Here is a 109,767-nt window from a genome sequence, read left to right as displayed (position 1 = left end):
GCGAAACGGGCGAAAGGTTGCTTTTTTCAACCACAGCCTGAAAGCCTGCCAGACGATCAGTGCAAAGGTTCTCCGGGCGCCAAATGGTCGCCGCAGCAAGGACCACAGGATCACCCGGTTGGTCAGGGGCTGCCGCGGTCCGGTCAGCGTCGCGATCAGCCCACCACCAGCGCGGCCATAGTCGATCCAGACGCCGACCCGATCCGGGCGATAGTCAAAGCGGAACGTATAACTGCCTTCGATCTTCTGAAACGGTGAGACATGCATCAGCTTGTCTGCCACCACCCTGTCAGTCGGTTCGATGGCCGAGAAATCAGGTTTGTGACACAGGTAGCTATGACGGGTACCATAAGTATTGGTGACTTCGGCGACCACGGCATAAAGATGGTCACTGTCGTCAAAACAGAACCAAAAACTGACGGGATTGAAGACGTGCCCAAAAACGCGGGGTTGGGTCAGCAACTCGAAGCGCGCCGGTTGTTGTACCGACATCTCATCAAAACGCGCACGCAGCCAAAGCGCGCCTTCGCCCCGACCTGGCTCTCCTCCATGATCTCTGGTGCGCCAGTTCGTGAGGTTCGCGCGATCAACCGAAAACAGCAAGGGCGTGTTCTGTGCTGCTTCGGGATCCAGCACAATGTAGTCGACCGAGTAACGAAACGCGTTTTCGATCGCGCCCTTGCGCCCGTGGTAGGTGTGGCCCGCGATATGGTCTATTTCCTGCGTCATCCGTTGCTTTCCGGCCTTCTCGTAAACACCTTTAACTGCACTGAATTTCTTCAGATGCCGATTACCTTGATACGGAAATTTGCACAAATTGGATCATAATGTCCCTATAAATTGATCCGGCTTGGGTAACGCGCCGTATTGAGGTTATGTTTACCGAGATCGATACCGTGACCTTGGACGAACCTGCGGCTCAACCGGCCGCCCTTCAGCCTCGGCGCGAAAAGAAACGCATCAAGGGTGGACGGGTGAACGGAACCAACGGCAGGCGCGAGACGAGAACCGAATGGGTGGATCACGTCAGGCGCATCCGCGACGAGCAGGATCAGGCGGCATTTGCCGAGCTGTTCCAGCATTTCGCGCCGCGCATCAAGGCGTTCCTGATGAAGTCAGGGTCAGACGCCGCGATGGCGGAAGAGTGCGCCCAAGAGGTGATGGCGACCTTATGGCGCAAGTCCCATCTGTTCGACCCGACGCGGGCAACGGTGGCCACCTGGGTGTTCACCATCGCTCGGAACAAGCGCATTGACGTTCTGCGCAAGCAACGCCGCCCCGAACCCGAAGATCTGTGGTGGGGTCCCGAGGCCGAGCCTGAGCAGGACGATGTCATCGCGCTGCAACAGGAAACCGCGCAGCTGCGCACCGCTTTGACGGCGCTGCCGGACGCGCAGAGAGAACTGATCGAAAAGGCGTATTTCGGTGATCTGAGCCATCGGGAAATCGCGTCACAGACCGGCTTGCCGCTGGGAACGATCAAATCACGAATTAGGCTGGCGCTGGACCGCTTGCGCCATGCGATGAACTGAGATGGGTAACATGAGTAAGTCGATCAAACATCACCTGACAGATGACCTGTTGATGGCATATGCCGCAGGAAGTCTGCCCGAAGCCTTCGACCTGATGGTCGCGACGCATCTGTCTCTGTGCGACCATTGCCGTGCGCGGGCCGGGAGTTACGACGCCGTAGGTGGGCATGTTCTGGAGGAACAGACAGAATCAATCGCCATGAGTGATACATCTCTGGCCGCGACAATGGCATTAATCGCCAAAGGCGCACCAGCGGCAAAACCTGTGCGTCCGAATTGCCCAGTGTTGCCGGCGCCCTTGCAGGACTATGTCGGCGGGACTGTCTCTGATATCCGCTGGAGACCCGTCGGCATGGGCGTAAAGCAAGCCATCCTGCCGACGACAAAGGATGCGACGGCCCGCTTGCTGCTCATTCCAGCCGGTGCTGCCGTTCCTGATCACGGGCATCATGGAATGGAACTGACGATGGTGCTTCAGGGCGCTTTCTCAGACGAAGTGGATCACTTCGCCCGTGGCGACGTCGAGATCGCAGACGAGGATTTGGAACACACACCTTTGGCGGACATTTCGGAAGATTGCATTTGTCTGGCGGTTACGGATGCACCGTTGAAGTTCAACAAGCTGATGCCGCGCCTGTTCCAGCCCTTTCTGCGCATCTGAATTTGCCTGCGATCCCCGCGCAAGGCGTGTTTTGAAAGGAATGATCATGTTCGGAAGACTTCTTGTATCCGCCCTTCTCGTTGCAGTCGCGCCCGTCGTCTCGGCCCAAATGTCGGCCGAGGTTCAGTTTCAGCCCGGCAATTATGGAACCATGGTCAGTGGGACCATCTCAGGAGATGAGTACTTCGACTATACGCTTGGCGCCAAAACCGGGCAGGAGATGTTTGCCGATCTTCAGGTCAGCGATACCAATGGTAACGGCGTGATCTATTTCAACATCCTGCCGCCAGGCAGCGACGGTGTCGCGATCTATAACGGATCGATCGACGGCAACACCGCCCGGATCAATCTGCCCGAAGATGGAGACTATACGATCCGCGTCTATCTGATGGGCAATGACAGGGACACCGGTAAAACCGTAGGGTACAATCTGGACCTGTCCATCCAATAGATTTCAACCTTCGTGTCTCGCAAGGGGCACAACGTCAGTTTCGGCCTTCGTCTCGATTTCTTCAAAATCGAAATTGTCCAGACGCTGCGCACGGCGGCCTGCCTTTTCGGCGCTGATCTTGATCTCTGAGATATCCTTGGCCGCCTGCCCGAAATGACGATCCAGGTTCGAGACGCGATCACCCAGGCGGTCCACATCCTTATGCAGCAGCCCCAACTCTTTGCGTATTGCACCGGCCTGTTCGCGCATACGCGCATCTTTCAGGATCGCCCGCATGGTATTCAGCGTGGCCATGCACGTGGTCGGGGACACGATCCAGACCCGCGCGGCGAACCCCTCGCGCACAACGTCGGGAAGACGGGCGTGCAGCTCGGCATAAATCGCTTCGGACGGCACGAACATCAAAGCACCGTCCGCGGTTTCCCCATCCAGGATGTACTTCTCGGAAATCGCATTGATATGCACTTTCACCGCTGCGCCGAATGCCCGCAGGCATCTATCGACATCCACCTTCGTCTGCGCAGCGGCCAGCGCCTCGAAATCCTCCAAAGGGAATTTTGCGTCGATCACGATCGGTCCCGGCGGGTTCGGCAGGTGAATCAGGCAATCCGCCCGCCTGCCGTTCGACAATGTGGCTTGCAGCGAATAACTGTCAGCGGGCAGCGCCTTGGACACGATATCGTTCAGCTGGATTTCCCCGAACATCCCGCGCCTCTGTTTGTTCGACAGGATATCCTGCAAAGACAGCACATCGCCCGACAGTTTGGTTATATTGTCCTGCGCCTTGTCGATGGCGGCCAGACGTTCCTGCAATTGGGTCAGCGAGGTCGCCGTCTGTTTCGACGAGCCATGCAACGTCTCTTTCATCCGTTCCTGCATCTCGGCCAGCGCACGCGCCGATTTCATCGCATTATCCGCCAGCCGGTCATTCATCTGCTGCTGGACCGAAGCCAAACGCGCCTCGACCGTCTGAATCACCTGCATCTGCGCGTTGGCCTGAGTGTCCGAGACATGCTGAAGGCCGCCGCGCAACTGTTCCTGTCCCTGGCCCAGTTGCTGGACGTGCTGACCCAGATGCGCCATCTGCCGCGCCAGAGGTTCCGCCATCCGGGCCGAGCGGTTGGCCGCCCGCAACGACAGGAACAGCAGCAGCAGAATCAATGCCACCACGCCACCCACGGTCAGTAACACGGGATCATTCAACGCCATCTCAGTGCCTGCAATTTGGATCATGGGATTCAACTTGTTCTCGTTTTGTTTCCATCTTGTTAAGCCATGTTTGAAACCAGATCAACTGCGTCCAAACAGGCGTTCGATATCGCTGAGTTTAAGTTCCACATATGTTGGTCGCCCATGGTTGCACTGGCCGGAATGCGGCGTCGCCTCCATCTCGCGCAGCAGGGCATTCATTTCTTCGGCGCGCATCCGACGACCGGATCGGATCGACCCATGGCAGGCCACACGGCTTAGGATCGCCTCGATCCTTGACTGCACCATCTGACTTTCACCCTGATCCGCGAGTTCATCCAGGATATCGAGGATCATCGCCCGCGCATCGACTTCGCCCAGAATGGCAGGGGTTTCGCGTACGGCAATGGCGCTTCCACCGAAGGGTTCGATGGTTAAGCCAAAGCGCGTCAAATCATCTGCGACGGCCATCAGGCGGGCGCAATCCCCTTCGGACAATTCCACGATTTCCGGAATCAGCAGGGCCTGCGCCGCGACGCCATTCTCGGCCATCTGCGTTTTCAGCTTTTCATAAACCAGCCGTTCATGTGCAGCATGTTGATCTACGATCACCAGGCCATCGGCGGTCTGAGCAATGATGTAATTCTCATGCACCTGTCCGCGGGCTGCACCAAGCGGCAGATCCTTCGCCTGAGGCTGCTCCTGAATCTCGGCGACCTGTGCAATCGGAGTCGGCTCGACAATGCTGCCACTGTAGTCGTTGGCCAGTTCGGCAAATCCCGGAGCCTGCGGACGAAACGCCGCCGTGCGCGCGGCAGGCGACGGGCGATCCATCTGATAAACCCGCGCAGGTGCCGGCTGTGCCGGTTCCGGCCGCATTGCGCCCAGCGTCGCATTTGCGACGGTCGAGGATGCCCTGTGCCCGGCTTCCGCCAAAGCATGGCGCAGGCTGGAAACGATCAGTCCCCGCGCAATACCGGGATCTCGGAACCGGACCTCGGATTTGGCAGGGTGGACGTTCACGTCAACCAGCGTGGGGTCGCAGTCGATGAACAAAGCCGCAGCCGGGTGGCGGTCGCGGCTCAGGAAATCGAAATAAGCCGCCCGCAGCGCGCCGGTCAGCATCTTGTCGCGCACGGGGCGTCCGTTGACGAAAAGGTACTGTGCCACGGCAGCGCCCCGCGAATAGGTCGGCAGGGCGGCGTAGCCGTAAAGACGGATGCCTTCACGTGTGGCATCAATCTGCAAGGAGTTTTCTGCAAATTCGCGCCCGATCACGCGGGCCAGTCGGGCGTGGAGCGCATCAAACAGGTCTCCGTTCTCGCGATCCGCGCGAAAAGTCACGCGACCCTCTCCGCCACCGGACACATCTCGCAAGGTAAATGTCACGGAAGGTTCGGCCATGGCCAGCCGTTTCACTATGTCGGTGATTGCCTGCCCCTCGGCCCGGTCGGTGCGCATGAATTTCAGGCGGGCCGGTGTGGCGTAGAACAGATCGCGCAGTTCGACCACAGTCCCCGTGCGCAGTGCGGCGGGTTTGACCGCATCCATTTTGCCACCCGCGACGTGCACCTGCGCCGCATCCGCGCCGGGAACGCGGCTGGTTATGGTCAGACGCCCGACGGCCCCCAAGGACGGCAGAGCCTCGCCCCGAAAGCCGAAAGTGTGGATGTTCAGCAGGTCCGACCCGTCAGTCTTTGACGTGGCATGGCGGGACAAGGCCAGCGGAAGATCTTCCGCCGAGATACCGCACCCATCATCCGTGACACGGATCAGGGTCTTGCCACCATCGGCAACATCGATGGCAATCCGGGTGGCCCTTGCATCGATTGCGTTCTCGACCAGTTCCTTGACCGCCGAGGCCGGTCGTTCCACCACCTCACCAGCCGCGATGCGGTTGATTGCGGCATCATCGAGCTGCTTAATCACGGGGCGTTTTTCGCCGATATTGGGGTTTGCCTGGGCCATACCCCTAGACCTAGCATAATCGCGCACGATTCTGCCACCGGTTTGAACAGTACGTTTTGAAGGGAGGGGGCGTCCGGGTGTCCGCGAACGAGTCCTCATTCCGGATCACCCGGACGTGCCAAGTGAGTGGTGTGTTTCAGCTAATTAATGGGGCAGGATGTATCATGCACGTGTTGGAAAATCTGCTTAAGATTCTCCCGCTCAGTTTCTGGGCAGAGTTTGGCCGATGACGTATGGGCAAGTGTGGCGGGAAAATGCCCGATCAGACAGACATGTGAGCGCCGATCCGAGCCCGGCAGGGGCCGAACATCGCTGCCACAGCGAGAATCAGGCCTGACATCGTGGCGATCATACCCGACGCGCTGACGGCATCCGCACCACCCAGCCACAGCGGGCCATAGCCTGCAAGTACATAGCCCGACACCGCCGCGGCAATGGCGAACACAACGCTCCAGGCAATCTGCGCTTCCAGCCGGTTGGTCAACATCCGTGCCGCAGCGGGCGGGCAGATGAACATGGCGATCACGATGATCGAGCCCACCGCGTCAAAAGCCGCCACCGCCGCAATTGCCGCGGTGATGACCAGTGCCATGCCCAAAACGCCGGTGCGAATGCCAATGGTCCGAGCAAAGCCTTCATCGAAGGTAGAGATCTTCAGCGGCCGCCAGAAAAGCCATGTGAACAAAGATACACCGACCAGTGTCAGCGCAATGCGGGGTAATTCCGGGGGCAACCCGGACAGCGCCTCTTTGTCCAGCAAGGACGACCATCCGGTGGCGTCCAGCCAGATCAGGCTTTCGAGATTGCCGTAAAGCGCATGTTCCACATCCAGATGCACCGTCGACGTATCCGTCTGCTCAAGCAACAGGACGCCCGCGGCGAACATGGTGGTAAAGACCACGCCCATGGCGGCCCCGGGTTCGATCTGACCCAATCGGCGAATGGCTTCGATCAGCACCACGGCCACAACGGCAGCGCCTGCCGCGCCCAGCATCATCGGCCAGGTCGATATCATCCCTGTGATCAGAAACGCCACAACAATTCCCGGCAGCACCACATGGCTGATCGCGTCTCCGATCAATGCCTGTTTGCGCAACACCAGAAAATTGCCAGGTAATGCGCAGGCAATGGCCGCGAATGTACCAATCAACAACGGCGTCAGAGACAGGGGGACGAATTCTTCACCACTCATACCGGCACCCCCATTGGCCCGCCGATGCGGCGGTCTATCTCGGCGATCTGATCGCGGGTCAGGACGGTTTCAATGTCCCGTAACCCATCATAAAGCGCGGCTGCCGCCTCATGTGCCTGATCTGCGCGCACGATTTCCCAGCGCTTTTCGTCCCGCAACGCCTTGGCCGCGCGGGCTTTGCCGATGTCGGTCGCAACGCCGTCCGCGCGCACCAGCCCAGCGCGGCGCAACAAGCGCAGGGTCAGGGGCTCGTAAATCTTTTGCCCTTGCGCCAAGGCCAAAAGACCCTGACGAATATGCACCCGACGCTGGAAGCGCAGATGGCGTAACACCGCAGCCAAAACGCCACGTATCGGTGCAAAAAACAAAGACACGACAAAGAAGGCAAAGCTGACCAGAACGATGATCGGCCCTGTCGGCAGGTTTGGCGCCGAGGCCGAAATGGCCGCGCCAATGTAACCGGCCAGCCCGCCAGCAACTCCGGCAAGAAGAACAACATGGTCCGAGCGTTCGGACCAGAACCGCGCGGTCACAGCGGGAATGATCAGCAAAGCCACGATCAAAATCAGACCCACGATTTTAAGGCCAACCACTGTAACAGCCATGACCAAACCCATCATGGCCAGATCAATTCTGTGCACCGGCAACCCGCGGGCCGCAGCAAACTCGGGATCGAAGGCGACAAGAATCATTGGGCGACGAATGATCATGACCATCAGCAGCGTCGCCGCCCCCCCGATTGCAATGATCATTGCATCAGCCCAGAGCATCCCGGCAGTGGACCCTAGCAGGAAGCCTTCCAATCCGGCCTGACGGCCTACGCCCATCGTCTGTATGACAGTCAGCAACACGATGCCAAAGCCGAAGAAAACCGACAGGACCGCTCCGATGGCGGCGTCCTCGGCCAAACGCGTGTGACGCGTCAGCCAGTTCATGCAGAGAAGGCCGATCCAGGCCGAGATGGCCGATCCTGTCAACAGGCCCAGCAGGTTGCGCCCGTCCCCTCCCAGCGCGACCAACACCATGAAAGCCAGACAGACGCCTGGCAGGGTCGCGTGGCTGATTGCATCACTGACCAAAGCGCGCTTGCGCAAGAACAGAAACGTCCCCGTCACACCAGCTGAAACACCCAGCAAGGTTGCACCGATGGCAACCAGCGTGGCGTTGTAACCAAGTTGAAGAGTCAGAGCATCCCAAAGCATGCGTTACCCCAGCGCGCGCGATATCTGATCGATCTGCGCGGTTGCCAGTCGACCGCCATATGCTGATTGCAATGTTTCCGCCGTGAAGGACTCGGCCACCGGTCCCTCGGCCACCTTACGTGTATTGATCAGGAAGACGTGGTCGAAATAGTCGGTCACGGTCGCCAGGTCGTGATGCACCACGACAACCGTCTTGCCCGACTCTTTCAGGGATTTCAGCACCGAGATAATAGCTTTCTCGGTAGCCGCATCCACGCCTGCGAAAGGTTCGTCCAGAAGGTACAGATCAGCGCCCTGTGCCAGCGCACGCGCCAGAAACACGCGTTGTTGCTGCCCGCCGGACAACTGCCCGATCTGGCGATCCGCGAAATCCCGCATTCCAACACGGTGCAAACAATCCATCGCGCACGCCTTGTGGCGGGCACGCACACGGCCCAGCAAGCCAAGTTCGCGCGACAGGCCCATCAGAACCACGTCGATGACGCGCGTTGGAAAATCCCAATCCACGCTGGCGCGCTGAGGTACATAGGCAATGCGTGCGCGCTGCGTGTCCAATGGCTGGCCAAACACGGTCACCTGACCTGACAGGGGGGAAACGATGCCAAGCGCCGCCTTGAGCAATGTGGACTTCCCGGCTCCGTTCGGTCCGATGATCGCGGTCATCGCCCCGGGCCGTACGGTCATGTCGACTGAAAACACCGCAGGTTTCTGCCCGTACGAGACCGTCAGGCCGCGCAGGGCAAGGGGGCTGTCGACCAACCCGTTGTCGTCAACGGTCATACCTTCGTCGCTAATCAGATCCAGCATCGATCAAAACCCCGCCGACAGTTTTCCGTCCATTCCACGATCCGGCACATCACCACCCAAAGCACTGGCAATGACCGTAATGTTGTGATCCAGCATTCCAACATAAGTGCCTTCATAGGTTCCTTCTTCACCCATGGCGTCCGAGAACAGTTCGCCCCCCACGTGCACCTCATGTCCCTTGGCAGCCGCGCCCTCGATCAGCGCGCGGATTGAACGATCCGAGACCGAGCTTTCGACGAAAACAGCCGTGATCTTCCGGTCAACCAGCAGATCGACCAGTTCACCAATCCGGTTCAGGCCAGCCTCGGACTGGGTTGAGATGCCCTGAATTCCCAGAACCTCGAACCCGAAGCTTTCACCGAAATACCCAAAGGCATCATGGGCGGTGACAAGAACCTTGTTGTTGTCCGGAACAGACGCCAGAGCTTTGTCCGCATAGGCTGTCAGACGATCGATATCTGCCAGGTGTGCCTGCGCGTTCGCCGCAAAAACCTCGGCCGCTTCAGGACGTACCTCGGTGAGGGCTGCTTGCACTTCAAGCACTACGTCCCGCCACAACTCGGGCGTCATCCAAACATGCGGATCATATTTGTCCGCATAATCGTCATGCGCGCGCAGCTTCGACTTATCGATTCCTTCGGCAACTGCAACCACGGTTCGCTTGCGATCAAGGTCATGGAAGAAATCTTCCATCTGTGCTTCGAGGTACAGGCCATGCCACAGGATCAGATCCGCACGCGTCATCGCCACGATATCGCTGCGGGTCTGGCGATAGGCATGCGGGTCGACGCCGGGACCCATCAATCCCCTGACGTCAACCTGATCACCGCCGACCTGACGTGCCGCGTCGGCAATCATGCCCGTCGTGGCCACCACCTTGAGGGGTGCATCGGCCCAGGCTGTGACTGGCAGGGATACGGCCAGCGCCAATACTGCAAGAAAATTCCGGCGAATCATCTTCGACCTCAGCTTTTGCTTCCTGTTGAACTGAATATGAGAACCATTCGCAAGTAAGTCAACGCTAATGCGAATTATTCGCAAGAAAGTCATTGTTTTTGTCCATTTGGTCAAAATTTTTCCAATCATTGCCCGTCTACATCTTCCATTCCCTGGTCTCCCGTGCGATTTTGTCGCAAACCTCCCAAAGGACGTGACAATGGATACGCAGAGCTCAGAAAGCCCCGTGCGCACCGCGCATCTGCCGCAAGTGACCGAATCCCGGAACCCTGGCATGGATCTGGATCTGGACTGGGTGCGCGCCGTTCAGGCCAATACCTCGGCTATCGAGCGCCGCGCCGCGACCCTGCCGGGCCGCCGGTCGGTCAAAAAGGAATATCAGGTAGCCTGGCTGCTGAAGGCGATCACGATGATCGACCTGACCACCTTGTCAGGCGATGATACCGTGGGTCGCGTGCGCCGCCTGTGTGCCAAGGCACGGCAACCTGTTGCCCCTTCAGTGCTGCAAGCGCTGGATATGCCACCGATCACCACCGGGGCGGTCTGTGTCTATCACGACATGATCGAACCCGCCGTGGATGCCCTGGCAGGCACCGGAATTCCTGTCGCAGCCGTTTCGACCGGCTTTCCGGCGGGCCTGTCCCCCTTCCACCTGCGCGTGGCCGAGATTGAAGAGAGCGTGAAAGCCGGGGCCGAGGAAATCGATATCGTGATCTCGCGTCGGCATGTGCTGTCGGGCGACTGGCAGGCGTTGTACGATGAGATGAAGGCCTTCCGTGTGGCCTGCGGTAATGCGCATGTCAAAGCCATCCTCGCCACCGGCGAACTGGGCAGCCTGCGTAATGTCGCGCGCGCCTCGCTGGTCTGCATGATGGCGGGGGCGGATTTCATCAAGACTTCGACCGGCAAGGAAAGCGTCAACGCCACCCTGCCGGTGTCGCTGGTGATGATCCGGGCGATCCGTGACTATTACGACCGCACCGGCTATCGCGTGGGCTACAAGCCTGCGGGCGGGATTTCCAAGGCCAAGGACGCGCTGGTCTACCTGTCGCTGATCAAGGACGAGCTTGGCGACCGCTGGCTGCAACCCGACCTGTTCCGCTTTGGCGCCTCGTCGCTGTTGGGCGATATCGAGCGGCAGTTGGAACACTATGTGACAGGCGCTTACTCCGCCGGTTACCGTCACTCCATGGGGTGAGGCGCGCCCGGAACTCGTTCCGGTGGAACGATTTCAGCGCTGAACGGGCGAAGCCCCGGAAAAGGACAAGAACTATGACAGTCAAAGAGATTTTCGAAACCATGGAATACGGACCCGCCCCCGAAAGCGCTGCCGAGGCGTTGGCCTGGCTGGTCGATCAGGGCGACAAGTTTGGACACTATATCGATGGTACCTTCACCAAACCCGGCAAGGGGTTCGAAAGCCGCAACCCGGCGACCGGAGAGGTTCTGGCCAAGCTGACGCAAGCGAAACAGGCAGACGTGGACGCTGCCGTGACCGCCGCGCGCAAAGCGCAACCCAAGTGGGAAAAACTGGGTGGCGCGGGCCGTGCGCGATACCTCTACGCCATCGCGCGCCTGTTGCAGAAGCATTCGCGCCTGTTTGCCGTGCTGGAAAGCCTCGACAACGGCAAGCCGATCCGTGAATCGCGTGACATCGACATCCCTCTGGCGCAGCGGCATTTCTATTTTCATGCGGGCATGGCCCAGCTGATGGAAAGCGAGCTGCCCGACGCTGAGGCACTGGGTGTGTGCGGCCAGATCATCCCGTGGAACTTTCCATTGCTGATGCTGGCGTGGAAGATCGCGCCTGCACTGGCGATGGGCAATACGGTTGTTCTGAAACCTGCGGAATACACTTCGCTGACCGCGCTGCTGTTTGCCGATATCTGCCAGCAGGCCGGTCTGCCCAAGGGCGTGGTCAACATCGTGACAGGCGACGGCGCAGTGGGCGAGATGATCGTGAACGCGGACGTGGACAAGATCGCCTTTACCGGTTCGACCGAAGTGGGCCGCCGCATCCGCGAGGCCACCGCCGGTTCCGGCAAGTCCCTGACGCTCGAGCTGGGCGGCAAGTCGCCCTATATCGTCTTTGACGACGCCGATATTGATTCAGCCATCGAAGGTCTGGTCGATGCGATCTGGTTCAATCAGGGTCAGGTCTGCTGTGCGGGCTCGCGCCTGCTGGTGCAGGAAGGCATCGCCGACCGTTTCCATGACAAGCTGCGTGCCCGGATGGACAAGCTGCGTGTCGGCAATCCTCTGGACAAATGCATCGACGTGGGCGCCGTGGTCGACCCGGTTCAGTTGCAGACCATCAAAGGCATGGTCGAAAGCAACACTGCTGGTCACGTTCACCAGACCGCGTGTGATTTACCTGCGAACGGGTGTTACTATCCGCCGACTTTGATCTCGGGCCTGGAGACCTCGGACCCTCTGATGCAGGAGGAGATCTTTGGCCCGGTTCTGGTCTCTTCCACCTTCCGCACCCCAGAAGAGGCAGTCGAACTGGCCAACAACACCCGTTACGGGCTGGCCGCGACGGTCTGGACCGAGAACGTGAACCTTGCGCTGGACATCGCTCCCAAGCTGGTCGCGGGCGTGGTTTGGGTAAACGCCACCAACCTGTTCGACGCAGCCGCCGGGTTTGGCGGTGTACGCGAAAGCGGCTTTGGTCGAGAAGGAGGCTGGGAAGGACTGGCCGCGTACACCAAGCCCAAAGGCAAGGCAAAACCGCTGGCGAAGGTCGAAGCAGTCACCGGCGAAGGTGCGCCGGTAGATCCGATCGACCGCACGGCCAAGATGTATGTCGGAGGCAAGCAGGCGCGGCCTGACAGCGGCTATTCGAAGCCGGTCTGGGGTAAGGCGGGGCTGCTGGGCCACGTGGGCCTTGCCAACCGAAAGGACGTCCGAAACGCGGTAGAGGCCGCGGCGGGGGCCAAGGCCTGGTCCAAGACCACCGGCCATCTTCGGGCGCAGATCCTGTACTATATCGGCGAGAACCTCTCGGCCCGCGCGGATGAATTCGTCGGGCGCATCGACGCGATGACCGGCCGCAAGGACGGCGCGAAAGAGGTCGACGCCGCGATCCAGCGCCTGTTCATCGCCGCCGCCTGGGCCGACAAGTATGACGGTCAGGTGCATGGCGTTCCGATCCGGGGCGTGGCGATTGCGATGAAGGCACCTGTGGGCGTGATCGGTGCGCTCTGTGCGGACGAGGCGCCGCTGCTGGGTCTGGTCTCGGCCATGGCGCCTGCGATTGCGATGGGCAACCGGACAGTTCTGGTGACGTCCGAGCCATACCCTCTGGCCGCGACGGACTTCTACCAGATCCTCGAGACCTCTGACGTGCCTGCGGGTGTGGTCAACATCCTGACCGGCAGCCATGCAGAGCTGGCGAAACCGCTGGCCTCGCACCTGAATGTGGATGCGGTCTGGTCGTTCTCGTCCACCGACCTGTCGAAGGAGATCGAGGTCGTCTCTGCCGGGAACCTGAAACGGACATGGGTCAATAACGCGACGGCATTTGATTGGGCCATGGACCATTCCCGCCGCTTCCTTCAGGCTTCGACCGAAGTGAAGAACATCTGGGTGCCCTACGGCGAGTAGGGCTCCCTGCCTAGGGAGGCCTATATGGATTTTTCAGGAAAAACCGTCATCGTCATCGGCGGAACCAGCGGTATCAACCGCGGCATTGCCGAGGCTTTCGCGGCCGCAGGTGCCAAACTGGCCGTTGCCAGCCGGTCGCAGGAAAAGGTCGATGACACCGTTGCCGCGCTGAAAGCCGCTGGTGCACAGGATGCGATCGGGGCGGCGTTCGATGTGCGTGACCCTGATGCGGTGGCGGCGGGTCTCAAGCAGTTCCACGACGCATTTGGTGATTTCGATGTGCTGATCTCGGGTGCGGCGGGCAATTTTCCGGCATTGGCTGCTGAAATGTCAGTCAACGCGTTCAAGACAGTGATCGATATCGACCTGATGGGCACGATCCACGTCATGAAGGGGGCATATCCATACCTTAAGCGCCCGGGTGCAAGCATCATCAACATCTCGGCCCCGCAATCCTATCTACCCTATGAGGGTCAGGCACATGTCTGCGCCGCCAAGGCAGGTGTCGACCAGATTACACGCACACTCTCGATGGAATGGGGTGTGGAGGGCATTCGCGTGAACTCGGTCGTGCCGGGCTTCATCGAAGGCACGGAAGGCGCCAAGCGCCTTGCCCCGACTCCCGATGCTGGTGAGGCCTTGCGCCGCGACGTGCCGCTGGGCCGTTGGGGCCAGCCGCAGGACGTGGCCAACGCTTGCCTGTTCCTCAGCTCGGAAATGGCGAGTTACATCAGTGGTACGGTTCTGGCTGTTGACGGGGCGCTGTATCAGCGTGGCTCAGGCAAGTTTGGCCAGATGATGGGGCAGATGCTGCGGAGCATGAAAAAGGGGTAAGCCGCAGCTTACCCCCACAGGTTCAGTTCGTTGTTTCCATGCCAACCGGCTTGCCAACGACAACAAAGTGCAAACCATCCGGGTCGAGCAGTTCGGCGGCGACCCGGTTTACATCTTCCAGTGTCACCGCGTTCACCTTGTCATTCCGGGTGGCGATATAGTCGATCGGCAGACCTTCCATCTGCATCCCAACCATGATCCCGGCAATCTGTCCGTTGCCGTCAAACCGCAGCGGATAGGCGCCGGTCAGATAGGTCTTGGCGTCATCAAGTTCCTCTTGCGTCACACCCTCAGTGGCCGCGCGCGCCCATTCATCGCGAATTACGTCGATGGCTTCGGCGATACGGTCATTGGCAGAGGACACGGATCCAAGGTAGACCGAGGCCAGATCCTTGGGCACCAGATAAGTCCCGACCCCATAGGTAAGGCCGCGCTTTTCGCGCACCTCCTGCATCAGTCGGCTTTCAAACCCGCCACCGCCAAGAATGTGGTTCAGAACGAAGGCTGCAAAGAAATCCGGATCGTCCCGATCAATCCCTGCTTGACCAAACAAGGCCACGGACTGAGGCGTGTCGAATTCGACAACACTGACGCCGCCGGAAATGTTGACATCAGCCTTGCCGGGGATGGGCTTTCCGGTGTCCGACAAGTCGCCGAGCAGGGTATCAAGCAGGATACCCAGTTCCTCTGCCGTGATATCGCCGACGGCCGCCACGTACAGGCGATCCTTGGCAAAGACTCCTTCATAAGCCGCGACCACGTCGTCACGCGTCAGGGCCGAGACGCTTTCAATGGTGCCTTTACCTTCGGATCCGTAGGGGTGATCTCCATAGGCCATCTGCGCAAAATTGCGCCCCGCGATTTCGTTCGGGTCAGTCTGGTCCGAGCGCAGGCCCGACAAAATCTGTGCGCGCACCCGGTCAACCGCATCCTTATCAAAACGCGGCTCGTGGATCGTTGTGCGCAGCAAATCAACCACTTCATCCCGGTTTTCGGACAGAAAACGCGCGGAAATCGAAACTGAATCGTCGCCGGCATTGTATCGGAATGAGGCGGCCAGAGCCTCCAGCTCACGGGCATAGGTCCGCGCATCCATGTCGCTCGCACCTTCTTCGATCAGCCCGCTCATAAGGTAGACCGCGCCGCGTTTGTCAGGGTCATCCAACGATGTGCCACCACGGAATCGCAGTTCCAGCGCGGCAAATGGGATGGAATGATCCTCGACCAGCCAGGCTTTGATGCCACCAGGCGAGGTCACTTCTTCTATCTCGATCTCGGCCAAAGCCGGCAGGGCGACCAGACAGGCAATCAGCGTTGCAATAAACCGTTTCATTGCGTCACCTCGTCATCGCGCATCAGCCAGCCGGTGACCGACGCCTCGGGTTGCAGAACTTCGCGGGCTGCGGCGATGATCTCATCCCCGGTCACGGCCTGAAGGATCTCGGGCCAGGCCTGCACATCTTCGACCGTCAGACCGCTGGTCAGGGCCCGGCCATAGCGGTTGCCGATGCCGTCCACATTGTCGCGCGCATAGGTCTGGGCCGCGCGCAACTGCATCTTGATGCGGCCAAGATCGTCTTCGTTCACACCTTCGGCAATGAAATCAGCCACGGCCTGATCCATTTCGTCTTCGGCTTCTTGCAGGGATACACCTTCGGCCGGAACGACAATAAGATCAAATGTCGTGTCATCCAGCGAAACACCACGATAGAACGCCCCGGCATAAACGACCTTCTGCTGATCAAACTGCAACTTTTCGTTCAGATAAGAGGTGGTGCTTCCACCCAGCAATTCGGCCAGCAAGAACAGAGCCGCTGCTTTTTCCTGTTCGCCCGGATCGCGTTCCGGTGCCAGATAGCTGCGCTGAACGTAAGGCTGGGCCACGCGCGGGTCCTTGAAGGTCAGACGGCGCTCGGCCGTTTGCGGCGGTTCCTGTGACCGCACCCGCTCGGGCAGGTCCGGGTTGGCGGGAATCACACCGTAGTACTGATCGGCAAGCGCGCGGACTTCGTCGGGATCTACATCGCCCGTGACCACCAGAATGGCGTTATTGGGTGCATAATGGGTCTGGTAGAACGATAGCGCGTCCTCCATGTCCAGATCCTCCATCTCGTGCATCCAGCCGATGATCGGCACGCCGTAGCGGTGGTTAAGATACTGAGCCGCACTCATCTGCTCGCCGAACAGGGCGCGCGGATTGTTTTCGGTGCGCTGGTTGCGTTCCTCAAGAATTACGTCCCGTTCGGTCAGAATATCCTCTTCATTCAGCCGAAGGTTTCGCATCCGATCGGATTCCATCCGCATCATCAGCTCAAGCCTGTCGGCAGCGACACGCTGAAAATATGCGGTGTAGTCATACGAGGTAAAGGCGTTGTCGTTGCCGCCATTGGCCGCCACGGTGGCCGAAAACTCACCCGGGGCCAGCGTGTCGGTGCCTTTGAACAGAAGGTGTTCCAGAAAATGCGCCACACCTGACGATCCGATCGGCTCATCTGCGGATCCGGCACGGTACCAGACCATGTGTTGTACGACTGGTGCGCGGCGGTCTTCGACCACAACGACATCCATTCCGTTGTCCAATGTGAATGTGGTGACCGCTTCTTTCCCGTCCTCGGCAAAAACCGGGGTGGCAGCGATCAGGGCAGCCGACAAGGCCAGGGCCCGAACCATAGGGCATCCTCCGTTTCGTTTCTGGTATTCAAACTACGGTGACGCGGCCCGGGTTCAAGCCCGATGACGGAAAGTTAAGAATTATTCACCCGGCGGCGAAGATGGGGTTTCGATCCCGGCCCGACGGGCAGCTTCTGTTTCCGCGAACGGATCGATCGATTGTTTTTCGTAAACCTGACTATAGCGGTCGACCGGGAACAGGCGCAGACCGGTCCAGCGCCCCCGGCGTTTGCGGAACGCGGCGTCATCAGCCTCGACCACCTGCCGCGCATCGGGGGAAACACCATAGCGGCTGGACGCCGTGACAAGCGCTGCATCCGAGGATGGCACAGCCGTATTCGGGTTTAGTGCAGCGGCATTGCCGCCCAGTGCAGCCACAGCATCGGCATTGGGGTTCGGATCAGTCAGGTTTGCGCCACCCGGAGTAGGCGCAGGCAAGAAGGCATAATCCTGAGGCTGAGTCAGTGGTTTTACAGGCAACACAGAAAACTCATCCGGACCCGGACCCGGAGGCGCCAGATCCCGAAGACCAGGATTCGAACACGCCGCAACCGCAGCAGCAACAGTCAAAACAAATAGGGCGCGCGGCATCCGCATTGGTGTCTCCAGCCTGTTTCAGGGGCTTTTATCGCATATCATTCCGCGCGTCACGAGGCCTTTTTGCCGTCAAACAGCACCAGCCCGATGGCACCCGCAAATATGAACACATCTGCTAGGTTGAACACAAACGGGTTGTTGATGCCGCAACAAGACATGTTCAGGAAATCCAGTACATATCCGTAAAGGACCCGGTCCACCACATTCGCAAGCGCACCGCCGACCAACAAACCACCACAAAACAGCATCAGTCTTGAGGGGGCTGCACGGCTGAGCCAGACAAGCACGCCAACACAGATCGCCACGGAAACTCCGATCAGAATCCAGCGCGCGGCCTCCGAGTTCCCTTGGAACAGGCCGAAATTGATGCCCCGGTTCTCGCCGTATTTGAACACCAGCAGCGGTGGCAAAACATCAATACCACCGGGCTGTTCGGCCACGCGCATGGCATGAACGACCAGGTATTTGCTGATCTGGTCGATCGCAAAGGCGGCCAGGGCCGCCCAGAGAAGCAGGCGTGACCGCATCAGTGACGGAAATGGCGCATGCCGGTAAAGACCATGGCAAGGCCGGCCTCATCCGCGGCGGCGATGACTTCATCGTCACGCATGGACCCACCGGGCTGGATCACACAGGTTGCGCCTGCCTCGGCCGCTTCCATCAGGCCGTCAGGGAAGGGAAAAAATGCGTCCGACGCAACGGCCGAGCCGATGGTCAGCGGTTGGGCCAAGCCCAGCACGTCGGCCATACGTTCGGCTTTCTTGGCGGCGATCAGGGCCGAGTCCACACGGCTCATCTGGCCCGCGCCGACGCCCACGGTGGCGCCGTCTTTGACATAGACGATAGCGTTGGACTTGACGTGTTTTGCCACTTTCCAGGCAAACAAAAGGTCACGCATCTGTTCGTCGGTCGGGGCCTTCTTGGTCACAACTTTCAGATCATCCATGCCGACAAAGCCGTTGTCCTTGTCCTGCACCAGCAACCCACCGGCCACTTGACGCACGGTTTTCCCACCGGCGGTCACATCCGGCAGAGCTTCGGTCGTCAAGAGGCGCAGGTTTTTCTTGGCGGCAAAGATGGCCTTGGCCTCATCCGATGCGCCCGGAGCGATCACGACCTCGGTGAAAATCCCGGTGATCTCCTGCGCGGTCTCGGCGTCCAACGGTTGATTCAACGCCACGATCCCGCCGAAGGCAGAGGTGCGATCGCAGTCGAAGGCGGCCTTGTAGGCCTCAAGCAGGGTTGCACCCTTGGCCACGCCACTTGGGTTGGCGTGCTTGATGATGGCGCAGGCGGCACCCTGCTCGGGGTCAAACTCGGCAACCAGTTCAAAGGCCGCGTCGGTGTCGTTGATATTGTTGTAGCTGAGTTCCTTGCCCTGATGCTGAACAGCGGTGGCCACACCGGGCCGATTGGTGCCGTCGGTGTAGAACGCGGCTTGCTGATGGCTGTTCTCGCCATAGCGCAAGGTCTGTTTCAATTCACCGGCAAACGCGCGACGCTTGGGGGCCTCAAGCTCCAGCGCGTCGGCCAGCCAGTTGGACACTGCGGTGTCATAGGCGGCGGTTCGGGAATAGGCCTTCTGCGCCAGCTTGCGGCGGAATTTCGGACATGTCGCGCCGTCGTGCTGATCCATATCGTCCAGCAGTTTGTCGTAATCCTCAACGTCCACGACCACGTTCACAAACGCATGGTTCTTGGCCGCTGCGCGAATCATCGCCGGGCCACCGATGTCGATATTCTCGACGCACTCATCGTAACCTGCGCCTTTGGCCACAGTTGCTTCAAACGGATAAAGGTTCACAACCAACAGATCGATTGCACCGATGCCGTGTTCGTTCATGGCTGCAACATGGGTGTCATTGTCACGCAGGGCCAGCAGTCCGCCATGCACCATCGGGTGCAGGGTCTTGACCCGACCATCCATCATCTCGGGGAAGCCAGTGATCTCGCTGACATCCTTCACCGCGAGCCCTGCATCACGCAGCGCCTTGGCCGTGCCACCGGTCGACAGCAGCTCGACCCCGCGCTCGGCCAGCGCCTTGCCCAGCTCGATCAGCCCGGTTTTGTCGGATACGGAAAGCAACGCGCGGCGCACGGGGTGAAGATCGTTCATGGGTCCAAAGGTCCTTTTGGCGTCAGTCGAATTCTGGCTCGTCCCGGTGCGTATCGCGCACGGCATAGGCTGTGTCCTGTGCCTTGCTCAGAGTCCACCGGATGCGCGTCGCATACTCCATTGCGCGGCCAGATAGAACGATCTGTTTTGTCGCGCGTGGCTTTAAACGCCCTTTTTCAAGATAAACGCTTGGCTCTACGGACAATTTTCCAACGCCATCATGGCGGAAAACCCAGATCTCACCGCTTTTGAGCGCCATCGACACCGCCGCCCCGCCCAAATCCAGCGCCGCATCAACATCAGGATGCAGATGAAACCGGATGTCGTAACCGATGCCATTGAGGCCCGAAGCATCCATCGCCTTGTCAAACTGTCGCTTCGCCTTGTCGGTCGCGGTCAGCAGAATATCCTCAACGGTCAGTTCCCGACCGTCAAATCGCAATTCGAATGTGCGCGCGTGGGTCAGGCCAAACACCTTGGCATATCCATCATGCCCGGCCATAAAGCGGATGCCCTCGAACGCGTCCTCGAAATCAACGGGCACCTCCTGTGGCGCGTCGACCAGCGCCTGAGCTTCACGCCCCGGCACCGGGTTGGCCAGCCGGGCGCTTGAGAACCCATCCAGGCAAAGCGTCGAATGCGACGGCGTCGCCCGTCCGGCGCGGCGCCATTCCAACCCGAAACTGGCCCCCGACCCGCAGTTCACGATCAACGGACGCCGCCCCGAGGTCAGCTCAAACGCCAATGTAGAAGCATGCGCATTGTAGGAGGCCGCCCCCGACGGCGGCACGCTGGCATCCACGATCACCGTGGTGCGTGCGGCTGCCAGCCGGGCATAGCCCATCGGCAACGCAGTGGCTGCCTTGTGTTTGACGCCGCTTTGCGCAAGCGCCTGTTCCAGACGCCCCTCGACACCGCGCCCGCCACCATGGAACCGCGCCAACGCCCCATCCGCATGGCGCAGGCTGCGCAGGGTCGGCGCGATTCGTTTGATCGCATTGGCCTGAGCGGCAGGCGTCCCGCGCCCAAGATCGTTCAGCGCCGCCGAAGTCCAGCTGAGCAATGTGAAGACCTCGAGCAGTTCTTCCGGATTGCGTGTTGGAATGCCGCCCTGCGCGTCGACCTGACGGTCACATTCTCCGGCCAGGGCGCGCAGGGCCGGGTCGGCCATGTGCTCCAGCCCCTCCAACGCCAGCCCGGCCTGTACCAGTCCAGCCAGCGCCTCAAACCGAGGCAGACCCGGGGTCGCGGCCTGCCACCGTTTGGACAGAAACCATGTCTGTTGGGCCAGCGAGCGGAAAAACAGCTTGCTTTGCCTTTCATCCGCCCCTCGCAGCAGAAAAATCGCCTGGTTGATCCAGCGCGTGACCCGTCGTCCGGTCAGATCAGGCACCCAGCCAGGGCCTTGCCCGCGCCCATGCGCCTCGATCCATCCCCAGACCCAACGCTGCGCCTTTTCCCGCGCACGCATGTCTCCGACCGCAGCCAGATCATCCAGCCAGGCAAAACCATGACGTTCTTCGTCAAAGCCGGCGCTGGGGGTGGTGACGTCCCAAAGCCCGGTATCTTCGGCCTCGACCAGATACCCGGCGAACAACAGGTTTCCGGCAACCAGTTGCCGCCCACGTGCAAACGAACCCACCGAGCGCGGATCCGGTTGTGCAACAAACCCTGTGACCGCCTTCTGCCGCTGGCTCAGGCGCGCATAGAAGCGGTTCTGAAACCGCATCCACCGGCTGGTCATGGTGTCCGATTTCGACATGACGCGTGTTACTCTGCCCCTTACGCTCTGCTGGCGCTTGAGACCCAACGATAGACCGCGCTGATCGTCAAGTCATCGAAAAGCGTGCGCTCAGGCGGATTTGGTCAGGCACGCGATATAGAACCCATCCATACCGCCCCGGTCCAGCCAATAATCGGGGCGCAATCGCAAGCCGCCTTCTTCAGTGAGCCAATCTGTTTCAACACCGGGTACGTTCAGCGCGTCGCGATCCGCGCTCATGTCAGGATACATGTCCAACGCCTCTTCCACCTGAACTTCACCTTCATCCGGCAGCAGGGAGCAGGTGCAATAGACCAGACGCCCACCGGGTTTCAGCAAACTCCACGCCTGGGCCAACATGCGCGACTGGAGCTCGATCAGACCGCCGAAGTCCGAACCGTCCTTGGCAAACGGCAAGTCAGGATGCCTGCGGATCGTACCTGTGGCCGAGCACGGCGCGTCCAGCAAGATCGCGTCGTACTGGCCCTCGTGTTCCAGCGCATCGCCAACAACGACCTTCGCCTTCAGGCCGGTCCTTGCAAGGTTTTCCCGCACCCGTTCCATCCGCGAGTCCGACAAATCCAGTGCCGTGACATCAGCCCATGCGGCCGCAAGTTGCATCGTTTTCCCACCTGGGGCCGCGCAGAGATCCAGCACTTTTTCGCCCGCCTTCGGGTCCAGAATGCGAACCGGCAAAGCCGCAGCGGCGTCCTGCACCCACCAGTCACCTGCTTCGTACCCCGGCAGGGTCGAGACCTGACCCGCGTCGTGTATACGCAGCGACCCGGTCGGAAGGATCTCGCCTGAAGGGCCTTCCGCCCCTGGTTTCAAGGTAAGGTCCAGTGGTGCGCCCGCGAAATGAGCCTGCTCCATTCCGGTAACAGCATCCGTGCCCCACGCTGCGATCAGAGGCTCACGCAACCAATCCGGCAAACGCGGAACGCGCATCTTTGGCCACGCCTCGGGGCCTTCTGCCGCAACCTTGCGCAGAACGGCATTCACCAACCCCTTGAGGCGACTATGCTTGCGCGAACGGCTGACGATCTCGACCATGGAATTGACAACGCCATGCGCGGCTTCGCCATTGCAAAGCTCGACCGCCCCCAGTCTCAGTGCGTTGTGGACCGTCAGGGCAGGCGTGCGGTTCAGGTGATTGTCCAACAGGCGGTCGGCACGTTCCAGCCCACGCAGCGTTTCCAAAGCCAGGCGCTGAGCGCGCGCGCGGTCCTCGGGTTCCAACCGATCCACTGCGCCCGCCGCCAGACACTCGGCCAGCAGGCGACCTTCGCCCAGAACCTGATCCAGAAGATAGATTGCGCTGCGCCGTGCTGCTGTTGCGCTGTTAAACATGGTACCGCCTTCATGTGACCTGCGCCCGCATTGCCAATGGCGGACGCGGGCGTATATCAAGGCTGTGCACGGAAAGGAACCCGATGTCATGAGTGACGACCGCAAAGACTTGCCCCCCGCCGCCCAGCGCGCCCTGGCCGAAGCGGAAGAACGCCGCCGCAAAGCCACAGCCCAAGCCCAGGAATTGCCGAAAGAGCTGGGTGGTCGAGACGGACCGGACCCGGCCCGTTACGGTGATTGGGAAAAGAAGGGCATCGCCATCGACTTCTGAACGGTCAACCACGCAGCGCCTTCAGGAAATCTTCGATCAGGGCACGTTGTTTCTTGGACTTCGCCCGGCCTTCAGGCCACGTCAGCCAGTACCCGTCTTTGGTGTGCAATTCGGGTAGATCCAGTCGGCGCAGCCGTCCCTCCTGCAGATCGGCAGAGGCTAACGGAACCGATCCCAGAACCACTCCCATGCCGCGCCGCGCTGCCGAAATCGCATGTTCCATCGAATCGAAGCTGATTTTTGAAGGCGGCAGGTCCTGCTGGCCGTTCTTCTGGCTCCACTCTCTCCAACCGGGGCGTTCTCCGCGCAGATCAATCAGTGGGGCGCCCCAGTCAACTCCCGGTGCCGCAAGGGGAGCAAGGACCTCATGCGCGATCAAGGCTGAATCGCGCCCGGCCCACAAGCCCCGACCATATCGGATTTGCAGCCAGGTTCGTTCTTCGTCCAAAGACGACCGGCGTGCGACCGAGTCGGTCATTACCCGAACCTTGGGCTGCACCTCCTGAAACTTGGTCAGCGCCGGAAGAACCAATGCGTGGATGCTCGACGACAACCCGGCCACGCGCAGCTCGCGCGGGGATTTGCCAAACAGGTCCTCGGTATTGCGCTCCAGCGCACGAAGGCTGTCCTGCACCAAGGGCAGATAGCTTTCACCTTCGACCGTCAGTGACACGCCCCGCGCCTCGCGCACAAACAAGGATCGGCCCAGCCAGGCTTCCAGATTACCGATCCGCTGGCTGACAGCGGCCTGCGTCAGCCCGAATTCCTTGGCCGCTGCCGAGAACCCACCAAGACGCCCGGCGGCCTCGAACACGCGCAACCAGTCCAGTGGCGGTAGTCCGATCTTTTTCTTAGCCATTAGATTTTCCAAGCCTCAGCCGAAATAAGGATTAATTGTCGTAATGCCACGAACGGCGTATCTGCTCAACCAAAGTTCGCGCCGAACAGGAGGCCCCAATGCTGCGCACCGCCACTCATGACACCTCGGTCGTCACCGTCGTGTTCGACACAGGAACGCAAGCCCGCTTTCACGCCATCTGGTTGCGCGACAACGCGCTGGATCCAGAAACCCGCGCCCCGGGCAACGGCCAGCGACTGATCACCGTCGGCGATATCCCTGCTGACATCTCGGTCAGTTCCGCCGAAGTTGTCGCGGGCGACCTTCAGGTCACGTTCCAGCCCGAGGACAAAACCGTTACCTTCCCGGCCGAATGGCTGGCAGAACACAACTATGATTGCGAACGTGATGATACGCTGGGCCGCACTGGCCCCGGCATCATCACCTGGGAAGGCGGGATCGCCGCCCCCTCTGGCGATTGGAACGAGGTTCATGCCCGCCCTGCGGCCAAACGCAACTGGCTGGCGTCTGTGGCGAGTTATGGCTTTGCCAAGCTGACGGGCGGGCCAACCGAACCAGAGTCGCTTCTAAAAGTGGCCGACCTGTTCGGCTACGTCCGCGAAACCAACTATGGCCCTTATTTCGAGGTTCGGACGGAAGTGAACCCGACCAACCTCGCCTATACCGGGCTTGGCTTGCAGGCCCACACCGACAACCCCTATCGCGACCCTGTACCGACGCTGCAAATCCTTTACTGTCTGGAAAACAGCGCCGAAGGAGGCGACTCGATCGTTGTCGACGGCTTCCGCGCTGCCGAAAACCTGCGTGCGCAGAACCCCGAGGGCTTTGCCCTGCTGGCAGGCTACCCCGCCCGCTTCGAATACAAGGGATCAGAAGGTGTCTGCCTGCGATCTCGCCGTCCGATGATCGAATTGTCGCCGGATGGAGAACTGGTCGGCATCCGGTTCAACAACCGCTCATCCGCGCCCTTCGTGGACGTCCCGTTCGACAGGATGGAGGTCTATTACGCCGCTTATCGTCAACTGGGCGAGATCATCGACGATCCGGCCATGGGCGTGTCGTTCAAACTGGAGCCGGGCGAAAGCTTCATCGTCGACAACACCCGTGTTCTGCACGCACGACTGGGCTATTCCGGTGCAGGTTCGCGTTGGTTGCAAGGGTGCTATGCCGACAAGGACGGGTTGCTGTCGACTTTGGCGGCGATGGAGATGACGCAGCCGGAGGCAGCGGAATGAAACCCGATTTCTCGACCCTGAGCCGAAACAATATCGTCGCCTTCATCGGGGATATTTTCCACCGCCGCGGCGGTGAGGAATATCTTGGTGAACCCGTCACCATGGCCCAGCACATGCTGCAAGGCGCCACCATCGCCGAACAGAACGGTCAGCCTGAGGAAATCATCGTCGGCGCTCTGTTGCATGATATCGGCCATTTCACATCCGAGTTCGGGACCTACCACCCCGATGATACCGAAGACCGCCACCATGAGGATGCAGGTGCGGAAGTTCTGGAACAGTTCTTCCCCTCGGTCATCACCGATTGCTGTCGATATCACGTGGCCGCGAAACGGTATCTCTGCGCCACCAAGCCCGAATATTTCAACCGCCTCTCCGCCGCCTCGGTCCATACCTTGGAGCTGCAAGGCGGCCCGATGAGCGCTGAGGAAGTCGCCGCGTTCGAATCCAATCCAAACCTGAAAGAGATCGTTCAGGTCCGGTATCTGGATGAGGCCGGCAAACGCGCGGATATGGAGACACCGGACTTCGCCCATTTCGCACCGATGGTTCAGCGCATGGTCGACAGGCATCTGGGTGCATCATGACTGCACCCGAGTACATCTTCGAGGCCAGTTCGAAACCCTCGCTGCCGTGGCACGAGGTTCCCCTGATCCGTGCGACGGACACATCGGTCAAGGGTTACGGCTGTTTGGTCGACGACCCCGAAACCTTTGAAATCGAGATCGTACGCTGGCCGCAGCAGGGCTGGCGACCGGTTGACGAAGGCACCGGTGACGAAGGCGGCTGGGTTGAAGGCACGTTCAAATGCGACTGGCAAGGTGACGTGCTTTACGGTGAGAACGAGGCGGTCAAAGGCCATTACGTGCTAGGTTGGTCAGCCGACCCCCAGCAGGCGCAAATCGACCGGCAAACGGCCCCGCGGGATCAGGTGTTGTTGTGGCATATGAACTACCACCCTGACGGGGGGCAGATGTTCTGGCCGCTCGACAACAAACCCTTCATCATCCCAGCTGCCCTGCCTGGCGACAACCTGACGCCCGAAAAAGTGGTGGCGTTCTGGTGTGATGGCTCGCGTGGCCTCTATATTCATCCCGGCATCTGGCATGAGGGGATTTTCCCGGTTGAAGACAACCAGCGGTTTCTCGACCGTCAGGGCGCAGTTCACGCGCGTGTCAGCGCCGATATCGGGCAGGAGTTCGGCGTCTACCTCGCCTGCCCCCTGCGCGCCGACAAGATCCGCGATCTTTGACCAAGCGCACCGCCTTAGGGTAACGCATTTCAAGTTCCCACGATCTTTGCCGCAAACCTCTGCGTCACTTTGTACGTGCGCAAGAGAGACTCAGATGGGATCGAACCGGCGAAAACCGGCGAAATTCACCGTGAGAGCGGTTCCGCCGTGCGTGGTTTCACTCAGGATCAACCCCCGCCGGTTGCCATGGATGTCATTGCCTGCAATGGCAGGCTGCGACATGATGTCGATTATAATGCCGATTTTAGAATTAGGGCGCGCGACGTGGCGGCATAATCCGACCCCGTAACATCAAGACAGTTTGCACGAGATGAGCAGAAGCGCACTGTTAAGAGGTCCGCAAACTGTCCAAATGGGCTCGTTTTGCCGCCATCACTTCTTCATCGGTCATGGGTGAGCGGTTCAACTCCAGAAAGTACTCTGCGACTCCAACCGGCTGAACATTCAGATTACTGACAGGCGTCAGATCATCAGACCTTACGTTCAGCATCGATAGCGCCTTTGCCACAGGAAATAATCGATCGTTGAGCTCCGAAACGTTTAAGGACAGGACGTCAGCCCTCGAAGACACGGCGTTTTTGACGCGGCTTACAACACCTTCAAGGTCTGTACCCTGCTGCAAAAGATCAGCATACTCCGAAAGGTCCTCTCGGATTCTGTTCGAGCGGATGTTTTGCCAATAAACGCTTCTGATCCAGTCAGCGCGGTTTCTCGTCGTGAACAAGAATGTGGTACGAGTATTGCCATTCGCGAACCTGTCAATTTCGTCTAGCACAGCATCAGCCAAAACGTGCGTCTGCGAATATGACCACACGTTGTTTCGCCCCGGTATCAGGCCGGCAAACTCCTCGCTGCTGACAAGAAGAGGCGTGTCTGTTTGACCTTCGAAAGGAGCAAGAGCTTGACGAAATCTTTTGCGGAATCTCGCAAGGACCCTGTCTTCTTGCAAAATGGAATAGCGCCGGGCGGCAAACCCCGCTTCTTTCAGGTCACGGGGGACAAGAAAGTTCACTCGGCTCTTAAGCCGGGAACGGTTCCTGAACAACATAGTTTGCAGGGTTCTGGTTCCTGTTTTGTGAAACCCTTGATGTATGACAACCTTCAAGCCGCAACCCTAATTTCTTTGTTCATGGGAGGTCCCGTTTCGCTACTATTGCTTTTTCATTATGCCCGAGAATGTTTTTAGGTACTGCTGGCAATGTCACTGATACGGTCCTGTCCCAAGACTTTCCTGCATGCAATCACTTTCGCGGCCCGCGTCATCCGCTGCTCATGAGTCTTTAACCGACTGGCGGCAGCCATTTGAATTGCAGCATTCTTTGTTGTTGCGACTGCGTACAATTGAACTTAGCGCCTAAAGCCCCAATACATCGACCATGTCATATTGGCCGGGTGCCTTGCCCTGTCCCCACAGGGCCGCTTTCAGCGCGCCGCGGGCAAAGATAGCGCGGTCGGTGGCCAGATGGCGCAGAACGATGCGTTCACCGGGGGCGGCGAACAGGACGTCATGTTCACCAACGATGTCGCCGCCGCGAACGGCGTGAAAGCCGATGTCGCCACGTTTGCGAGCGCCAGTAATGCCGTCGCGACCCCGGTCGGACACCTCCGACAGTTTGACGCCGCGTCCCTCGGCGGCGGCTTCGCCCAGCATCAGCGCTGTGCCGGAGGGGGCATCAACCTTGTGGTGGTGATGGCCCTCGATGATCTCGATATCGAAATCCTCATCCAGCGCGGCGGCAACCTTTTTTGTCAGTTGCACCAGCAGGTTGACGCCAAGGCTCATGTTCCCTGCCTGTATGATCACGGCGTGGCGCGAGGCAGGTTCCAGCGCCGCGATCTGTTTGTCGGTCATGCCGGTTGTGCCGATTACATGCACACAGCGCGCCTGCGCGGCCAAAGCGGCAAAGTCCAGCGTCGCCTCGGGTGCGGTGAAATCGATCACCGCCTGTGCCTGCGCGAAGGCTTCCAGCGGGTCATCGGTAACTTTGACGCCCAGCGCCTGGCCACCCATGGCTTCGCCCACATCCTGACCGACCCAGTCATGCCCTTTGCGCTCGATCACGCCGACCAGACGCGCCTGATCACTGTCGGTTACGGTGTTGATCAGCATCTGCCCCATACGGCCCGAAGCCCCTGTGATGACGATCCCCGGAATATGGGTCATGGCGGTATTCCCTTGCTGCAAACTGCTCAAAGCCTCCTACCCCGTTCGCGCCCGCTTGGCAAAGCCCCGGTTTGCGCTTAGATCGGGGTTTATGGCAAAGAACAAATTCCATGATGGCCCCGGCCCGTCCCAACGACAGCTGCGTGTCGGCGAACTGATCCGCCGCACCCTGTCCGAAGTTCTGGCGCGCGGAGATGTCCACGACACCGAACTGAACCGCATGTCGATCACCGTAGGCGAGGTGCGCACCTCGCCCGATCTGAAGATCGCCACCGCCTATGTGCTGCCATTGGGCGGCAAGGGGCAGGAGGATGTGATCGAACTGCTCGCCCGCAACAAAAGTGAACTTCGGCGCATGGTTGGCAAGAAGGTCGGCCTGAAATTCTCGCCCGATCTGCGGTTCCGGCTTGATGACACGTTCGACCGTCTGGACGACACCCGCCGCATGTTCGAACAGGACGCGGTGCGCCGCGATCTGGACGAGTGATCCGGGTACTTGTCACATTGGGCGCGGTTGTCTGGGCCGTGCAAGCCTCTGCGGTTACTTGCGAAAAGCTGACCCATGATGACAAACGCTATACCGTCTGCGAAGTCGACGCGGAAACCGAAGACCTGCGCCTGTTTCTCAACGATGAGAATGGGGATCTTCTGGGGCATTTCTCGTCGGTGAACGAGGCGCTGGCCCCCGGTGGTGAGCGTCTGGCCTTTGCCATGAACGCGGGCATGTATCACGATGACCGGTCGCCCGTCGGCCATTATGTCGAGAACGGCAAAGAGGTCATGCGGGTGATCTCCAACCCCGGCCCCGGCAATTTTGGCTTGCTGCCCAACGGCGTTTTCTGCATCCGCGAGGGCCGTGCTGATGTGTACGAGACGCTGGATTTCCTCGATCATGCCCCCGACTGCCGGTACGCCAGCCAATCCGGCCCGATGCTGGTGATCAATGGCGAGTTGCATCCCCGGTTCCTGCCCGATTCGACCTCGCTCTATGTGCGCAACGGAGTGGGCACCAGCGCCGATGGCACCCGTGTGGTGTTTGCGATTTCCGAAGATTACGTCACGTTCCACGAATTCGGCCGTCTGTTCCGGGACGTGCTGGAAACTCCGAATGCGCTGTTCTTCGATGGCAATATCTCTCGCATGTATGACCGCGCGAACAATCGGTCCGATGTCGGGTTTTCGCTGGGGCCTATCGTGGGTGTGGTCGAAGACGCACCTTGAAATTGACAGGGCGATGGCGATCCGCTAGGTCGCGCGCCTCAGCAAGATTGAAGGTGCTAAATGGGACGCAAACGCAAGGGTCGGGACATTTCCGGCTGGCTGGTGGTGGACAAGCCCGCGGGTATGACTTCGACCGCCGTGGTCAACAAAGTGCGCTGGGCCATGGACGCCAAGAAGGCAGGCCATGCGGGTACACTGGACCCCGAGGCCACCGGCGTTCTGGCCGTGGCCCTGGGTGAGGCGACCAAGACCGTTCCCTACATCACTGATGCTTTGAAGGCTTACACCTTCACTGTCCGTCTGGGTCAGGCCACCAACACTGACGATGCCGAGGGCGAAGTGATTGCCGAAAGCGATGCCCGCCCGTCAGATGAAGACATCAAGCAGGCGTTGACCCCGTTTCTGGGCGACATCATGCAGGTCCCGCCCAAGTTTTCCGCCGTGAAAATCGACGGCCAGCGCGCCTATAAACTGGCCCGAGATGGCGAAGATGTGGAACTGACCGCCCGGCCCCTTTGGGTCGAGGAACTGATCCTTGTCGATCGCCCCGACGCAGATCACGTGGTGCTGGAGATGACCTGCGGCAAGGGCGGTTATGTCCGCTCGATCGCCCGCGATCTGGGTGAAGCCCTGGGATGTCATGGCCACGTCCGGGAACTTCGCCGGATCTGGTCCGGACCGTTCGAGGCCGAAGACGGGCTGAGCATCGAACAGATCGACGAGATGGCAAAGACCACCGCGCTGGACGAATATCTGCACCCGTTGGAAACCGGTCTGTCGGACCTGCCCGAGCTCAAATGCACCCCCGAAGGCGCGACCCGTCTACGCAATGGTAACCCGGGCATGGTGTTGGCCTCAGATGTTGAATACGGAGACGAGGCATGGGCCTCACTGGATGGCAAGGCCGTTGCCGTAGGGGTTTATAAATCAGGCGAATTGCATCCCAGCCGGGTGTTCGCCGCCTGAACCACGTGTTAGGCGAAAGGCATGATCACCCGAACGCACACCAAGGGCGATGCGCCCTCGACCGCCATCTATTCCGACTGCGAGAAATACCGCTATAGCCTGACGCGTGTTTGGGACCCGGCAGGGCGCAAGGCGCTGTTTGTCATGTTGAACCCGTCTACCGCGACCGAAGTGCAGAACGATCCGACAGTGGAACGCTGCGAACGCCGTGCCCGAGCGCTGGGGTTTGGCGCGTTTCAGGTAACCAACATCTTTGCCTGGCGCGACACCGATCCGCGCAAGATGCGCGCTGCTGCCGATCCGGTAGGCCCGGAAAATGACGCCGCCATTCTGGAAGGTGTTCGGTGGGCCGATCAGGTCATCGCTGCCTGGGGCACCCATGGTGCGCATCTGAACCGGGGCCCGGCGGTGGAGACCCTGCTGCGCCGGACCAGCCAGCCGCTGTTCCATCTGGGTTTGACCAAAGGCGGCCACCCCAAGCACCCGCTCTATATCGCCTACAGCCAACAGCCAGAGCAATGGCAATAAAATATTAACCATTTCAATAACTTGACTTTGATCCGAGTGCCGATTGCATGGGATGTTCACCCTCGGAGCATTCTGCGATCGGAGGGGTGTCATGTTTCTGGCCGGATTGATCGGACTCGCCGCCATCGGCGGTGCTGCATACGCGATGAGCGACATGCTGATCGAAGATGAGGACGTATCAGAGGACGACCCCAATGATGACACAGAAACTGAACCCGATACCGGAGAGTTTCTTGAGATTGGCGAAAACGTCGAAGACCCGGTGAATCCCGATATCGAAATCCCGTCCACTGGCACCGTAGTCTCTGAATTCGAAGGAGACCTCGTAATTGCCGGCAGCGATGGCCCGGACCAGATCATCGGACAGGACGGTGTCGATCAGGTCAACGGGTTTGGCGGCGATGACACCATCGACGGCGGCAAGGGCGACGACGTTCTGCACGGGGGCGACGGTACGGATACGATTTCGGGCGGTCAGGGTGATGATGTTCTGCACGGAGAGGTTGATGACGACTTTCTGTTCGGCAATCAGGGGGACGACGCCCTGTTCGGCCATTTCGGGGACGACACTCTGGATGGCGGCGAAGGCGAAGACGAACTTTATGGCGGTCAGGGCGACGATACTCTGACAGGCGGGGCAGATGACGACGCATTGCAGGGCGGGTTCGGAGACGATGCCCTGAACGGTGGCGCAGGTGAGGATACGATCTTTGGGGGCGACGGCGACGACTTTGTCCTCGGTATCGAAGACGGCGCGGCCGAAAAGGATTTCCTGAATGGCGGCGCTGGTGACGATACCATTGTGGCAGGCGGCGGGGATGTGGTGACCGGTGGGCAGGGCGCCGATGACATCGTGCTGAGCCCGGGTGACGAAGACGTGACCGTCATGGGCTTCCAACCCGGTGAGGACAAGCTGCTCGTAACCTGGGAGGATGAGGCCGACCCGGAGATTGAGGTGGAACCTGACGCTGAAAACGCCAATCTGACCCGAGTGATGATCAACGGTCAGGAAGTGGCGCAGGTATACGGGGCCGAAGGTATGACGGTGGCCGACATTCAATTGATCACCGAAGCGCAACTGGCCCAGTACGGACAGATGGTCTGAGCCCGCAGTTTCCCTTTGCCATTTGGTGAAAATGCGCCTATACGCGCCCATCCGCATCGGAATCGGTGCGGTTTTCTCCATGGGCCTGTGCTGGACGACATCCCGGCCTGCGCCATCAACTCTAACCTTTCAAAGGAGACCCCGATGTCGATTACTGCTGAAGAAAAAGCACGCGTCATGAAAGAATTCGCAACCAAGGACGGCGACACCGGCTCGCCTGAAGTCCAGGTTGCCATCCTGACCTCGCGCATCACCACCCTGACCGAGCACTTCAAGACCCACAAAAAAGACAACCACGGTCGTCGCGGTCTGCTGAAGATGGTTGCCCAGCGCCGTAAGCTGCTGGATTACCTGAAAGGCAAGGAAGAAGCGCGTTACCAGGATCTGATCAAAAAGCTGGGCATCCGCCGCTAAGCTTTTTCAGAAGACTTTAAACCGGGTTTTCCGGTTCGACGCCCGCCACCCGGCGGGCGTTTTCTGTTGGATCCGCCGAAAGCGACACATCCCCCTTAACTTACCAGAGCAGTTGGACATTCCCCGACGGTCAGAGAATGTCTGTTGCGACACCGGGCCTTACGCCTTTCGCGTGTTTTCCCAACGTGTGGCATAGTCACTTTGCGACACATTTGCACTCGTCTTGGTGTCAGCAACAGGTTTTCGAACCACAAAATCCAAAAGAACAGGCAATCCCGGACCAAAGGTTCCCAGCGGGCGCGGACGTTTCTTTGTCTTGTTGGGATCCGTCATTTTCACCACATCACGCGCGGCGTATGGCCTTAACGGCTGCCACACGCATTTCAGAGCCTCATAGTTCATGGCGTTTACCCAAAAGCCGTACACTATCTCTGGGCAAATCTGATAGAAGCCGTGATTGATCCAATTGTTCGATGGCGAGTGTGCGATAAACACCCCCCCGGGCTTCAGCATCTTATCAATGTTCCGGTAGGCGGTCGGCAAGTCGAACACGTGCTCGCAGGTTCCACCGTCATAGATAACGTCAAACCGACCAACCAGATTTTCAGGCAAATCCCCCGCGAGATCCTGAACGATGCTCGCCCCTTCGAAACCCGAGAAATCCAGAGAGTCCACTTCCGAAAACCCAAGTTTACGAAAGAAGGTTTCCGAGTACCCATCATCCGGGTTGCAAAGGTCAGCTTCGCTCACTCCGGGCAGGTACTTCTGCAAGGTTTCCCGAAACAATGCGGCGGATGACGACCGACGCGCACCTATCCAGTCCTGCCGCCCAAGCATCAGGAAGCTTCCTGACAGGTCGTTGAATTTGACATCTTCGATCAGGCGCGCGGCCAGGACATCAACAATTGACACTTATTCCTCCGGAGGGTGGTCGAAAGCAGTTTTCTTCGCGTGAACGTCCTATTCTGAGAATTCAATGTCAACGCAATAGCAGCGCCCGATAACACTCGACAAAACGGGCAAGTTCCCTGTTCAGTGCATAGTTGGACGTTTCCCCCCTTCAGCAATATCCTGAAGCCCGGGATTTCGGCATCTGGCACCAAACGCATACCCCGCCCAACGCAGTTTTTGTTGATACTGGTGCGCGCATGAACTCAGTCAAAACATCATCTAAGTCATTATGCCTTGTGCAGTTCCACAAAACCGAAGACGCCCACCAATCGGTGGGCGTTTCATTCTTGGAAATGTGTACGGCTCTACATTTTCGCTTTTTCTGATTTCAGCGCCAGCCACAAACAGTAGCACATTGTTAAAACCACCAGCGTAAAGGGGATGCCGGTTGAGACCGCTGCGCCTTGCAGCGCTGAAAGACCACCCCCCAACAGCAATGCGATGGCGACCAGACCTTCCAATGTGCACCAGAACACGCGCTGAACCACGGGCGCGTCCATCTTGCCGCCAGCTGTGATCGTGTCGATCACCAACGACCCTGAATCGGATGAGGTGACAAAGAATATTACGATCAGGACAAGGGCAATCGGGGCAACGATGCCGTAAAGCGGCAGTTCTTTCAGGAAACCGAACAACGCACCTTCTGGGGCGTAGCTGTCAATCACTGTCGCGCGAACACCTTCCGCTCCGCCCGCGTTCAACATGTCGATGGCGGCGCCGCCGAAGGTTGACATCCACAGGGCACAGACGGCTGTCGGCGCCAGCAACGCGCAGATTATGAACTCGCGAACAGTACGACCCTTCGAGATCCGGGCAATGAACATGCCCACAAAGGGTGACCATGCGATCCACCATGCCCAGTAGAAGGTCGTCCAACCATGGAAATAGCTGGTGTCTTCTCGTCCGAACGGGTTCGACAAGGCAGGTAAGTGCAGCACGTAGTCGGTCATCACGTTGAAATATCGTGCGATGGCCGTGCCAATGCCAGTTACGGCGATTACGAAGAGGAATAGTCCGACGGCCATGACCATATTGATCTCACTCAGCCGTTTGACGCCCGCATCCATGCCCAGCAGAACCGAGCCCAGCGCAATCAACGTGATCCCGATGATCAGCAAGACAACGACAGTGGGGCTGGGTTCGATGCCGAAGACCTCGTAAAGACCAGCGGCAACTTGCTGAGCACCCAGACCAAGTGATGTGGTCAACCCGAACAACGTGGCAAAGACCGCCAACGTATCGATGATGTGGCCCCACCACCCCCAGACCCGTTCGCCAAGGATCGGATAGAAGGCCGAGCGCAAGGTCAGCGGCAAGTTCAGGTTGTAACTGAAGATCGCCAGGCTCAGGCCGACCGCGGCGTAAACCGCCCAGCCTTCCAGACCCCAATGATGAATGGTTCCGACGACACCGGCATATTCATTTCCCGGCACCGCGATATCAATGCCCAGCGGGCTTGCGTTCCCGTCTTCGGCAAAATTGTAATAGACCGGCTCCATCACGCCAAAGAACAGCAGACCGATACCTATTCCAGCAGCGAACATCATCGCGATCCATCCCGCATAGGAATAATCAGGCTTGGCGTCTTTGCCACCGATCCGCACGCTACCGACGGGCAGGATGATGAGAACAAGACAAAACAGGGTGATTGCATCAACCGAAAGGACCAGAAACCAATCAAACGTGCTGGTCAGCCAGGGTCGGAGCCAGCCGAAGAACGACGCCGAGGCCTCTTGGTTGGCCAATGCGATCAGGACGAACGCAAAGATCATGATACTTGAGATCAGAAAGACCGGGTTGTGAATGTCCAAGCCAAACGGTCGGACGTTATCCTGCCCCAGTTCATATTCCGTTTCGAAGTCGTAAATCCGGGGATCCGGATCCAGCATCTTTTTTGTTTGTGCCATTCGATTGCCCTTCTGTTCGCTAGCTGCAAACGCCAAGGTTTTCGGTCGGCGGACGGGTATGGGATTATTAACCCCCTTGGCGCGTTTCCGTCATTTCGTCCGCGGGCTTGTGGTAAAAGCTTATACTGCCTTCATATTTTTACAAAATGCATTCGATTTTACCGATGTTAGCGATGTAATCGACCCACAGATCTCTGGGTCGTCGCCTGTGAAGAAACACATTGCATCGCCGCTCACAGCTTTTGCTCGCGATCTGAAAACTGAACACTTAGAGAGAGCCGTTGTCTGTCTCAGCGTGATTCGGCCATCCCATCCAGTTCCTCTTTCCTTTCAACGCATTCTCATGTATGCGCGCGGCATCTGAGACGTTGTGCCCTGACCCCGGCACTCGAATGGAAGATAAATTGGGGTCGGCGGCAATGGGGCCGCCATGCAAACGGGAGACCCGCAGGGGCGGGAGTGCTCCCTTCTAGGATACGCATATGTTTGATGTAACGAAGAAATCAATGCAGTGGGGCGAGGAAACGCTCACACTGGAAACCGGCAAAGTTGCCCGTCAGGCGGACGGCAGCGTGATTGCCACGCTGGGCGAAACCAGCGTCATGGCAAACGTGACCTTTGCACGGCAACAAAAGCCCGGTCAGGACTTTTTCCCCCTGACCGTGCACTACCAAGAGAAATACTATGCCGCCGGTAAAGTACCGGGTGGCTTCTTCAAGCGCGAGGCGCGCCCGACCGAGAAAGAGACGCTGACTGCGCGTTTGATCGACCGTCCGATCCGCCCGCTGTTCGTTGACGGCTTCAAAAACGAAGTTCTGGTGATGTGCACCGTGCTGAGCCACGATCTGGTCAACGATCCCGACATCGTCGCGATGATCGCCGCTTCGGCTGCTCTGACCATCTCCGGCGCGCCGTTCATGGGCCCGATCGCCGGTGCCCGTGTTGGTTTCGAAGACGGTGAATACGTTCTGAACCCGACCGTCGATGACATGCAGGACCTGCGCCTGAACCCTGAACAGCGTCTGGATCTGGTAGTTGCCGGGACCAAAGACGCCGTAATGATGGTGGAATCGGAAGCGTACGAGCTCTCTGAGGCGGAAATGCTGGGCGCGGTGAACTTTGCGCATGAACAGATTCAGCCGGTGATCGACCTGATCATCAGCCTCGCCGAAGAAGCCGCGAAAGAGCCGTTCGATTTCCAGGCACCGGATTACTCGGAGCTGTATGCTGCCGTTAAGGCCGCCGGTGAAGAACAGATGCGCGCCGCCTTCGCGATCACCGACAAGCAGGAGCGCACCGCTGCTGTTGCCGCTGCCCGTGAAGCGATCAAGGAAGCGCTGACCGAGGAACAGCTGGAAGACGGCAACCTCGGTTCCGCGATGAAAAAGCTCGAAGCAGGTATTCTGCGCGGCGACGTCGTCAAAGGCGGCAAGCGGATCGATGGTCGCTCGACCACCGATATCCGCTCGATCGTTGCAGAAACCTCGATGCTGCCGCGTACGCACGGTTCCGCGCTGTTCACCCGTGGTGAAACACAGGCGCTGGCCGTGACCACGCTGGGCACCGGCGACGACGAACAGTTCATCGACGCGCTGCATGGCAACTTCAAATCGAACTTCCTGCTGCACTACAACTTCCCTCCGTATTCGGTTGGTGAAGTTGGCCGCGTGGGTGGCCCGGGCCGTCGTGAGATTGGCCACGGTAAGTTGGCATGGCGCGCCCTGCAGGCGGTTCTGCCTGCGGCGACCGATTTCCCCTACACGATCCGCATCGTGTCAGAAATCACAGAATCCAACGGCTCCAGCTCGATGGCGTCTGTCTGCGGCGGTTCGCTGTCGATGATGGATGCGGGTGTTCCGCTGAAAGCGCCGGTTGCCGGTGTGGCCATGGGTCTGATCCTGGAAGATGACGGCGACTATGCCATCCTGTCCGACATTCTGGGTGACGAAGACCACTTGGGCGACATGGACTTCAAGGTTGCCGGTACCGAAAACGGCATCACCTCGCTGCAGATGGACATCAAGGTTGCGGGCATCACGCCCGAAATCATGGAGAAAGCCCTGGCGCAGGCCAAGGACGGCCGGTTGCACATCCTGGGCGAGATGGGCAAAGCCCTGTCCGAGACCAACGATTTCTCGGTCCACGCCCCGCGCATCGAGACCATGAACATTCCGACCGACAAGATCCGTGAAGTGATCGGTTCCGGTGGCAAGGTCATCCGTGAGATCGTTGAGGTTTCGGGAGCCAAGGTGGACATCAACGACGATGGCGTCATCAAGATCGCCTCGCCGGATGGTGAATCGATCCAGAAGGCCTATGACATGATCTATTCGATCGTGGCAGAACCTGAAGAAGGTCAGATCTACACTGGTAAAGTTGTAAAAATCGTCGATTTCGGGGCCTTCGTGAACTTCTTCGGTAAGCGCGACGGTCTGGTCCACGTGTCGCAGATCGAAAACCGCCGTCTGAACCATCCGTCGGATGTTCTGAAAGAAGGTCAGGAAGTGAAGGTCAAGCTTCTGGGTTTTGACGATCGCGGCAAGGTTCGCCTGTCGATGAAAGTGGTCGATCAGGAAACCGGCGAAGAGATCGTTCCCGAGAAGAAAGAAAAGAAAGAGGAAAGCGCAGAGTAATCTGCCCCCTCTGACAGACCGCAGAAGGCCCCGGTTTCATCCGGGGCCTTTTTTGTTTGCGGGGCAGCAGAAAGGGGAACTGCGTCGCAATTTTGGTAAATCAATTATTAACACTTATTGCGTGTATTAGCTCAACCTTAAGGGGTATTTTGCCGTTTTCAGGGAAGCTGTTCAACCGTGGCATCGATTACTGTTTACGAAATCAGCGCAGACCCGTTCAGCAACCGCAGTGTTGATATTACTGCTGCGTATTCGGTCGAAGTCACGGATAATGACGCCCTGCTGCAAGATCCTGACCCGGACGGCAGTTCGCAACTTGATCTTGGGTCTCTTCCCGGCTTTTCCGGCTCGACCCAGAATTTCAGTTCTTTCGAAAATTATACGGGCACAGTCGATGGCGCGCCGGTCACGTTTATCCTGATCCAGTTTTCCAACCCGCGTTACATCATCGTCACTTCCGGTCAGGCCGAACTGAATGACACGATTTCAGATACCGGCTTTGCCGGAACCGCGCCGTCATCCGCGTATCACACTTTGCCTTCTTTCGTGTGTTTTACCTTTGGATCGCTGATCCAGACTCCGACGGGACTGCGCCGGGTTGAGGCGCTGGAGCCCGGCGACCCGGTTGTCACCGCCGACGGCCATGCCCGTCCGGTACGCTGGATCGGCAAGCGCCGTTTGTCCGCGTCCGAGTTGCAGCGAAACCCTCACCTATCCCCTGTACGGATCAAAGCTGGCTGTTTCGGGCCGAACGGCCCATCCCGCGATCTCGTCATCTCGCCACAGCACCGGATTGCCGTGACCTCAGCCATGATGGAACTGATGCATTGCGAAACAACGATGTTGGCGCCTGCAAAAGGGCTGATCAATGGAAAGACCATCGTTCAGGAAACGCCTGCACAAGGAGTGGAGTACATTCACATCCTCTTTAATCAGCATGAGCTGGTGAATGTCGAAGGAATCTGGTCCGAGTCCTTTTACCCCGGTGACACAAGTCTTGATGCAATGGCGCCCGCAACCCGGAGCGAGTTGTTCGAACTGTTCCCGGAACTGGCAAATGGTGAATGCGGTTACGGTTCAACCGTATTGCCGATCCTCAAACCCTTTGAAGTCCGAGTACTTGCAGCGGATCTGGCGGTTCCGGGTTGGAAGGTGTATCCGAACGAAACCGCAAAAGCGGCCTGACCGCAGGTCAGTGCGTGACACCACCCGGGCCATGTTTCAACACGTGCCACTGGCCGAAACTGTCTTTCAGATCCAGCTTGATCGACGCATCGGCTCGGGTCGAGGCGCTGCCGATCTCAGCAATGGTGAATTCGATCCCGCCGGGAATATCGATGCGTACGCGGTGTTCCCCGCCGCCATGCGGAGCCTGAATCGGGCGCCCGTTCGACTTTAATACGTCACCAACAGTAACGCTGGCCGTTCGCCCTTCGATGTCCATCTCAAACTCAATCGGCAGGTAAAGCGTGTCATGCACCGTCTCACACATGGCCCGGAACACGTACCAATGCGTTGCCATCTCTTCAGTTTCTTCACCGTGAAAGACTTTTTCCAGCGCATCGCGCTGCGCCGGTGAGGCCGCAGGATCGACGATCACCTGCATTTCACCACCACCCTCGAATATTGGCCCGGGCCACGCATAGATCAATGCCGCCCTGGTTCCACTAAGATCCGTTTCTCCAAAATATCCTTTGAATATTTCAAGCACTTCGAAACCCCGGCAATCGCCATGCGTCGGCAATTCCTCGAACTGGCAGGGGCAGGCATAGCCGCAATTGCAGTTTCCGAAGCTTTCCCCCTCGACGTACCAATCTGTAAAAGCCATGGTCTTCTCCTGTTCAAGACAGTCAGAAAGCCCGACATCGTTGGTCACATGCCTGTATGTTTTCCCAAAACAAACTATCACAAATTGATTGCAACCTGAACCTGACGGGCGGAAACGGCCGCAAATTGCATAAACCTTGGTTCAATTCGCCCCGTTTCAACCAAAAGCCAATCGCAGGTCTCCTCTGCCATCCCCAGTTCGACCGCATCGCCACAACACAAAAAGGAGATGCGATATGGAAACCTTGAAACTGCTGACACTGACGGGATTGATCGCAACCGCACCGGTTCTTGCTTTTGCTAATGTCGGACTGGGCGACAAACTGGGCACAAGCGAAGCCGATATCCGCGCGGCCCTTGAAGCCCAGGGGTACCAGATCGAAGAGATCGAATTCGAAGGTGGGAAGATCGAGGTTGAACTCATCAAGGATGGCGTGGAAACTGAACTGGTTCTGTCTGACACGGACGGGGTGGTGACAGCCATCGAGCTCGAAGAGGATGACGACTGAACCTGCAACGTCCAAGGGGCCGCATGAAAGTACCTCAAACGTCTTTACTCTGGCTCCTTCTGGTGGTGCAGGCCCTCTGCGCCGCCTTTTTCATGACGGATGCGCTGCTGGATTGGACTGGCGGCGACGGCGCGGGGTTTCGTCACCTGCATTCGTTCGAGCTGTTTCTGTCGCTGGCGCTTGTCGGGGGCCTGAGCGCCACGATCGCCCTGATCCGTTCCCAGTCCAGACGGGTGCGCGACATGCAGCGGCAACTGGAAGTGGCGCAAGGGGCTTTTGCCCAGGTCATCGAAACTCAGTTCAGCGAGTGGCAGCTCAGTGGTGCTGAGCGTGACGTTGCCATGCTGACGATCAAGGGTCTTTCCATCGCGGAAATCGCCGGAATGCGACAGACGAAAGAAGGGACGATCAAGGCCCAAAGCGCTGCGGTCTATCGAAAGGCGGGCGTTTCCAGCAGGTTGCAGTTGCTCAGTTTCTTTGTCGACGAACTCCTGTCAGAACCGTTGGTCAGGGACGTGCCCTGAAACAGTGGCAGAACCTCGTACCTATTCACTCACACATTCCTAAAAACCTGTGAAACGAAGTGAAGGCCCGGCGCCTTTCTTTTTGGGCCAGCCTTGTCCACATCCATGGCATGCGGACTTTGGAACACTGGAGATGGTTATGTTCACGCGCCTCATTCTCGCCTCTTCGGCTCTGACGATCAGCGCAACGGCGCTTGCCGCGCAGAGCCTGGGCGACGGCACCTATATTCACGGCTTCATCGGCTACAGCCAGTTACAGGACAGCGATTTCACCGGGACGATCGGCGGCGCGACGCAATCGGTCGATACCGAATTCGACGCAGGTTTCGGACTGGGCTTCGCGATAGGTAAGGAAATCCCGCAATGGTCAAACGACATCATCGAAACGCGGATCGAACTGGAGCTGTCTTATCGCGACAGTGACGTGGATGGTGTGAACTTTACCGGCAATGGTCCGGGGCCCGAGGGCAATATCTCGGGCGACGTCTCGCAGACCTCGTTATTTGCCAATGTGCTGTTCGATTTCAGACAGGCCGGAGTGCTGACACCGTTTGCCGGGTTTGGTCTGGGTGCCACCTATTCGGATCTGGATTTTTCTTATGGGCCGGGTGTGGCGCTGGACGATACCGACACCACCTTTGCCGCCCAGGTGATCGCCGGTGTGGCATATGACATCAACTCGTCGACAGCGTTCACCGTTGATGCCCGTTACGCCCGTGCCTTTGATGTTTCGTCGCAGCGTCTGGCCCCCAACGGAACTTTGACCGGCAACGTAGAGGACGATCTGGATATATTCAGCGTCAATTTCGGACTTCGCTATAATTTCTGATCACTTCGGGTGTCAGGTTTCGCTCCGGTTTCCTGCCCCTTTTTGCCCTCGCGCCTCAGGTGCGGGGCCCCCGAAAAACCCTGAAAAAACAGCGCGCGCTGGATATGCCGGTGGTCATCCGGCCTGCAACAACCGCCCCCTTCATCTGGCTAAAAACATCCTCGGGGGGAATCGTGCCGGCAGCCACGATGGGGGGCAGACAGCCCCCCTGACCCGGCAACCGGCTTACGACGGCGCCTTGGTCTTGCGCAAATAGGGAAAGATCGTTTCGAACTCGCCAAACTTGGCCTTGGCGTCTTCGTTCGACACGGTTGGCGGGATGATCACGTCTTCGCCCGGCACCCAATTGGCAGGCGTCGCAACGCCCTTGGCTGACATCTGCAACCCGTCAAGCGCGCGTAGAATTTCAGCAAAGTTCCGGCCCACGGTCATCGGGTAGGTCATCGACAGCTTTAACTGCTTGTCCGGGCCGACAATGAAGACCGAGCGTACTGTGGCGCTGTCAGCCGGTGTACGGCCATCAGGCAGATAAGCTTCGGCGGGCAGCATGTCGAAGGCCTTGGACACAGCCAGACCATCATCAGCGATAATCGGGAAACCGGGATTGGCCTTGCCATATTCCTCGATGTCCTTCTTCCACTTCTTGTGGTCCTCGACACCATCAACCGATACGCCGATCACCTTGGTGTTGCGGGCGGCCCATTCGTCATTCAGCTGCGCAACGGCCGAAAACTCGGTTGTGCAAACAGGCGTGAAATCCTTTGGGTGCGAGAACAAAATGGCCCAGCTGTCACCGATCCAGTCGTGAAACTGAACGGTACCCTGATCCGTTTCTGCCGTGAAATTCGGGACGGTGTCGTTGATGCGCAAACCCATGGGGCATCTCCTTTTCTGTGAAAAACCTGAGTCGGTCGTCTGGAACCTAATCACTTTGTGCACAGGTTAAACCAGCCATCGTGTCCAGGGATACGGATTTCGTGAGCCTGACCAGAAAAAAATTTGATCAAATTCACTATTGCTCAGCCTGTGCATGGGTGACAGAGTGGCCCCGAACAGCCGGCTTCAGGCGAACCTTCAGGAGGGCTCAGGATGATCGAAAAGCGGGATTTCTATATTAACGGTCAGTGGGTGGCCCCGTCGCAGCCCAATGACTTCGAGGTCATCAACCCCTCGACCGAAGAGCCCTGCGCAGTGATCTCGCTTGGCGCCGAAGCCGACACGAATGCAGCCGTTGCCGCAGCCAAAGCCGCTTTGCCAGGCTGGATGGCAACTCCAGTGGAAACCCGCATCGCGCTGGTGGAAAAGCTGGTCGAACTCTATGCAACCCGGGCAGAGGATCTGGCGCAGGCGATGTCACTTGAAATGGGCGCCCCGATCGATCTGGCGCGCTCGGCGCAGGCTGGTGCCGGCATCTATCACCTGAAGAACTTCATCCGCGCCGCAAGGTCGTTTGAATTCGAGCGCCCGCTGGGGGATCATGCACCGAATGATCGCATCATTTATGAGGCGGTTGGCGTTGCCGCTCTGATCACGCCGTGGAACTGGCCGATGAACCAGATCACGCTCAAGGTTGGTGCTGCTGCGATTGCGGGCTGCACGATGGTTCTGAAACCGTCAGAACAAAGCCCGCTGAACGCGATGATTTTTGCCGAGATGATGGACAAGGCAGGCTTCCCGCCCGGTGTGTTCAATCTGGTCAACGGCGACGGAGCGGGTGTTGGATCGCAACTTTCGGGTCATCCGGATGTTGATATGGTCAGCTTCACCGGTTCGACTCGCGCGGGCACTGCGATTTCGAAGAACGCGGCTGACACCCTCAAGAAAGTGCATTTGGAACTGGGAGGCAAAGGAGCCAACGTCATCTTTGAGGATGCGGACGAAAAAGCGGTCAAGCGCGGGGTGCTGCACATGATGCAAAACACCGGCCAGAGCTGTAACGCACCCAGCCGGATGTTGGTGCAGCGCCCGATCTACGACGAGGCTGTGGAAACGGCGGCCGAAGTTGCGAACATGGTCAAGGTTGGCCCTGCCATGGAGGAAGGTCGCCACATCGGTCCGGTTGTGAATGAAGTTCAGTGGACCAAGATTCAGGACCTGATCCAGAAGGGCATCGACGAAGGTGCGCGGCTGGTTGCAGGCGGCACCGGACGACCTGAGGGGCTGAACAAGGGCTATTATGTCCGCCCCACGGTCTTTGCTGATGCAAATAACCAGATGACCATCGCCCGCGAAGAAATCTTTGGCCCAGTTCTGACCATGATCCCCTTCGACACAGAAGAGGAGGCTGTCGAAACCGCCAATGATACACCCTATGGCCTGACCAATTATGTTCAGACACAGGATGGTGCGCGTGCCAATCGCATGGCGCGGGCTCTGCGGTCGGGCATGGTCGAAATGAACGGACAATCGCGCAGCGCGGGCTCACCGTTCGGCGGCATGAAGCAATCCGGCAACGGGCGGGAAGGCGGAGTCTTCGGTCTCGAGGATTTCCTTGAAGTCAAAGCCGTCGGCGGCTGGGCCGCAGAGTAACTTCACCTGCGAAGCAGACAGATTGGGCGGGGCAACGCGGTTGCCTCGCCCATTACGCTCTATACGGGCCGCACCACAAGCTGGGGTTCGCCATCGGACGTGTGGCGTCTGGACCGACCGTCCCACTCAATCTCTCCGGTGACGCGCTGTCGAAATGCAGAGAAGCTGTCAAAGCGGACCACATCTACCGGCGTATCGAAATGCAGGGTCACTCGGCGACGCGCGCCATCGCCCAATACGGTCATGCCGCGAATTTCGGCTGTGAACGCCTGACCCAAATAGCGTCCTTCAACCCGATCACCTACGCGCAGATGCATCCGGTTTCCGGACATCGCATGCAAGGTGTTCCAGTCTCGAACGCCATGCTGATGGGCCAGGAGTTCCAATGCCGCGCTATGCGACAGAGAAACACCCGTCGTTTTCAGTTTTTCCCGCAAGCGTTTTGCCTGCGCTTTCAGCTCTTCAACCGGAGCAACGGTTTGGGATCGTGTCATCATGTGCCTCGTTTCCTTGAACGGGCGCGAAATCAGGACGGGGCTCGCATTACCATCCGCGCGCCAAGAAAGGGCAACAGATGCATTTCAAAACCGGGTTTCACCAAAGCCAATGGCCGCGAACGGCAGGGGACCCGAACCTGAGGTGCCTTTTGGCAGCGGTCAGGCCGTCTGTCAATCAGGCGTCTGCCTGCGCCGCCTCGTAGGCCAGCATGGCACGCTTGACCGGCAATCCCCAGTGATAGCCTCCCAGGCCACCTGACTTGCGCAATGCCCTATGGCAGGGGATCAGCCAACTGACCGGGTTGCGGCCAACTGCCGTTCCCACTGCGCGAACTGCTTGCGGAGAGCCGACCCGTTGGGCGATCTCGGAGTAGGTCGTGACCTGCCCGGACGGGATATGCATCAGCGCTTCCCACACCTTGATTTGCAGAGGTGATCCGATCAGGAAAACCGGTGTTGGCTCCAACCGATCGTTGGCAGCGCCAAAAGCACTCAGCGCCCAAGGACGCAGGCGCATCGGATCTTCGACAAACGTCGCCTTGGGCCAGCGTGAGATCATGTCTTCCATCGCGGCCTCTTCGCCGGTCTCGGCCCCGAAGGCCATGCCGCAGATGCCCTTGTCGGAACCCATGACCAGCGCGGGGCCAAAGGGGCATTCGAACCACCCCCAATAGATCGTCAGACCTTCGCCCTTGCGGGCATATTCGCCGGGGCTCATGGATTCCCACTTCAGGAACAGATCATGCAGACGTCCGCTACCGGACAGGCCCACATTGTGTGCCGTTTCCAGTGTTGTGAACCGTTCGCGCAGCAATGCCTTCGCATGGCCCAGTGTCAGGTATTGTTGGTACCGTTTTGGCGACACTCCGGTCCAACGCGAGAACAGGCGCTGGAAATGGGCCGGGCTCATATCCATCTGGCGTGCCAGTTCATCAAGGCTCAGGCCCTCGCCGCCCTGATCAATCAGGTCGATTGCGCGGCGCATGACGTTGTAATGGTATCCGCTTTCCGGGGTCTGGACGTTCATGGTTCCACCTCATCTTCTGACAAAACCATAGCGCGCAGGCCACGCTGCCGCGACCCGGAACTTGCGCATTGGCTTTGGGCTTGTGTCAGAGCCCGGTGGACGGCATTAAGGCCCGGATGGCAAAGCAACTCGACTATCATACGATCCGCGAGATTTTCACGCGCTTTCAAGAGGCCGACCCGGAACCCAAGGGCGAGCTGGAGCATGTGAACGTCTATACTCTGGTCGTCGCCGTGGCCCTTTCGGCGCAAGCCACGGATGCAGGCGTCAACAAAGCGACGCGCGCGCTGTTCAAGATCGCCGACACGCCGCAAAAGATGCTGGATCTGGGCGAGGAAGGCCTGATCGAGCACATCAAGACCATTGGTTTGTTCCGCCAGAAGGCCAAGAACGTCATCAAGCTCAGCCGTATCCTCGTAGACGAATATGGCGGCGAGGTTCCCAATTCCCGGGCTGCCCTGCAATCCCTTCCGGGTGTGGGCCGAAAGACGGCCAACGTGGTTCTGAACATGTGGTGGCGACAACCGGCGCAGGCGGTGGACACCCATATCTTTCGCGTCGGCAACCGCACCGGTATTTGCCCCGGCAAAGATGTAGACACTGTCGAACGCGCCATCGAAGACAATATTCCTGCTGACTTTCAACTTCATGCGCATCACTGGTTGATCCTGCATGGCCGGTACCATTGCAAGGCGCGCAAGCCGCAATGCCCGACCTGCATCATCCGTGATCTCTGCCAATTCGAGGACAAAACCCTATGAAGACTTATCAACTGACCGGCATCGGAAATGCCGTTGTGGATGTGATTTCCCAGGCCGATGACAGCTTCCTGGAGCTGATGGGCATCGAAAAAGGCATCATGCAGTTGATCGAACAGGAACGCGGCGAGGTGCTGTACGCCTCGATGGAAAGCCGTGTTCAAACGCCGGGCGGCTCGGTGGCCAATACCATTGCGGGCGCAGGCGCACTTGGGCTGGATGCTGCGTTCATCGGCCGGGTTCACGATGACGCGCTGGGCCGTTTCTATGCAGATGCGATGAACGAGGATGGCGTCGATTTCGTGAACCCACCTGTACCCGGTGGTGAATTGCCGACGTCACGTTCGATGATCTTTGTGTCGCCCGATGGTGAGCGGTCAATGAACACCTATCTGGGCATTTCCTCGGAACTGTCGTCTCAGGATGTCTCAGAAGAGGTCGCTGGAAACAGCCAGATCATGTTCCTCGAGGGGTATCTGTTCGACAAGGAAAAAGGCAAAGCGGCATTCCTTGAGGCCGCGCGCGCCTGCCATAAGAGTGACGGCAAGGCCGGCATCGCCATTTCCGACCCGTTCTGCGTGGAACGTCACCGGGTCGATTTCCTGCTGCTGATCGAAAATGAGCTGGACTTCGTGATCGGCAATGAGGCCGAGATCAAATCACTGTTCGAAACTGACGATCTGGAAGAAGCATTGGCCAAGACGGCCGCGATCTGTCCGCTGGTGGTCTGCACCCGCTCAGGCGACGGTGTGACCGTTCTGAACGGCGACACCCGCATTGACGTGCCGGTTGAAAAGATTGTCCCTGTTGATGCAACAGGCGCAGGCGACCAGTTTGCGGCGGGCTTCCTTTTCGGCATGGCCACGGGTCGGGATTACGAGACCTGCGCCCGCATCGGCAATGTCTGCGCCCGCGAAGTCATCAGCCATATCGGCCCACGCCCCGAGGCAAACATGCAGGAATTGCTGCACGCCGAAGGGTTGATGTGACCTCAAATCAGGACCCTCTTGATTTGATCTGAAAACGGTTCGGGGCACCCACGCCCCGGCCCTGCCGTTTATTAAGAAAACAGCGCCAGCCAGATTCCAACAAACATCAGAACTCCGCCCAGGTTCACCCAGACGTGCCATATCGCGTAACGAAACGGTAGTGTCTTTTGGGCGTAAAACATCGTTCCGATAACATAACTGGCTGCGCCACCCACAATGCACCAAAGTGTGGCTGTGGGAACAGTGGTCATGTCTGGGATTGCCCCCAGGCCAATGCCACCCAAACCAAGGTATGACGCTGTCGACCATCGTGATTTGACCGTTTCATTTGCGATCTTGTTCCAGACGGCTGCGATGGTCAGGCTCCAGCATACCCATAGCAGCGTCATGGTCCATGTCGTGCCCGCCTGAACGAAGAACGGCGTGAAGGTCCCGCAGATGCTGGGATAAATCGCGGCATGGTCGATACGACGCAGCAGTTTGCGACGGTCATGCCTGGGCGCAAAATGATAGGCACAGGACGCAAGGTTCGACGCAAGCGCACAGAGAACATAAACAATGACCGCAAGAAGCAGCGCGGAATCCAAACGCTGATAGGCGTTCATGATCAGCAGGCTGCCAGCGGTCAGGATCAGGGACAACCCGAACACATGGACGACCATGTCGGCAGAGCGATGCGCGCGTACGGGGCTGGGATAGGTCGTTTGAGTCATGACAGGCCGGTTATGAACGGCTCAGCGCTAAAGGCCAGCCTGGAAAATGTCCAACTTTCCCAAGCGTCAGGCCTTTTTGCCCAAGTAGCTGTCAAAAGCCTTCAGCACTTGTTCATACACCGTGCGTTTGAACGGTACGATCTCTTCGATCAACCGATCAGGCGCCTGCCATTTCCAGTGTGAGAATTCGGGGTGATCGGTCGCGATATTGATCTGATCATCTGCCCCGATAAAGCGCAGCAGATACCATTTCTGTTCCTGCCCGCGATAGCGACCTTTCCAGATCTTGGGCACGATGTCGTGCGGAAGATCATAGGGCAGCCAGCCATCGGTCTCTGCCACGACCTCGACTAGATCCGCAGTCACGCCGGTTTCTTCCCACAGCTCGCGCAAGGCTGCGTCGCGCGGGTCTTCGCCCTTGTCCACGCCACCCTGTGGCATTTGCCAGGCGTCCTTGTGGCGATCATTGCGCTGGCCGACGAAAATCTTGCCCTCGGCATTCATCAACATCAGCCCGACGCAGGGGCGATATGGCAGTTTGGCGATTTCTTCGGGGGTCATGCGCGGCCTCAGCGGGTTGTTTCGACCACCTCTAGCAATCACCGGCGCAACAGCAAAGAGGGTGACGTGGGGTTTCGCGTGACAAAGTTGACGCGAACGTCAATCTATCACGCAAATTCGGGAGGGAGAGTTTCGTCATGACTGCGTACCCAAACATGCTGGTCCCGCTGGATCTGGGCTTTACCACGTTGAAAAACCGCGTGCTGATGGGCTCGATGCACACCGGGCTTGAGGAAACCGGCGACTGGAACCGGGTGGCCGAGTTTTATGCAGCGCGCGCTCGCGGTGGTGTGGCGCTTATGGTGACGGGCGGAATTGGGCCAAACCTTGAAGGCTCGGTCCTGCCCGGCGCTGCGATGATGACCAGCGACAAGGATGTGGCCAACCATTCCATCGTCACCGACCGGGTGCATCAGGCGGGCGGCAAGATCGCCATGCAGATCCTGCATGCGGGTCGCTATTCCTATGGCCCCAAATGCGTGGCGCCCAGCCCGGTGAAGTCGCCGATCTCTCCCTTCCCACCGAACGAGCTGGACGAAGAAGGTATTGAGAAACAGATCAACGATATCGTGAACGCCGCCGTGCTGGCCCGGAAGGCGGGCTATGACGGGGTCGAGATCATGGGGTCAGAAGGGTATTTCCTCAACCAGTTCCTGGTGACTCATACCAACAAGCGCACCGACCGCTGGGGCGGGTCCTATGAGAACCGGATGCGCCTGCCGCTGGAAGTGGTGCGCCGCACCCGCGATGCAGTGGGCAGTGATTTCATCATCATCTACCGCCTGTCGATGATCGACCTGGTGCCCAATGGCTCGACCTTTGACGAGGTGGTGCAGCTGGCGCAGCGGATCGAGCAAGCCGGGGCAACGATCATCAACACCGGCATCGGCTGGCACGAGGCGCGGATTCCGACCATCGCCACCAGCGTCCCGCGGGCGGCCTTTGCCTGGGTGACCAAAAAACTGATGGGCAAGGTGGGGATTCCGGTCATCACCTCGAACCGGATCAACACGCCGGACGTGGCCGAACAGGTGCTGGCCGAGGGCTGCGCCGACATGGTCTCGCTGGCCCGGCCGATGCTGGCGGATGCGGATTTCGTGAACAAGGCAATTGCCGGCGAAGCCACGAAGATCGCGCCCTGCATCGCCTGCAATCAGGCCTGTCTGGACCACACCTTCAGCGGAAAGCTGACCTCCTGCCTGGTGAACCCGCGCGCCTGCCACGAGACCGAGCTGGTGATCGAAAAGACCGACGCGCCCAAGCGCGTGGCCATCGTGGGTGCGGGTCCGGCGGGCCTGTCCACGGCGATGACCGCCGCCCAGCGCGGCCATGACGTGACCGTGTTCGACAAGGCCGACGAGATCGGCGGGCAACTGAACATGGCCAAGCAGGTGCCGGGCAAGGAAGAGTTCTGGGGGCTGGTGGACTGGTACAGCACCATGCTCGACACGCTGGGCGTCAAGGTCGAACTGGGCCGCGAGGTTGGCGCCGATGATCTGACCGGGTTCGACGAGGTGGTGATCGCCACCGGCGTCAATCCGCGCGACCCGCAGATCCCCGGAGAGGATCGCGACAATGTCGTAAACTATATCGACGTGCTGCGCGACAAGGCTCCGGTGGGCAAATCGGTGGCCGTGATCGGTGCGGGCGGTATCGGCTTCGACGTGTCGGAATACCTGCTGGAGGAAGGCCACTCGCCCACCACCAACTTGCCCCTGTGGATGAAGGAGTGGGGCGTCGCCGATCCCGAGCAGCACCGCGCAGGCCTGGCGCCCGAAGGCCCGCAGCCCGAGGCGCCCAAGCGCCAGATCACGCTACTGCAGCGCAAGAAACAGGCGCATGGCAAGGGACTGGGCAAGACCACCGGCTGGATTCACCGCGCGACGCTGAAGATGAAGGACGTGAACTTCGTGGGCGGCGTGAATTACGAGCGCATCGATGACGAGGGGCTGCATGTCTCGTTCGGAGAAGAGCGCGCCGACCCGACTGTAATCCCTGTTGACACTGTTGTACTGTGTTCAGGTCAGGTTTCAGAGCGGTCATTGGCAGATGCACTGATCGAGCGAGGAGTCACGCCACACGTGATCGGCGGTGCGGATGTGGCCGCAGAGTTGGACGCCAAACGCGCAATCAATCAGGGCACACGTCTGGCCGCTACGTTTTGAAACGAATTTCAAGTTACGTCGAGGAAAGCCGTCTCTAATGGGGCGGCTTTTTTGTGCTGCTTGACTTAGATGTTATCAATGTACGTATGTATCACATGAGTCATAAAATAGAACGAACCAAACAGGAATTCGAATTGAGAAACGCCTGCTGAAGGTCCTCAAGGGACTGGCGGAGTCATTGGACATGACCCTTGGTTATCTGATCGAGGGCATCGCCCTGCACAGCTTCGAGAACAAGCCGGCTTTTTCCAAGGAAACGCTGGAGAAGATCAAGCAGCTCAAAACCGTCTATGACCTCGACTGGACGGCCGAGGACAGTCACCGTTTCAAGTAGGACGAGAAATGAGCGCCGAGATCACCAGCGCGTTTGAGGCACATGCCATCGACAATACGACGTTCGGACATGCCGAACATGTTCAGGTCGCCTACGATCTGTTGCGCAAGTATGACTTCATCGATGCGGCCGCGATCTACGCCAAGGGACTCCGTTCACCTGCGACCAACGCAGGCGCCCCGGACACGTTCAACCTGCGGCTGGGCATGCGGACTACTCCACGGTAATCGTAATCACTTCGGATACAATCGGTGTGGCATGTGGCACGTGCCCGGCGTCGCCCAGAACCAGTTGCAATGTGTGCTGGCCCGATGGCAGGTCCAGCGTCACTTCGGTCTGACCGCCTCCGAAGTGTATGTGGTTGTCGTCGGCGGGCAAACCATTGGCCAACTCATCTGCACCATCCTCGCCCTCACCCAGCGGGGGACGGTCAAGCAGCAGATGGTGGTGTCCGGTGTTTTCTTTCTCGGTTCCCGCTGGAGCGACACCCATGCCGCTGAGGCCAAAGACAACCGTGACCGGTGATTGCACGGTGTCACCGTCCGACAGGTTGACGAAATAGACCTTTGCATCGGGATTCGATGGGGTCTCTCCTCCGGCGTGTGCAAAACCCGCCGAAAGGCAAAGGGCAGCAATGGCGAAAAAGGTCTTCATGATCTTCTCCCTGGTCACAAAAATGCCATTCTCAAGGTAACAGCTTAGCGCGATTGCCCTGAAAACACAGCATCACAATGCCTGAGGCGAGATTGGAAACCACTGTTTCTGCGTTTCCCATACGCAAACGATCCGATTCAAATCCCTGATATTATCCCATGTCTGCCCCGTTTCCGCCCAGATTCAGCGCCATAGTCAGGACGGAAATCAAGATCTGGGGAACGAGTATGGACCGACTGACCGAAATGGAAGCCTTCGCCAATGTGGTGGACCAGGGTGGCTTCACCGATGCGGCCAAGAAGATGGGCATCTCCAAATCAGCCGTGTCCAAACACGTATCGAGCCTTGAAGCACGTCTGGGAGCGCGACTATTGAACCGTACCACGCGCCGGGTGTCACCAACAGAAATCGGGCTGGCCTACTATGACCGCGCGCGCCGCGTTCTCAATGATGCAGGAGAAGCGGATTCACTGGTCACGTCGATGCAATCAGCCCCATCTGGTCTTTTGCGCATCAGCGTTGCCACGGATTTCGGCGTAAATCACCTGTCACCTGTGCTGTCCGAGTTCCTTGCGGCCTACCCCGACATCACTGTGAACATGGTACTGAACAATCGTTACGTCGAACTTATTTCCGAAGGATTTGACGTGGCCGTCCGCATTGGTGAGCTGGAAGACAGCACGCTGCGGGCCCGCAAACTGACCGAAACCGTCAAACGCATGGTCGCCGCGCCCAGTTATGTCGAAAGATTCGGCCGCCCACAGAAGATCGACGATCTGAACGAACACAAGCTGCTGCATTATTCCAGCCAGTCCTCGGGCAATGTCTGGAAACTGACCGCGCCATCCGGCGAAAAGCGTCAGGTTCGAACAGCCGGATGGTTGAGCGTGAACGATGGCCAATCCCTGTTGAACGCGGCGGTTTCCGGCTTGGGTATCGCGTATCTGCCCAGCTATCTTTACGCAGAAGCCTTGAAGGCAGGGCTGGTTGTCGATGCCATGCCATCCCTGCCCGACGAAGTTCAAGGCGTTTACGCGGTCTACCCGCCCGGCCGTTTTACACAACCCAAAGTGCGGGCTTTCATTGATTTCCTCGTCGACTCTTTCCACGAGAAGGGTCCGATGGACTGGTAATTTCTCCCTGAAGACCAACCTTTGGCCCGCATGTAAAAGTGCGGGCCTTTTTTATGGACCGATCACCGACAGCCCCATGGACCGGGCGGAAGAGCGCAGGCTGTCGGTCAGCACATTCTGACCCCGCGGCGGTGTTTCGGAACTGCGTGCCAAAAGGGCGATATCGCGATTTGCATTGGCAATGGAGAGTGGGCGCAACCGCACCTCGTCGCGGTAAATCCCCTGTCTGCGAGCATAAAGATCAGGCAGTACCGCAACACCAACACCCGAAGCCGCCATCAGGACAATGGAATCAAGTGTCGTGCCTTCATACTCATCCGAAACCACCCCACCGCATTCTGCCGCCAATGCATAGACGATGCGCGACAGGCGGTGGCTTTGATCCAGGGTGAGGAAAATCCGGTTCTGAAGATCTATGGCACTGACACCCTGCAAATCCCGCGCCAGAACGTCATCTACGGCAACCGCGACCCAGAGAGGTTCGTTGAACAAACGATGTTGCACAGTATTCGGATGGTCTTCGGGCGTGGACAATATCAGGTCAAATCGACCGGATTTCAGACCCTGTTCCAGATCCAGTGTGTTTTCCTCGCGCACGACAATGCGCAATCCGGGGCGAATCTGGTGCACCTGTTTGATGGCTTGCGGCAACAGATAGGGCCCGATCGAAGGCAATACCCCCAGTCGCAACCTTCCTCCGACGGGCATATCGTTCGACATTGCATGGCGCAGGTCCTTGACCTCTGCCAGGATCTTCTGCGCGCGCAAGATGAACTCTTCACCCTTTGTCGTCACCTGGATTCCACCACGGTTACGATCAAAGATTCGAACGCCAAGTTCTTGTTCTACAGTCGCAATTTGCGTCGACAGGCTGGGCTGGCTGACATTCAGCACCTCGGCAGCCAAACTGAATCGCCCAAGGCGACTGACGGTAACGATGTATTCCAACTGCCGCAATGTCGGGCGCATTTCATAGCCTGAAACTATTTATAACTTAGAAAGATAGTATTTGGCGAAATCTGTTTTGCAAGGCACCTAACCCGAAAACGAGGGGTCAGGAGTCAAATATGCCCGGAGTGATCGAGACACTGTCCAGCAATCTGCTGGTGCCTACCATATTGTTTTTTGCTCTTGGGCTTTTGGCGACCTTTGTACGCAGTGACCTGTCCATTCCGGCGGGCGCGGCCAAGTTCATGTCGCTTTACCTGTTGCTGGCCATCGGGTTCAAGGGCGGTGCCAGTCTGGCTGCGCATGGCATTCACCTGCAACTGTTCATGACACTGCTGGGCGGTGTTGCTTTGTCCTTTGCCATCCCCTTCGTGGCCTTTGGCCTGCTCAGGGTGATGACAAAGCTGGATGCGCTGAACGCGGCGGCGGTTGCAGGGCACTATGGTTCGATCTCGATCGTCACCTTTGTCACCGCCACCAGTCTGCTGGATCTGGTTGGGCTGTCCCATGACGGATTCATGGTGGCCGTTGCGGCTGCGATGGAGGTGCCTGCAATCCTGTCGGCGCTTTGGTTGGCGCACAGGACCGGAAGCAATGGTGTCAAGGATGACAAGCTGTGGCGCGATCTGCTGGCCAATGGCTCGATTGTTCTGCTCACCGGTGCCTTCCTGATCGGAGCCATCACCGGCGGCGAAGGTATGCAGATGATCGCGCCCTTCATCGTTACGCCTTTCACCGGTATCTTGTGCCTGTTTCTGCTGGATATGGGGCTGTCGGCAGGGCGCAGCCTGATCGGCAATCGAGACAAGCTGTCGGTTGGCCTGTTCGCCTTTGGTGTCTTGATGCCCCTGATTGGCGCAGTAATGGCCTGGGCGGTAGGTGCCGTGATCGGACTGCCACAGGGAAGCTTGTTCCTGTTCATGGTACTGTCGGCCTCGGCATCGTATATCGCGGTTCCCGCTGCGATGAAGATCGCCCTTCCAAAGGCCGAGGCCGGGATCTATCTGACCTTGTCGCTGGGGGTGTCGTTTCCGTTCAACATCACCGTCGGATTGCCGCTGTACCTGTGGTGGATCAGTTGACGAGCAATACTGCCTCGACCCGACGGTTCAGATCGCGCCCTTCCGGGGTTGCATTCGATGTAAGCGGAGACAGATAGCCAACACCCTGCGCTTCGAGTCGGTCGGGTGCCACGCCATGTGCATCAATCAGGCGGGTTCGCACCGCCTCGGCCCGGCTTTTGCTGACCGAAATATTCGCCTGCAAGGCACCAGTATCGTCAGTGTGCCCCACCAGTGCCAGACGCGTTTTCGGGTTGTCGGTCAAGTATCCGGCCAACAAGGTCAGTGAGTCAAACCGTCCCTCGCCCAGGGCAACCTCGCCCGTTGGGAAATGCAGATCATCCAGGATCACGTGGCCCATTGTCGCCAAGGCCTCCAGCAACCCGACCGTACCCTCTACGGCTTGCTCGACCACCACAGGGTCCGAGTCCGGTGCATCTTGAGGCGTCACCCGGATCATCTGCACGTAGCCATCCGGGGGATTGCGGCTGACCAGCAGACTAAGGGCAACCGACCCTTTGATCGCCGACAGAAAACGGTAATCCTGAATGGCGACATACATATCCGGGGTTGGCACGACCTCGGTGCCAAAGCGAAAGTCGAAACCACCGCAAGCCCGCGCGTCGCATTCGAACAGGATCTTGTATCCCTGCGCCTCGATCTGTTCCCGCAGCGGGGCGAGAAGCTGCAATGTCGTGCTCGACCCTGCCTGAAGCCGCCACGTATAGCGTTCCACGCGCCCTTCAAGAGTGTCTGCGGGTACAGAGCCATTCGCATACGGCCCCGTTGGCAGATCATAGCTGTCCAGCGGAGACGTCCGATCACTGATCTGACGGGCACTGGCCGGTAGGGTCAGGTCCTGCGCGGCAACAGATCCTGTCATCAGTAGGGCTATAAGGGCGGCGATGCGGATCATCGAAACTGTGCGTGATATTCTTCGTTGGGCACCATCGCCGTTGCGCTGGCCACCCGGTTTGACATATTGAAAAACCCGGCGACATTGGCGATGTCCCAAATGTCCCGGTCAGTAAATCCGGCGTCTCGCAATTTCTGTCGGTCGGGCTCTTCGATCTCTGCGCTGGCGGTTGTCATCTTTGCGGCAAAGTCCAGCATCGCCCGTTGGCGCGGCTCCAGCGGCGCGACGCGGTAGTTCATCACCAGCATCTCACCCAGTTGCGGATTGCCCGAAAGCTGACGCACCGCCGCCCCATGCGCGACCAGACAGTAGAAGCACTTGTTGATCGACGAGACGACTACGGCGATCATCTCGCGTTCCAGCTTGGTCAACCCACTGTCAGCCAGCATCAGGTCGTTATACATCGCGGTGAATGTGCTCAGCTTGTCTATGTCAAATGCGTTGGCTTTCAGCACATTCGGCACCATGCCCAGTTTTTCGACACAGATATCAAAGTATTTCTGCGTTTCCGGCGGCAGCGGATCAACCATGGGCAGGTTCAGCGCGGTGGGCATGTCTTTTTGTGTCACGGCGGCCTCTTCAGTTCAGACAAGATGACGGTAATGGTATTCGCCAGCGATCTCCATCCCGAGGGCACGATAAAGACCGTTGGCGCCCTCATTGGCCTTGGTGCAGATCACGCTGAGGTTCTGCGCACTGTGATCCCGCGCCCAGAATGCTGCTGCGCGCATGGTCCAGTGGCCTAACCCCTGTCGGCGATGTTCGGGAAGGATTTCAAGCGCGTGGACCACTGCAGTGTCTGCATGCATCGCCACAAAAGCCACGCCGCTGGGTTTGTCGTTGTAACGCAGCAAAAACCCTGTCTTGGGGCCCTTGGCGCGTTCCATCACCGCGATCCGCTCGGGTCCGATCCCGCCCGAGGCCCAGATGTCGCGCATGATCTCAAGCGGTTCCCAGATCGAAAACACCATGACCGGTGGGATTGGCTGATCGATCAGCCGAGAGACGGGGCAGACATAGATGTTCACCGGGTCAAGAATATCATAGCCCCGCTGGGCCAGCTTTGCATCCAGGGCTTCATCCCCCGGGCGCAGACAGAAGATGCGTTTCTGCCCCATGGCCTGCATTGCGGCCTCGGCGGCGTCGATATCGTCTTCATTGACCGGACCCAATGCACTGGCCGCTGATACGCGCGACCCTCCGCCCTGCCCCTCACGCAGCAGAAACGGGCCAAGCCGCTGATAGCGTACGGCGGGCCAGGTTCCGTCGACTATTTCCGCCCAGTTATCGCTCAAAGCTCAAGCTCTTTCGCCAGGCGGGTGGTGGCCGCGTCGATCCGGCCTCCGTCGGTGCCGCGCACGACCACGTTGGCCCCGAAGGCACCGTTGATCTGAAACGGGTAGCAACCGATGGACAGGTCGCTGAAATCTTCGGCCAAGGCCGACAGGGTTGCGGCGATATCACCTTCTCCGCGGTCTACACGCAGAGTTTGCGACAACAAAGGTCTGCCTCCGGTCAATGTTGGCAAAACGCTCGCTACCATCGCTTGAAAAACAGAAGGCACACCTGCCATGACATGCACGTTCGCAAGCGTGAATCCGGGGGCTGTTGAAACCGGATTTTCGATCAGCGTCGCACCGTCCGGAATACGCGCCATGCGCAAGCGGGCAGCATTCAGTTCCAGCCCGGATTTGTCGTAATGGGCCTGCAAGAGCGCGCGCGCGTCATCCCGCACATCAATTGGTGTATCGAAAGCACGGGCAATACAATCGGCCGTGATATCGTCATGGGTCGGGCCGATGCCGCCGCTGGTGAAGACATTGTCATAGGCGTCGGACAGCACTTTGACGGCCGCTTCGATGGCGTAGGCGTCATCGCTGACAATGCGGACCTCTTTCAGGTCGATGCCGTGTTTTGTCAGCTCCTGCGCCAGAAAATGCATATTCGCATCGCGGGTGCGACCCGACAGGATTTCATCCCCGATCACCAGCATTGCTGCGGTTGGATTGGCCATGGCGCTCTCCCCTCTTGATCGTCCTTGAGGGCAGGTATAGGCCCTGAACCATGCGATTTGAAACCCCTCTTGTTCCCGCCCGCCTGATCCGCCGCTACAAACGCTTTCTGGCCGATTGCACGCTTGAAGATGGGCGAGAGGTTACGGCCCATTGCGCCAATCCGGGGTCGATGATGGGATTGGCAGAACCAGGCGAGAAGATCTGGCTGGAGCCCAATGACGAACCGAAGAAAAAGCTGAAATACGGCTGGCGGCTGGTGGATCACGAGAACGGGCATTTTACCGGGGTCGATACCTCGGTTCCGAACCGGGCGTTGCGTGTTGCTTTGGAAAGAGGCGAAATCCCCGAACTGGCCGCCTATGACATCGTCCGGCCCGAGGTAAAATACGGCGAAAACAGCCGCATCGATTTTCTGCTGACCGGGCCGGACCTGCCAGATGCCTATGTCGAAGTCAAAAGCGTGACCCTGTCCCGCCAACCCGGTCTGGCCGAGTTCCCCGACAGCGTCACCGCGCGCGGCACCAAACACCTGGTTGAACTGGCCGCGATGGCCGCGCAAGGGCACCGGGCGATCATGCTGTATCTGGTGCAACGTACGGATTGCGACCGGTTTGCGCTGGCCGCAGATATCGACCCGGCTTACGCTGCGGCCTTTGAGGGCGCACGGGCGAAAGGTGTTGAACGGTTGGTTTACGGAACGCGTATTTCGCCAAGGGGTATTTTGGTAAACTCGTCAATCAATTGTTGAGAGAAAACTCAGATGAACCCGATCATTTCTATCGAATTTGCCCAGGTTTCTCAAAGGACAACTTAATGACGGCCCTACCGAAGACCGAGAACACCCGCTTAGAAAAGCGTATTCGAACAATCTCACTGACTCTAATGATTTTGGGTGGCATACCTGTATTGGCAAGGTTTTTTTGGTGTAGGGTTTGTTCCCTCTCCAACTTGGGTTTCTTGGACCTTTTGGCCAGCATGTGTCGTCGGCGCGCTTTCTGCGGCATTGGCGCTTTGGGCGGTTCATCTTAGCTTATCGGAAGGCATCCAACTCTCAGAGCCAATAAAAACAACATTGTCTATATTTTCATGCCTTTGGTAGGCGCGTTTGCGGGGTTTCTTGTAGTGGCAGCGACGATCCCGATGGTTGTTTCTCTTCCCTCTTTTCACACGGTAGAAATAACATTTGTTGTTAGTGATCCCAATATGGGAGATTCTCGGAAGTGCCCTAGGCCGATCGCTCTGAAAGACACGGCGCGTGCCGTTAACGTCGTTTGTGATGTCCCGAACAGTATTCGCAGACGTCTGCAAACCGGAAGGCAGATTATTCTTGTTGGCCCCGGAAGCAGTGTCGGCGTATTCCCAACTCACTTTCGTCTGCCTTGATCGACAAGTGCCCTTATCAGTCTCTGTATTAAACCCAATTAACTGAAAAACACCCACCACTGCACACCCTCTGGAACTTTCTGCACAAGCAGCGTAAAAGGAATGCTGCGCGAAACATTTGGAGCTTAGCGTCGATGAAAGAACATCGTGGCCGCCTGACCAAGGACGGCATTCGCATCTATGAACAAAGCGACTTCGCCGGGATGCACGCGGCGGGGGCTTTGGCGGCGCGGATTCTGGATGATATTGCCGAACATGTGTTCCCGGGGCAGACCACGGGCGCCATTGACGGGCTGATCACGCAGATGGTCGAAGACGCCGGTGCGACCTCGGCCACGATTGGCTACAAGGGCTATCAGCACGCCAGTTGCATCAGTGTGAACCACGTTGTCTGCCATGGCATTCCTGGTGAGAAAAAGCTGAAGGATGGCGACATTCTGAACATCGACGTGACCGTCATAGTCGATGGCTGGTTCGGCGACACTTCGCGCATGTATGTGGCAGGCAAGCTGCCGCGCAAGGCGGAACGGCTGATCCAGGTGACTCATGACGCGCTGTTCATGGGCATCGAGATGGTCAAACCGGGCAACACGTTCGGTGATATCGGCCACGCCATTCAGGCCTATGTCGAAGCCCATCGGATGAGCGTTGTGCGTGATTTCTGTGGTCATGGTCTGGGTCGCGTGTTCCATGCGCCGCCGAACGTGCTGCACTATGGCCGACCGGGCACTGGCGCGGTTCTGGAAGAGGGCATGTTCTTTACCATCGAACCAATGGTGAATCTGGGTCGTCCGGAAACCAAGACGTTGGCCGATGACTGGACTGCCGTGACCCGTGACAAATCACTGTCGGCGCAGTTCGAGCATTCGGTGGGTGTCACCTCAGATGGGGTCGAGATCTTTACCCTGTCACCCGGTGGCAAATATCATCCGACCTATTCGTCCTGATCAGCGACCTGTTCGCGCAGGAGTTTCAGCAGCATCGTTTCGGACCCCCACGGCGTGACCGCGTCGTGGATGAAGACCGGCGCGTGCATGGGTTTGCGCTCTGGGCCGGTGGAGGCTTCGGCGTCTCTGGAAAACGTCCAGACAAAAGGTGTCAGGGTGCGGTCCATGCATGCACCCTAGCACAATTGCCAGTCAAAGTTCCAACAACACGCGCGCCTGTGACATGTCCGCGATCACTTCGGCCCCCAGATCAGCCAGCTCTTCACCGCCTCCGTGTGGCGCATAAGCCAGACACCGCATGTCGGCCCGAATCGCAGCCGTGACACCACTATAACTGTCTTCGATCACCACCGGAGCCCTTGCACCAAAGTGCTCGGCGGCCAGTTGGAACATCTTTGGGTCCGGCTTTCCGGTGCCCAGCACATGGGCCGAGAACATCACGTCTTTGAACCGGTCCCAAAGCCCGTTCTGACCCAGTGTGATCTTCATCTTGTCCGGGCTGCCATTCGACGCGACGCAAAAGGGGATACCCTTTTGATCCAGCCCCTCAAGCAGGTCTGCGATACCGGGCACTAATGGCACACCTGCACGCAGGCGGTCGTAGGTTTCGGCATAGATCTGATCTATCCAGTCTTCGGGCAGAAGGGCACCCATCGCGCGGGCCTTGTCGCGCACGCCGACCATCGTTCCACCCACAAACAGCGACATACATTCATGCAGCGCCAGATGCAGGCCATAATCCGCCAGATTGTCCACCAGCACCTGGTTCGAGATCACCTCGCTGTCCACCAAAACGCCGTCGCAGTCGAAAATGACAAGATCGTGCATATGGAATCCCTATTTCGCCTCGCGGTCGGCCTATCCAGGCTTTCCCGTCATTGCCCACCCATGTTACCCACCAAACCGCGCAGAGCGATTCAATCTGGAACACCTCTCCACATCAAAGAAATATGCGTGTCGCCATACCTGCGGCTATCATGCAATGTGAATCCGGCCGGCGCCTGCATCCGGGCGTTTTCTTCCCAAACCAACAATGCATCATCCGCGATCCAGCCATTGGCCAAGGCGGCGACGGCCTTCTGCCCCATGGATTTGCCGTAAGGCGGGTCCAGAAAAACCAGATCATAAGGCGCGCCGGTATTGTCGCCCAACCGGGTTGCATCGCGGCGGATCAAGTCGGTACGATCGGCGCTGCGGGTCAGATCGATGTTCTTGCGGATCAACCCGTGAGCCACCCGCCCGTCATCAACGAAGGTGACATGCGACGCGCCCCGCGACAGTGCCTCCAGCCCCAGTGCCCCGGTTCCCGCGAACAGATCCAGCACCCGCAAACCGTCAAATTCGATCTGGTGGCTGAGCACATTGAACAGGCTTTCACGCACGCGGTCGGTGGTGGGGCGCAGATGCGCGCCCGCATCACCCTTGCCGACCGAGGCGAGGGCGCGGCCCCGGAATTCTCCGGCAATGATCCTCACGCCTTAAGCAGCGGTTTCAGGTCCGCGTTCGGGTCTGCCACAACTTCGGGATCAGCTGTCTTGCCCATTTCGATCAATCTCTTGCCGACCATGTATGCTCGCGGATCATTCATCGCATCCACAGCAATCAGCCTGTCGCCTTTGTAATACCAGAAGGACATGGTCTGACCCTCGCCCCTGCGGGTCACCACACGGTCATATCCGGTGTTCAGGCCCGCGATCTGAAGCTTGACGTCGTACTGGTCCGACCAGAACCATGGGGTCGCCACGTAAACCTTGGCCGCACCCAGCATGTTCTGCGCCACGATTTCAGCCTGGTCGATGGCGTTCGGGACGCTTTCCAGACGGATACGACTTTCGCCATGGGGGAAAGAGGCGCAATCGCCGGCCGCCCAGATTGACGGATCAGAGGTCCGGCCATGGGCATCGGTTTTGATTCCGTTGTCCAGCTCCAGCCCTGCCATCTCGGCCAGTTGAGTAGAGGGCACGATACCCACACCGACCACAACAAAATCCACCTCCAGCTTTGTGTCGTCGGTCAACACGGCCCCCACAACCTTGCCGTTTTCGCCGATCAGCCGATCGAGCCCGACGCCTTCGCGAATGTCGGCACCAAATTTGCTGTGCAGCGCGCGGAAATAGTCGCTGGTTTCGGGTGCTGCAACCCGTTGCAGGATGCGGTCGGCCATCTCGACCAGAGTGACCTTGACGCCCCGCTTGGCGCAGACAGCGGCGGCCTCGAGCCCGATGTAACCGCCACCCACGATCAGCGCGCGGGCGCCTTCGGTCACTTTGGGTTCCATTTCGTCAATATGGGCCAGGTCGCGCACCACGTGGACACCGTCCAGATCGCCTCCGATGGCAGCAGGCAGGCGGCGCGGATCTGACCCGGTGGTCAGCGCCAGTTCGTCATACGGGATGACCTCATCCCCAAGAGTAACCGTTTTGGCCTTGGGATCGATGCCGGTCACGCGCTGGCCAAGGCGCAAAGTGATGTTGTTTTCGACGTAGAAGCTTTCGGGGCGCAGGAACAGGCGCTCCAGCTCCAGCTCTCCAAGAAGATAGGCCTTGGATAATGGCGGGCGCTGATATGGCAGATGCGGCTCGGCCCCGATCAGAGTAATCTCTCCGCCGAACCCGTCCTTGCGCAGCCGCGCCACCAAAGACGCGCCCGCTTGCCCTGCGCCAATCACGACAATATGGCTCATGCTTTGCCCACCCTGCAGTTTTCCCGTGGTCTCTCTGATTGGACCACCTATATTGCGCTTAAGCCCAATTCTGCAAATCCAAACGACAGGAGCTAAAAAATGATTTCAACAGGAGACACCCTACCCGAGGCCACACTGATCCAGATGGGGGCAAACGGGCCGGAAGAGGTTCGGATTTCAGACAAGACCAAAGGACGCAAGGTTGTCATTTTCGCTGTGCCCGGCGCCTATACCGGTACGTGCACCACCGCACATGTGCCAAGCTTCATCCGTACAAAAAAACAGTTCGACGACAAGGGCGTTGAAGAGATCATGTGCCTGTCGGTCAACGACCCGTTCGTCATGCAGGCCTGGGGTGAATCCACTGGCGCGACCGCGGCGGGATTGACCATGGTCTCAGACGCGGCTTCAGAATTCACCAAGGCCATCGGCATGGATTTCGACGCCCCGCCTGTGGGTTTGTTCGCACGCTCCAAACGGTATGCGATGCTGGTCGAGGACGGTAAGGTCACGGCCCTGAATCTGGAAGAAAACCCCGGTGCCTGCGAGATCTCAGCGGGTGAAGGCCTGCTGGAGGTGATCTGAATTTGGCCGGCCCCGGTTTGCCCGGGGCCGCGTGAACCCAATTTAACTTGAAGCAGCGCCCCAATGCGCGAATACTCGACGCATAATTTGGGGAGCTTTTTTATGAAACTTAAGTTGTTTTTATCCTTCCTGACCGGCGCGGCCCTTCTGGCAGCCTGCGGACCGGCCCCAACCCCGCAACAGCAAGCTGCACGACAGCACGAGATTGCCTGCCTTGGCGGCACATTGGGCGGCGCCTTGATCGGCGGTGCAATCGGCAACCAGTTCGGCGGCGGATCGGGCAAGACGATCCTGACAGCAGCCGGCGCCGCCGCCGGTGGCTTTGAAGGCCAAAGATTTGCATGCTGAGGAGATTGGAAATGAAACAGGCGATTTTTGTATTCACGGCTGCATTTTTGGCCTCGGCGACCAATGCCGAAACCGTGGCCGAACTGCATGAAAAAGAATTGAACGCCATCGACGCAAACAATGACGGGTTCCTGTCCAAAGACGAATTCGACGTTTTTTCGGACTATGCGTTTCAGGCCATGGACGAAGACAAGAACGGCACATTGGGTCAGGCCGAGGCCAAACCGTTTCTGGACATAAAGCAGTTCCAGAATGTTGACCGCAACAAGGACAGCTTTATCTCAAGATCGGAATATGATGCACAGATGAATGAAGATTTCGGCGCGGCAGATCAGAACGGCAATGGTCAACTGGACTAAGCCCGTTTTCAAGGAGCTTGGTATGAAAAGATGGATTGGAATGGGCGCTTTGGCGCTGGTCGCGGCCTGCGATGCGCCGCAGGCTCCGGTCGTGACGGGGCCGGACGGGCAGGCCCGCATTCAGATCAATCTGTCTGGCCTGACCTGCTACGAAAACCGGTGTCTGGATATCAACCCATCAGCGCGCAGTGTGCGCCAAATCGGGAACAAGACCACGGGCATCCCAAGATCCATTGATGTCAGCGAAGGCACCGTGACGCCTGCGGAATTCAAGCAGATGGGCACAGCCGCGTCCCTGGCCGGTGGCCAAGGTTCAGGCAACGACCGTTAACACAGACTGTCCATCTTTCGAGCCAGCTTGGCGTCCAGTGACGACAGGCCACCTACGTCATGGGTGGACAGGACTACCTCGACTGTGCGGTAGACGTTGGACCATTCTGGGTGGTGGTTCCATTTCTCGGCCCAGATCGCCACTTGCGTCATCCAGCCAAATGCGTGCACAAAGTTGTCGAAAATGAAGGTCTTGGTGATCGCGTCGCGGCCTTCGACCATGGTCCAGCCGTTTTTGAACAGCGGGTCCAGCAGCGGGCCACGGGTCTCGGCGGACAAAAGTTCAGTCATTGCTGTTCCTCCGGGTTCGATTTCCTGAACGGGCCGTAATCTGTCAGAATCTCGATCTCTTCTCCCACTGCGCGGCCTTCGGCGTCCAGATATTTTTTAATCGCATCGGCAAAACCCGGATCACCGACCCAGTGCAAGCTATGCGTGCGCGTCGGTAAATAGCCGCGTGCCAGCTTGTGTTCACCCTGAGCGCCCGCTTCCACCCGGGCCAGACCGTGGGCAATGGCAAAATCTATCGCCCTATAGTAGCACAGCTCGAAATGCAGGCAGGCATGATGTTCAATGCAGCCCCAGTACCGCCCAAAAAGCGTTTCGCGGCCTATGAAGTTCAGCGCACCCGCAATGGCATGCCCATCCCGTTCAGCCAAAACCAACGCCATATCATTCGCCATCGTCTCTTGTGCGATGTCAAAAAACTGGCGCGTCAGATAGGGTGATCCCCATTTTCGGGCCCCGGTATCCTGATAGAACCGCCAAAAAGCATCCCAGTGTTCCGGACGCAGGTCATCGCCTGTCAATGTATGGATTTCACCGCCAAAGCCATGGGCCTGCGCCCGTTCCTTGCGGATATTCTTGCGCTTGCGTGACGACAAGGCGGAGAGGAATTCATCGAAATCAGCATAGCCATCATTCAGCCAGTGAAACTGTTGCGAGCTGCGCAGCATAAGACCCATCTGCTCCCCCGCCAATGCTTCCTCTTCTGTGCAGAAGGTCGCGTGAACCGATGACACCTGGTTGTCAGCCGCCAGTTGAACGGCACCCTGCACCAAAGCCGACATTCCGATTCGCTCGTAGCCCGGGCGCACCAGAAACCGACGCCCCGTTGCGGGTGTGAACGGCACCGCAATTTGCAGTTTGGGATAATACCGCCCGCCTGCGCTTTCATAGGCATGGGCCCAGCTGTGGTCAAAGATGTACTCGCCCTGGCTGTGCGATTTGGCATACATCGGGGCCGCTGCGATCAGGATCCCGTCAAGAAAGGCCGTCAGGTATTGCGGCTGCCAACCCGTGCCACGCCCGACCGAGCCGCTTTCCTCAAGCGCCAGCAAAAAGCGATGCGTGGTGAAGGGATCAAGGGGCCGTCCACCATCGGCAGCCTCAGGACAGGCGCAGGCATCCCACTCGGTCGCCGAAATCTGCGACAGTGACCCAAGTACCTGAACTTCGATTTGAGCCTGATCCATGTACCCTCCGCGCCAGCCCTTTATCTGTGACCGAGGCGCCAAGGTTCAAGCTGAATGCGCAGCCAGATACCCTTCGAAGGTCACATTGTCGGCAACCATGCGGGCCTCTGCCTCTTGTTCAGGCGTCCGAACAGTCCAGCACAGGATCGGCACGCCCTGTGCCTTCAGTTCAACCACACGTGCGCGGGACAGGTCAGCGGCCTCATGGCTGATGAAACCGGCCCCGACACGATCGAAATCCGGAATATCGCGCAAGTGATCACACACGTCTTGCGGCAACAGTTCGACACTGGGCTCATAGGCGCAAGTTGTGATGCCGCGCGGCAGATGCGGGGCCAGCCGCGCCAGTTCCGCAACCGAGTTGGGATTGAAGGACATCAGCGCCACCGGACCTTCGTACCCCTGCAATGCGCGCACGGTGTCGTGCTCGAGGGCACCGATATTCATACCCATGGCGCCGTCCTGATCCTTCAACTCGATCAGCAGCGGCACCTGGCCTGCCACGATTTCCAGCACATCATCCAGCGTTGGAATGCCGTCCTCGCCATACAACAGAGTGGTATTGGACGCCGCAACCGCCGACACCTGCCGGATCGGTCCGGACTGACCGGTCAGACGCGCCATATCATAGTCATGAAATACCACGGCACGATCATCAGCTGTAAGTTGAAGATCAATCTCAATCCCGTAACCGGCATCAATGGCAGCACGAATGGCCGCCCGGCTGTTTTCCGGACGGTTATTCGAGACGTCGTGCAACGCCCGATGGGCAATTGGGGCCTGCAGAAACGCAGCTGGCAGGGGCGGTATCATTCGATCTCGAATATACCTTCGATCTCAACTGCCACGCCCAAAGGCAGTGACGCAGCGCTAACGGCGGAACGCGAGTGGCGACCGGCGTCGCCCAGCGCTTCGACCAGGAAGTCGGATGCGCCGTTGATCACTTGCGGCTGTGCGGTGAAATCTGCGGTCGAGTTCACGAAACCGGTCAGTTTGATGACACGCACCAGTTTGTCGATATCTCCGCCACAGGCCGCCTTGACCTGTGCCAGCAGATTGATCGCGCAGACACGCGCCGCAGCGGCTCCGGCTTCGACATCCATGTCGTCGCCCAGCTTGCCAGTGATCAGCTCATCCGTTTTCGATATCTGGCCGGACACATACACGATATTGCCCACACGTACGAAAGGCACATAATTTGCCGCCGGCGCCGGTGCGTCGCCCAGTGTGACACCGAGGCTTTCCAGTTTTGCAGCGATGCTCATTGAGAGGGTCCTTCCCTGATTGACTCTGCCGGACGCTAACCGGGAAGCACAGCCGTGGAAAGACGGAATACGGCAATTTCTGGCTTGCACGCGATCTGAGCATATCTTTACTTATTATGACTTGTAGATACTCAATTGCTTTACCCGGACCTGACGGACAGGTTACACGCTAGGTGTTTCATTTGAGATCTGAAACGACTATGTGACAAGAACTTGTGCCTTACCGGCGTGTTAGTATTGGTGAATTGTGATTGTTGGCCCGACAGAACGGATGCCGGGCATTTGGGAGAAGCAAAGATCGTGTCGAGCAGATTTCGCCTGAAACACCTGGTTGTACTGTCGCTCATGGCCATTCTGTCCGCCTGTGCAACCACGCCTCCCGACGACGCCTCACGCAATGACGTGTTTGACCCCTATGAAAACGCGAACCGGGGTATTCATAAGTTCAATCTGGGCGTTGACCGGTTTCTGTTTCGACCTGCTTCCAAAGGGTACGTCAAGATCGTTCCCGATCCTATGGTTACCAGTTTCAGCACATTCGCCGAAAATATCTCGCTGCCCGGACAGGCGGTCGACTACCTGCTTCAGGGCAACCCAAAACAGATGGGCAATGCGCTGCTACGCTTTGTGATCAACATGACCGTGGGCGGCTTTGGCCTGTCCGCGCCCGCAGATGAGCTGAACCTGCCGCCCGTTGATACTGATTTCGGTGAGACCCTGCACGTCTGGGGTGTCGGCGAAGGGGCTTATGTTGAATTGCCTTTCTATGGCCCGTCGACCCAAAGGGATGCTATCGGGGTCGTGATCAACCTGTTCTCGAATCCGATCAACTTTACCCCGGTCCGACCCGCCGACAACCTGGGCGTCTATGCCGAAGTCGTTCGCCGCATGGGCGATCGTGGTCGGTTCTCGGATACCGTGGACTCAATTCTTTATGAAAGCGCAGACAGTTATGCACAGGCCCGCCTGATCTATCTGCAAAACCGCCGCTTCGAACTGACAAGAGATGACGAAGACGCATATCTGGATTTGTACTCTGACCCCTATGCCGAAACCGGGACAGACCCGGTCAGGGACCCCTATTTAGACCCCTACGAGGACCCCTATGCTGAATAACGAGTTGAACCGCCGTCACTTTGTCGCAGCCGGTCTGGCCTTGGCCGTTTTGCCCAAGTCCGCGTTTGCCCAGACCGAGGCAACGGCCAAGGCACTGGTCAGCAGCGTGGTCAACGACATCAACCGGGTTATCGAATCGGGTAAGTCGGAAAAAGCGATGTTGCGTGATTTTGAGAAGATATTCGTGCAATATGCGGACGTCCCGATCATGGCACGCTATGCCCTCGGCGCGGATGCTCGCACAGCCACCCCATCCCAACTGAAGCAATTTACCAAGGCGTTTCAGAGCTATATCTCGCGCAAATATGGCCGCCGCTTCCGTGAGTTCATTGGCGGTGAGGTCAACGTGCGCAATGCCCGCAAGATCAAGGCCGGATATGAAGTGCGCACAACAGTCAAACTGCGCGGCTCGGCCCCGTTTGACGTAACTTTCCTTGTTTCGGACAAGTCGGGGCGTGAAAAATTCTACAACATGTTCATCGAAGGCGTGAACCTGTTGCTGACCGAACGCACCGAAATCGGCGCGATGCTGGATGCCCGCAAAGGCAACCTAGACCAGTTGATCAAAGACCTGAAAAAGACCGGCTGAATCGTTTCATTTACGTTTGGGCGTTGAAAACCACCTTTGAAGAAAGTGGGACAGAGTCGTCTGACCGCCTGTTTTTTCAACGCGCCTCGGCTATATGTCGAGATCACGGCATATAACTGCGCACCAATGCACCCGCAATCAAAGCCCACCCGTCGGCGATCACAAAAAACGCCAACTTGAATGGCAAGGATACAATGGCCGGTGGCACCATCATCATACCCATCGACATCAATACAGCAGCCACGACAAGATCGATGATCAGAAACGGCAGAAAAATCAGAAACCCGATCTGAAACGCCCGCGTGATTTCAGACAGCATGAAAGATGGCATCAAAACCGACAACGGTGCCTGTGCGGACAACTCCATAGCCTCGCCGCCGGGACGTAAAGCTGCCATGGCATAAAACGTGTCCGCATCGAGTCGCGCCGCCATGAAGGCGCGGAACGGCTCTAACGCGCGCTCCAATGCTGACTCCACCTCCATCGTCTCTTCTATCATCGGGCGTATCCCTGTGGCCCATGCTTCGGAAAACACCGGGTCCATAATGAAATAGGTTAGGAACAACGCCAGGCTGACCAACAGCATATTGGGTGGAGATTGTTGCAGGCCGATCCCTTGCCGCAGGATTGAAAGAACAGTGATCAGGAATGGAAAGCAGGTGATCATGATCGCCAACCCCGGAGCGATGCTCAGCACTGTGATCAGCAAAATCAGCTGGATTGTTCGGGCGGAAATCGACCCGCCTTCGCCCAAAGACAAGGTCAAATCCTGAGCTGCGGCCAGTGAAGGCATCAACATGACCACCAAAGCCAGCCAGGTCACATAGCGCATCAGCCAATTCCGTTTTGCAAATCCGCAATCTCGGTCAGGCGCACTGCAAGCTGCCCCGCCTGATCGCCCTCCATTTCCTCCAGCAACCCGCGTGCGACCAACTGATCCCCAACATAGAGGTCGACCGGGTCTTCGATACGTTTGTCCAAGGTCAGCACTGCATTCTCTCCCATGTTCAACAAGTCCCGGATCAGTGGGCGCGCACGACCAACTGAAACGGTCACTTCAATCGGGACCGAATCGAACGGGTTGGGTTTTTCAGATTTCGGGATCTGGGTGTCATTCATTGGACAAAGCCTTTCTTGCCTCAAAGACATAAGCGTCAAAGATCTGTGCGATGGCGGCGAGCAACGCGGTGCAATCGACCTCACGCCTGCTTGTGCCTACCTCAAGGCGGGCCTGACCCGGCTCCAGCTCAGAGTGTTCGATAACCTGAGGAGTGGAATGCAAGTCTTGCGGCAGCAGCGCTGCAACCTTTTCGGCACATCCCGGCGGCACCATAATCTGCATCGGCTGCTCTGCCCGGGAACGCGCCATTTCACAGAGTTGTTCCACAAGGCGGGCAGCCAAGCCGCGCTCGGCCATCTCAGGCAGAACGGTCTGAACCAGACTGGCGAACATGGGCTCCAGAGACAGGGTCATGCGGGTGATTGCTTCGTGATAGGTGAAAGACATATCCTGAAGCGACCTGGCCAATTCAGCCGAGATCTGGCCGCGACTTTGTTCCTGCGCCCGAATGGCATCCTCCCAACCGGCCCCATACCCGTCTTCAAAGGCAGCGAGCCGTTGTTCTTCCAGCGCGTCCTCATCCAGAAGCAGAACGGGCCCGGTACCAGTCTGGGTGGTGAAATCCTCAAGCAGATGGGCAATCGACATCACACCCGCTCCTCGCCTTCTTCAAGCCAACTGCGCAGGATCTCGACAGTCTCTTCCTGCTTGTCACCGATCATGGCGCGCAGCCGATCAACAGGATCCTCCGTGGCGCTCGAGCCGAGGGCCGGAACACTGCGCTCTGCTGGCAAGGAAGAGAACTCTGCCGGTTCCTCCGGCGCAATTTCACCAGTCAGAGCCAATGCGCCCGAATTCGCAGCAGCCAGCAACGCCGGTGCCGAGGTTGGCTTCGTCAGGATCGGACGGATCACGAACAGCGCCAACACCAGCGAAACCAGAGCCAGCACAGCCATCTGTATCAAGGACATGGCATCCAGATGGATGTTCTGCCAGAACGACGAGGTCACCAGAGTACCCTGCGGCTCAACCGACGGCAAATCCATGGATTTCAGTGTGATAACGTCCCCGCGCGCCGCGTCGTGCCCGACTGCTGAAGCCACGAGTTCTTCAAGAGCGGTCAGCTCTTCCTGAGGCAAAGGCGTAAATGCTTCGGATCCGGACGCATCCACCGATCTTGTCCCATTGACCAGAACCGCAACCGTCAGACGCTTGATCGCGCCGGGGGCCTTGTGTACTTCCAGCTCTGTCTCGGAGACTTCATAGTTCACCCGCTCACGAGTCTGGGTGGCCGTCGAGTTGGATTCATCTCCGCCTGCCGCGTCACCATCAGGCAGATTTGACGCCACTGTAACATCCGATGACTGATTTCGAGCACTGTCCGAGCGTTCTTCGACATCCGTGCTGATCGCCACGCGGCCCTTGGGATCAAAGCGCCTCTCTCGAATGGATTCTGTCTTGGTCTCTGTATCCACACTGACCTCGACCACAGCATTGCCGGTACCGACACGCGCCTCGACCAGACGCAGAACACGTTCTCGCAACTGACGCGACTTGTCATCGGCGGTGTCTGTTGTCGCTGTGGTATCTTGCCCGCCAATCACAGCCCCTTGTGAATCAATCACCGTTACGTTCTCTGGCGTCAGCCCACTGACAGCCGAGGCAACAAGGAACCGGATAGCCTTGGCCTGATCACCGGTAATTTCGCTTCCGGATGGCACGAGATAAACCGAAGCCGTTGGTGCCACACTGCGCTGAAACGGGTTTGCTGTCCCATTGGCAATATGGACGCGCGCCTGACTGACATGCGGGCTGCCGACAATAGTCCGCGCCAGTTCACCCTCTTTCGCGCGCCAATAAGCAGCATCGAACATCTGAGAAGTGGTGCCAAACCCGCTTAACGAATCAAGCAGTTCGTACCCTTTGTTGCCGTTTGCGGGCAGGCCTTCGCTGGCCAGGGTCATTCGCAACTCGTCGCGCTGCGCACCGGAGACGTAGATCGATCCGCCCCGGATCTCATATGTGACGCCACGCTGGTCCAGCGCTCGTACTATATCCCCGGCGGCACCATTTTCCAGACCCGCATAAAGCAACGTCATGGACGGAGCAGTCACAAGGCGCGACATTCCGAGGATACCCAGAAACACCAGCGCAACCGCGCCAGCGACAATGATTTGTTTACGCCTGTCCAAACTAGCCCAGACAGTTCCGATCTGCTGCACGCTCACCTCCGACTCGCCGGCATTCTGCCCGACGCATCCTCTGTTTGGACGATTGCTCTTAACAATCGGTTAGTCCCTGCACGGTTATGACAGAGACAGAACGGATGAATGAGGACGTCATGACCGACGCAACCTACAAACTGGCGGAACCCACCGAGAAAAAAGGGAAAAAGGGAATGCTAATCGGGATGATCCTTGCGGTCGTCGGAGCTGCGGGCGGGTATTTCCTGACATCGTCCGGATTGATTCCGCTGGGCGGCAAAGCCGCAGTTGAGACCAACAAAGACGGGGCGAAAGACGAACCTGCCAAAGCGCTGGCAGATGTCGGGTTTATTGATCTGCCGCCGGTCGTTGTATCGGTGAATTCCGGCAAGTCGCGGCATTTGAAGTTCCACGCTCAGCTCGAAGTTAACGCGCCGTACATGGATGATGTGAAAAAAATGCAACCACGAATCATGGATGTCCTGAACGGTTACCTGCGAGCCGTTGAGCTGAAGGACCTGGAGGATTCACTGGCATTGACGCGCATCCGAGGTCACCTGCTGCGACGCATTGGAATTGTCGTCGGCGAAGGGCGCGTTCGCGATGTGCTGGTGATGGAATTTGTGCTGAATTAGGAGGCGGAATTGGAGCTGATTGCGGATATTTTGCTGGTCGCCGGTGCGTTGGGCGCGGGTCTTTATTGCTTTGTGCTGTCGCGCCGCCTCAAGCGGTTCACCGATCTTGAAAAAGGCGTCGGTGGTGCAGTGGCCGTGTTGTCGACCCAGGCAGAAGAGCTGAAGAAATCCCTGGACAGCGCGCGAAACGCCTCTGATCAATCGGGTGATCAGCTTAAGGCGCTGACGCAAAGGGCTGAAACCGTGGCACAGCGCTTGGAACTCATGATGGCATCTCTGCATGATATCATCCCCGAAGAAGAAACTGCTGCCCCGGAAAAAGCAAAGTCTCTCCAAGACGAGCCTCAACCTGAAGAGGAACAGGGCACCGGGCACGAGAAAACAGCGGAACCGGTCGAAACTGGTGCGAGTGAAGAGCCACCCAAAGCGGCAGAGGGCCTGATGTTCTTCCGGCATGACCGCAAGCAGAGCGAGGCGCAGGTATGAGCCTTGCGCGGAACGCCAAACACAATACACGTCCGCGCGGTGGTGTGCTTGCCGTCATCTCATTGCTGATGATCGGCTCGGCAGCCATTCGCCTTGGCTTGGAGGCGGGACCTGCGCTCGCCAAACCGGCGACACCCGAAGCCGTGGAAAACAAGCCTGCCGCGTCCGAAACACGCGATGTTCAGGTTGTGCTGGCAGAGCTTTTGAGCCGGGAGAAACGCGTCAAACAGCGAGAGGATGATTTACGCGATCAGGAAAAAGCACTGGAGATCGCAACCCAAGCCGTTGAAACGCGTCTGACGGCCTTGAAGGACGCGGAAGATTCCCTGCGCGACACACTGGCGGTTGCAGACAGGGCGGCAGAGAACGATCTGGCGCGCTTAACGGATGTTTACCAGAACATGAAACCAAAGGATGCAGCCGCATTGTTTGAAACCATGGACCCGACCTTTGCCGCAGGGTTCTTGTCCCGCATGCCGGCGGACGCAGCGGCTGGCGTACTGGCGGGCCTAAGTCCCGAAGCTGCCTACACGATCAGCGTTGTCATGGCCGGTCGCAACGCCTCGGCCCCGCAGGAATAATCGCCTGTGTTGCCCGGTTTTGCACAGAACTCATCTGGAGATCTCAAATGATTGGAATTGTTGGAATTGTTGTCATTTTCGTAATGGTCTTCGGGGGCTATCTTGCGGCAGGCGGCAAGATGACCATCATCATGAAGTCCCTTCCATTCGAAATGATGATGATCGGCGGTGCGGCCGTAGGAGCCTTTCTGATCAGCAACGACATGGGTGGCGTGAAACATACGATCAAAGACATGGGCAAAGTGTTCAAAGGCCCGAAATGGAAACCCGAAGACTATCGCGACCTTCTATGTCTTCTGTTTTCGTTGATCCGTATTGCCCGCGCCAACCCCGTGGAGGTTGAGCAGCATGTTGAAGACCCTGAAAACTCCAGCTTGTTTTCTGCATACCCCAAGATTCAATCCGACAAAGAGGCCGTCGACCTGATTTGTGACACGATGCGGTCAGCGACAATGAACTATGACGATCCACACCAGGTTGAAGAGGTTCTGGAGAAGCGTATGGAGGCAAATTTTCATCATGCCATGCACTCCAGCCATGCGCTTCAGACAGTAGCAGATGGCCTGCCCGCGCTGGGGATTGTTGCTGCGGTTTTGGGCGTGATCAAGACGATGGGATCAATCGATCAGCCACCCGAAGTGCTGGGGAAATTGATCGGGGGTGCCCTGGTGGGTACGTTCCTGGGCGTTTTTTTGGCCTATGGTCTGGTCGGCCCTTTCGCTGGCAAATTGAAAGCCGTGGCTGAAGAAGACAACCACTTCTATCAATTGATCAAGGAAGTGCTGGTTGCCAATCTTCATAATCATAATGCCGCCATGTGCATCGAGGTCGGACGCCAAAATACCCCAACTCACAACCGCCCCGGCTTTTCGGAGTTGGAGGACGCTTTAAAAGAGCTCAAGCAGGCTGCAGCATGAAGCGTATCGGATTTCTGATAGCGGTTTTGGTCACGGCTGCAAATGTCGTGACCGCACAGGGAGTGGTGGTGCGATCCGGAGAGCATGACGGATACACACGTCTGGTTTTCGACGTGCCACCGGATACTGGTTGGGTGCTGGCGCAACGTAAGAACGGCGCAAGCATTACAATTGCCTTGGACGACGTGACATTCGAAACCAACTCGGTTTTTGGGCGTTTGACCACGAACCGCCTGACCTCCTTGTCACAGAAAAGCCCCGGCAGCGCATTGGAGATGGAATTCGGATGCAACTGCGTGCCGTCGGCGTTTCTGTACAGAAATTCGATGATCGTACTGGACATCATGCCAGGGGATTTTTTGCCGCCGCTTCTTGAGGATATACCGCCACCCTTGAGCGGGAGAACAGCCGAAGCCACGCCGCCATACATCGACACAGGGTTGAATCTGCCACTTCTCACCATGACTGAGCAAGGGATAAAGGACCAGCTGTCGATCCGTCTTTTGCAAGGGACCGATCGCAAGTTACTGGACTTGGAGCTTGCACCTGTCGGGCCGCGCAATACCGTCTCACGCGATACAAGAGCTGTCTCATCCCAATTGAATTCGAACGTGCGTCTGACCACGGTTTTGGACGATTTGCAGAACATTCTGAACGCAGAGCTGCAACCAATTGATCCAAGACCTGCCTGTATCTCAGCTGGCGGGCTGAATTTTGCGTCCTGGTCAGGGGAGGCACCTTTTCTAAGCCAAGTGTCGGCTCTTCGCTTAGGGCTGTACAAAGAGTTCGACAAAGTTGACGACGAAAAGGCTCTGAAACTGGCTAAGCTCTACACCTCGTACGGCTTCGGGGCCGAAGCGCTGAGTGTTTTGAAGTTGGTGGAGACACCGCCAGACGGCACCAAACAAATTTCAGCAATTGCGCGGGTTGTTGATAACCGGGCGACGCTTCCAATGAGTCCATTCATTGGCCTGCAACGATGTGAAAGTGATGCTGCGCTTTGGGCTGTGTTGTCCGAAAAGGAACTGGCACCTGACGTAAATATTGAAGCTATCGAGCACGCATTTGCAAGACTGCCGGATCATCTTCGCCGCCTGGTAGGGCCGCGGCTGTCACAAATATTTGTGAGCGCTCAACAACTGGAGGCTGCACGCAGAGTCATTCGTTCCGTTGACCGGATAGAACCGGAAACAAAGCCCAGTGTCACTCAGGCCAAAGCCAGCGTTTCCAAAGCGGAAGGTAACAGTGAACGTGAAGAAGAATTGTTGACCGAAGTTATAACCTCAACCCACGCCGCGGCTGAGTCTCCGCTGGCTTTGGCGCGCTTGGTGGAAAAACGTTGGTCTGAACGCAAAACCGTTTCTTCCCAGGAACTTGATCTGGCGGCGTCTTATGCGGTCGAGTTCAGGCGATCGGAACTGGGTCCGATGATGAACCGTACCTATGCGATCGCTCTGAGCCTGAGCCAGGAATTCGACCGCGCCTTCGACGTGGTCAAAGCGCTGCCACCCGGCCCCGATAGCGACAGCGCCGTCAATCGGCATCTGCATTTGCTTTCCGAAAGATCGGACGACGCAACCTTTCTACACCAGACGATGGAGGTAATGCAGCCGGACTTGGTTGCCGTATTAACGGCCGAAACTGCAATTGCATTGGCCAGCCGCCTTGCTGATCTGGGCTTTGCTCAGCAGACATTCGCGCTGGCGAACAGACCGAAAGATCAGTCGCGGCGCTTGGATCGGGCTCGGTTGCGGGCTCGGGCCGCTCTGCTGTCGGGGCGCCCTCATCAAGCCCTGCTGGAGCTGGCTGATGACAATTCCGATGAGGCGATTGCCTTGCGCGCGCAAGCGATGGTTTCAACAGAAGATTTTGCAGCCGCAGGTGATATGCTCCGAGGTCTCGAACAAAACGAAGCGGCAAACCGCTATTTCTGGCTGGCCGGGGTGCCGGATGAGAGGCTGGAGCCTACGGGCGGGAAATACGCGGCATTGAAACAAACGACCCAAGCCTTGTCTGACCTGCCGGTACGGTCGGCGGAAAAACCGCTGGCGGACGCGGAAAACCTGTTGAAAGACAGCCAGTCCGCCCGTCAGCGAATCGAAGAGATGTTGAGCGCTGTCGGGATAGAATGACGTATTTCGCGACTGTTCCGGCTACACCCGGAAAAGTGACCGCAGTTCCCGGCTCCGGTATACCCTGCGATGCGTTTCAACTTCTGGCAGCGCTGGTAGCCTTGTGCCGTTGCTTCAAAGCCGATCTAATCAGGACGCCCGATCAGGCGGGGATGCAAATATGGCTCTGCCTTTTTCAGAGATGTTAGGTTCCAGACATGACGCCGAAGAACAGGCCGCCGAATTTCAGGCCACATTCCTCGATCAATAAGGTCACGTCGGCTGACCGCCCGTGAAACAACCGGTGCGGTGGCATTTGCCGGAGATATGTGAAAACGAGACGCCATATCAGCGAAATACGGCGGCAAAAGTTCCGCGTCTTCAATGAGTTCAGTGGCCAGAAAAATCGCGGACGAGTATCCTCACCGGGCCGGGCCAATCGGCTGAGGATGACAGCGTCTTTGAACACAAATTCTGCAAAACCCACTTTTTCAACACGCTGGCAGGCATCGGTGTTGTCAGTGCAGTATACCCAGCCACTGGCTGGCAGGGCGTTTCCTCTGCTCCCGGCGTCAGACACCGGCAGCAGAGACGTCAATAACAATGGACAACCGTCCTTGATTCAGTACGGGGCCTCAACATCATTCATCGAGACATAGACGGTTTTCATTTCCGAGAAATGGTTGATCGCCAGTTTCGAGTTCTCGCGCCCGACACCGGACATTTTCGACCCGCCAAACGGCGCCTCGACCGGGGCAAGGTTGTAGGTGTTGATATAGCAAGTGCCTGCTTCGAATCCGGCCACGATTCGATGCGCCCGGGTCAGATCGTTCGTGAAGACACCTGCGGCCAGACCGAACTCGGTGTCATTGGCGCGGGTCATCACCTCTTCCTCGGTCTCGAAATCCAGCACCGACATGACAGGGCCAAAGATTTCCTCGCGCGCGATGGTCATGTTGTCCGTGACGTCAGCGAAAACCGTGGGCTGCAAATAATAGCCGTCCCGGTCGATCCGCTCGCCGCCAAAAATCAATCTTGCGCCTTCGGCTTTGCCCTTTTCGATATAGCTCAGGGCGATGTTCATCTGGTTCTTGCTGACCATCGGTCCAAAGCTGACGTCCTCGTCCATTGGATCGCCGATTTTCGCGTTGACCAGACGTTCGGACAGGCGCTTCAGGAAGGCCTCTTTGATACCTTTATGTACAAAGACGCGGGTGCCGTTGGAACAGACCTGACCCGAAGAATAGAAATTGCCCAGAATCGCACCTGAAACAGCGTTTTCGATGTCGGCATCTTCGAAGACAATCATCGGGGATTTGCCGCCGAGTTCCATGGTCACGTGCTTCATGCCATCCGCTGCGGCGGCATAGACCTTGCGGCCCGTCGGAACTGAACCAGTCAAAGAGACTTTGGCCACACGCGGATCGGTGACCAGCGAAGCACCGACATCGCCGTAACCCTGGATCACGTTGTAGACGCCTTTGGGTGCGCCAGCCTCGACCAGAATTTCAGCCACTTTCAATGCCGAAAGGGGCGTAGTTTCCGAAGGCTTGAATACCATCGTATTGCCACAAGCAAGCGCCGGGGCACCTTTCCAGCAGGCGATCTGCGTGGGATAGTTCCAGGCGCCGATCCCGACGCAAACGCCCAGCGCCTCGCGGATAGTATAGACGAAATCACCCCCGCCCAGCGGAATATGCTCTCCTGTCAGAGAGGCGGCCAATCCACCAAAATACTCCAGCGCATCTGCACCCGAGGTGGCGTCGGCCACTGTGGTTTCCTGAATCGGTTTGCCTGTATCATGGGTTTCCAGAACGGACAGGTCGTAGTTGCGTTCGCGCATGATATCGGACGCGCGGCGCAAAATTCGGCCACGTTCCGTCCCGGACAGTGCCGCCCAAGCCGCCTGAGCATTTTTTGCGCTATTCAGAGCCTTATCTATAATCGCCGGTGTCGCTGAATGCAGACGCGCAATCACTTCGCCTGTTGCGGGGTAAATTACTTCAAGGGCCGCGCCGTTTGCATCTTCGACATATTCGCCGTCAATGAAATGGCTGGCTCTGGGCTGAAAATTCATACCGTGTCCTTTTCTTTCGCACCCGTCTGGACGGGACAAATGGTCCGTTGAAAATCGGCCTATCGGTTATTGATTGACCAGTCAATAAATTCATCAAAAGGGCGACTTTACGCCTGCCAGACCCCGTAAACCTTGAAATTTTTGGTTGATGTTCTATTTATGTTCTACTCAGTCAGAGGAAAAACCGATGACCCAGCAAGCACGTCACGCAGCCCTGAACGGGCCGAACAATGATTACCACCTGCTTCCGGTGACTGACCGGCAAATGCGGTATGCGCGCGCGATCGCCGAGCAATCGGCACTTGAGATCCCGGTTGAAGCACAACGTGACCGGCGGCTCTTGTCTGATTGGATCTCGGCCCACAAACCGCGTGGCTCTTCGAAATTCGACAACTACCCGACAGGTAAGCAGGTTGCATTTGCCGAGCGGATTTCACGCAGTAAACGCCGCCCGATCCCGTCCGAGTGTTTCCGTGACAAGAAAATGATGTCTCGCTGGATCGATCAGAACAAATAGCCCTTATTAGGGTCTTTCCTGATTGTGATTACGGGCGTAAAGCGAAACTGCTGCGGCAACAAACATTCCCAGCAGGATATATCCCGTCACGGCTTCGGACACGGCGAGCCCACGGCACAGACCGGTCGGGGACATGTCGCCATATCCGACTGTTGTGAAGGTGACGTAGGAAAAATACAAAATATCACCCGGACCCTCTGCGCCGATGACACAGTGGTCGTTGTATCCGAAGGCGCCGTAAACCGCGGCGAACAGGAAGGGGACAACCTGTATGAACGACACCCCCATCAGAAACAAAAGCCTGCGGGGCGACTTCACCTGGGTCATGTAATACCAAGACTGCGACACCAGCCAGATCAACAGGCCAACCGAAGCGATTGTGCCAATCGTGTCGCCCGCAGCCGCCTCGCTCAGGCGCGAAAGACCATACCAGGCAAGAAAGCTCGCCAGAACCAGCCCCAACGCTGCAATCAGGGTTGATTTCCATTCATCCAAAGTCGTGGGTTTGCGGTGCATCAACGCCCCTTCAATCTGGCCTGCGAGTAGATCATCCGATCTAACGCAAAGGCCTGCAACCCGAATTCAGTCCTGCCGCAGATGCGCCTCACCCCGTTCGCGCGCCAGCAGAATCTGCTTTTGCCGCTCGCGAAAGCGCATTTTATCAGCCTCGGAAGTCTCATCGATGCATTGATGGCATGAAACGCCATGCTCGTATTCCGGGCGCTTCACATCCTCCGGAAGGATTGGACGCCGGCAGCCGTGACAGAGCTTGTGCGGCCCTTCAACAAGCCCGTGACCAACCGAAACACGATTGTCGAACACAAAGCATTCCCCCTGCCACGAACTGTCTTCAGCGGGCATTTCCTCAAGATACCGCAGGATACCGCCCTTGAGGTGATAGACATCCTCGACCCCCTGACCCAGCAGGTAGTTGGTGGATTTCTCGCAACGGATACCGCCCGTGCAGAACATGGCGACACGCTTGTTGTGAAAGCGGTCCTTGTTCTGTTCCCACCATGCCGGAAAATCTCGGAAACTGGCTGTTTCAGGGTCTATTGCGCCTTCAAACGTCCCGATTGCCACTTCGTAATCGTTTCGCGTGTCGATCAGCACGACATCTTCAGAACGGATCAGGTCATTCCACTCCTGCGGGTCGACATAGTTACCGACACGGGCGCGCGGGTCGACATCGGGCTGACCCATGGTCACGATCTCTTTCTTCAACCGCACCTTCATCTTGCCGAAAGGCGGATGGTCCGAGGTCGCTTCCTTCCACTCCAGATCAGCACAGCCCGGCAAGGATTGAATAAGTGTCAGCACGGCGTCGATTCCAGCACGCGGGCCAGCAATTGTGCCGTTGATCCCTTCCTGTGCAAGCAGCAGCGTACCGGTGACGGACCGCTTACGGCACAGGTCCAGCAAGGGGTCGCGCAACGCGGCTGGATCCGCGAAACGGGTAAAGTGATAGAGGGCAGCGATTGTGTACATATGCGCGATCTACCTTCGCAGACCCAGAGTCGCAAGGGATTGCATTGACGCCCTGCGCGCCGGCGCCTACCGATAGAGTAAATACAGGAGACCGCCATGACCCATGCCCTGCTCGTGATCGATGTCCAGAACGACTTTTGCCCCGGTGGCGCACTGGCTGTGGCAGAGGGAGGCGAGATCGTCGCACCGATAAATGCCATGATGGACGAATTCGACGCCGTGATCCTGACTCAGGACTGGCATCCTGCAGGGCATTCTTCGTTCGCAAGCTCCCACGATGGCAAAAACCCGTTCGAATTGATCGAATTGCCCTACGGCCCACAGGTTTTGTGGCCCGATCACTGCGTACAAGGCACTCAGGGCGCGGGTTTTCATCCCGAATTGCGCACGGATGGCGATTTGATCCTTCGCAAAGGGTTCCGCGGTGCCATCGACAGCTATTCCGCGTTCTTCGAGAATGACCACCAGACACCGACAGGTCTGAAAGGCTATTTCGATACCCGAGGCATCGACCATTTGACCCTTGTGGGATTGGCCACCGATTACTGCGTCCACTTTTCCGCTGTGGACGCCGCCCGGTTGGGTTTCGGAGTCACAGTTCGCATGGATGCCTGCCGCGCGATTGATATGGACGGTTCGCTGGCAGCAGCCGAGCAGGCGATGCGGAACGCCGGAGTCGTATTGACCTAAGGTGTGGCACCTGCGGCGGCCAAAAGCTTGATCATTACGAACAGAACAACAGCCAGACCCAGCGCAAACCCAATGCGTCCAGGTACAGTGCGACGTTCCGGGTTGGTCTGGCTTGACGGTGGTGACGGAACGCGCATCGGCCGGCTGCGTACGATCCCCGCCATGGGCTGCGCTGTTCGCACATAATGCAGGAAATCCCAAAGGTTGAAATCGCCGCAATATTCACCCTGAATTCCACGCGCCCTGATGCTTTCAAACAGCGACCGCAGAATTCGCACCCGTTCCGCCTGATCTTCGGCTGGAAACACACCAGGCACAATGCCGCTGTTGCGCGACTCGAGACTGAATCCGGCATCCAGGAAAATCTTGCGGATTTTCGGTGATGTTCCACGCAACGCGTCCGCGGCTCTGATATCTCGGAACACTGCACACACCCGGCGTTCCGTATCAGAGTCAGCCCCCAGCTTTTCGGGGTCCAAATCATCCAACGCTACGTTAACAATATCAAAATCGTACTCGATACCCATTTACAAACTCAGTTTCGTCTTTCCATCCCCTCTTCTCACTAACCGGTGAAAACAATGCACAATATGCCGGTATTGTGACGTCAAACTGGCATTGTCACCAAATCAGCGACTCTTGCCATTTCCGGAGTCGATTGATCTAACTACGGAAATCGCAGGAGTTCCCCATGGTCGACATCGCGACCCGCGTCTACAATCACAAATGGAAGATTGACCCGATTGTACGGTCTTTGATCGATACTGACTTCTACAAACTGCTGATGTGCCAGTCAGTGTTTCGAAACAAGCCCCAAACAAGCGTTGTATTTTCGCTGATCAACCGGTCGAATCACGTACCTCTGGCGCGTTTGATCGATGAAGGCGAACTGCGGGAACAGTTGGATCACATCCGGTCCCTCAGCCTCAGCCGGGGGGAAAGCACCTGGCTGCGCGGCAACATGTTCTATGGGAAACGGCAGATGTTCCGCTCCGACTTCATGGAGTGGTTCGAGAATATGCGCCTGCCGCCCTATCACCTTGAACGCAAAGGTGACCAATATGAACTGACCTTTGAAGGCAAATGGCACGAGGTCATGTTGTGGGAAATCCCCGCGCTGGCGGTGTTGATGGAATTACGCTCGCGCGCTGTGCTGAACGATATGCGCCGGTTCGAATTGCAGGTGCTGTACGCCCGCGCGATGACCCGAGTTTGGGAGAAGATCGAAAAGTTGAGCTCGATAAACGGGCTTGGGATCGCGGATTTCGGCACCAGACGGCGGCATTCCTTCCTGTGGCAGGATTGGTGCGTGCAGGCGATGATCGAAGGGTTGGGCGAATCCTTTACCGGAACCTCGAACTGCCTGATTGCCATGCGACGCGAGGTCGAGGCCATCGGCACCAATGCGCACGAACTCCCCATGGTCTATTCCGCACTGGCCGACACGGATGAAGCGTTGGCGCAAGCCCCTTATGACGTGCTCAGCGACTGGCATGACGAGCATGACGGCAACCTGCGCATCATCCTGCCCGACACCTATGGCACCAAGGGGTTTCTGGACAATGCTCCTGACTGGCTGGCGGGTTGGACCGGCATTCGCATCGACAGCGGAGACCCGGCAGCGGCAGCCGAGGTTGCCATCGACTGGTGGAAAGCGCGCGGTGAAGACCCGACACGGAAACGGATCATTTTCTCTGACGGTCTGGATGTAGAGAAAATTCAGGAATTGCATGCCCAGTTTGCGGGCCGCGCCAATATTTCCTTCGGTTGGGGAACCTTGCTGACCAACGATTTTCGCAGGCTCGTTCCCAATGACGCGCTGGCGCCGTTCTCATTGGTCTGCAAAGCGGTATCGGCCAATGGACGCCCGACGGTGAAACTGTCGGACAACCCGGAAAAAGCGATGGGGCCGAAAGACCAGATCGAGCGATATAAGCGGGTGTTTGATGTCGGAGAGCAAAAGGCGATCGAAGTGATCGTCTGAACCACGGCGGCGAGTTCAACATTTGTCAGCAACTCACCTGATGCTAGTTTGGAAAGCATTCCCAACGAGCATTAAGGTTGAGATACAATGATTTTTGAACCAAAGAACTTCTACGAAACCCGCGGATCCCGAGACGAGCTTTCACTTTTTTCCTACGCCGCATACCTGATATCCCGCGCGCAGTTTCTGCAAGCCGAAAACAATGACAGCGACCTTTTCCTGTTGGGCCGCGATTTGGAAGAAACTGACGATGCCGTTCTGTCCAAACAGCTTGTCATGCTCGGATTCCGGCCAATTGACGACCGCCAAATATCCGCCCACGAATACATGCGTTTCTTTGTTGGCCCCGGCGACCTAAGGCCCGTTGACCTGCTTACTTCGCCAGAGCCTGAGGGGTATTACCAACGTTTATTCGAGGCGATCAGAGCAGCAGAAGAACAGCCGAACCTCGAACATATTGACGCTGCTTTGAAGCTTGGTCTGGCAGCCCCTGATTCAATTGTTGCTCTTGCCGCACTGAGTTCGTGCCTCAAACTGTATTCGCCGGAATCTTTTCCGCCACGTCTTTGGCTTGGTGTGTTTACGGCACGTTGGGCGCAGTTGGAGCCGCTCTCGCAAGATTTGCTTACTGTGTTGTCGTCCGCTCTGATTTCAGACCCGCTGGGTTCGAAGGTTCCAACGGCGCCCGCGCAACAGAAAGCCGGTGTCCCGGGGTTGCTTCTTGTTCATGGCACGCACTTCGAAGTCAATCCCGACCCCACATGGTACTATCCCCATGTCGGAGATCTGCATAATTACATCAAGCCGCATCGCAACGACATCTTTTCAGGGCGGAACTACTATGAATGGGAGGGCCGGTGGTCCGACCGCGGCCGACATATTGCTGCCAAACACCTGAAAAACTGGATAGATCTTGAGGCTTATCACGGCTGCGATGTGGTTGCCCACAGCCACGGCTGCAATGTCGTCATGAAAGCCGCCGAGATGGGGGCACAATTCAACAAGGTCGTTTTCCTAAGCTGCCCGGTACACTGGCACAAGTACAACCTGAATTCAGGCCGGATCAATGCGCCGTATTCAGTTCGGGTCTGGTTTGACTTGGTGATCCTGGCAGACGGCGGCAGACAAAAGTTCCCCCCCAGCGCCAAGGTTGCCGACGAAGTCGTCGGAGGTTGGTTCAGTGGGCATTCTGCCACGCGGACATCACAGATTTGGGGCAATCACGCATTGGAAGCAAAGCTGATCTGAACTGCCTGGGTAAATGTTACCCGTGAAACGCGGCAACTGTCTTCAACTGTGAAAAGCCGTACAAAGCTTCGAACCCTTTTTCGCGGCCATGGCCGGATTTTCCCACCCCACCAAACGGCAGTTCAACGCCGCCGCCTGCACCGTAGTTGTTGATGAAAACCTGACCTGAGTGCAGCGCTTTCGCCAACCGCATCTGTCGCGCACCGTCCCGCGTCCAGACGCTGGCGACCAGGCCGTATTCCGTACTATTCGCTATGGTCAGAGCCTGTTCTTCGGTGTCAAACGGGATCAGAACCTGAACCGGGCCGAAAATCTCGGCCTGTGCCAATTGATGATCTGGTGGCACGTCTGCGAACAAAGTGGGCCGGACATAGGCTCCGGTTTCTGGCGCGTCATCGACAATCTGCCCCTGCGCAGCGATAGTCAGGTCCGTGGCTGTTTTCAGAAAGCCCCTGACAATCTGTCTCTGCCGGTCCGAGATCAACGGTCCAACGCGCAGATCCTGCATCGCCGGCCCGACGGTCAGTTCTTCATAGGCCTTGGCCATGCGCGATCTGACCTGCTCATAGACGCCCCGCTGCACCAGGATGCGGGATGAGGCGGAACAGGTCTGGCCCGCATTTTGGACACCCGCATTCACCAGAAACGGCAGCGCTGCATTCAGATCGGCATCGTCAAAAACCAATTGCGGGGATTTCCCGCCCAGTTCCAGCGTCACGGGCACCACGTTGCGTCCCGCCGCCCGCTGCACAAGGGCCCCTGTGGCAACAGAACCGGTGAACGAGATGTGGTTTACACCCGAATGTCCGGACAGCGCCGCGCCTGCCTCGGCCCCCAGACCGGGCACGACGTTCAATGCTCCGGCTGGCAGCCCGGCCTGTTGCGCAAGATGGGCAAAGGCCAACGCGGTCAGGCAGGCCTCTTCCGCTGGTTTCAGAACACATGCGTTGCCCATGGCCAACGCCGCCCCGACCGAACGCCCGATAATCTGCATCGGATAGTTCCAGGGCACGATATGGCCCGTCACCCCATGCGGTTCGCGCAGGGTATAGACGGTGTAGCCATCGAGATAGGGAATGGTCTCGCCCATCACCTTGTCCGCCGCACCGCCGTAGAACTCGCAATAGCGCGCCAGGGCGACCGCGTCTGCCCGGGCCTGCGTCAGCGGTTTGCCGACATCCATCGCCTCAAGCCGCGCCAGATCGTCCACCCGTTCCTGCACCAGTTGGCCCAACCGGGTCAGGATACGGCCGCGCTCCAAGGCCGTCCTTCGCCCCCAATCACCCTTCAACGCAGATCGGGCAGCTTTGACCGCCGCGTCAACATCCGCCTCGGACCCTCGGGCGATTCGGCAAATCTCGGTCCCGTCCGAAGGGTTGATCAAAGGCAGGCTGTCGCCCGTATCCGCTTGGGTCCAGCGCCCGCCGATCAGGCACAAGGTGGGATCAAACCAAGTTTTCTGAGTCATTTTGGGCCTCCAATCAGGCTCTAAAAAAGGATTTTACGCCGTCAGTGACTTTATCTCGGGCAACTGGGGCGCAGCGGCAATCAGGCTTTGCGTGTACAGGTGCTGCGGGTCTTCGAACACCTGCTTTGTCTGACCCTGTTCAACGATCCGCCCGGACTGCATCACCATCACACGGTCGGTGATCGTGCGGACAACGCTCAGGTCATGGCTGATGAACAGATAGGTCAGGTCATAGGCTTCACACAATTCGGCGAGCAGATCGAGGATCTGAGCACGGACAGAAACATCGAGGGCCGAAACCGCCTCGTCGAACAATATGAGTTCGGGCCGAATGATCAGGGCGCGTGCAATAGCGATCCGTTGTCGTTGCCCGCCCGAAAACTCATGGATGTACTTGCCCGCGTCGTCGGGGCCGAGGCCGACCGCCGTCAGAATTTCAGATATCTGATCCTGTCGTTCTGATCCGGTTGGCGGGGTGTCCAGCAAATGGAAAGGCTCGGTGATCAGTCGCGCGACACGGTGGCGGGGGTTGAAGCTGCCATATGGATCCTGAAACACCACCTGCATCTTCCGGCGGACTGCAAGGTTGGGTTCGTGCCCCGTGAAAACCGGCTGACCACCCAGCCGAATTTGGCCGGACTGAACGTCCTCCAGGCCCAATATTGCCCTCGTTAGGGTCGATTTTCCACATCCGGATTCACCTACCAAACCCAACCGCTCCCCCCGGTTGAGGGAGAAACTGACACCATCCACTGCCCGGTGATGGCGCGGCGCGTCCAACAGGCCTTTTAAGGGCAGGCGGTAGTCCCGGACAACTTGGCTTACCTCCAGCAACGTTTGTGGTTGCGCGGGTTCCGGCAAAGTGACCTGATGGCCAGACGCCTCGAACAGCATTCGGGAATAGGGGTGTTGCATGTGACGCAGCAGGTGCTGTGTGGCCCCGCTTTCAACCACTTCTCCGTGGCGCATGACGGTGATCTGATCCGCCATATCAGAGACAACGGCCAGATCATGGGTGATCATCAGCAGCCCCATGTCATATTCGCACACCAGCCCCTTGAGCAGGTCGAGGATCTGCGCCTGTGTCGTGACGTCCAGCGCTGTCGTCGGCTCGTCCGCGATCAACAGCTTGGGGCGCAGAGCGATGGCCATAGCGATAACCACGCGTTGCCTTTGCCCGCCGGACAGCTCATGCGGGTAGCGTGAAAGGGGGAGCCGATCAGGTGGTAGGCCGACGCGGGTCAGCACCTCTTCGGCGCGTGTTCGGGCCTGAGGCTGGGGCATCGCCTTGTGGATCAGGATCGTTTCCATCACCTGTTCACCGATGGTTTTCACCGGATTGAGCGCTGTCATCGGTTCCTGGAACACCATCCCCATGGCCGCACCGCGCAAAGTGCACATATCGGATTCTGACCGTGTCAGCAGATCCTGACCGTCCAGCCGGATCGCACCTTCCACGCTGGCCCCATGCGGCAGCAATCGCATCACCGCCAAAGCGGTCATCGATTTGCCCGAGCCGCTTTCACCTGTCACGGCCGCGATCTGACCGGGGGCAATGGACAGGCTGACCTGTTTCAGGATCGGTGTCCCGTGGATCATCAGCGACAGGTTTTCAATCTGCAACAAACTCATGCCCGCGCCACCCTGATCCGAGGGTCCAGCCAGTCGCGCAGACCATCGCCCAGCACGTTCAGACCCAGCACTGTAACGATGATCGCCAGCCCCGGAATCAGAGCCAAATGCGGGGCAAAACTGACCATCGTCTGCGCATCTGCCAGCATCCGGCCCCAGCTGGGCGTCGGAGGCTGCGCGCCCAGGCCGACATATGACAGTCCCGCTTCGGCCAGAATACCAAGGCTGAACTGGATGGTCCCTTGCACAATCAGCAGATTGGCGACATTGGGCAGAATATGTTCCGCTGATATCCGCGCCACTCCTTTGCCCGACACACGGGCGGCGAGGATGAACTCTCTCTCCCAAAGTGACAAAGCTGCCCCGCGGGTGATCCGGGCAAAGACGGGGATGTTGAAAATGCCGATCGCAACAATGGCGTTGATCGCTCCGGCGCCATAGACTGCCGTGATCAGGATGGCGATCACCAGCGACGGGAAAGCGAAGACCAGATCGTTGCCACGCATGATGACCTCATCCAGCCATGAGCCTTTGCGCGCGGCCGCTGCCAGGCCAAGAGGAACGCCAAGTGCCATGCCGATGCCGACGGCCACCAGCGCCACCGCAATCGACGTACGTGCACCGACCATGATCATCGAGAATATGTCGCGGCCGAAATGATCGGTTCCAAACCAATGCTGCCCGTTTGGTGGCTGCAATTTATCGGGAATGTTCAGCGCGGCATGGTCGTAGGGGGTCCAGACGAACGAGACCAACGCGGCCAGAACCACCAGCGACGACAGCAAAGCTCCAAGGATCAGGTTCCGGTTCATGTCCTGCTCCTCAGTCTTGGGTCCACGGCCGCATAAGCAAGATCGACAAGGAAATTGACAGTTATCACGGCAAAGACCAGCAGCATCACGACCGATTCCACAACGATGAGGTCTCGGGCAGAAATGGCCTGAAACACCAGCCGCCCGAGTCCCGGCAGATAGAAAACCTGTTCAATGATGATCGATCCCGCCAGCAGGAAGGAAAACTGCAAGCCTATGATGGTCAGCACCGGGATCAGCGCATTTCGCACCCCGTGCCGCCAAAGGGCCTGACGGCGGGACAGGCCCTTGGCCCGAGCCGTACGCATGAAGTCCTCACCCAGAATGTCCAGCAAAGCCGACCGCATGACACGCGCCAGAATCGCAGCCTGTGGCAGGGCAAGAGCCACAGCAGGCAAGGTCAGCGAATGCAGGCCCGCTAACACTCCGTCGCCCCAACCCACAAACCCGCCTGCATTGAACCAGCGCAGGTTGATGGCGAAGATCAGCACAAGCATCATCGCAAACCAGAAATTGGGCACAGCAATCCCAAGCTGCGTCGCCCCCATCACTGCAAGGTCCCCCGGTTTGCCCCGACGCGCAGCGGCATAGATTCCGGCCGGAAAGGCAATCAAGGTGGACAGAGTCAGCGCGTAAAGTGCCAAGGGTAACGACACCCAAAGCCGGTCCGCGATCATCTGCGACACTGGCGTGCGGTAGGTGTATGAGGTGCCGAAATCGCCCCCCAGCATGCCACCCACCCAATTGAAGTATCGCTGTATCTTGGACCCATCCAAACCCAGCTCGACCCGCAAAGCGGCCAGCGTGTCCTCCTGCGCGTTGACGCCCAGCATGAACGACGCCGGATCACCCGGGGCGACCTCGATCACCGCGAAGATGACCACCGAGGCGACGGCCAGGCTGACAAGCAAGGAAATCAGTCGTTTGAGGACGTAGCGGAGCATTGGCACCACGTTAGGGTCACATCACGCGCGGGTCCAGCGTCTAATGCACCAGAAGGAAAGCAGAAACCGCATAGGCCACGATCGCGGCATACCCCAGTGGATAGATCCATTTGATCGCATAGTTGTCCAGGGTTCGCGCCGTTCGCTCCTTGCCGGACACTTTCAGTCGTCGCAGTGCGACGTTGAACACGATCAGCGCCCCGGTCATCAGAAACATGCACTGAAGGACAAAATCCAGAAAAGTCAGATAACCCAGCTTGGGCAGATCAGCGGATATTGCCCAGTTGAACGCGACAAAGACCAGAAGGTTGCCGCCTGCAATCTCGATCCTCCGGCGGTATTCATCCAGAAAAAACAGCGCCCAGCCGACCGAGATCAAGACAAGCATCGGAAGGAAAACCCGAATGACGTAGTATGTCAGATGTCGATTGCCTTCAAAAACAAGCGCGACCTGATCGCTTTCTTTGCCGGATAGCCCTAGGACCCTGGACGTTTCCAACCGGGCATTGTTCAAAATCCACTCTTCTTCGCCCAGCTGATCTCCGAGGCCAGAGAATTCGTTCAGCGGATGGTAAGTGACGTATTCAGACGGAAAGACCGAAACGACCTCGAAATGAAACTCCTGCGTGTCGAACGGGTATTTTCGGAAATTAAAATGTGGCGCTTGGAGCGTAAGAGACGATTTTTCGACATACAGCACCCGTCCGTCGTACCGCAGGGATGCAGCGGATTCGTGAATCCATTTGTTGGACTGCTGATTGTGAATGACAAAAGCCGGCAGAACAGAACCGATACTTGCGGCATGATTGGCAAGGTCGGGCGGGTTGAAGACCCGGACATCCCTCCGCTGTTCCTCAGGATCAAACGCCAACGCAGGATCGGTCCATTCCACCCGCAAGACCACAACCGCGCCGTAGTTTTCAGCCTTTTGATCAACACCGGTGATCTGATCGATGCGAATGCCGATCCCAACATCCAACGGGTTCTCGGGCGTTCCGGACAGGGCATCCAGCCGCCCACCCAACACATTCTGAGCCGTGGCGGCGACCGAAGAACTGAACACCAGGAAAACACCTAAAACCAAGATGGGAATGGCACGGAGCAAGAACATGCGTGAGAACACCCTGACACAATGGAAGGCCCGGGCCGCCCAGCGCGGCGCGGGCTGTACTGTTACTCAGACCAGCTGATCTGAGTCAGATCGATTGCGGCGGTGGGCGCGTTCTCCCAAAGGCCCTGAACTCCGACTTTCGCAACGCCCAGCTTGGCCAACTGGAATAGGTACCCATTGACATAGTCGCTTGAAATAAGGCGCTGTACCTCACCCAGCAAACGGGTGCGTTCTTCGGGGTCGGTGGTGGTGTTCAGCGTGTCCATCAGCGCCTGAAAGTCCGTGCTGTCATACTGGAAGTAATAATCAGGGCGCGCATAAATGCCGATATCCATAGGCTCCGTGTGGCTGACAATGGTCAGGCCGAACTCCTTGCCCTTGAACACCGTTTCCAACCATTGCGCCCATTCCACATTGATGATCTCGGCAGTGATGCCGACCTCGGCCAACTGCGCCGCTATGATTTCGCCCCCACGGCGGGCATAAGACGGCGGCGGCAGATGCAACGTGGTCTCAAACCCGTTTTCGAATCCTGCCTCTGCCAGCAACGCCTTTGCTTTTTCAGGGTCGTAAGCCGAATTGCCAGTCAGATCGACATACGCCGGATGATGCGGCGCAAAATGGGTTCCGATCGGGGTGCCATAGCCGAACATCGCGCCGTCGATGATGGCCTGCCGGTCGATGGCATGTGCCAGTGCCTGCCGGACCAGAATACTGTCAAACGGAGGTTGCTTGTTGTTGGTGGACAGGATCGTTTCGCCTTCGGTCGAACCGACCAAAACCTGAAAGCGCGGATCGGCCTCGAACTGAGGCAGGTTTTCTGGCGCGGGGAAGTTGTCAAATACGTCTACATCCTCGGCCATCATGACGGCAAAAGCGGCAGTCGGGTCCGAGATGAACTTGAAGGTTGCAGTCTCTAATGCAGGTTGTTCGCCCCAATAATTGGGGTTTCGGTTCAGCGTGATGCTGTCACCCTGCACCCAGTTACCAAAGGTATAGGCGCCAGTGCCAACTGGATTGGTCTTGATGCTTTCAATGCTCTCGGGCGCAACGATTACTGCGTCGCCCCAAGCCAAGTTGAACAGGAAATTTCCGTTTGGCTCTGACAGGGTGACTTTGACGGTCAGCGGGTCCGTCGCTTCCACGTTTTCAATACCGGCAAACAGGGCCTTCTGTGCATTCGCGCTGTCTTCGGCGGTCGCGCGATCAAGGCTGAATTTGACATCCTCTGCATCCATGGTCGTGCCGTCATGGAAAGTCACCCCGTCGTGCAGTTTGAAGGTGTAGACCGTACCGTCCTCGGATATCTCCCAGCTTTCGGCAAGGCCGGGCACAACCGAACCATCGCCCATGAAGCGGGTCAAGCCTTCGAAAACATTAGTATAGACCACCGAATCGATGGCTTGCGCTGCGGCGCTTGTCGGATCCATATGCGGGGGTTCAAGCTGCATCGCGATAGTGATGTCCGACTTGGCCAAAGCCTGCGTGGCAAGCAGGCTGGCCCCTACGGCCAGGGTCGATGCAAATGTCCGAAACATGAATTTTGTCATGTGAACTCTCCCTACTGAAACTGGTTGTGCCCTTGTTTTCAGGGCCGTTTTACCGACAGTCTTCCTGTAAACCTGAGGTCAATCAAGGGAATGTTCGCGCAACCGGGGTTTCTTCGGCCCCGTCCGATCTGCTATGCCGCACTGCAACATAATACTGCAGGAGCGATCCATGAGCGCCACCGCCCGCAAGAAAGCCCCGAACGCCGAGGATATTCGCGCCCGAAAAGGTGGCGAGCCGCTGGTCTCATTGACCGCCTATACCACGCCAATGGCGCGCCTGATGGACGCGCATTGCGACTTTGTTCTGGTCGGTGACAGCGTTGGTATGGTGCTGCACGGGCTGGACTCCACGCTGGGGGTCACGATGGAGATGATGATCCTGCACGGTCAAGCCGTGTCTCGCGGCCTGGACAGGGCGATGATGGTCATCGACATGCCTTTCGGAAGCTATGAGGAAAGCCCGACACAAGCCTTTCGTAACGCCGCACGCTTGATGGCGGACACAAGTGCAGGCGCGGTCAAACTGGAAGGCGGGGTCGAAATGGCTGAAACCATCCGCTTTCTGGTGAAACGAGGCATCCCGGTGATGGCTCATATCGGATTGACGCCGCAATCGATCAACACGCTGGGCGGCTATAAGGTGCAGGGCCGTGACGAGCAGGCTGAAGCCGTCATGGCAGACGCCCACGCCGTGACCGAGGCTGGCGCGTTCTCGGTCGTTCTGGAGAAAGTACCGCAAGGTCTGGCGAACCAGATCACCGAAGAGATTGCGATCCCGACCATCGGCATCGGTGCATCTGCGGGCTGTGACGGGCAGATTTTGGTCGTGGACGACATGGTGGGCTTTTTCACCGCCTTCAAACCCAAATTCGTCAAACGCTATGCCGAGCTGGGTCCGTTGGCAGAAACGGCCATTGCGGAATACGCCGCCGAAGTCCGCGCGCGGACCTTCCCGGCAGACGAACACGTCTTTGCCGATCAGGCTCCGGCCAAAGGGCAAAAGACATGACCGCACCGATTTTGCGCTCTCTGGCCGAGCTGCGTGCCAAAACCACCACTTGGCATCGAAACGGTGAGACCATCGGCGTGGTTCCGACCATGGGCGCTTTGCACGAGGGGCATTTGTCACTGGCACAGGCGGCGAAACAGGGCTGCGACCGGGTGATCGTGACGATCTTTGTGAACCCCAAGCAGTTCAATAACCCCGAAGACCTGGCAAATTACCCCCGCACCGAACATGAGGACGCCCGAAAGCTTGCCCCGTACGGAGTCGATGCGGTCTATGTGCCGGACCCGCAGGAAGTCTATCCGGAAGGGTTTTCGACGACGGTATCGGTCGCCGGTCTGACCGACGTGATGGAAGGCCCTTTCCGCCCCGGACATTTCGAAGGCGTGGCCACGGTGGTCGCCAAGCTGTTCCTGCAAACACGGGGGGATCGAGCCTATTTCGGGGAAAAAGACTATCAACAGCTGCTGGTTGTCCGCCGGATGGCGCGCGATCTGAATATCCCAATCGAGGTGATCGGCTGCCCGACCGTACGAGAACCGTCGGGCCTGGCGATGTCGTCGCGCAACCTTCTTCTTTCCACCCAGGGATTGAAGATTGCAGAACAAATGAACAGCGTCATGCGGCAGGTGGCCGACGATCTGGCCGAGGGAGCAGGCTTTGCCATGCTGGCGCAGGATGCCAAGGAAACCTTGCTGAAGGTCGGTTTCACCGAAGTCGAGTATATCGATCTCCGCTGTGCTGAGACGCTGGAAAGCCTGTCCAGCGCCAACCAGCCAGCCCGCCTGTTCGTCACGGCCTGGACAGACGGCGTCCGCCTGATCGACAATATTCCGGTCAATCCGGCCTGATTTCTGTACTGGCCCCTGCGCCATTGTTTGCGCTAAAGTCCGGCAAAACGAGACCGGGGGAGAGCGGACATGACCTATATTCTGGCAATCGATCAAGGCACCACGTCCTCACGCGCCATACTGTTTGACGCGCAGATGCAGCCTGTTGGCACCGCACAACAAGAGTTTCCGCAGCACTTCCCACAGGAAGGTTGGGTCGAACATGACTCCGAAGATATCTGGTCCAGCGTTCTGCATGTGTGCCGCGAGGTGATGGAAACCACCGGCATTTCGACCGATCAGATCGCCGGGATCGGGATCACCAACCAGCGCGAAACCACGGTTGTCTGGGACAAGCAGACTGGCAAAGCCATCCACAATGCCATCGTCTGGCAGGACCGACGCACCGCCGATATCTGCGCCCGCTACAAGCAAGCCGGGTGCGAGGATGACGTCACCGCCCAGACCGGTCTGCTGCTGGACCCGTATTTCTCGGGCACCAAGGTCAAATGGCTGCTGGATACCGTGTCGGGTGCCCGCGCACGGGCGGAAGCCGGAGAGCTGCTGTTTGGCACGATCGACAGTTTCCTGATCTGGCGGCTGACCGAAGGCCGCGTTCATGCCACCGATGCCACCAACGCCGCCCGCACCTTGCTGTTCGACATCCATAAAGGTGCCTGGAGCGCTGAGATCTGCGACCTGCTGGATGTGCCCATGAACCTTTTGCCCGAAGTGAAGGATTGCGCCTCGGATTTCGGAACCACCACTTTGTTCGGGGGCGACATTCCCATTCTGGGCGTAGCAGGCGACCAGCAAGCCGCGACCATCGGGCAGGCCTGTTTTCGGCCCGGTATGATGAAATCAACCTATGGCACGGGCTGCTTTGCGCTGCTGAACACAGGCGCACAACCGGTTCAGTCGAAAAACCGCCTGCTGACGACGATCGCTTACCAGCTGGACGGCCAGCGAACCTATGCGCTGGAAGGGTCGATCTTTATCGCAGGGGCCGCCGTGCAATGGCTGCGTGACGCGTTGCAGATCATTGATTCAGCTCCGCAAAGTGGCGAACTTGCGGCTCAGGCCGATCCAAACCAGCATGTGGTGCTTGTGCCGGCCTTCACCGGCCTTGGCGCACCCTATTGGAAACCCGATTGCCGCGGCGCGATGTTCGGGCTGACACGCAATTCAGGCCGGGCAGAGATCGCCCGCGCCACGCTGGAAAGCATCGCCTTCCAGACCCGCGACCTGTGGCACGCCATGCAGGGAGACTGGGGCGCCGACGCCGACGTCATCCTGCGTGTCGATGGCGGGATGAGCGCGTCTGACTGGACCATGCAAGGCCTGTCGAACTGTCTTGGCGCGCCTGTGGACCGCCCCGTAATGCAGGAGACGACAGCCCTTGGCGCCGCATGGCTGGCAGGCATGAAAGCCGGGATTTACCCGGATCAGGCCGGGTTTGCGGAAACATGGGCGCTGGATCGCCGGTTCGAGCCAACGCAGGACCAAGCCGACCGCGATGCAGCCTATGACCGTTGGCAACGCGCGGTACAGGCGGCGATGGCGTTCTAGCTGTGGTCTTTCAACAAGCGTTGTTTCTGCCGTGACCAATCGCGCTTGGCCTGGGTTTCGCGCTTGTCATGGGTTTTCTTACCCTTGGCGATGCCGATCTTAATCTTGGCCAGCCCCTTGTGGTTGAAATACAAAACCAACGGCACCAGCGTCATGCCCTTGCGCTGGGTTGCATTCCACAAATCGGACATCTGTTTGCGGGACACCAGCAGCTTGCGACGGCGGCGCTCTTCATGCTTGAACACTTTGGCCTGCTCATACGGCGCGATGTAGCTGTTGACCAGCCACAACTCTCCGTCATCGACGATGGCATAGCTTTCGGCGATGTTGGAGCCGCCCGCGCGCAGGGATTTGACTTCGGACCCTTGCAGAACGATACCGCATTCGATGTCCTCTTCGATTGCATAATCGAAGCGGGCGCGCCGGTTTTCGGCAATTACCTTGTAATTCGGGTCTGTCTTCTGTTTGGCCATAACGCGTTGATTTAGGCGGCCTGAGCCGCCCTTGCAAGGCACGGATTTTCAGCCTGGGTCAGGATTTGGCCGAAATGATCAGATCAGGGCCAAAAATCGTGTCGGCGTGGTTGTGAAGGTATATCTTCAGCCATGGCGTAAACCGGTCCGGATGACGTTTTACCTCGGCCAGCAGATCGTGATAATCGATCCAACGGATTTCCATGACTTCATCCGGGTTGGGCGCGATTTTCAGCGGGCCGCGAACATGGGCCAGAAAGACGTCGACAACCTCGTTTTCCACCATGCTGTTGCCCACATCGGCGTGGTATTCCAGACGGTGTCGGTATTCGGGATAAAGACCTGTGATGCCAAGCTCTTCATGCAGGCGGCGCACAGCACAGGTGGACGAGCTTTCGTCCCAATCTGGATGCGTACAGCAGGTGTTCGCCCAAAGGCCGGGCGTGTGGTATTTACCGAGCGCCCGACGCTGCAACAGGATCTCGGTACCCCGAACAACAAAAACCGACACAGCCTTGTGCTTGAGCCCCTTTTCGTGAACTTCAAGCTTGTCTACAGGGGTCAACTCACCATTGACCCAAGCTGGGATCATGATACCCATCTGTCCTCTCCTGCTGCCAATTCGCCTGACGGGCGCTGATGTTGAATATAGCTGTTGCCGGGTCGGCTTGGCGTTTCGGCGTTTTCCGCGAACCGCCGTTTGATATCAAAGTGTCGCTGTTCCACAATGTTATCAATCGCACCAAAGGCCGCAGGGGCTGCGGCCTTTGGTCCTTGTGCAGTGGTGCACAGTATCAGGTGTTATTCACCCGATACACTTGCGATATACGCATAGACGTCTTCGCCTCCTTTTTTCAGTTTGAATGTCATTTTCGATTTGGCAGACGTGTCATCCAAATAGGATTTCAGAAATGCCTTCGGGTCCTGAGCATACTCGACAAATGTAGTTTCGTCCCAAACCAGGCCGTTCTCACCCGCAGCAACGATGCTGTCTCCGTATTTGAAACCCTCAACGGTACCGGCGGTGCGGCCAGCGATTCCATAGAGGTTGGGGCCGGTTTTGCCACCCTTGACGATCACTTCGCCTGCCGGGTCAGCGATCATGTGGCAGGACTTGCACTTGTTGAAGGTTTTCTTGCCCGCCTCAGCGTCGCCTTCAGCATAAGCAGGAAGGGCCAGAAGACCGACGATTGCGGTAGCGAGGATGCGATTCATAGCTTTTGCTCCGATACAATATGGCTGCGCCGAATGGACCGTCGGCGCAAAAAAGAGTCAACGCGCAGATTGCCGCGCGCGTTCACTGTGCCACTGCGACAAATAGGGTGTCCTTAACTTTTGTCATGTACCCCGGACCAGCACGGCAATAAGTCGCCTGCTGCCGGAGTCGCCAGAAAAACGGCGCGCGCAATGGCCCGCGCCAGGCAAAGCGAAGCCGCGTGCCCGATGACACCTGGTTCGGCATCAGAGGTGATCACCCGCGCGCCGGTGCTGACCCCGAACACCAGATCACCATCGCCGGGCGTGTGGGCGGGCACAACGGCGCGGGCAATACCGTCATGGGCAGCAACGGCCAACCTCTGGCACTGCGGTTTGGTCAGGGCAGCATCAGTCGCAACGATGGCAATCGTGGTATTGGCCTTGTCCGGATTCGCCGGCTGCATCACCTGCGCTTTTCGACTGACCGTTGGATAGCCAAGTCCAGCACTGGGATCAGGCCCAAATCCGCCAAACTCATCGTCCACTTCAAATGGGGCAGCCCAGAAATGCCTGTCACCCGGCGTGGTGACACTTCCCAGCGGATTGACCGCAACAAGTGCTCCCACGGTGACACCGTTGTCCAGAACAAGCGAGGCTGAGCCCAACCCACCCTTGTGCATCGCGGTCAGAGCCCCGGTTCCCGCACCTGCGGTTCCGAGTTCGAACTTGTCCGACGCGGATTCGAACGCAGCACGCCCCAAGGCACGATAGGGATTTACATCCCAGGTCTTGTCGCCGCCATTCCGTAGATCAAACAGGATCGCACCTGGTACGATTGGCACCACAACATCACCAACCGGAAAACCCCTACCCAACTGGCGCAATGCATCCGAGACACCGGAACAGGCATCCAGCCCGAACGCCGATCCGCCGGACAGCGATATCGCATCCACATGCGTTACCGTCTTGTCAGGAGCAAGAAGTTCAGTCTCGCGCGTGCCCGGCGCACCGCCCATAATGTGGACCGATGCCACGAACGGTTCTGCGGCGGTCAGGACAGTCGTGCCGGATTTCAAAGCGCCGTCCTGAGCGTTGCCGACTATCAGGCCGGGAACATCCGTGATCAGGTTTCTTGGTCCGGGGATCATGTAAGTCTCGGCGGTTGAGCGGGAAAGCGCGCTGGCGCGCGCTGCCTCCGGCGGGGATATTTTTGGCCAGATGAAGAGCGGATCAGATGCATCGGCCGCCGTCGACCTCAAGCGCAGTGCCGGTGATCATGCTGGCCTCGTCCGAACACAGGAAACAGGCGGCATTAGCCATATCTTCAGGGGTTGAAAAGCGGCCCAAGGGGATGGTCGACAGGAATTTGGCACGGATTTCGGGTGTGTCTTCACCCATGAAAGATTTCAGCAATGGCGTTTCCCCGGCGACCGGGCAGATCGCATTCACCCGCAGCCCGGACGGTGCAAGCTCGACCGCCATCGTTTTGGTTGCGGTGATCATCCAACCCTTGGAGGCGTTATACCAGTTCAGGTTCGGGCGCGGCGACAGGCCCGCTGTTGAAGCCACGTTCAGCACTGAACCCGCCCCGCGTGCCTTCATATGAGGCACCAACGCGCGGGCAGTCAGATAGACGGATTTCATGTTCACGCAGAAAACACGGTCGAAATCTTCTTCGCTGACCTCCTCGAGCGGCGTTGGAAGGTGAGTCACACCGGCATTGTTAACCAGGATATCCAAATGGTCAAAAGTTGAGAAAGCCGCATCCGCCATCTTTTGAACCGAAGCACCGTCGCTTACATCGACCTGCTGAGCAACCGCTTCGGAACCAAGCTGCCCAGCAAGCTCATGGGCAGCATCGCCATTGATGTCAGCAATCATGACGCGCGCACCTTCGGCCTGGAACTTCCTTACGATCCCCGCACCAAACCCGGATGCTCCGCCAGTGACGATTGCGGTTTTTCCCTCCAGCCTCATGGCGTTACTCTCCTGCACCTTTTGAAGGCCAGACTACCAACGCCCCGACAAGATGCCAGATCAATCTTCGGACACCTTGCCTCGCAATGCCTTAACGTCACCCCGTGCCTTTTTCGTAGCAAGCCTGCGTTTGACCGAGCCATAGGTAGGTTTTGTTGCGATGCGCCGCTTGGGTTGGACCAGCGCACGCGTGATCAGTTCGGCCAGCCTTGTACGTGCGATTTCCCGGTTGCGGGCTTGCGACCGTGTTTCTTCACACTGGATGATGATCGCGCCATCCTTGGTCCAGCGGCGCCCGGCCAACCGTTTCAGCCTGTTCTTGACCGGATCGGGTAAAGAAGGGGAGCGCGCGGCCTCGAACCTCAGCTCAACGGCGGTCGAGACCTTGTTCACATTCTGCCCGCCAGGGCCGGAAGAGCGGACAAAGCTCTCGGTCATTTCCCAGTCTTGCAGAGTGATATCGTCGGTAATGCGCAACATAGGTTCGACCATAACTGGCACGGGTGAAAACAGAAAGGGCCGCCCCGGCGGGACGGCCCTTCGAAAGTTCAGGAGGTCGGGTCGGTTAGATCAATCGACCAGCCGGAGCGAACACTCCGCCAAGGGCTGCCCTAGCAGGCGGTCCCCCCGGTTGTTCCGACACCTCTCTCCAATCTCTTTCTTGACACTGGATCACCTCCTTTTCTATCTGTTGCGGTTAGAAAGAAGCGTGACACAAGATGCGCTATTCTCAAAGCACTTTTTTACGCAGGCTGTGCAGCGGTCAGTCGCGCAACGATCACCTTGAACGGGATCAGCGCGATCAGGGCCAGCGACAGTTTCACCAACCAGTCGGCAAAGGCCAGCGTCACCCACAGCGGTGCCTCGGGACCCGACAGCATGAAGGGCACGGGCTCCCACGCCCAGTTGATGGCAGCATCCGCATCGGCGCCAAAGAAGGTGACCGAGGCAGAGAAGGCGATGGTGAAGAACAAAGCGGTATCCAGCGCTGAACCTACCAGAGTCGATACCAGCGGCGCGCGCCACCATTGACCGCCACGCATGGCGTTGAACACGGTGACGTCGGTCAGCTGCGCAATCAGGAAGGCGGTGCCCGAGGCCACGGCGATGCGCAGCGGCACGGCAGCATAGGTAAAGCCGTCGCCCTGAAGCATGATCTGACTGCCGATCAGCGAGCAGATCACCCCGGTGACGAAGCCGGCGAAAACGACCTTGCGGGCCGGGCCCACACCATAGACGCGGTTCATGATATCAGTGACCAGAAAGGCCAGCGGATAGGTGAAGGCACCCCAGGTCAACAGCCCGTCAAGGATCAGGAACTGGACCAGAATGTTCGAGGCCACCACGATGGCGGCCATGGCAAGAATGCCGGGAATAAAGTTGCGTTGCATATTTTGATGCCCGTTTTGACAAGGTAGCGGCGACTTGGCCAAGGGACCGTCCCAAGGCAGGCTGTGCGTTTAGACCTTCATGTACCGCGTGTCAATCGGGCAGCAGATACTCGACCAACTCGGTTCGTTGCAGTGCCAGAAAGTTGTCGTCCGAAATCATCGTGGCCCGCAAATGCCCGTTATCATCCCGCCAGATCGACAAGCCTTCGAGGTTGTCATGGGCCCCTGCTCCGGTTTCGAACAGGGTTTCCTCGGCGTTCGGCACGTTACCTGCCAGATCCCATCGCCGCAGGCGCGAGCGAAACCCGATTACCGAGAGGCTTCGCTCCAACACATAAAATCGTCCATCAGGACCGAAATTAGCGGCAACCGGCTTGAACCAACCACGCTGGGGCAGAACAAAAGGGGTCGACCAGGTTTGGCCATTCCAGCGATAGACGGGAATATCTCCACGAGCGGTGCGGTTTGTTTCCGGTAGCGTATACAGCCGCCCGCGCCCATCGATGGCCAGACCTTCAAAGGATCCATTGTCGGCGAGGTCCTGAAATGCCTGCGGGCGCGGTAATACACGCGCCTTTGTGCCCGGTGCGGGGTAATGGGCGACGCGGTGCACCCCCTCGAATGAGATATAGAACCCACCGTCCAGAGCCGCCGCAATCCCTTCGGAATCGCCAACGCCGCCTGACATGATGTGCCCATTGCTGGACAGAACCGGCCAGTGCCCCAGAATGCGCAGGCCGGTGATCTCGCCATCAAGGCGCTCAATGCGCGCGGTCACCAACCTGGCCCGGTCGCTCAGCGCCATCATCTGCTGCCCATTGTCCGAAATGTGCAGCGCCGAGAATCCGCCAAACCAATCCGCCTGGTGACGCCATGCAAAACTGCCTTGGTGTGTGGCAGTTTTTACATCCACTCCCAGGGCCGCCGAAGCCAGAAACAGTGCCGTACTTACTTGGACTGCAAGATGGCGGCGCATTGTTTTGGCAAATCGGCCAGAACATATTCCCGGCGTTTCTTGGGCGGCGGCGCGTTCGGGTCGGGCGGCGGCGGGTTCAAGATGTTACGCACCCATTGTTGCGCCTCGGCACAGCCATCGCCCTTGGGTGGTGCATCCTGGTTGACGCATCCCTTTGATCCTCTAGGGCATTTCAGGCGCACGTGAAAATGGTAGTGATGCCCCCACCAAGGCCTTATCTTGCGCAGGTAAGCACGATTGCCTTTTTCATCGTTGCACATCTGAACCTTCGCCCCGGGGAACACGAAGATACGCGCCACGCGTTTGTCCTTGGCGGCTTCGCGCAACACCGCATGATGCTGTTTGGTCCAGTTGCTGTTGACGTAGGCGCCGTTCGAGCGTCGCAGCGATATGGATGAGATGTTCTCGCGCGCCTTGCGCGACAGGCGCATGTTATTGCCCGGAAGCATCCAGATATCGATATCCAGCCCCAGCTGATGAGAGCGGTGTCCCGAGGTCATTGGGCCACCCCGCGGCTGGCTGATATCCCCAATATAGAGACCATTCCAACCCGGTTGCCGTGCCGCAAACTTGCTGAGGTCCTGAACGTAATCGATTGCCTCGGGATGTCCCCAGTTTCGATTGCGCGACAGACGCATTGCCTGCCACGTCGGACCGGTTTCCGGCAATTGCACCGACCCGGCCGCGCACCCACGCGAATAACTGCCGAAAGCAGCCGCTTTTTGTTGCGAGCTTACCTTCTGCGCCCCGAACAACTGCTTTGCCAGGGGCTGCGCCGTCGCCGTATTCGCCAGCGCCATGATGGCCAAAAATGCCAAATAACGTAATAAAATCATCCGCTCTGATCCCCTTCAGGTCTCACCCAACGCATCAGGAATAGGCCCAGAATAAACAACAGTACGATGGGTGACACCCCCAGCCGCGCACTTCCGGTCACAGTTGTTGCAATCCCGATCAGCAAAGGCGCGGCAAAAGCGGTCGCGCGGCCCGACAGACCATAAAGTCCGAAGCTCTCCACCGGGGCTTCGGGGTCGGTGTGCCGTACCATCATCGAGCGGCTGGCCGATTGCAGAATACCGCCCATGCCTCCGATCAGAACACCGCAACCAAAGAACACCATATCCGGCAGGTTCGAGCCTTCGGGTAGTGCGATACCGTAAATCTGCGTCCGGTCCATCATCACGATTGTCACGCAGACGAAGATCAGCACCCAGATTGCCGCCAAAATCACTGGTTTGGGGCCGAGCTTTTTGTCCAGCTTTCCCCCGATCCATGAAAACGCGGCAGCCGCCAACACGCTGACAATTCCGAAAACACCGATTTTGATCAGGTCCCACTCCAGAACCAGCCGAGCATAGACACCCCCGAAGCTGTACAATCCGTTCAGCGCATCGCGATAGAACATGGACGAGCCGAGGTAACTGGCCAAACTGACGCGATGGCGCAGGTTAGATACCGATTTCGCCAGCAATCGCAGTGCTTCACGAACGGTGCCTGACTTGTCCGTCGGCACGTCCTCACGAACCCAAAGGAAGTACGGCACCATGAAAAGGACGAACCAACCGGCAGTGAATGGTCCAACAAAGCGGGTTCCCTGTTGTTGCGACGCGTCCAGACCGAATATGGGGTCCAAACCTATCAACGTCTTGCCGTTGGCCTGTTCCACAAACAAAGCCAGCATGATCGCCAGCGAAATAAGGCCGCCAAAATAGCCAAAGGCAAAGCCCGAGCCCGAAATCTCACCTACTTCACTGTCATCTCCCAGATCGGGCAGCTGTGAGTTGATGAAGATCAGCGCGTATTCCGCGCCGACAAAGCCCAGACCAAAGGCCGACAGCATCAACCACATGTTCGAGCCGTCGGGCAGAGTGTACCAAAGCGCAGCGGAACCAACGGCATACATCACCGAAAAGACAAAGATCCAAGGGATTCGCCGACCAGAGACATCTGCCATCGCCCCCAGCAACGGCGCGCCAAACGCGATGATCAACCCGGTAATCGTCAGGCAGTTCGCCCAGACCGTCTGAGCTCGCGCAGCGGCCTCCTGCGCATCCAGCCCTTCATTGGTGAAATACCCGGCCGCAACGCCCGCGAAGTATGGGCCAAAAACGAACGTAACCAACAAAGTATGGTAGGGCTGACTGGCCCAGTCAAAGAACCACCAGCCCCAGATGCGCCTGCGCTTGGATATTTCTGCCATCTCTGCCCCTGTTTATCGTTGCTTTTATAAGACGGGCCTTTAGCCCAATTCGCAAGCGTTGAGTTCAGGCTACTTGCTCTTTGCGGCAAGGGTGCTTAGGTCTCGGCCAACAAGAGAACGGAGAACCCATGCTGTCGCTGATCCAAATCCTGCTGCTGATCCTGGACATTGTCTGGTTCATCATCCTGGCCCATGTGATCATGAGCTGGCTGATCAACTTTCAGGTGCTTAACCTGCACCAACAGCTGGTTGCGCAAATCTGGTACGGGCTGAACCGTATTCTAGAGCCTATTTATGGCCCGATCCGCCGTATCCTACCCAATATGGGTGGGCTCGACCTAACACCTCTGGTCGTACTGATCGGTGTGTATGCCCTGCGGATCATCCTGATCAACAATGCGGTCTATTTCTACTGACCTCTTGTTCACCGATTCTTAGTATGTGATTGTCCTGTCTCAAGAGCAGATAAACCTTATAACAGGGCACCCCCGCACATGTTCGACGCCGCACCCCTGCTGCGAGATGTCTTTGGATTCGACGATTTCCGCCCCGGGCAGGAAGAGATCGTCGATGCCGTGACCGCGGGCGAAAACGTGCTGGCCATCATGCCTACCGGGGGTGGCAAATCCCTTTGTTTTCAACTGCCTGCCCTATTGCGCGACGGGGTGACCGTGGTGATCTCTCCACTGATCGCCCTGATGCGCGATCAGGTGCGCGGGTTGCAGGAAGCCGGCGTTGAGGCCGGAGCCCTTACATCTGGCAACACCCCTGAAGAAACAGATGCCGTTTGGGAAGCGCTGGAGGCCGGACGGCTCAAGCTGCTTTACATGGCGCCAGAACGTCTGGCTGCGGGTTCGGCGCTGGGGATGCTGCGCAGGATCAATGTCAGTCTTATTGCAGTGGACGAGGCCCATTGTGTCAGCCAATGGGGACACGATTTTCGCCCTGATTATTTGCGGATCGGAGAGCTGCGGCGCGCCTTGGACGTACCGCTGGCCGCTTTCACAGCGACAGCAGACGCCGAAACGCAGGACGAGATTGTCGAAAAACTGTTCGACGGCACCGAACCCCGCAAGTTCCTGCGCGGGTTCGACCGGCCCAACATCCATCTGGCCTTTGCTGCCAAGGACGGACCGCGCAAGCAGATTCTGGATTTCGCTGAGGCGCGCAAAGGACAATCCGGCATCGTCTATTGCGGCACAAGGAACAAGACCGAAGTGCTGGCGCAAGCCTTGCGCGCAGAAGGTCACACCGCCTGCCACTATCACGGGGGTATGGAGGCCGAAGATCGCCGCATCGTCGAAAGCCGTTTCGCGCGCGAGGACGGGCTGATCGTGGTTGCCACAGTTGCCTTTGGGATGGGCATCGACAAACCGGATATCAGGTGGGTCGCCCATGCCGACCTGCCGAAATCGATCGAGGCGTATTATCAGGAGATAGGGCGCGCTGGGCGTGACGGTGGCCCCGCTGAAACCCTGACCCTGTTCGGACCCGACGATATCCGTCTGCGCCGCTCTCAGATTGACGAGGGTCTTGCTCCGCCCGAGCGCCGCATGGCCGATCATGCCCGGTTGAATTCCCTACTGGGGTTGGCCGAGGCGCTGGAATGCCGCCGCCAGACATTGTTGGGCTATTTCGGAGAACGGGCGGAGCCGTGTGGGAAGTGCGACCTGTGCGACACACCACCTGAGATATTTGATGGCACAACGCCTGTCCGAATGGCCTTGTCTGCGATCCTTCGCACTGATGAGTGGTTTGGCAGCGGTCATCTGATCGACATTCTTCTGGGGAACGAGACTGACAAGATCCGCGCGCGCCGTCATGATGGTTTGTCCACCTGGGGCATCGGCAAAGAATGGTCGCGCGCCCAATGGCAGGCCATCTTCCGCCAGATGATGGGTCACGATCTGGTGCGTCCCGATCCCGAACGTCACGGCGCCTTGCGGATGACCGAGGCCGCCAAACCAATTCTGAAGGGCGAGGCACGGATCAACTTGCGCAAGGACACCCTGCGCAAGGCAACCCGCCGCCCCTCCGTGAAAGCCATGGTCTCCGATGAAGATGCGCCATTGCTTTCTGCTCTCAAGGCGAAAAGACGCGCTTTGGCAGAATCCGCGCGGGTCCCGGCCTATGTTATTTTTCCGGATCGTACCCTGATTGAAATGGCGGAAAAACGCCCCATGACACTGGACGACATGGCACGTATTGGCGGTGTCGGCGCAAAGAAGCTGGAACGCTATGGCGATACCTTTCTTGAAGTGATCGCTGGCACAGCGGAAACCGTTCATCCGGCGCGACGCAAGCTGGCCGGACGCGATCAGGGCGAAATTTATGACCGCTTGCTCGAAATACAGTCTCAATTGTCCCGCGGGCCAGACGGGATAGACAAACCGCTGACCTGCTCGGCCTCACAATTGGCGAAGGTGGCTCAGATGCGCCCTGACGACCTGCGCGGGATTGAACAGGTGCTGGGCGACCGACGTCACCAAAGGTTTGGCACCGCCTTTCTGGACGTGTTGCGTGGGGCGGGCTAGATACGCTGGAACAGGTAAGAAAAGAGGGCAGATATGCTGGTAGTGATTTCTCCGGCCAAGCGGCTGGACTGGGCAGAGCGGGACGTTGAAGTCACACAGCCCGATTTTCAGGATGATGCGATCAGACTGTCCAAAACCGCACGCAATCTGACCCTTGGCGATCTGAAAAAGCTGATGGATCTGAGCGATGATCTGGCACGTCTGAATCGCGATCGCTATCGTGCTTTTTCGGACATGCCAGACGCCAAGGCAACGCGCCCGGCCGCGCTGGCCTTTGCAGGTGACACCTATCAGGGTCTGGAAGCAGCTTCGCTCGGTCCTGACGAAATGGCATGGGCACAGGATCATCTGCGCATCCTCTCGGGCCTATATGGCGTTTTGCGACCACTTGATGCGATACAACCCTACAGACTGGAGATGGGCAGCAAGCTAAAAACCCGGCGCGGCAAGAACCTTTATGAATATTGGCGCGACCAGTTGAGCAAGGCCCTGAACGCACAATGCAACAAGATCGGCAGCGACGTTCTGATCAACTGCGCCAGTCAGGAGTATTTCGGTGCCGTGGACCCGCACGCTTTGAAACTGCGCGTCGTCACTCCTGTGTTCATGGAAGACAAGAACGACACTCCGAAGATCGTGAGTTTCTTTGCCAAAAAGGCGCGTGGTGCAATGGCGCGCTATGTCATTCAACACCGCCTGACTGACCCGAAAGCTCTGCTGGATTTCGATACGGGCGGATACGCGTATCGTGCTGACCTGTCGGAAGAGGACAGACCTGTCTTTGTTCGACCCTATTCGGCCTGAGACCCTGACAGATTGATCGATAACTCTTGCAGCTACGGTTTTGGGCTGCGGGTCTGAGCGAGGGGCCAGCCCCTCGCGCTCCGCGGGATATTTTCAGCCAGATGAAGCAGGATCCTGTTTGCGGTCACACATGGGTGAATGCTCCTGGACGAGGTGATTGTCCATAACATTGCTTACCCCGTCTGGTTGGTGTTGCAGGATCATTTGATGAATATGATTTTTGCGCAGCGGTTTCGTCATGTAGTAATCCAACCCCGCGGACAAGATGCCCTGGTCGTCACCGGCCATTGCATGAGCCGTCAAGGCAACGATCGGGACATGACGCCCTGTTTCGACCTCAATCCTGCGGATTTCAGTAGTGGCCTGTTTGCCGTCCATCTTCGGCATGGAAATATCCATGAAGATCAAGTCCGGGTCAAACTCCTGAAAGATCTCAACGGCTTCAATCCCATTGGAGGCAAATCGCAAGTCTATTTGCAGGTCTTGGACCATCTTTTTCAGGATCAGCTGATTGGTATGATTGTCTTCGGCCGCAAGTATCTTCATGCGCCTTGTTTCCAATACCTTGGTTTCTTCTTTGACAGAGACGGAACTTTGCTGCGTAGAACGACATTCTGGCGGCGAATTACCCCTGAGAGCCACGAGCCTGGAATACAACTCGGCCCTGGGGATCGGCTTCTGCAACACACCGTTGATCAGGTCGCGGGCCGGGTGCGTGTGGATCAGAGATGGATTTGCAGACATCACGATGACCGAGGCATCGCCCCACCCACGGTCTTTAAGGGTGATGGCCAGGTCCAATCCATCCATATCTGGCAGATTATGATCGCACAGGACAAGTTCAATTGCGTCATGCATTTCTGCCAGCGCCTCGGCTCCTGACGCGCAAACCGTCACTTCGGCCCCTAAACGGCCAAGTTGTTTCGCCAGAATAGCCCGGTTTACGGCCAGATCCTCGACCACCATGACGTGTTTCACGCAATCCGACAGTTTCGGAGGTTCCGGCTGTGGGCCTTCTGCCGTGGGCAGCGACACCCTGAACCCGAAACAGGATCCCCGACCCGGTTCGCTTTCAACCCAGACCGAACCGCCCATCATGGTGATCAGGCGCCTGCTGATGGCAAGACCCAACCCGGTACCTTCAAATTGACGATTGCGTTCATCTTCGACCTGATTGAACTCACCAAAAACGTGGTTGATCTTGTCCGCGTCTATGCCGATGCCGGTATCTTCGATGGCAACATGGATGTCGCATGTCTGAGCCTGGGAATGCGGAACGCCTGTCACACGGACCAGTACATGCCCTTCCTTGGTGAATTTGACCGCATTGCCCACCAGGTTGGTCAGAACCTGCCGTATTCGGCCGGGATCTCCTACAAAAAGGGTGGGCAGGAAAAGGTCGTAATCCACAAGCAAGGTGAGCCCCTTGTCACGTACGCTGTGTTGCAACAGCATCGCGACCTCAAGGATGCAGCACTCCAGATCGAAGGGTTCAGGGTGTAGAGTCAGTTTGTCCGCCTCGATCTTGGAATAATCAAGCACGTCGTTGATGATAACCAACAATGCCTCACCCGAGTTGCGGATCGTGTTGACATAGAGCCGCTGTTCTTCGTCCAGAGGAGATTCATCAAGCAATTCGGTCATACCGACGATACCATTCATCGGCGTGCGGATTTCGTGGCTCATATTGGCGAGAAAGGCTGATTTGGCCCTGTTGGCCGCTTCCGCCCGTTCTCGGGCAGCCTTCAATTCTGTTTCGTGCCGGACCGACGCGGTGATGTTGAGTGCCAGGCTAACCACGTCACCGCCGCTGCCACGCTGATCGAT

At 58.1% G+C, this 109,767-nt stretch carries 118 protein-coding genes (2 of these 118 running past the window's edge); 53 read left to right on the top strand and 65 right to left on the bottom strand.

The annotated features are described in order from the left end of the window. Positions 1 to 729, bottom strand: partial view of a DUF1365 domain-containing protein gene (locus tag AC2FJB_RS14620; protein ID WP_496718944.1) — the 5' portion only. The gene continues 45 nt to the left of window position 1, outside the view; only the first 729 of its 774 coding nucleotides appear in the window; its start codon is at positions 727 to 729; its stop codon lies off the left edge, out of view. Positions 730 to 875: 146 nt separating this feature from the next. Between AC2FJB_RS14620 and AC2FJB_RS14615 the strand changes: the two genes are divergently transcribed. The 3 genes from AC2FJB_RS14615 to AC2FJB_RS14605 are packed head-to-tail and all read left to right on the top strand — an operon-like array spanning position 876 to position 2,644. Further along, positions 876 to 1,532, top strand: coding sequence for a sigma-70 family RNA polymerase sigma factor (locus tag AC2FJB_RS14615; RefSeq protein ID WP_117871868.1), 657 nt, complete (start codon positions 876 to 878; stop codon positions 1,530 to 1,532). A 10-nt stretch (positions 1,533 to 1,542) separates the two neighbouring features. Continuing rightward, a complete protein-coding gene (locus tag AC2FJB_RS14610; RefSeq protein WP_299899456.1) occupies positions 1,543 to 2,193 on the top strand; it encodes a ChrR family anti-sigma-E factor in 651 nt (216 codons plus the stop codon). A 46-nt stretch (positions 2,194 to 2,239) separates the two neighbouring features. Then, entirely contained in the window at positions 2,240 to 2,644 is a 405-nt protein-coding gene (locus AC2FJB_RS14605; RefSeq protein ID WP_496718943.1) for a hypothetical protein, read from the top strand. A gap of 3 nt (positions 2,645 to 2,647) precedes the next feature. Here the strand turns inward: AC2FJB_RS14605 and AC2FJB_RS14600 are convergent, their stop codons facing one another. The 6 genes from AC2FJB_RS14600 to AC2FJB_RS14575 form a co-directional block, all read right to left on the bottom strand. Continuing rightward, a complete protein-coding gene (locus AC2FJB_RS14600; RefSeq protein WP_117871864.1) occupies positions 2,648 to 3,877 on the bottom strand; it encodes a DNA recombination protein RmuC in 1,230 nt (409 codons plus the stop codon). Between the two features lie 57 nt (positions 3,878 to 3,934). Next, positions 3,935 to 5,800, bottom strand: a complete 1,866-nt coding sequence (gene mutL / locus AC2FJB_RS14595; protein WP_496718942.1) for a DNA mismatch repair endonuclease MutL — start codon at positions 5,798 to 5,800, stop codon at positions 3,935 to 3,937. Between the two features lie 262 nt (positions 5,801 to 6,062). Beyond that, the gene (locus tag AC2FJB_RS14590) at positions 6,063 to 6,992 is read right to left on the bottom strand and encodes a metal ABC transporter permease (protein ID WP_496718941.1); all 930 of its coding nucleotides are present in this window, start codon (positions 6,990 to 6,992) and stop codon (positions 6,063 to 6,065) included. Further along, positions 6,989 to 8,194, bottom strand: coding sequence for a metal ABC transporter permease (locus tag AC2FJB_RS14585; RefSeq protein WP_496718940.1), 1,206 nt, complete (start codon positions 8,192 to 8,194; stop codon positions 6,989 to 6,991). Before AC2FJB_RS14585 ends, AC2FJB_RS14590 begins: the two co-directional genes overlap by 4 nt. A 3-nt stretch (positions 8,195 to 8,197) precedes the next feature. Then, positions 8,198 to 9,001: a metal ABC transporter ATP-binding protein gene (locus AC2FJB_RS14580; RefSeq protein WP_299899468.1), complete on the bottom strand. Its 804-nt coding sequence runs from the start codon at positions 8,999 to 9,001 to the stop codon at positions 8,198 to 8,200. 3 nt (positions 9,002 to 9,004) lie between these two features. Beyond that, complete coding sequence (locus tag AC2FJB_RS14575; RefSeq protein ID WP_496718938.1) at positions 9,005 to 9,958, bottom strand: metal ABC transporter solute-binding protein, Zn/Mn family; 954 nt, start codon at positions 9,956 to 9,958, stop codon at positions 9,005 to 9,007. A 199-nt stretch (positions 9,959 to 10,157) separates the two neighbouring features. On the opposite strand from AC2FJB_RS14575, the gene deoC reads away from it, so the two are divergent. From deoC to AC2FJB_RS14560, 3 genes are all read left to right on the top strand, one after another. Then, positions 10,158 to 11,156, top strand: coding sequence for a deoxyribose-phosphate aldolase (deoC, locus tag AC2FJB_RS14570; RefSeq protein WP_496718936.1), 999 nt, complete (start codon positions 10,158 to 10,160; stop codon positions 11,154 to 11,156). Positions 11,157 to 11,230: 74 nt separating this feature from the next. Further along, complete coding sequence (locus tag AC2FJB_RS14565) at positions 11,231 to 13,564, top strand: aldehyde dehydrogenase family protein (RefSeq protein WP_496718935.1); 2,334 nt, start codon at positions 11,231 to 11,233, stop codon at positions 13,562 to 13,564. A 24-nt stretch (positions 13,565 to 13,588) separates the two neighbouring features. Further along, complete coding sequence (locus tag AC2FJB_RS14560; RefSeq protein WP_117871847.1) at positions 13,589 to 14,398, top strand: SDR family oxidoreductase; 810 nt, start codon at positions 13,589 to 13,591, stop codon at positions 14,396 to 14,398. Between the two features lie 22 nt (positions 14,399 to 14,420). Here AC2FJB_RS14560 and AC2FJB_RS14555 read toward each other — a convergent pair whose 3' ends face one another. The 7 genes from AC2FJB_RS14555 to AC2FJB_RS14525 all read right to left on the bottom strand — a co-directional run bounded on the left by AC2FJB_RS14555 (position 14,421) and on the right by AC2FJB_RS14525 (position 22,893). Next, positions 14,421 to 15,731: a M16 family metallopeptidase gene (locus tag AC2FJB_RS14555; protein WP_496718933.1), complete on the bottom strand. Its 1,311-nt coding sequence runs from the start codon at positions 15,729 to 15,731 to the stop codon at positions 14,421 to 14,423. After that, positions 15,728 to 17,068, bottom strand: coding sequence for a M16 family metallopeptidase (locus tag AC2FJB_RS14550; RefSeq protein ID WP_496674671.1), 1,341 nt, complete (start codon positions 17,066 to 17,068; stop codon positions 15,728 to 15,730). Before AC2FJB_RS14550 ends, AC2FJB_RS14555 begins: the two co-directional genes overlap by 4 nt. Before the next feature lie 81 nt (positions 17,069 to 17,149). Further along, a complete protein-coding gene (locus tag AC2FJB_RS14545) occupies positions 17,150 to 17,665 on the bottom strand; it encodes a DUF3035 domain-containing protein (RefSeq protein ID WP_117871842.1) in 516 nt (171 codons plus the stop codon). A 50-nt stretch (positions 17,666 to 17,715) separates the two neighbouring features. Continuing rightward, complete coding sequence (gene lspA / locus AC2FJB_RS14540) at positions 17,716 to 18,192, bottom strand: signal peptidase II (protein WP_117871840.1); 477 nt, start codon at positions 18,190 to 18,192, stop codon at positions 17,716 to 17,718. Further along, positions 18,192 to 19,781 carry a bifunctional phosphoribosylaminoimidazolecarboxamide formyltransferase/IMP cyclohydrolase gene (gene purH, locus AC2FJB_RS14535; protein WP_496718931.1) on the bottom strand — a complete coding sequence of 530 codons (1,590 nt, stop codon included), beginning with the start codon at positions 19,779 to 19,781 and terminating at the stop codon, positions 18,192 to 18,194. Before purH ends, lspA begins: the two co-directional genes overlap by 1 nt. A 22-nt stretch (positions 19,782 to 19,803) precedes the next feature. Continuing rightward, the gene (locus AC2FJB_RS14530; RefSeq protein WP_496718930.1) at positions 19,804 to 21,543 is read right to left on the bottom strand and encodes a heparinase II/III family protein; all 1,740 of its coding nucleotides are present in this window, start codon (positions 21,541 to 21,543) and stop codon (positions 19,804 to 19,806) included. 90 nt (positions 21,544 to 21,633) lie between these two features. After that, on the bottom strand, positions 21,634 to 22,893 hold the full coding sequence (locus AC2FJB_RS14525) for an RsmB/NOP family class I SAM-dependent RNA methyltransferase (RefSeq protein WP_496718929.1): 1,260 nt from the start codon (positions 22,891 to 22,893) through the stop codon (positions 21,634 to 21,636). 88 nt (positions 22,894 to 22,981) lie between these two features. Here AC2FJB_RS14525 and AC2FJB_RS14520 point away from each other — a divergent pair, with 88 nt between their 5' ends. Then, positions 22,982 to 23,164, top strand: a complete 183-nt coding sequence (locus AC2FJB_RS14520) for a DUF1674 domain-containing protein (protein ID WP_117871831.1) — start codon at positions 22,982 to 22,984, stop codon at positions 23,162 to 23,164. 4 nt (positions 23,165 to 23,168) lie between these two features. On the opposite strand, the gene AC2FJB_RS14515 is transcribed toward AC2FJB_RS14520, so the two are convergent. Further along, positions 23,169 to 24,023: a LysR family transcriptional regulator gene (locus tag AC2FJB_RS14515; protein WP_496718927.1), complete on the bottom strand. Its 855-nt coding sequence runs from the start codon at positions 24,021 to 24,023 to the stop codon at positions 23,169 to 23,171. A 98-nt stretch (positions 24,024 to 24,121) separates the two neighbouring features. Between AC2FJB_RS14515 and tmpA the strand changes: the two genes are divergently transcribed. The 3 genes from tmpA to AC2FJB_RS14500 are packed head-to-tail and all read left to right on the top strand — an operon-like array spanning position 24,122 to position 26,510. Next, positions 24,122 to 25,258, top strand: coding sequence for a 2-trimethylaminoethylphosphonate dioxygenase (gene tmpA, locus AC2FJB_RS14510; RefSeq protein ID WP_496718926.1), 1,137 nt, complete (start codon positions 24,122 to 24,124; stop codon positions 25,256 to 25,258). After that, on the top strand, positions 25,255 to 25,845 hold the full coding sequence (tmpB, locus tag AC2FJB_RS14505; protein ID WP_496718925.1) for a (R)-1-hydroxy-2-trimethylaminoethylphosphonate oxygenase: 591 nt from the start codon (positions 25,255 to 25,257) through the stop codon (positions 25,843 to 25,845). Before tmpA ends, tmpB begins: the two co-directional genes overlap by 4 nt. After that, positions 25,842 to 26,510, top strand: coding sequence for an ureidoglycolate lyase (locus AC2FJB_RS14500; RefSeq protein WP_496718924.1), 669 nt, complete (start codon positions 25,842 to 25,844; stop codon positions 26,508 to 26,510). The genes tmpB and AC2FJB_RS14500 overlap by 4 nt, the downstream gene beginning before the upstream one ends. A 90-nt stretch (positions 26,511 to 26,600) precedes the next feature. Here AC2FJB_RS14500 and AC2FJB_RS14495 read toward each other — a convergent pair whose 3' ends face one another. The 3 genes from AC2FJB_RS14495 to dapB all read right to left on the bottom strand — a co-directional run bounded on the left by AC2FJB_RS14495 (position 26,601) and on the right by dapB (position 28,674). Next, positions 26,601 to 26,732: a hypothetical protein gene (locus AC2FJB_RS14495; protein ID WP_496718923.1), complete on the bottom strand. Its 132-nt coding sequence runs from the start codon at positions 26,730 to 26,732 to the stop codon at positions 26,601 to 26,603. Between the two features lie 106 nt (positions 26,733 to 26,838). Further along, entirely contained in the window at positions 26,839 to 27,522 is a 684-nt protein-coding gene (locus AC2FJB_RS14490) for a hypothetical protein (protein ID WP_496718922.1), read from the bottom strand. A 342-nt stretch (positions 27,523 to 27,864) separates the two neighbouring features. Continuing rightward, entirely contained in the window at positions 27,865 to 28,674 is an 810-nt protein-coding gene (gene dapB / locus AC2FJB_RS14485; RefSeq protein ID WP_496718920.1) for a 4-hydroxy-tetrahydrodipicolinate reductase, read from the bottom strand. A gap of 91 nt (positions 28,675 to 28,765) precedes the next feature. Here dapB and rbfA point away from each other — a divergent pair, with 91 nt between their 5' ends. The 6 genes from rbfA to rpsO all read left to right on the top strand — a co-directional run bounded on the left by rbfA (position 28,766) and on the right by rpsO (position 32,908). Then, complete coding sequence (rbfA, locus tag AC2FJB_RS14480; protein WP_117871818.1) at positions 28,766 to 29,161, top strand: 30S ribosome-binding factor RbfA; 396 nt, start codon at positions 28,766 to 28,768, stop codon at positions 29,159 to 29,161. Further along, a complete protein-coding gene (locus AC2FJB_RS14475) occupies positions 29,158 to 29,895 on the top strand; it encodes a phosphodiester glycosidase family protein (RefSeq protein ID WP_299899501.1) in 738 nt (245 codons plus the stop codon). Before rbfA ends, AC2FJB_RS14475 begins: the two co-directional genes overlap by 4 nt. A 60-nt stretch (positions 29,896 to 29,955) precedes the next feature. Beyond that, a complete protein-coding gene (truB, locus tag AC2FJB_RS14470) occupies positions 29,956 to 30,861 on the top strand; it encodes a tRNA pseudouridine(55) synthase TruB (RefSeq protein WP_117871813.1) in 906 nt (301 codons plus the stop codon). Positions 30,862 to 30,882: 21 nt separating this feature from the next. Continuing rightward, a complete protein-coding gene (locus AC2FJB_RS14465; protein WP_496718919.1) occupies positions 30,883 to 31,389 on the top strand; it encodes a DUF1643 domain-containing protein in 507 nt (168 codons plus the stop codon). A gap of 91 nt (positions 31,390 to 31,480) precedes the next feature. Further along, a complete protein-coding gene (locus AC2FJB_RS14460) occupies positions 31,481 to 32,494 on the top strand; it encodes a calcium-binding protein (RefSeq protein ID WP_496718918.1) in 1,014 nt (337 codons plus the stop codon). Between the two features lie 144 nt (positions 32,495 to 32,638). Further along, positions 32,639 to 32,908: a 30S ribosomal protein S15 gene (gene rpsO / locus AC2FJB_RS14455; protein ID WP_117871806.1), complete on the top strand. Its 270-nt coding sequence runs from the start codon at positions 32,639 to 32,641 to the stop codon at positions 32,906 to 32,908. A 159-nt stretch (positions 32,909 to 33,067) separates the two neighbouring features. Here rpsO and AC2FJB_RS14450 read toward each other — a convergent pair whose 3' ends face one another. Together AC2FJB_RS14450 and AC2FJB_RS14445 are read right to left on the bottom strand one after the other, a co-directional pair. Next, positions 33,068 to 33,820 (bottom strand): class I SAM-dependent methyltransferase, encoded by a 753-nt coding sequence (locus AC2FJB_RS14450; protein ID WP_117871804.1) that lies wholly within the window; start codon positions 33,818 to 33,820, stop codon positions 33,068 to 33,070. A gap of 344 nt (positions 33,821 to 34,164) precedes the next feature. Continuing rightward, positions 34,165 to 35,766 carry a BCCT family transporter gene (locus AC2FJB_RS14445; RefSeq protein WP_496674644.1) on the bottom strand — a complete coding sequence of 534 codons (1,602 nt, stop codon included), beginning with the start codon at positions 35,764 to 35,766 and terminating at the stop codon, positions 34,165 to 34,167. Positions 35,767 to 35,824: 58 nt separating this feature from the next. On the opposite strand from AC2FJB_RS14445, the gene AC2FJB_RS14440 reads away from it, so the two are divergent. From AC2FJB_RS14440 to AC2FJB_RS14430, 3 genes are all read left to right on the top strand, one after another. Continuing rightward, positions 35,825 to 36,130 carry a hypothetical protein gene (locus AC2FJB_RS14440; protein WP_496718916.1) on the top strand — a complete coding sequence of 102 codons (306 nt, stop codon included), beginning with the start codon at positions 35,825 to 35,827 and terminating at the stop codon, positions 36,128 to 36,130. Between the two features lie 118 nt (positions 36,131 to 36,248). Then, positions 36,249 to 38,399, top strand: a complete 2,151-nt coding sequence (gene pnp / locus AC2FJB_RS14435; protein WP_496718915.1) for a polyribonucleotide nucleotidyltransferase — start codon at positions 36,249 to 36,251, stop codon at positions 38,397 to 38,399. Positions 38,400 to 38,576: 177 nt separating this feature from the next. Next, a complete protein-coding gene (locus AC2FJB_RS14430) occupies positions 38,577 to 39,584 on the top strand; it encodes a Hint domain-containing protein (protein WP_496718914.1) in 1,008 nt (335 codons plus the stop codon). A gap of 7 nt (positions 39,585 to 39,591) precedes the next feature. Here the strand turns inward: AC2FJB_RS14430 and AC2FJB_RS14425 are convergent, their stop codons facing one another. Then, the gene (locus tag AC2FJB_RS14425; protein WP_496718913.1) at positions 39,592 to 40,227 is read right to left on the bottom strand and encodes a DUF1326 domain-containing protein; all 636 of its coding nucleotides are present in this window, start codon (positions 40,225 to 40,227) and stop codon (positions 39,592 to 39,594) included. Between the two features lie 235 nt (positions 40,228 to 40,462). On the opposite strand from AC2FJB_RS14425, the gene AC2FJB_RS14420 reads away from it, so the two are divergent. The 3 genes from AC2FJB_RS14420 (at position 40,463) to AC2FJB_RS14410 (ending at position 42,088) form a co-directional block, all read left to right on the top strand. After that, on the top strand, positions 40,463 to 40,735 hold the full coding sequence (locus AC2FJB_RS14420) for a PepSY domain-containing protein (protein WP_117871794.1): 273 nt from the start codon (positions 40,463 to 40,465) through the stop codon (positions 40,733 to 40,735). Positions 40,736 to 40,758: 23 nt separating this feature from the next. Continuing rightward, positions 40,759 to 41,259 carry a helix-turn-helix transcriptional regulator gene (locus tag AC2FJB_RS14415; RefSeq protein ID WP_496718912.1) on the top strand — a complete coding sequence of 167 codons (501 nt, stop codon included), beginning with the start codon at positions 40,759 to 40,761 and terminating at the stop codon, positions 41,257 to 41,259. A gap of 139 nt (positions 41,260 to 41,398) precedes the next feature. Further along, positions 41,399 to 42,088 carry an outer membrane protein gene (locus tag AC2FJB_RS14410; protein ID WP_496718911.1) on the top strand — a complete coding sequence of 230 codons (690 nt, stop codon included), beginning with the start codon at positions 41,399 to 41,401 and terminating at the stop codon, positions 42,086 to 42,088. A gap of 225 nt (positions 42,089 to 42,313) precedes the next feature. On the opposite strand, the gene AC2FJB_RS14405 is transcribed toward AC2FJB_RS14410, so the two are convergent. Further along, a complete protein-coding gene (locus tag AC2FJB_RS14405) occupies positions 42,314 to 42,964 on the bottom strand; it encodes a peroxiredoxin (RefSeq protein ID WP_496718910.1) in 651 nt (216 codons plus the stop codon). 213 nt (positions 42,965 to 43,177) lie between these two features. Here AC2FJB_RS14405 and AC2FJB_RS14400 point away from each other — a divergent pair, with 213 nt between their 5' ends. Next, entirely contained in the window at positions 43,178 to 44,617 is a 1,440-nt protein-coding gene (locus tag AC2FJB_RS14400) for an aldehyde dehydrogenase family protein (protein ID WP_496718909.1), read from the top strand. 59 nt (positions 44,618 to 44,676) lie between these two features. Here AC2FJB_RS14400 and AC2FJB_RS14395 read toward each other — a convergent pair whose 3' ends face one another. Beyond that, positions 44,677 to 45,114, bottom strand: coding sequence for a glyoxalase superfamily protein (locus AC2FJB_RS14395; RefSeq protein WP_496818544.1), 438 nt, complete (start codon positions 45,112 to 45,114; stop codon positions 44,677 to 44,679). Positions 45,115 to 45,289: 175 nt separating this feature from the next. Then, complete coding sequence (locus AC2FJB_RS14390) at positions 45,290 to 46,141, bottom strand: bifunctional helix-turn-helix domain-containing protein/methylated-DNA--[protein]-cysteine S-methyltransferase (protein WP_299899520.1); 852 nt, start codon at positions 46,139 to 46,141, stop codon at positions 45,290 to 45,292. A gap of 116 nt (positions 46,142 to 46,257) precedes the next feature. Here AC2FJB_RS14390 and nth point away from each other — a divergent pair, with 116 nt between their 5' ends. Beyond that, positions 46,258 to 46,902 carry an endonuclease III gene (nth, locus tag AC2FJB_RS14385; RefSeq protein ID WP_117871781.1) on the top strand — a complete coding sequence of 215 codons (645 nt, stop codon included), beginning with the start codon at positions 46,258 to 46,260 and terminating at the stop codon, positions 46,900 to 46,902. After that, positions 46,899 to 47,888: an adenosine kinase gene (locus AC2FJB_RS14380; RefSeq protein WP_299899522.1), complete on the top strand. Its 990-nt coding sequence runs from the start codon at positions 46,899 to 46,901 to the stop codon at positions 47,886 to 47,888. The genes nth and AC2FJB_RS14380 overlap by 4 nt, the downstream gene beginning before the upstream one ends. Positions 47,889 to 47,959: 71 nt before the next feature. Here AC2FJB_RS14380 and trhA read toward each other — a convergent pair whose 3' ends face one another. Continuing rightward, entirely contained in the window at positions 47,960 to 48,601 is a 642-nt protein-coding gene (trhA, locus tag AC2FJB_RS14375) for a PAQR family membrane homeostasis protein TrhA (RefSeq protein ID WP_496718906.1), read from the bottom strand. Between the two features lie 66 nt (positions 48,602 to 48,667). Beyond that, positions 48,668 to 49,162: an RNA pyrophosphohydrolase gene (locus AC2FJB_RS14370; RefSeq protein WP_299899524.1), complete on the bottom strand. Its 495-nt coding sequence runs from the start codon at positions 49,160 to 49,162 to the stop codon at positions 48,668 to 48,670. A gap of 137 nt (positions 49,163 to 49,299) precedes the next feature. Between AC2FJB_RS14370 and AC2FJB_RS14365 the strand changes: the two genes are divergently transcribed. The 3 genes from AC2FJB_RS14365 to AC2FJB_RS14355 all read left to right on the top strand — a co-directional run bounded on the left by AC2FJB_RS14365 (position 49,300) and on the right by AC2FJB_RS14355 (position 51,888). Then, complete coding sequence (locus tag AC2FJB_RS14365; protein ID WP_496718904.1) at positions 49,300 to 51,327, top strand: FAD-dependent oxidoreductase; 2,028 nt, start codon at positions 49,300 to 49,302, stop codon at positions 51,325 to 51,327. Between the two features lie 184 nt (positions 51,328 to 51,511). Then, entirely contained in the window at positions 51,512 to 51,661 is a 150-nt protein-coding gene (locus AC2FJB_RS14360; RefSeq protein WP_299899528.1) for a hypothetical protein, read from the top strand. A gap of 8 nt (positions 51,662 to 51,669) precedes the next feature. Beyond that, complete coding sequence (locus tag AC2FJB_RS14355) at positions 51,670 to 51,888, top strand: hypothetical protein (RefSeq protein ID WP_496718903.1); 219 nt, start codon at positions 51,670 to 51,672, stop codon at positions 51,886 to 51,888. Here the strand turns inward: AC2FJB_RS14355 and AC2FJB_RS14350 are convergent. Then, positions 51,875 to 52,315 (bottom strand): DUF4399 domain-containing protein, encoded by a 441-nt coding sequence (locus tag AC2FJB_RS14350; RefSeq protein ID WP_117871767.1) that lies wholly within the window; start codon positions 52,313 to 52,315, stop codon positions 51,875 to 51,877. The two genes, AC2FJB_RS14355 and AC2FJB_RS14350, sit on opposite strands and share 14 nt — an antisense overlap. Before the next feature lie 227 nt (positions 52,316 to 52,542). On the opposite strand from AC2FJB_RS14350, the gene AC2FJB_RS14345 reads away from it, so the two are divergent. Then, positions 52,543 to 53,448 (top strand): LysR family transcriptional regulator, encoded by a 906-nt coding sequence (locus AC2FJB_RS14345; protein ID WP_117871765.1) that lies wholly within the window; start codon positions 52,543 to 52,545, stop codon positions 53,446 to 53,448. A gap of 51 nt (positions 53,449 to 53,499) precedes the next feature. Here the strand turns inward: AC2FJB_RS14345 and AC2FJB_RS14340 are convergent, their stop codons facing one another. Beyond that, entirely contained in the window at positions 53,500 to 54,417 is a 918-nt protein-coding gene (locus AC2FJB_RS14340; protein WP_496718902.1) for a hydrogen peroxide-inducible genes activator, read from the bottom strand. A 98-nt stretch (positions 54,418 to 54,515) separates the two neighbouring features. Here AC2FJB_RS14340 and AC2FJB_RS14335 point away from each other — a divergent pair, with 98 nt between their 5' ends. Further along, on the top strand, positions 54,516 to 55,478 hold the full coding sequence (locus AC2FJB_RS14335) for a sodium-dependent bicarbonate transport family permease (RefSeq protein ID WP_496718901.1): 963 nt from the start codon (positions 54,516 to 54,518) through the stop codon (positions 55,476 to 55,478). Here AC2FJB_RS14335 and AC2FJB_RS14330 read toward each other — a convergent pair. From AC2FJB_RS14330 to AC2FJB_RS14315, 4 genes are read right to left on the bottom strand one after another with little or no spacing between them, the layout of a single operon-like run. Further along, positions 55,471 to 56,373 carry an OmpA family protein gene (locus AC2FJB_RS14330; protein ID WP_496818538.1) on the bottom strand — a complete coding sequence of 301 codons (903 nt, stop codon included), beginning with the start codon at positions 56,371 to 56,373 and terminating at the stop codon, positions 55,471 to 55,473. The genes AC2FJB_RS14335 and AC2FJB_RS14330 overlap by 8 nt on opposite strands. Beyond that, positions 56,370 to 56,927 (bottom strand): peroxidase-related enzyme, encoded by a 558-nt coding sequence (locus AC2FJB_RS14325; RefSeq protein ID WP_496674706.1) that lies wholly within the window; start codon positions 56,925 to 56,927, stop codon positions 56,370 to 56,372. Before AC2FJB_RS14325 ends, AC2FJB_RS14330 begins: the two co-directional genes overlap by 4 nt. Positions 56,928 to 56,957: 30 nt before the next feature. After that, on the bottom strand, positions 56,958 to 57,668 hold the full coding sequence (locus AC2FJB_RS14320; protein WP_496718898.1) for a GNAT family N-acetyltransferase: 711 nt from the start codon (positions 57,666 to 57,668) through the stop codon (positions 56,958 to 56,960). Next, complete coding sequence (locus AC2FJB_RS14315; RefSeq protein ID WP_496718896.1) at positions 57,665 to 58,387, bottom strand: competence/damage-inducible protein A; 723 nt, start codon at positions 58,385 to 58,387, stop codon at positions 57,665 to 57,667. The genes AC2FJB_RS14320 and AC2FJB_RS14315 overlap by 4 nt, the downstream gene beginning before the upstream one ends. Positions 58,388 to 58,437: 50 nt before the next feature. Here AC2FJB_RS14315 and sfsA point away from each other — a divergent pair, with 50 nt between their 5' ends. Both sfsA and map read left to right on the top strand, forming a co-directional pair. Next, complete coding sequence (gene sfsA, locus AC2FJB_RS14310; RefSeq protein WP_496718895.1) at positions 58,438 to 59,136, top strand: DNA/RNA nuclease SfsA; 699 nt, start codon at positions 58,438 to 58,440, stop codon at positions 59,134 to 59,136. A gap of 769 nt (positions 59,137 to 59,905) precedes the next feature. Next, positions 59,906 to 60,718, top strand: coding sequence for a type I methionyl aminopeptidase (map, locus tag AC2FJB_RS14305; protein WP_496718894.1), 813 nt, complete (start codon positions 59,906 to 59,908; stop codon positions 60,716 to 60,718). Here map and AC2FJB_RS14300 read toward each other — a convergent pair. The 4 genes from AC2FJB_RS14300 to AC2FJB_RS14285 all read right to left on the bottom strand — a co-directional run bounded on the left by AC2FJB_RS14300 (position 60,706) and on the right by AC2FJB_RS14285 (position 63,401). After that, positions 60,706 to 60,885 carry a hypothetical protein gene (locus tag AC2FJB_RS14300; RefSeq protein ID WP_496718893.1) on the bottom strand — a complete coding sequence of 60 codons (180 nt, stop codon included), beginning with the start codon at positions 60,883 to 60,885 and terminating at the stop codon, positions 60,706 to 60,708. The genes map and AC2FJB_RS14300 overlap by 13 nt on opposite strands. 25 nt (positions 60,886 to 60,910) lie before the next feature. Then, positions 60,911 to 61,546 (bottom strand): HAD family hydrolase, encoded by a 636-nt coding sequence (locus AC2FJB_RS14295; RefSeq protein ID WP_496718892.1) that lies wholly within the window; start codon positions 61,544 to 61,546, stop codon positions 60,911 to 60,913. Between the two features lie 89 nt (positions 61,547 to 61,635). Beyond that, a complete protein-coding gene (gene rsmD, locus AC2FJB_RS14290; protein WP_496674606.1) occupies positions 61,636 to 62,193 on the bottom strand; it encodes a 16S rRNA (guanine(966)-N(2))-methyltransferase RsmD in 558 nt (185 codons plus the stop codon). Continuing rightward, positions 62,190 to 63,401 (bottom strand): NAD(P)/FAD-dependent oxidoreductase, encoded by a 1,212-nt coding sequence (locus AC2FJB_RS14285; RefSeq protein ID WP_496718891.1) that lies wholly within the window; start codon positions 63,399 to 63,401, stop codon positions 62,190 to 62,192. Before AC2FJB_RS14285 ends, rsmD begins: the two co-directional genes overlap by 4 nt. Before the next feature lie 99 nt (positions 63,402 to 63,500). Here AC2FJB_RS14285 and AC2FJB_RS14280 point away from each other — a divergent pair, with 99 nt between their 5' ends. From AC2FJB_RS14280 to AC2FJB_RS14265, 4 genes are all read left to right on the top strand, one after another. Then, the gene (locus AC2FJB_RS14280; protein ID WP_299899552.1) at positions 63,501 to 63,986 is read left to right on the top strand and encodes a peroxiredoxin; all 486 of its coding nucleotides are present in this window, start codon (positions 63,501 to 63,503) and stop codon (positions 63,984 to 63,986) included. A 102-nt stretch (positions 63,987 to 64,088) separates the two neighbouring features. Continuing rightward, the gene (locus AC2FJB_RS14275; protein WP_117871731.1) at positions 64,089 to 64,334 is read left to right on the top strand and encodes a glycine zipper 2TM domain-containing protein; all 246 of its coding nucleotides are present in this window, start codon (positions 64,089 to 64,091) and stop codon (positions 64,332 to 64,334) included. 11 nt (positions 64,335 to 64,345) lie between these two features. Then, entirely contained in the window at positions 64,346 to 64,693 is a 348-nt protein-coding gene (locus AC2FJB_RS14270) for an EF-hand domain-containing protein (RefSeq protein WP_117871728.1), read from the top strand. Between the two features lie 22 nt (positions 64,694 to 64,715). Continuing rightward, positions 64,716 to 65,024, top strand: a complete 309-nt coding sequence (locus AC2FJB_RS14265; protein WP_117872941.1) for a hypothetical protein — start codon at positions 64,716 to 64,718, stop codon at positions 65,022 to 65,024. Here AC2FJB_RS14265 and AC2FJB_RS14260 read toward each other — a convergent pair. The 4 genes from AC2FJB_RS14260 to AC2FJB_RS14245 are packed head-to-tail and all read right to left on the bottom strand — an operon-like array spanning position 65,021 to position 67,763. Continuing rightward, on the bottom strand, positions 65,021 to 65,314 hold the full coding sequence (locus tag AC2FJB_RS14260; protein ID WP_152459417.1) for a 4a-hydroxytetrahydrobiopterin dehydratase: 294 nt from the start codon (positions 65,312 to 65,314) through the stop codon (positions 65,021 to 65,023). The genes AC2FJB_RS14265 and AC2FJB_RS14260 overlap by 4 nt on opposite strands. Then, a complete protein-coding gene (locus AC2FJB_RS14255; RefSeq protein WP_299899556.1) occupies positions 65,311 to 66,498 on the bottom strand; it encodes a GNAT family N-acetyltransferase in 1,188 nt (395 codons plus the stop codon). Before AC2FJB_RS14255 ends, AC2FJB_RS14260 begins: the two co-directional genes overlap by 4 nt. Positions 66,499 to 66,543: 45 nt before the next feature. Then, positions 66,544 to 67,311, bottom strand: coding sequence for a glycerophosphodiester phosphodiesterase family protein (locus AC2FJB_RS14250; protein WP_496718889.1), 768 nt, complete (start codon positions 67,309 to 67,311; stop codon positions 66,544 to 66,546). After that, on the bottom strand, positions 67,308 to 67,763 hold the full coding sequence (locus AC2FJB_RS14245; RefSeq protein ID WP_117871720.1) for a RidA family protein: 456 nt from the start codon (positions 67,761 to 67,763) through the stop codon (positions 67,308 to 67,310). The genes AC2FJB_RS14250 and AC2FJB_RS14245 overlap by 4 nt, the downstream gene beginning before the upstream one ends. 345 nt (positions 67,764 to 68,108) lie before the next feature. Between AC2FJB_RS14245 and AC2FJB_RS14240 the strand changes: the two genes are divergently transcribed. After that, positions 68,109 to 68,879, top strand: coding sequence for an MlaA family lipoprotein (locus AC2FJB_RS14240; RefSeq protein WP_299899743.1), 771 nt, complete (start codon positions 68,109 to 68,111; stop codon positions 68,877 to 68,879). Continuing rightward, positions 68,869 to 69,468, top strand: coding sequence for an MlaC/ttg2D family ABC transporter substrate-binding protein (locus AC2FJB_RS14235; RefSeq protein WP_117871718.1), 600 nt, complete (start codon positions 68,869 to 68,871; stop codon positions 69,466 to 69,468). The genes AC2FJB_RS14240 and AC2FJB_RS14235 overlap by 11 nt, the downstream gene beginning before the upstream one ends. Positions 69,469 to 69,571: 103 nt before the next feature. Here AC2FJB_RS14235 and fliP read toward each other — a convergent pair whose 3' ends face one another. The 4 genes from fliP to fliF are packed head-to-tail and all read right to left on the bottom strand — an operon-like array spanning position 69,572 to position 72,750. Then, on the bottom strand, positions 69,572 to 70,300 hold the full coding sequence (fliP, locus tag AC2FJB_RS14230; RefSeq protein WP_299899569.1) for a flagellar type III secretion system pore protein FliP: 729 nt from the start codon (positions 70,298 to 70,300) through the stop codon (positions 69,572 to 69,574). After that, positions 70,300 to 70,587 carry a FliM/FliN family flagellar motor switch protein gene (locus AC2FJB_RS14225; RefSeq protein ID WP_496684281.1) on the bottom strand — a complete coding sequence of 96 codons (288 nt, stop codon included), beginning with the start codon at positions 70,585 to 70,587 and terminating at the stop codon, positions 70,300 to 70,302. The genes fliP and AC2FJB_RS14225 overlap by 1 nt, the downstream gene beginning before the upstream one ends. Further along, on the bottom strand, positions 70,580 to 71,176 hold the full coding sequence (locus AC2FJB_RS14220; RefSeq protein WP_496718888.1) for a FliH/SctL family protein: 597 nt from the start codon (positions 71,174 to 71,176) through the stop codon (positions 70,580 to 70,582). The genes AC2FJB_RS14225 and AC2FJB_RS14220 overlap by 8 nt, the downstream gene beginning before the upstream one ends. Next, complete coding sequence (gene fliF / locus AC2FJB_RS14215; RefSeq protein WP_496718887.1) at positions 71,176 to 72,750, bottom strand: flagellar basal-body MS-ring/collar protein FliF; 1,575 nt, start codon at positions 72,748 to 72,750, stop codon at positions 71,176 to 71,178. Before fliF ends, AC2FJB_RS14220 begins: the two co-directional genes overlap by 1 nt. A gap of 119 nt (positions 72,751 to 72,869) precedes the next feature. Between fliF and AC2FJB_RS14210 the strand changes: the two genes are divergently transcribed. The 5 genes from AC2FJB_RS14210 to AC2FJB_RS14190 are packed head-to-tail and all read left to right on the top strand — an operon-like array spanning position 72,870 to position 77,483. After that, a complete protein-coding gene (locus tag AC2FJB_RS14210; RefSeq protein WP_254683752.1) occupies positions 72,870 to 73,367 on the top strand; it encodes a flagellar basal body-associated FliL family protein in 498 nt (165 codons plus the stop codon). Between the two features lie 9 nt (positions 73,368 to 73,376). Next, positions 73,377 to 73,853, top strand: a complete 477-nt coding sequence (locus AC2FJB_RS14205) for a hypothetical protein (protein ID WP_496718886.1) — start codon at positions 73,377 to 73,379, stop codon at positions 73,851 to 73,853. Then, positions 73,850 to 74,434, top strand: a complete 585-nt coding sequence (locus AC2FJB_RS14200; RefSeq protein ID WP_496718885.1) for a MotE family protein — start codon at positions 73,850 to 73,852, stop codon at positions 74,432 to 74,434. The genes AC2FJB_RS14205 and AC2FJB_RS14200 overlap by 4 nt, the downstream gene beginning before the upstream one ends. 47 nt (positions 74,435 to 74,481) lie before the next feature. Continuing rightward, a complete protein-coding gene (gene motA / locus AC2FJB_RS14195) occupies positions 74,482 to 75,351 on the top strand; it encodes a flagellar motor stator protein MotA (protein WP_299899581.1) in 870 nt (289 codons plus the stop codon). Next, a complete protein-coding gene (locus tag AC2FJB_RS14190) occupies positions 75,348 to 77,483 on the top strand; it encodes a hypothetical protein (RefSeq protein WP_496718884.1) in 2,136 nt (711 codons plus the stop codon). The genes motA and AC2FJB_RS14190 overlap by 4 nt, the downstream gene beginning before the upstream one ends. Before the next feature lie 601 nt (positions 77,484 to 78,084). Here the strand turns inward: AC2FJB_RS14190 and betB are convergent. Next, positions 78,085 to 79,539, bottom strand: coding sequence for a betaine-aldehyde dehydrogenase (betB, locus tag AC2FJB_RS14185; RefSeq protein ID WP_496718883.1), 1,455 nt, complete (start codon positions 79,537 to 79,539; stop codon positions 78,085 to 78,087). A 187-nt stretch (positions 79,540 to 79,726) separates the two neighbouring features. On the opposite strand from betB, the gene AC2FJB_RS14180 reads away from it, so the two are divergent. Next, a complete protein-coding gene (locus AC2FJB_RS14180) occupies positions 79,727 to 80,056 on the top strand; it encodes a hypothetical protein (protein WP_299636900.1) in 330 nt (109 codons plus the stop codon). Between the two features lie 6 nt (positions 80,057 to 80,062). On the opposite strand, the gene AC2FJB_RS14175 is transcribed toward AC2FJB_RS14180, so the two are convergent. Beyond that, positions 80,063 to 80,572, bottom strand: coding sequence for a potassium channel family protein (locus AC2FJB_RS14175; RefSeq protein ID WP_117871691.1), 510 nt, complete (start codon positions 80,570 to 80,572; stop codon positions 80,063 to 80,065). 66 nt (positions 80,573 to 80,638) lie between these two features. Beyond that, a complete protein-coding gene (trhO, locus tag AC2FJB_RS14170; protein WP_496718882.1) occupies positions 80,639 to 81,544 on the bottom strand; it encodes an oxygen-dependent tRNA uridine(34) hydroxylase TrhO in 906 nt (301 codons plus the stop codon). Between the two features lie 96 nt (positions 81,545 to 81,640). Here trhO and pncA point away from each other — a divergent pair, with 96 nt between their 5' ends. Beyond that, the gene (pncA, locus tag AC2FJB_RS14165) at positions 81,641 to 82,234 is read left to right on the top strand and encodes a bifunctional nicotinamidase/pyrazinamidase (RefSeq protein ID WP_496718881.1); all 594 of its coding nucleotides are present in this window, start codon (positions 81,641 to 81,643) and stop codon (positions 82,232 to 82,234) included. On the opposite strand, the gene AC2FJB_RS14160 is transcribed toward pncA, so the two are convergent. Beyond that, positions 82,231 to 82,761, bottom strand: coding sequence for a hypothetical protein (locus AC2FJB_RS14160; RefSeq protein ID WP_496718880.1), 531 nt, complete (start codon positions 82,759 to 82,761; stop codon positions 82,231 to 82,233). The two genes, pncA and AC2FJB_RS14160, sit on opposite strands and share 4 nt — an antisense overlap. A 164-nt stretch (positions 82,762 to 82,925) precedes the next feature. On the opposite strand from AC2FJB_RS14160, the gene pncB reads away from it, so the two are divergent. Continuing rightward, positions 82,926 to 84,218 carry a nicotinate phosphoribosyltransferase gene (gene pncB, locus AC2FJB_RS14155; RefSeq protein WP_496718879.1) on the top strand — a complete coding sequence of 431 codons (1,293 nt, stop codon included), beginning with the start codon at positions 82,926 to 82,928 and terminating at the stop codon, positions 84,216 to 84,218. 87 nt (positions 84,219 to 84,305) lie between these two features. Beyond that, positions 84,306 to 85,466: a hypothetical protein gene (locus AC2FJB_RS14150; RefSeq protein WP_496718878.1), complete on the top strand. Its 1,161-nt coding sequence runs from the start codon at positions 84,306 to 84,308 to the stop codon at positions 85,464 to 85,466. A gap of 16 nt (positions 85,467 to 85,482) precedes the next feature. Here the strand turns inward: AC2FJB_RS14150 and AC2FJB_RS14145 are convergent, their stop codons facing one another. The 6 genes from AC2FJB_RS14145 to AC2FJB_RS14120 form a co-directional block, all read right to left on the bottom strand. Beyond that, positions 85,483 to 86,934 carry an aldehyde dehydrogenase family protein gene (locus tag AC2FJB_RS14145; protein ID WP_496718877.1) on the bottom strand — a complete coding sequence of 484 codons (1,452 nt, stop codon included), beginning with the start codon at positions 86,932 to 86,934 and terminating at the stop codon, positions 85,483 to 85,485. A 33-nt stretch (positions 86,935 to 86,967) separates the two neighbouring features. Beyond that, positions 86,968 to 88,566 carry an ABC transporter ATP-binding protein gene (locus tag AC2FJB_RS14140; protein ID WP_496718876.1) on the bottom strand — a complete coding sequence of 533 codons (1,599 nt, stop codon included), beginning with the start codon at positions 88,564 to 88,566 and terminating at the stop codon, positions 86,968 to 86,970. Next, positions 88,563 to 89,378: an ABC transporter permease gene (locus AC2FJB_RS14135; RefSeq protein ID WP_496718875.1), complete on the bottom strand. Its 816-nt coding sequence runs from the start codon at positions 89,376 to 89,378 to the stop codon at positions 88,563 to 88,565. The genes AC2FJB_RS14140 and AC2FJB_RS14135 overlap by 4 nt, the downstream gene beginning before the upstream one ends. After that, on the bottom strand, positions 89,375 to 90,322 hold the full coding sequence (locus AC2FJB_RS14130) for an ABC transporter permease (protein WP_299899604.1): 948 nt from the start codon (positions 90,320 to 90,322) through the stop codon (positions 89,375 to 89,377). Before AC2FJB_RS14130 ends, AC2FJB_RS14135 begins: the two co-directional genes overlap by 4 nt. 40 nt (positions 90,323 to 90,362) lie before the next feature. Next, the gene (locus AC2FJB_RS14125; RefSeq protein WP_496818524.1) at positions 90,363 to 91,433 is read right to left on the bottom strand and encodes a ligand-gated ion channel; all 1,071 of its coding nucleotides are present in this window, start codon (positions 91,431 to 91,433) and stop codon (positions 90,363 to 90,365) included. A 62-nt stretch (positions 91,434 to 91,495) separates the two neighbouring features. Next, positions 91,496 to 92,983 (bottom strand): ABC transporter substrate-binding protein, encoded by a 1,488-nt coding sequence (locus AC2FJB_RS14120; protein WP_496718873.1) that lies wholly within the window; start codon positions 92,981 to 92,983, stop codon positions 91,496 to 91,498. 169 nt (positions 92,984 to 93,152) lie between these two features. Here AC2FJB_RS14120 and panB point away from each other — a divergent pair, with 169 nt between their 5' ends. The 3 genes from panB (at position 93,153) to glpK (ending at position 96,388) form a co-directional block, all read left to right on the top strand. Then, complete coding sequence (panB, locus tag AC2FJB_RS14115; RefSeq protein WP_496718872.1) at positions 93,153 to 93,992, top strand: 3-methyl-2-oxobutanoate hydroxymethyltransferase; 840 nt, start codon at positions 93,153 to 93,155, stop codon at positions 93,990 to 93,992. Continuing rightward, on the top strand, positions 93,989 to 94,840 hold the full coding sequence (panC, locus tag AC2FJB_RS14110; protein WP_496718871.1) for a pantoate--beta-alanine ligase: 852 nt from the start codon (positions 93,989 to 93,991) through the stop codon (positions 94,838 to 94,840). Before panB ends, panC begins: the two co-directional genes overlap by 4 nt. A 69-nt stretch (positions 94,841 to 94,909) precedes the next feature. Further along, positions 94,910 to 96,388, top strand: coding sequence for a glycerol kinase GlpK (gene glpK / locus AC2FJB_RS14105; protein WP_496718870.1), 1,479 nt, complete (start codon positions 94,910 to 94,912; stop codon positions 96,386 to 96,388). Here the strand turns inward: glpK and smpB are convergent. The 10 genes from smpB to AC2FJB_RS14055 form a co-directional block, all read right to left on the bottom strand. Next, positions 96,385 to 96,861 carry an SsrA-binding protein SmpB gene (gene smpB / locus AC2FJB_RS14100; RefSeq protein WP_117871661.1) on the bottom strand — a complete coding sequence of 159 codons (477 nt, stop codon included), beginning with the start codon at positions 96,859 to 96,861 and terminating at the stop codon, positions 96,385 to 96,387. The two genes, glpK and smpB, sit on opposite strands and share 4 nt — an antisense overlap. A gap of 58 nt (positions 96,862 to 96,919) precedes the next feature. Further along, positions 96,920 to 97,462, bottom strand: coding sequence for an isopentenyl-diphosphate Delta-isomerase (gene idi, locus AC2FJB_RS14095; RefSeq protein ID WP_117871659.1), 543 nt, complete (start codon positions 97,460 to 97,462; stop codon positions 96,920 to 96,922). 200 nt (positions 97,463 to 97,662) lie between these two features. Beyond that, positions 97,663 to 98,076 (bottom strand): c-type cytochrome, encoded by a 414-nt coding sequence (locus AC2FJB_RS14090; RefSeq protein WP_496674549.1) that lies wholly within the window; start codon positions 98,074 to 98,076, stop codon positions 97,663 to 97,665. A gap of 113 nt (positions 98,077 to 98,189) precedes the next feature. Next, positions 98,190 to 99,206: a P1 family peptidase gene (locus AC2FJB_RS14085; RefSeq protein ID WP_496718869.1), complete on the bottom strand. Its 1,017-nt coding sequence runs from the start codon at positions 99,204 to 99,206 to the stop codon at positions 98,190 to 98,192. Between the two features lie 82 nt (positions 99,207 to 99,288). Then, entirely contained in the window at positions 99,289 to 100,035 is a 747-nt protein-coding gene (locus AC2FJB_RS14080; RefSeq protein WP_496718868.1) for an SDR family oxidoreductase, read from the bottom strand. A gap of 60 nt (positions 100,036 to 100,095) precedes the next feature. Continuing rightward, entirely contained in the window at positions 100,096 to 100,515 is a 420-nt protein-coding gene (gene arfB, locus AC2FJB_RS14075; RefSeq protein WP_117872938.1) for an alternative ribosome rescue aminoacyl-tRNA hydrolase ArfB, read from the bottom strand. A gap of 263 nt (positions 100,516 to 100,778) precedes the next feature. After that, the gene (locus AC2FJB_RS14070; protein ID WP_117871650.1) at positions 100,779 to 101,426 is read right to left on the bottom strand and encodes a queuosine precursor transporter; all 648 of its coding nucleotides are present in this window, start codon (positions 101,424 to 101,426) and stop codon (positions 100,779 to 100,781) included. Between the two features lie 91 nt (positions 101,427 to 101,517). After that, positions 101,518 to 102,402: an esterase-like activity of phytase family protein gene (locus tag AC2FJB_RS14065; RefSeq protein ID WP_496718867.1), complete on the bottom strand. Its 885-nt coding sequence runs from the start codon at positions 102,400 to 102,402 to the stop codon at positions 101,518 to 101,520. Further along, the gene (mepA, locus tag AC2FJB_RS14060; RefSeq protein WP_496684342.1) at positions 102,375 to 103,238 is read right to left on the bottom strand and encodes a penicillin-insensitive murein endopeptidase; all 864 of its coding nucleotides are present in this window, start codon (positions 103,236 to 103,238) and stop codon (positions 102,375 to 102,377) included. The genes AC2FJB_RS14065 and mepA overlap by 28 nt, the downstream gene beginning before the upstream one ends. Next, complete coding sequence (locus AC2FJB_RS14055; protein ID WP_117871644.1) at positions 103,235 to 104,602, bottom strand: MFS transporter; 1,368 nt, start codon at positions 104,600 to 104,602, stop codon at positions 103,235 to 103,237. The genes mepA and AC2FJB_RS14055 overlap by 4 nt, the downstream gene beginning before the upstream one ends. 128 nt (positions 104,603 to 104,730) lie before the next feature. Between AC2FJB_RS14055 and AC2FJB_RS14050 the strand changes: the two genes are divergently transcribed. The 3 genes from AC2FJB_RS14050 to yaaA all read left to right on the top strand — a co-directional run bounded on the left by AC2FJB_RS14050 (position 104,731) and on the right by yaaA (position 107,940). After that, positions 104,731 to 105,018: a YggT family protein gene (locus tag AC2FJB_RS14050; RefSeq protein WP_117871642.1), complete on the top strand. Its 288-nt coding sequence runs from the start codon at positions 104,731 to 104,733 to the stop codon at positions 105,016 to 105,018. Positions 105,019 to 105,096: 78 nt separating this feature from the next. Beyond that, the gene (gene recQ, locus AC2FJB_RS14045) at positions 105,097 to 107,136 is read left to right on the top strand and encodes a DNA helicase RecQ (protein WP_496718865.1); all 2,040 of its coding nucleotides are present in this window, start codon (positions 105,097 to 105,099) and stop codon (positions 107,134 to 107,136) included. A 33-nt stretch (positions 107,137 to 107,169) separates the two neighbouring features. Further along, the gene (yaaA, locus tag AC2FJB_RS14040) at positions 107,170 to 107,940 is read left to right on the top strand and encodes a peroxide stress protein YaaA (RefSeq protein WP_496718864.1); all 771 of its coding nucleotides are present in this window, start codon (positions 107,170 to 107,172) and stop codon (positions 107,938 to 107,940) included. Positions 107,941 to 108,033: 93 nt separating this feature from the next. On the opposite strand, the gene AC2FJB_RS14035 is transcribed toward yaaA, so the two are convergent. Then, positions 108,034 to 109,767: the 3' portion of a response regulator gene (locus AC2FJB_RS14035; protein ID WP_496718863.1), read on the bottom strand. It continues 525 nt past the right edge of the window; the window shows 1,734 of its 2,259 coding nt (coding positions 526–2,259); the start codon falls outside the window, past its right edge; its stop codon occupies positions 108,034 to 108,036.

The sequence above is a fragment of the Ruegeria sp. CDSC085 genome, assembly GCF_059610465.1.
Note: the sequence above shows the minus strand (reverse complement) of the source record. Positions and strands in the feature narration are given on the sequence as shown.

Bases quoted from the DNA above. Each gene is read 5' to 3' on its own strand.
- AC2FJB_RS14615 (WP_117871868.1), top strand. From the start codon at position 876: ATGTTTACCGAGATCGATACCGTGACCTTGGACGAACCTGCGGCTCAA.
- AC2FJB_RS14610 (WP_299899456.1), top strand. From the start codon at position 1,543: ATGAGTAAGTCGATCAAACATCACCTGACAGATGACCTGTTGATGGCA.
- AC2FJB_RS14605 (WP_496718943.1), top strand. From the start codon at position 2,240: ATGTTCGGAAGACTTCTTGTATCCGCCCTTCTCGTTGCAGTCGCGCCC.
- AC2FJB_RS14600 (WP_117871864.1), bottom strand. From the start codon at position 3,877: ATGATCCAAATTGCAGGCACTGAGATGGCGTTGAATGATCCCGTGTTA.
- mutL (WP_496718942.1), bottom strand. From the start codon at position 5,800: ATGGCCCAGGCAAACCCCAATATCGGCGAAAAACGCCCCGTGATTAAG.
- AC2FJB_RS14590 (WP_496718941.1), bottom strand. From the start codon at position 6,992: ATGAGTGGTGAAGAATTCGTCCCCCTGTCTCTGACGCCGTTGTTGATT.
- AC2FJB_RS14585 (WP_496718940.1), bottom strand. From the start codon at position 8,194: ATGCTTTGGGATGCTCTGACTCTTCAACTTGGTTACAACGCCACGCTG.
- AC2FJB_RS14580 (WP_299899468.1), bottom strand. From the start codon at position 9,001: ATGCTGGATCTGATTAGCGACGAAGGTATGACCGTTGACGACAACGGG.
- AC2FJB_RS14575 (WP_496718938.1), bottom strand. From the start codon at position 9,958: ATGATTCGCCGGAATTTTCTTGCAGTATTGGCGCTGGCCGTATCCCTG.
- deoC (WP_496718936.1), top strand. From the start codon at position 10,158: ATGGATACGCAGAGCTCAGAAAGCCCCGTGCGCACCGCGCATCTGCCG.
- AC2FJB_RS14565 (WP_496718935.1), top strand. From the start codon at position 11,231: ATGACAGTCAAAGAGATTTTCGAAACCATGGAATACGGACCCGCCCCC.
- AC2FJB_RS14560 (WP_117871847.1), top strand. From the start codon at position 13,589: ATGGATTTTTCAGGAAAAACCGTCATCGTCATCGGCGGAACCAGCGGT.
- AC2FJB_RS14555 (WP_496718933.1), bottom strand. From the start codon at position 15,731: ATGAAACGGTTTATTGCAACGCTGATTGCCTGTCTGGTCGCCCTGCCG.
- AC2FJB_RS14550 (WP_496674671.1), bottom strand. From the start codon at position 17,068: ATGGTTCGGGCCCTGGCCTTGTCGGCTGCCCTGATCGCTGCCACCCCG.
- AC2FJB_RS14545 (WP_117871842.1), bottom strand. From the start codon at position 17,665: ATGCGGATGCCGCGCGCCCTATTTGTTTTGACTGTTGCTGCTGCGGTT.
- lspA (WP_117871840.1), bottom strand. From the start codon at position 18,192: ATGCGGTCACGCCTGCTTCTCTGGGCGGCCCTGGCCGCCTTTGCGATC.
- purH (WP_496718931.1), bottom strand. From the start codon at position 19,781: ATGAACGATCTTCACCCCGTGCGCCGCGCGTTGCTTTCCGTATCCGAC.
- AC2FJB_RS14530 (WP_496718930.1), bottom strand. From the start codon at position 21,543: ATGTCGAAATCGGACACCATGACCAGCCGGTGGATGCGGTTTCAGAAC.
- AC2FJB_RS14525 (WP_496718929.1), bottom strand. From the start codon at position 22,893: ATGTTTAACAGCGCAACAGCAGCACGGCGCAGCGCAATCTATCTTCTG.
- AC2FJB_RS14520 (WP_117871831.1), top strand. From the start codon at position 22,982: ATGAGTGACGACCGCAAAGACTTGCCCCCCGCCGCCCAGCGCGCCCTG.
- AC2FJB_RS14515 (WP_496718927.1), bottom strand. From the start codon at position 24,023: ATGGCTAAGAAAAAGATCGGACTACCGCCACTGGACTGGTTGCGCGTG.
- tmpA (WP_496718926.1), top strand. From the start codon at position 24,122: ATGCTGCGCACCGCCACTCATGACACCTCGGTCGTCACCGTCGTGTTC.
- tmpB (WP_496718925.1), top strand. From the start codon at position 25,255: ATGAAACCCGATTTCTCGACCCTGAGCCGAAACAATATCGTCGCCTTC.
- AC2FJB_RS14500 (WP_496718924.1), top strand. From the start codon at position 25,842: ATGACTGCACCCGAGTACATCTTCGAGGCCAGTTCGAAACCCTCGCTG.
- AC2FJB_RS14495 (WP_496718923.1), bottom strand. From the start codon at position 26,732: ATGTCGCAGCCTGCCATTGCAGGCAATGACATCCATGGCAACCGGCGG.
- dapB (WP_496718920.1), bottom strand. From the start codon at position 28,674: ATGACCCATATTCCGGGGATCGTCATCACAGGGGCTTCGGGCCGTATG.
- rbfA (WP_117871818.1), top strand. From the start codon at position 28,766: ATGGCAAAGAACAAATTCCATGATGGCCCCGGCCCGTCCCAACGACAG.
- truB (WP_117871813.1), top strand. From the start codon at position 29,956: ATGGGACGCAAACGCAAGGGTCGGGACATTTCCGGCTGGCTGGTGGTG.
- AC2FJB_RS14465 (WP_496718919.1), top strand. From the start codon at position 30,883: ATGATCACCCGAACGCACACCAAGGGCGATGCGCCCTCGACCGCCATC.
- AC2FJB_RS14460 (WP_496718918.1), top strand. From the start codon at position 31,481: ATGTTTCTGGCCGGATTGATCGGACTCGCCGCCATCGGCGGTGCTGCA.
- rpsO (WP_117871806.1), top strand. From the start codon at position 32,639: ATGTCGATTACTGCTGAAGAAAAAGCACGCGTCATGAAAGAATTCGCA.
- AC2FJB_RS14445 (WP_496674644.1), bottom strand. From the start codon at position 35,766: ATGGCACAAACAAAAAAGATGCTGGATCCGGATCCCCGGATTTACGAC.
- AC2FJB_RS14440 (WP_496718916.1), top strand. From the start codon at position 35,825: ATGGGATTATTAACCCCCTTGGCGCGTTTCCGTCATTTCGTCCGCGGG.
- pnp (WP_496718915.1), top strand. From the start codon at position 36,249: ATGTTTGATGTAACGAAGAAATCAATGCAGTGGGGCGAGGAAACGCTC.
- AC2FJB_RS14425 (WP_496718913.1), bottom strand. From the start codon at position 40,227: ATGGCTTTTACAGATTGGTACGTCGAGGGGGAAAGCTTCGGAAACTGC.
- AC2FJB_RS14420 (WP_117871794.1), top strand. From the start codon at position 40,463: ATGGAAACCTTGAAACTGCTGACACTGACGGGATTGATCGCAACCGCA.
- AC2FJB_RS14415 (WP_496718912.1), top strand. From the start codon at position 40,759: ATGAAAGTACCTCAAACGTCTTTACTCTGGCTCCTTCTGGTGGTGCAG.
- AC2FJB_RS14410 (WP_496718911.1), top strand. From the start codon at position 41,399: ATGTTCACGCGCCTCATTCTCGCCTCTTCGGCTCTGACGATCAGCGCA.
- AC2FJB_RS14405 (WP_496718910.1), bottom strand. From the start codon at position 42,964: ATGGGTTTGCGCATCAACGACACCGTCCCGAATTTCACGGCAGAAACG.
- AC2FJB_RS14400 (WP_496718909.1), top strand. From the start codon at position 43,178: ATGATCGAAAAGCGGGATTTCTATATTAACGGTCAGTGGGTGGCCCCG.
- AC2FJB_RS14395 (WP_496818544.1), bottom strand. From the start codon at position 45,114: ATGATGACACGATCCCAAACCGTTGCTCCGGTTGAAGAGCTGAAAGCG.
- AC2FJB_RS14390 (WP_299899520.1), bottom strand. From the start codon at position 46,141: ATGAACGTCCAGACCCCGGAAAGCGGATACCATTACAACGTCATGCGC.
- nth (WP_117871781.1), top strand. From the start codon at position 46,258: ATGGCAAAGCAACTCGACTATCATACGATCCGCGAGATTTTCACGCGC.
- AC2FJB_RS14380 (WP_299899522.1), top strand. From the start codon at position 46,899: ATGAAGACTTATCAACTGACCGGCATCGGAAATGCCGTTGTGGATGTG.
- trhA (WP_496718906.1), bottom strand. From the start codon at position 48,601: ATGACTCAAACGACCTATCCCAGCCCCGTACGCGCGCATCGCTCTGCC.
- AC2FJB_RS14370 (WP_299899524.1), bottom strand. From the start codon at position 49,162: ATGACCCCCGAAGAAATCGCCAAACTGCCATATCGCCCCTGCGTCGGG.
- AC2FJB_RS14365 (WP_496718904.1), top strand. From the start codon at position 49,300: ATGACTGCGTACCCAAACATGCTGGTCCCGCTGGATCTGGGCTTTACC.
- AC2FJB_RS14360 (WP_299899528.1), top strand. From the start codon at position 51,512: ATGACCCTTGGTTATCTGATCGAGGGCATCGCCCTGCACAGCTTCGAG.
- AC2FJB_RS14355 (WP_496718903.1), top strand. From the start codon at position 51,670: ATGAGCGCCGAGATCACCAGCGCGTTTGAGGCACATGCCATCGACAAT.
- AC2FJB_RS14350 (WP_117871767.1), bottom strand. From the start codon at position 52,315: ATGAAGACCTTTTTCGCCATTGCTGCCCTTTGCCTTTCGGCGGGTTTT.
- AC2FJB_RS14345 (WP_117871765.1), top strand. From the start codon at position 52,543: ATGGACCGACTGACCGAAATGGAAGCCTTCGCCAATGTGGTGGACCAG.
- AC2FJB_RS14340 (WP_496718902.1), bottom strand. From the start codon at position 54,417: ATGCGCCCGACATTGCGGCAGTTGGAATACATCGTTACCGTCAGTCGC.
- AC2FJB_RS14335 (WP_496718901.1), top strand. From the start codon at position 54,516: ATGCCCGGAGTGATCGAGACACTGTCCAGCAATCTGCTGGTGCCTACC.
- AC2FJB_RS14330 (WP_496818538.1), bottom strand. From the start codon at position 56,373: ATGATCCGCATCGCCGCCCTTATAGCCCTACTGATGACAGGATCTGTT.
- AC2FJB_RS14325 (WP_496674706.1), bottom strand. From the start codon at position 56,927: ATGCCCACCGCGCTGAACCTGCCCATGGTTGATCCGCTGCCGCCGGAA.
- AC2FJB_RS14315 (WP_496718896.1), bottom strand. From the start codon at position 58,387: ATGGCCAATCCAACCGCAGCAATGCTGGTGATCGGGGATGAAATCCTG.
- sfsA (WP_496718895.1), top strand. From the start codon at position 58,438: ATGCGATTTGAAACCCCTCTTGTTCCCGCCCGCCTGATCCGCCGCTAC.
- map (WP_496718894.1), top strand. From the start codon at position 59,906: ATGAAAGAACATCGTGGCCGCCTGACCAAGGACGGCATTCGCATCTAT.
- AC2FJB_RS14300 (WP_496718893.1), bottom strand. From the start codon at position 60,885: ATGGACCGCACCCTGACACCTTTTGTCTGGACGTTTTCCAGAGACGCC.
- AC2FJB_RS14295 (WP_496718892.1), bottom strand. From the start codon at position 61,546: ATGCACGATCTTGTCATTTTCGACTGCGACGGCGTTTTGGTGGACAGC.
- AC2FJB_RS14285 (WP_496718891.1), bottom strand. From the start codon at position 63,401: ATGAGCCATATTGTCGTGATTGGCGCAGGGCAAGCGGGCGCGTCTTTG.
- AC2FJB_RS14280 (WP_299899552.1), top strand. From the start codon at position 63,501: ATGATTTCAACAGGAGACACCCTACCCGAGGCCACACTGATCCAGATG.
- AC2FJB_RS14275 (WP_117871731.1), top strand. From the start codon at position 64,089: ATGAAACTTAAGTTGTTTTTATCCTTCCTGACCGGCGCGGCCCTTCTG.
- AC2FJB_RS14270 (WP_117871728.1), top strand. From the start codon at position 64,346: ATGAAACAGGCGATTTTTGTATTCACGGCTGCATTTTTGGCCTCGGCG.
- AC2FJB_RS14265 (WP_117872941.1), top strand. From the start codon at position 64,716: ATGAAAAGATGGATTGGAATGGGCGCTTTGGCGCTGGTCGCGGCCTGC.
- AC2FJB_RS14260 (WP_152459417.1), bottom strand. From the start codon at position 65,314: ATGACTGAACTTTTGTCCGCCGAGACCCGTGGCCCGCTGCTGGACCCG.
- AC2FJB_RS14255 (WP_299899556.1), bottom strand. From the start codon at position 66,498: ATGGATCAGGCTCAAATCGAAGTTCAGGTACTTGGGTCACTGTCGCAG.
- AC2FJB_RS14250 (WP_496718889.1), bottom strand. From the start codon at position 67,311: ATGATACCGCCCCTGCCAGCTGCGTTTCTGCAGGCCCCAATTGCCCAT.
- AC2FJB_RS14245 (WP_117871720.1), bottom strand. From the start codon at position 67,763: ATGAGCATCGCTGCAAAACTGGAAAGCCTCGGTGTCACACTGGGCGAC.
- AC2FJB_RS14240 (WP_299899743.1), top strand. From the start codon at position 68,109: ATGGCCATTCTGTCCGCCTGTGCAACCACGCCTCCCGACGACGCCTCA.
- AC2FJB_RS14235 (WP_117871718.1), top strand. From the start codon at position 68,869: ATGCTGAATAACGAGTTGAACCGCCGTCACTTTGTCGCAGCCGGTCTG.
- fliP (WP_299899569.1), bottom strand. From the start codon at position 70,300: ATGCGCTATGTGACCTGGCTGGCTTTGGTGGTCATGTTGATGCCTTCA.
- AC2FJB_RS14225 (WP_496684281.1), bottom strand. From the start codon at position 70,587: ATGAATGACACCCAGATCCCGAAATCTGAAAAACCCAACCCGTTCGAT.
- AC2FJB_RS14220 (WP_496718888.1), bottom strand. From the start codon at position 71,176: ATGTCGATTGCCCATCTGCTTGAGGATTTCACCACCCAGACTGGTACC.
- AC2FJB_RS14210 (WP_254683752.1), top strand. From the start codon at position 72,870: ATGACCGACGCAACCTACAAACTGGCGGAACCCACCGAGAAAAAAGGG.
- AC2FJB_RS14200 (WP_496718885.1), top strand. From the start codon at position 73,850: ATGAGCCTTGCGCGGAACGCCAAACACAATACACGTCCGCGCGGTGGT.
- motA (WP_299899581.1), top strand. From the start codon at position 74,482: ATGATTGGAATTGTTGGAATTGTTGTCATTTTCGTAATGGTCTTCGGG.
- AC2FJB_RS14190 (WP_496718884.1), top strand. From the start codon at position 75,348: ATGAAGCGTATCGGATTTCTGATAGCGGTTTTGGTCACGGCTGCAAAT.
- betB (WP_496718883.1), bottom strand. From the start codon at position 79,539: ATGAATTTTCAGCCCAGAGCCAGCCATTTCATTGACGGCGAATATGTC.
- AC2FJB_RS14180 (WP_299636900.1), top strand. From the start codon at position 79,727: ATGACCCAGCAAGCACGTCACGCAGCCCTGAACGGGCCGAACAATGAT.
- AC2FJB_RS14175 (WP_117871691.1), bottom strand. From the start codon at position 80,572: ATGCACCGCAAACCCACGACTTTGGATGAATGGAAATCAACCCTGATT.
- trhO (WP_496718882.1), bottom strand. From the start codon at position 81,544: ATGTACACAATCGCTGCCCTCTATCACTTTACCCGTTTCGCGGATCCA.
- pncA (WP_496718881.1), top strand. From the start codon at position 81,641: ATGACCCATGCCCTGCTCGTGATCGATGTCCAGAACGACTTTTGCCCC.
- AC2FJB_RS14160 (WP_496718880.1), bottom strand. From the start codon at position 82,761: ATGGGTATCGAGTACGATTTTGATATTGTTAACGTAGCGTTGGATGAT.
- pncB (WP_496718879.1), top strand. From the start codon at position 82,926: ATGGTCGACATCGCGACCCGCGTCTACAATCACAAATGGAAGATTGAC.
- AC2FJB_RS14150 (WP_496718878.1), top strand. From the start codon at position 84,306: ATGATTTTTGAACCAAAGAACTTCTACGAAACCCGCGGATCCCGAGAC.
- AC2FJB_RS14145 (WP_496718877.1), bottom strand. From the start codon at position 86,934: ATGACTCAGAAAACTTGGTTTGATCCCACCTTGTGCCTGATCGGCGGG.
- AC2FJB_RS14140 (WP_496718876.1), bottom strand. From the start codon at position 88,566: ATGAGTTTGTTGCAGATTGAAAACCTGTCGCTGATGATCCACGGGACA.
- AC2FJB_RS14135 (WP_496718875.1), bottom strand. From the start codon at position 89,378: ATGAACCGGAACCTGATCCTTGGAGCTTTGCTGTCGTCGCTGGTGGTT.
- AC2FJB_RS14130 (WP_299899604.1), bottom strand. From the start codon at position 90,322: ATGCTCCGCTACGTCCTCAAACGACTGATTTCCTTGCTTGTCAGCCTG.
- AC2FJB_RS14125 (WP_496818524.1), bottom strand. From the start codon at position 91,433: ATGTTCTTGCTCCGTGCCATTCCCATCTTGGTTTTAGGTGTTTTCCTG.
- AC2FJB_RS14120 (WP_496718873.1), bottom strand. From the start codon at position 92,983: ATGACAAAATTCATGTTTCGGACATTTGCATCGACCCTGGCCGTAGGG.
- panB (WP_496718872.1), top strand. From the start codon at position 93,153: ATGAGCGCCACCGCCCGCAAGAAAGCCCCGAACGCCGAGGATATTCGC.
- panC (WP_496718871.1), top strand. From the start codon at position 93,989: ATGACCGCACCGATTTTGCGCTCTCTGGCCGAGCTGCGTGCCAAAACC.
- glpK (WP_496718870.1), top strand. From the start codon at position 94,910: ATGACCTATATTCTGGCAATCGATCAAGGCACCACGTCCTCACGCGCC.
- smpB (WP_117871661.1), bottom strand. From the start codon at position 96,861: ATGGCCAAACAGAAGACAGACCCGAATTACAAGGTAATTGCCGAAAAC.
- idi (WP_117871659.1), bottom strand. From the start codon at position 97,462: ATGGGTATCATGATCCCAGCTTGGGTCAATGGTGAGTTGACCCCTGTA.
- AC2FJB_RS14090 (WP_496674549.1), bottom strand. From the start codon at position 98,076: ATGAATCGCATCCTCGCTACCGCAATCGTCGGTCTTCTGGCCCTTCCT.
- AC2FJB_RS14085 (WP_496718869.1), bottom strand. From the start codon at position 99,206: ATGATCCCCGGACCAAGAAACCTGATCACGGATGTTCCCGGCCTGATA.
- AC2FJB_RS14080 (WP_496718868.1), bottom strand. From the start codon at position 100,035: ATGAGGCTGGAGGGAAAAACCGCAATCGTCACTGGCGGAGCATCCGGG.
- arfB (WP_117872938.1), bottom strand. From the start codon at position 100,515: ATGTTGCGCATTACCGACGATATCACTCTGCAAGACTGGGAAATGACC.
- AC2FJB_RS14070 (WP_117871650.1), bottom strand. From the start codon at position 101,426: ATGCAACGCAACTTTATTCCCGGCATTCTTGCCATGGCCGCCATCGTG.
- AC2FJB_RS14065 (WP_496718867.1), bottom strand. From the start codon at position 102,402: ATGCGCCGCCATCTTGCAGTCCAAGTAAGTACGGCACTGTTTCTGGCT.
- mepA (WP_496684342.1), bottom strand. From the start codon at position 103,238: ATGATTTTATTACGTTATTTGGCATTTTTGGCCATCATGGCGCTGGCG.
- AC2FJB_RS14055 (WP_117871644.1), bottom strand. From the start codon at position 104,602: ATGGCAGAAATATCCAAGCGCAGGCGCATCTGGGGCTGGTGGTTCTTT.
- AC2FJB_RS14050 (WP_117871642.1), top strand. From the start codon at position 104,731: ATGCTGTCGCTGATCCAAATCCTGCTGCTGATCCTGGACATTGTCTGG.
- recQ (WP_496718865.1), top strand. From the start codon at position 105,097: ATGTTCGACGCCGCACCCCTGCTGCGAGATGTCTTTGGATTCGACGAT.
- yaaA (WP_496718864.1), top strand. From the start codon at position 107,170: ATGCTGGTAGTGATTTCTCCGGCCAAGCGGCTGGACTGGGCAGAGCGG.